Source organism: Ruegeria sp. BJ5, assembly GCF_056537865.1.
The window spans coordinates 738443-848269 of record NZ_JBQFSH010000001.1 but is presented as its reverse complement, the minus strand read 5'-3'; the positions used below and the strand labels follow the sequence as shown (position 1 = coordinate 848269).

Below are 109827 nucleotides of genomic sequence, written 5' to 3'. Positions count from 1 at the left end.
GTCTGGTGCCGGTCGATCTGCCGACTGCGCCGGAAAACCGCCTGCAACCCGTGCCACAGGACTTTGCCGGGCTCGACCTGCAGGGGCTGATGGTGGCCTCGCCCGCAAACCCGACCGGAACCATGCTGGATCACGCCGCCATGGGCGCGCTGATCGAGGCTGCGCAAGGGCAGGGGGCCTCGTTCATCAGCGACGAGATCTATCACGGGCTGGAATACGAGGCCAAGGCCGTGACCGCGCTGGAGCTGACCAACGAGTGCTATGTCATCAACTCGTTTTCCAAGTATTTCTCGATGACCGGCTGGCGCGTCGGCTGGATGGTGGTGCCCGAGGATCAGGTGCGGGTGGTCGAGCGTATCGCCCAGAACATGTTCATCTGTGCGCCCCATGCCAGCCAGGTCGCCGCGCTGGCCGCGATGGATTGCGATGAGGAACTGCAGGGCAACCTGGCCGTCTATCGCCGCAACCGCGACCTGATGCTGAAGGGCCTGCCCGAGGCCGGGTTCACCAACATCGCGCCCCCGGACGGGGCGTTCTATGTCTATGCCGATGTCTCGGACCTGACCCAGGACAGCCGCGCCTTTGCCGCCGAGATCTTGGACAAAGCCGGCGTCGCCGTGACGCCGGGGCTGGATTTCGACCCGGCGCGCGGCCACACGACCCTGCGCTTTTCATACGCCCGGTCGACCGAGGACATCGAGCAGGGCCTTGAACGGCTGCGCAGCTTCATGGCGGATCGCCAGACCCCGCAGAAGTCGGCCTGAGGCGTTCACAAACCGGCCACGCTGCGATAGGCTGCTGCCAAACGATCTCGGGAAAACTTGAGGCCATGAGCAGGATCTTCTTCGTATGTGCGCTGATTTGGGCGCTGGCCGGAGCCGTTTGGGCGCAGGACTTCAACGCCTTGGCGCGGGTCCTGCCCGAACAGAGCCGGATCACTGACGGCAAGGGGGCGGGGGTGACGCTTGAGCTGGGGCTCAGCCAGGGCGTCCCGTATCGCGTTTTCACGCTTCGAGACCCGTACCGTATGGTCATCGATTTTCAGGAGGTCGACTGGAGCGGGCTTGACCGGGCCAAGCTGTTGCAGACCCGTCGCATCAGCGGGGTCCAGTTCGGCGCTTATGTGCCCGGTTGGTCTCGGATGGTGCTGGATTTGGGGGCGCCCCTTGCTGTCGATACGGCGGCCATGCGCGTGGACCCCGACGGCGGGGCCGCGGTTCTGACGCTGAATCTGAAAGGTACGGATTTCGACAGTTTTGCCGCCAGCGCGGGTGCGCCACGCAATCCGGGCTGGGATTTGCCTGCACCTGCTGTCATGCCCCCGGTTGTGCCGCGAGATGGCGAACGACCACTGCGCGTGATGCTGGACCCGGGACATGGTGGCATCGACCCCGGCGCGGAGTCGGGTGGCGTTAACGAAAAAACCCTGATGCTCACATTTGCGCGCGAACTGCGGGAACACTTGCTGCGCGCCGGCGGATACGAGGTCGTGATGACCCGGGTGGACGATCACTTCGTGTCGCTCGAACGCCGAATATCTCTGGCCCATCGGGCCAGCGCCGATGTGTTCGTTTCGTTGCACGCGGATGCATTGTCCGAGGGGCAGGCTCATGGGGCCACTGTCTATTTCCTCTCCGATGAGGCCTCGGACGTGGCCAGCCAGAAACTGGCCGAACGGCACGACCGCAGCGATCTGATCGCGGGTATCGACCTGAGCGGCTCGGACGACCAGATCGCCGACGTTTTGCTGGACATGGCACGGCAGGAGACCCAGCCGCGCTCAGAAGCTTTGGCCCATGCACTGGCGCACGGCATGGGGCAGCAGGGCGGTCCCATGAATCGGCGCCCGATCCGCAGTGCGTCGTTTTCCGTCCTCAAGGCTGCCGACATTCCCTCGGTTCTGGTCGAGATCGGATTCCTCTCCAGCACCAGAGACCTGAAAAACCTCGTAAATCCCGAGTGGCGCATCGGAATGGCGCAGGGAATTCACCAAGGTCTTGAAGCCTGGCGCCAGCAGGATCTGATCCGCCGCGGCTTGATTGGGCAGTGACCCTGCGGCGCAAAGTGGCTAGAATGCGCCCGTGTGTTTTGACCCTTGGGTGCAGCGACACTATATAGGCGTCACCGCGAACAAAAGGCAGCAACGTGATCCGGTTCATTCTTTCGATTTTCGGGGCGGTTTTCAGCCTCGTCACCTTGGGTATTTTCATGGTCGCGCTGGTGATTGGCGCGGTCTTCTGGATGTATGGCCGCGACCTGCCCAGCCACGAGTCGCTGGCCCAGTACAAGCCGCCCACCATCAGCCGTATCTATTCGGGCAAGGGCCAACTGATCGACGAATTCGCGCAGGAGCGCCGCCTGTTCACCCCGTCCGAGGAAATCCCTGACCTCGTGAAGCACGCGTTTATCTCGGCGGAAGACAAGAACTTTTATTCGCATCAGGGGTACGACCCGCGCGGGATCATCGCTGCCGGGATCGAGGCGGTCCAATCCAAGGGCGAGACGCTGCGCGGCGCGTCGACCATCACCCAGCAGGTGATGAAGAACTTCCTGCTGTCAGGCGACCGGCGGGTCGAACGCAAGATTCAGGAAATCATCCTCGCGACCAGGTTGGAAAAAACGCTGAACAAGGAACAGATCCTTGAGCTGTATCTCAACGAGATCTTTCTTGGCCAAAACTCCTACGGCGTGACCGCCGCTGCCCAGACCTATTTCAACAAGACTTTGCAGGAACTGGCCCCGCATGAGGCCGCGACGCTGGCTGCGATGCCCAAGGCGCCTTCGGACTATCACCCGGTGCGCCAGAAACAGCGTCTGTTGGATCGCCGCAACTACGTGCTGCGCGAGATGTACCAGAACGGATACATCGATCAGGCAACCTACGAGACCGAAGTGGCGCAACCTCTGCGTTCGGTTCAGAACGGTGATTTCGAAAGCTTCCGCACCGCACTGCCACCGCGCGACTATTTCACCGACGAAATCCGCCGCCAGCTGAGCGAGGACTTCGGCGAGGGTGAGTTCTTTACCGGTGGTTTCACCGTCCGGGCCTCGGTTGACGAGGAGATGCAGGTTGAAGCCGCACGCGCCCTGCGCGAGGCGCTTCAGAAATATGACCAGTCGCGCGGCAAGTGGCGCGGCACGGGTGAAACCATCCCCGAGGAAAAACTGGCAGACGAAGCCCAGTGGCGCGAAGCTCTGGCGATCATGGAAATCCCGCGCGACGTGGTGCTGCCCACGCAATGGTACCCCGCGGTCGTGCTGGATGTGGCCGATCAGCAGTTGACGGTGGGGATCGAGAACGGTCCCGCCGACGGCATCATCCCGCGCAGCGACATCAAATGGATGCAGGGCGACTTCAAGGCAAACTTCAAACGCGGCGACGTGATCCTGGTCGTTGCCGGGGAAGAGGGCCAGTGGTCCGCCCGTCAAATCCCCGAGGTCCAAGGCGGCTTCGTGGCGATGGACGTGAACTCGGGCCGCGTTCTGGCGATGCAGGGCGGGTTCTCGTACCAGGACTCGGTGTTCAACCGGGCAACCCAGGCGCAGCGCCAACCGGGATCGGCCTTCAAGCCTTTCGTCTATGCGGCAGCACTGGACAGTGGCTACAGCCCAGCGACCATCGTCGTGGACGCCCCGATCGAGGTGAACACACCGCAGGGTCTGTGGACCCCGAAGAACTCGACCAACAAATTCTACGGGCCGACGCCCCTGCGCACCGGGATCGAGCAGTCGCGAAACCTGATGACCATCCGACTGGCGCAAGAGGTTTCGATGCCGGTGGTTGCGGGATACGCGGAGCGGTTCGGTGTGTATGACAACATGGGTCCCTACCTGGCCAATGCGCTGGGGGCCGAGGAGACGACGCTCTACAAGATGGTGGCGGCCTATGCGATGTTCGCCAACGGCGGCGAGCGGGTCGAACCGACTCTGGTCGACCGGATCCAGGACCGGTTCGGCAAAACGATCTATCGGCATGATGACCGGCAGTGCCTGGATTGCAACTCCAGCTGGCTGGAGCCCGACGCCTCACCCACGATCGTGACCGACCGAGAGCAGGTGATGGATGCAATCACGGCTTATCAGCTGACGTCGATGATGAAGGGCGTGGTTGATCGCGGCACCGCGTCACGTGTGGTCAATCTGCCGGTTCCGACGGCTGGCAAGACCGGTACGACCAACGAATCCAAGGACGCCTGGTTCATCGGCTTCACCTCGAACATCGTTGCCGGGTGCTACATCGGGTATGATCGCCCGCGCCCGATGGGGCGGGGTGCTTACGGCGGCACGCTGTGCGGTCCGGTCTTCCAGAGCTTTATGGAAAAGGCCGTCGAGAAATACGGCGGCGGTCCGTTCGAAGTGCCGCCGGGTGGGCACTTCATCAAGATCGACCGTTTCAGCGGTGCCCGTCTGCCGGATGACGCATCGGGTGACTATGTGGTGGCCGAGTATTTCCGTGATGGCGTCGACGGGTTCATCGACCGTGTCTATGACGGTGGTTTTGCGATGGGGTCCGATCTGCCGTTGTTCGAAGAAGTGACCAATGGCGGGCGCCAGGTCCAGACCTCGACCGGGCAGACCATCATCGTGGGGCCCAAGGCCAGCCAGGGCGACCTTCAGGGCGGCGGACTTTACTGATCTGCAGCGCTTAGAAACAGGCGCAGCAGATCGGCCTCCGGGTCACTCTCGACCGATCCGCCGGACCGCCAGCATATGGACAGGGCGCATTTGGCCGCCGCCCATCGGGCCAGACGCGCCCGCGAAACATTCATCGCCGCGGCGTATAGATCCAGGCACGCGGAAATCTGCCCGACTTCGCGCACAAGGTCCGGCATGCCTTTTGGGTGCCGCAGCGCATTTGCCATTTCAAACGCCGGATCCCCGATATAACCCTTGGCATCGATCACGCGCGGGCCGGACGCGGTCAGGATGACATTGTCGGGGTGCAGGTCTCCATGCAGGGGGAGATGCACGGGTTGCGTCTGCAGCAGATCCTGAGCCAAAGCTATGGCGCGCCGCATATCGGTTTGCAGGGGCCGCGTACATTGATCGGTAAATCCGACGTCGAAAAGCGGTGCAAACACTTGCTCCAAAGGCCTCAGCCCGCTCACTTCGACAATCGGATCAGCATGCAGGTTCCGCGCCGTTTCAGCCAGTAGCGTCAGGGCGTCGGCCACGTTGCCTGCCCGTGCATGATCGCCGAGGGTCGGACCCTCGAGCCACTCCATCATGACCGCCCGGCGGTCTTCGGCCAGGATCGCGACGGCGCCCCGGTTGCGCCAGGCGGCCAGCAGGCTGCATCCCGGCGCCTCGTTTCCGCGACCGGCGCGGCGATAGAGTTTGAGCGCGACTTCAGACCCGTTATCACGTTTGGCCCGCCAGACACGTGCCGCGCCGGTATCAGCCACCAGCCGCGGGTCGGCCAGATGCCATTTCTTCAGGAACTGCTCCGGTCCGTGCTGCATTTGCCTTTCGGGTCATCTTGTGGTGGCCTGAACCTCTTGCTATCACGCAGGCCTGATTGAGCAAGTTGGGACCTGACCATGCGCGCCGAAATCCAGAACATCGTGGCCGAGATCCAAAAATCGCTGGAGCTGCTGGCCCAGCGTATGGACTATGAAACCGCGCCGCACCGGCTGGAGGAATTCAACGCCCGCGTCGAGGACCCCAACCTGTGGGATAACCCCGAAAACGCGCAGAAGCTGATGCGCGAACGGCAGGTTCTGGTCGATGCCATCGAAACCTACGAGTCGATCAAGACCGATCTGAACGACAACATCGAACTGATCGAACTGGGCGAGATGGAGGACGATGAAGAGGTCGTCAAGGATGCCGAGGAAGCCCTTAAGAAGCTGCGCGACAAGGCGGCCGAAAAAGAGCTTGAGGCGCTGCTGGACGGCGAGGCCGATGCCAACGACACCTTTTTGGAGATCAACGCCGGCGCGGGGGGTACCGAAAGCTGCGACTGGGCCTCGATGCTGGCGCGGATGTATGTCCGCTGGGCCGAAAAGAAGGGCTACAAGGTCGAGCTGCAGTCGGAAACCCCGGGCGAAGAGGCGGGGATCAAGTCGGCGGCCTACAAGATCTCGGGTCATAACGCCTATGGCTGGCTGAAATCCGAAAGCGGCGTGCACCGGCTGGTGCGTATCTCGCCCTATGACTCGGCGGCCAAACGGCACACGTCGTTCAGCTCGGTCTGGGTCTATCCGGTGGTGGACGACAATATCGAGATCGAAGTGAACCCGGCCGATATCCGTGTCGATACCTACCGGTCCTCGGGGGCGGGCGGTCAGCACGTCAACACCACCGACTCGGCGGTGCGGATCACCCACATCCCGACCGGCATCGTGGTGACCAGCTCGGAAAAATCGCAGCACCAGAACCGCGACATCGCCATGAAAGCGTTGAAATCGCGCCTGTACCAGATGGAACTGGACCGCAGAAACGCCGAGATCAACGCTGCGCACGAAGCCAAGGGCGATGCCGGCTGGGGCAACCAGATCCGGTCCTATGTTCTGCAGCCCTATCAGATGGTCAAAGACCTGCGCACCAGCTACGAGACGTCGGACACCAAAGGGGTTCTGGACGGCGATCTGGATGCATTCATGGCGGCCACTCTGGCTCTCAAGGTCTCGGGCAAAAGCCGGGCCGAGGCGCAGTCGGACGACTGATGCCGCGCAGTTGATCTGCGTGGAAAAGATATATCCAAAACACCGGGTTTAAATGCACACATGGGGTCGCTAGGCTGAGCGCAAGCAAAGCTCGGACGTAACCCCATGAACCTAAGCGATACTTCAGCCGCTGATCTTCTCGAGAAACTTGCGACAGGGCATTTGTCGGCTACCGAGTTGATGCGCGCGACGCTCGACCGGATTGCCCAGGTGAACGGGCAGGTCAATGCAATCGTCGCGCTGCAGGACGAGGATAAGCTAATGGCACAAGCCCGGGCCGCCGACGACAAGTCGGGCCGCGGGCCGCTGCATGGGCTTCCGATTGCCGTCAAAGACCTGGTCAATGTGGCAGGCATCGCGTCGACCCAGGGGTCGCCGGTTTTTCGCAATCACGTCCCAGCCGTCGACGATCTGATCGCAGCACGGTTGCGGGCTGCCGGGGCTATTCTGATCGGCAAGACGAACACACCGGAGTTCGGGTTGGGCTCGCACACCTTCAATCCGGTCTATGGAGCAACCCGGAACCCCTATGATCCGGCCCGGTCCTGTGGTGGGTCTTCGGGTGGCGCAGCGGTGGCCTTGGCCACTGGGATGGTTGCGCTTGCGGATGGTTCGGACATGATGGGCAGCCTGCGCAATCCGGCCGCGTGGAACAACGTGTATGGCTTCCGGCCCAGCTGGGGCCGGGTTCCTTCGGAACCACAGGGTGATTTGTTCCTGCACCAGCTCTCCACCTTGGGGCCGATGGCCCGCAGCCCGCAGGATATCGGGCTATTGCTGGATGTGATCTCTGGCCCCGATCCGAGGCAGCCTTTGAGCGTTCCTTGCGACCCCGTCACCCCATTGTCTGTCGAAAGCCTGGACGGGATGCGGATCGGATGGCTGGGCGATTGGGGCGGCGCATTCCCGACCGAGGAGGGGATTCTGAACCAATGCAGCAACGAGTTGGCGATTTTTGAGGGACTCGGCGCAACCGTCGAGGACGTACCGCCGCCCTTCGATGCCGAGCGCCTGTGGGACAGCTGGATCACCCTGCGATCGTGGAACGTAGCAGCAAGTCTGCTGCCTTTAGCCGACCGGAAAGACGTCCTGAAGGACACCGCGCAATGGGAGCTGGAGCGGGGTCTGGCCCTGACAGCGATGGAGGTCCATGCGGCCAGCGTCACCCGTTCGGATTGGCACCGTCGGGCGGTCGAACTGTTTGCCGAGTATGAAGCGCTGGTGTTGCCGGCGGCTCAGGTGTGGCCGTTCCCTGTGGATCAGCCGTATCCGCGCAGCATTGGTGGGGTCGCGATGGACACCTATCATCGCTGGATGCAGGTCGTGACGCCGGTCAGCCTGATTGGTCTGCCCTGCCTGTCGATACCGGCGGGGTTCGGCCCCGGAGGCCTGCCGATGGGAATGCAACTGTTCGGGTCGCGCGGCAGCGACGCGCAACTGCTCGCTTTGGGGGCCGCCTATCACGCCGTGACGCATTGGCCGCAAAAACGCCCGGCCATGGCCTGAGGGCAAGGGGAGGAGAAACGGAACATGGAAAAGCCATTCGGAGTGCCAACGCTGAAACCGGCGGATATCGGCATGTTGCGCACGGCGCTGCATCGTGCCTGGCAGGATTATCGCCGCGCACCAGTCTTTGGCCTGCTGTTCGGTGGCTTCTACGTTCTGGTCGGGTGGTTGATGGCCTGGGTAACCGTGCAAACGGGCACCTCGTTCTGGCTGGTGCTGGCTGCCATCGGCTTTCCGCTGATCGGGCCGTTCGCCGCCGTGGGTTTGTACGAGGTATCGCACCGGCTCGAGCGAAATGAGCCGTTGGACTATGGCGCCATCTTCGGTGTCGTGATCCAGCAGAGCCGCCGTCAGTTGCCGTCGATCTGCGCCATCATCGTCGTTATGTTTCTGTTCTGGTTCTTTCTCGGCCACATGATCTTTGCGCTGTTCATGGGGCTGTCGACAATGACAAACGTGTCGTCATCGCTTGAGGTATTTCTGACACCCAACGGTCTGGCCATGCTGGCTGTCGGCACTGCGGTGGGCGCGATCTTTGCCATACTGCTTTACATGATCACGGTGTTGTCGATCCCGATGCTGCTGGACCGGGAGCTCGACTTCGTCACTGCCATGATCTCGAGCTATGCCTATGTCAGCGTGAACAAGCGGGTCATGCTGGGCTGGGGTGCTTTCATTGCGGTCACGACCTTTGTCGCCATGGTGCCCTGGTTTTTAGGATTGCTGATCGTGTTGCCTCTGTTCGGTCATGCCAGCTGGCACCTGTATCGGCAGATCACCGAAGACGACGCAGCCGCGGAGCCGGAGGCGGAACCGGCCCAAGCCTAGCTTCTCTGGGTCAGGAATCGGGCACTTCGCGGCCCATGTCGACCAGAATCTGACGCAGCCGGCCCGCGCCGGGCAGGTTGGCTTCAAGCGCATGAACATAGGCGTGGGTCAGAAAAAAGCTCCGGGCGTTGTCGTCTTGCTGGCTGGCAGCGGCCAGTTCGTACAATTCAGCCAAAGCCGCGATGTCACCCGCCGCATGCGCCTGCAGAAGGCGGGTGTGCAGGTTGGTCATTCAGCGGCCAGGTCGGTGCGATGCGCCATCAGACGCTGCGCCACCCAGTCGTGGAACAGATGGGTCGGCCCGTCCATCGTCGGCGAGAAATGCCCGCCGTCAAACCCCGGCGCCGCGCGACCACGCTGCATCCCTTCGACGACGAACACATCCTCTTCAAAGACCACTTTCCACTGTTTGGCGTTGCGGGCGCGCAAATCCGCATCGGTATCCGGGGCCGAATAGAACAGGTGGATGTGCTCCGAGGTCCGGTTCTGGGCCTCGGGCCGCAGAATGATGGCGAAGGCGTGGTCCCGGTGCACGCCCAACAGTACGTTGGGGAAGGCGGCGATGTATTCGGCTGCGGTGTCCCATTTCTCGCTGAGGCCGTCGAAATCGGGAAAAACCCGACCGTCCTCAGTTTTCAGTTGCCGATAGACCAAGGTTCCCTGACCGGAATAAAGGCCGGGCTCCTGAATGTGATAGTGATCCTCAAGCCGCGAGTAACTGTTCAACCCGGGATGCACCCACGGCAGGTGATAGCTTTCGCAATAGTTCTCGACCGCCAGCTTCCAGTTGCAATTGACGTCCAACCGAAAGGAACTTTCCGGGCCGCCGTGGTAGAGCGGTTTGTCGAACTCGGCCCAACGCTCGATCAGCCTGGCGTTGGCATCCACGAAGGCTGGCGCGTCGCCCGAGACGTTGATCCACACCACGTCGCGCCAGATATGGCTGCGCACCTCGATCAGGCCAAGTTCCGATTTGCTGACCGCGTCATGTGCGTTCTGGCCCGGACCGCCCACATGCGGCGTGGCGACCAGCCGGCCTTCGGTGGAATAGCACCAGCTGTGATAGGGGCAGCGAATGGCGCCTTCGATCTTGCGGGGCTCTTCGACCAGGATCATGCCGCGGTGACGGCAGATATTCTGAAACACACGGACCGTACCGGAACGGTCACGCAGCAGCAGGAGCGGAATACCCATGAACTCCAGCGGAACCGCGTCCCCGGGCTCGGGGACATCGGCGGTTACCGCGAAACCGGCCCAGCCAGCCAGCAGCAGGGCCCGAGTTTCTTCGGCGTGCAGGGCAGGGTCCGTATAATGTGCATTGGGCAGGCCCAGAGCGGTTTCAATGCTCTGACGAACAGCCGACAGATCGGTTGGGGTGCTGGCCATCTGGTTCTCCTCGCTTCACCACCAGCCTAGGCATCCGGGACCAGCCCTCGCTTACACTTCTGCGACTCCGGCTTTTCTCACAACGACATGCACGGGATTTTAGGCGGTTTCCTATGTCCGGCGCGCCAGCCGCGCTGCCCCCAGCGTTGCCCGGAAGTCGTGGCCCAGATGGCGGATTTCCAATCTGTAGATGTGCGGAGTAGCCGCAGAGTGCTCCATGCACGAACCGATCCATACGCCGTTGCCATCGGTCATGTCTTTGCGGATCACGATCGTCTTGCTGTCACGACCAGCCTCGCGCGACAACACTGCGTAGATATTGGGCCCGGCGCAGGCGGCGAAGCCACGAAGCTCACGACCCGTGGCGGAACGCGTGCCTGCCATGGCCGGCGGCAGGAAGCCGCGCAGGACAGCACACTGATGCAGGTGCCGGGTTTGAACCAGCCAATGATGGGCGCGTGGATCGTCTTCGCCGCCATGTTGCGTCACAAGATAGACGCCGCTTGGAAACGCGTCCTCGGTCAAGGCTGACAGTCCGGGCCGAAGGAACTGGACCACGCTTTCAGGCAGGTCACAGCGCCGGGGCGCGGGGATTTCCTCAAGCGGTTTCAGCAGAATGCGGGCATCCACGTCAAAGAACCGGCAGATCCGGTCCAGAACGTCCGGGCGTGGAAAACTCTCGCCAGAAAGATACCGGTTGAACTGCGTGCGGTTGACGCCCAGCTGTCTGCACAGCTCGGCGACCGAAGGATAGCGGTCGGCAAGTTGCCTGAGATTCGCCCCCAGCATGCTGCGCAGCTCGGCGGGCGTGCGAGTGTCTACGGCCATGTCTCACTCTGGTTTGCAAAGGTTTGGGAAACACGACCGGAAGGGCCAGAAAGGCCGGTCGCCAGTCAAGAAATCGTAAAATTGACCCCATGGAACACGCGGGTTGCATGTTCTTGGTCAAGCGTAACGCGCTCAGGCGCGAACGCAATAGGCATTAAGCCCATTTGTATGGTCTTTTTCTTGTGATTGCTCAGTTATGTACCTGCGGAAATCGATCCGAAAACGCAAAACGCCCCGTCGACAAGGGCGACGGGGCGTTTTGATGGGTTCGCGGAAAATCAGTTGCCGCGCAGCAGGGCCGCGACGCCTGTCCGTGCAACCTCGACAGAGCCCAGCGGGCGCATCAGATCGGCAAATGCATCAATCTTGTCCGGCGCGCCGGTAATTTCGAAGATGAACGAGTTCAACGTGCTGTCCACGACATTGGCCCGGAAAATGTCTGCAAGACGCAACGCCTCGACCCGCTTGTCGCCTTCGCCAACGACCTTGATGATCGCCAGTTCTCGCTCGACTGAGGGGCCTTCGACAGTCAGGTCATGCACGTCATGCACCGGGACAATGCGGCCCAGCTGAGCCTTGATCTGCTCGATCACCTGCGGTGTACCGGTGGTGACGATCGTGATTCGGCTGAGGTGTCCGGTGTGATCGACCTCGGCCACGGTCAGGCTTTCAATGTTGTAGCCGCGCCCCGAGAACAGCCCGATGACCCGGGCTAGAACCCCCGGTTCGTTTTCGACCAGAACAGCGATCGTGTGGCGTTCCTGCACGTCCGAGAAGGTCGGGCGCAGGTTGTAGGCCGAGTGGCGGGTGGAACCTTTTCGGATCTTGAGTGCAGTCATTGGAAGACCTCATCGTTGGCAGAGGAATAGTCTGGCGCCCGCAGCCGTTGAACAACGGCGCCGATGCAGACCAGACAGGAAAGATACAAAAGCGGTGCAAAAAGCAGGCGGATCGAGATGTCGGCTTCGCCGCGGAACAGAAAGGCGAAGAAAGCGGGGGCGGCACCCAACCACATCGCTCCGGCCAGCGCCAGGCCCCATGGGCTGTTCGTCAATACACCTGCGCGCAAGAGGAATAGTCCCGCAGCGGCGATCAGGGCAGATTCGTAGAACCACAGGTATGGGGTGGACAGCATGACCGCCAGCGCAAGCACAGCGGCACGCAGGTCAAAACCGATGCGGGGGCTGCGCCAAGTGATCGTGACCATGATGGCCGCGCAGGCTGTGATCGTCCACTGAACAGCCAAGGCGACAGGCTCGGGTAGCCCAAAACTGGCGAGCGTCGAATAGGGGCTGAGCATTAGATTGTTTTCGACGATGGTTTCACGCACCACCGAAAAGTGGACCGCCATCATGTTGCGCATTTCCAGCCAGTATTCCGGACCGTAGAGCGCGGTCGCCAATCCCGAGATAACCAGGGTCGTGACGCCGGCCGAAATGATGGTCGGCCACGCCCGGCACGCCAGCAAAGCAAAGGGGATCAGGATGCCCAGCTGAGGTTTGAGGGTCAGAAGGCCGATGAAAAAGCCGGCAAGGACCAAACGTTGGTTCTTGAGCGCCGCAAGCGCCGCCAGCAAACCGGCCATCCACAGGGCAGCGGTTTGCCCCATGAACAGGGTCGGCAGTATCGCGGGCGGCAGCGCAAACGCAAACCAGACCGGTGTGATGCCTTCCGCGAACGGCCGGGCTGCGAATATCATCGCAACGATCGACGCGATCGAGAAGACCAGCCAGGCAATGGGGAAGGGAAGGGCGCCCAAGGGTTGCAGCGTTGCAAGAAACGCCGGCGGGTAAGACCAGGGCATCCAGTCATCTTCCTTGATGACGTTGTGCATGGCGGTCAGGCTGTCGACACTGAAGGCCGACAGAGGCTCACCCAGATGGGCCAGACGCCCAGCGGCCCAAAAGACCCGAAAGTCGATCGGAAAGCCGGCGCTGCCATTGGCCGCGATCTCGCTCCAGCTGAGGCCGAGCCAGATGACAAAGACCCCAAGCACCAGCGCCGGGACAAGAATGCCCAGCTGCCAGCCGCGACGCCCCGCAAAAATCTGCAGGTTCTCGCGTGGAGTTGTCTGAGTGGGGATGCCGGGCATATTCCGTCCTGTCCTGTGCGCGTCCATCAGGGCCAACAGTTTGGCCCTGTGTCCGCAAGCAATATCAAACCAGCACCGCGCCGCCAGCCTGAATGACACCCTTCGTTTCAGCCTCGCCCAGCAGCATCTCGTTATGGGCCTTGCCCGACGGGATCATGGGGAAGCAGTTCTCGTGCTTTTCGACGAGGCAGTCAAAGATCACCGGACCGTCATAATTGATCATCTCCATGATGGCGTCATCCAGATCGGCGGGGTCCTTGCAGATGATCCCCTTGGCCCCGAAGGCCTCGGCCAGCTTGACGAAATCGGGCAGGGCCTCGGACCAGGAATGCGAGTAGCGTTCGCCGTGCAGCAGTTCCTGCCACTGGCGCACCATGCCCAGGCGTTCGTTGTTCAGGATGAACTGCTTCACCGGCAGGCGGTATTGGACAGCGGTGCCCATCTCCTGCATGTTCATCAGCCAGCTGGCCTCGCCCGCGACGTTGATCACCAGCGCGTCCGGGTGCGCCATCTGCACACCGATCGAAGCCGGGAAGCCATAGCCCATGGTGCCCAGCCCGCCCGAGGTCATCCAGCGGTTGGGGTCTTCGAACCCAAGGAACTGCGCGGCCCACATCTGATGCTGGCCCACCTCGGTACAGACATAGCGATCGTGGTCCTTGGTCAGCGCCTCGAGCCGTTCCAGCGCGTATTGGGGTTTGATCGCCTTTTCGCTGTTGGTGTAGGCAAGGCAGTTGACCTTGCGCCAGTCCGAGATCTGGGATTGCCACTTGGCGATCGCTTCGGTGTTGGTTTTGCGGCCACGCGCCTTCCAGACCTTCAGCACGTCTTCCAGAACATGCGCCACGTCCCCCACGATGGGGATGTCCACCCGGATCACCTTGTTGATCGAGGATGGGTCGATGTCGATATGTGCCTTTTTCGACTTGGGCGAGAAGGCGTCGATACGCCCCGTTATCCGATCGTCGAACCGGGCGCCGACATTGATCATCAGATCACAGTCATGCATGGCCATGTTCGCCTCGTACAGACCGTGCATGCCCAGCATTCCGATCCAGTTCTTGCCCGATGCGGGGTAGGCGCCCAGGCCCATAAGGGTCGATGTGATGGGGAACCCGGTCGCGTCGACCAGCTCGCGCAGCAGTTGGCTGGCAGCGGGGCCTGAGTTGATCACGCCGCCTCCGGTGTAGAACACGGGTCGCTTGGCGGTTTCGATGGCGGCGACCAGTTCGGTGATCTCTTCGATGTCGCCCTTGAGTGCCGGCTGATAATGCGAGGTCGAGGGTTTCGGCGCGGTGTATTTGCCGGTGGCAAACTGGACGTCCTTGGGGATGTCGATCAACACAGGACCGGGACGACCCGCGGTAGCGACGTGAAACGCCTCGTGCATGGTTTCCGCCAGCGAGTTGGTGTCCTTGACCAGCCAATTGTGCTTGGTGCAGGGTCGGGTGATGCCCACCGTGTCCGCCTCTTGGAACGCGTCCGAGCCGATCATGAAAGTCGGCACCTGTCCGGTCAGAACCACGATCGGGATCGAATCCATCAGCGCGTCGGTCAGGCCGGTCACCGCGTTGGTCGCGCCGGGCCCCGAGGTCACCAGTGCAACACCGGGTTTGCCGGTTGAACGGGCGTAGCCCTCGGCCGCATGTATCGCGCCTTGTTCATGCCGCACCAGGATGTGACGGATGTCATTTTGCAGAAAGATCTCGTCATAGATCGGTAGCACGGCGCCGCCGGGGTACCCGAATACCGTGTCCACGCCCTGATCCTTGAGGGCCTGGACCACCATCTTTGCGCCGGTCATCTCACGTGTCATCTGCTTTGCTCCGTTCGCGACATGTGTCTTGCGTTTGACAAAAAAAAGCCCCCGAAGTTTCGGAGGCGCATGGGTTCGATTATGGCTTACCGTTACCGGCCCATGCGCGTGTTTCCTACGATTACGACTAGCGCTCTCATCGCCAGAGGCTCCTTTTTGCGTGGGGCAGACATTATGGGCGGCGCGAAGGGGCGTCAACAGGCAATCTAGCCAATTTCCTGACTCTGATGTCGAATTTTGCGACATTTTGTTGCGCAGATTGCCGCATGTCGAGAAATTTCCGGAAATACTGGTCGGGTTTTGCCGAGTCTCGGGCGGTGGTCGAGGTCAGAATGCGTCAGAGCGATGTCTGAAACGGGCATGATGCGGGGTCCGGGCTGGGTCAGGCTGGAGCTGCGAACAAGTCAGGGAGGACGGCATGCTGGTGGATCTGGTGGACCTAGGGCGCTATCCGATAGATCGTCCGAATTCGGCGGCCTATGATCGGTTGATCGATGACATTCGTCGTGACCTCGACAAAGATGGTTGCGCAGTTTTGCCCGGATTTGTCCACGAAGACGGGTTGAGCCAGTTGCTGACCGAAGCCGAAGCCGTCGCGCCGAGCGCGCATCGCAGTTTCAACCGGACCAACGCCTATTTCACCAAGGACGATCCCCGCTTTGGTATCGCCCACCCGATCCGTCGGTTCTATGACCGGTCGAACGCCTTTGTTCCGGCCGACAATTTCCCGTCAACCGGTCCCCTGCGCAGAATCTACGAGTTCGAAGGATTTCTGCCCTTCATCCGCGAAGCGCTGAATGAACCCGAGGATCGGTTCTTTCGCTACGATGATCCATTGGCGGATGTGATCATCAACGTGGTCGAAGAGGGGCAGGGCTTTCCGTGGCATTTCGACACGAACAACTACACGGTTACTCTGGCGATCCAGAATGGCGAGCATGGCGGCGCCTTTGAATACGCGCCGAACCTGCGCACCGCCGAGGAGGAGAACTTTGACAAGGTGGCCTCGGTTCTAGACGGCAATATGGGAATGGTACGCCAGTTGGAGCTCAATCCCGGTGATCTGCAGATCTTTCGGGGGCGCTATTCCTTGCATCGCGTGGCGCCTGTGTCGGGTGCACGGCCGCGCTACGTGGGGATATTCTCCTTTGTCGAGGCCGAAGGCATGTGTGGCGGGGTCGAGCGTACCCGGCAGCTCTATGGCCGTGTGCTGCCGTGTCATCACGACAGGGAGGGGTTGCGAAACGATGAGCTTCTGGACTGACCCGTGCTAGGGTGGAGCAGTCAGATCCTGCCAGGGAGTGCAAGGTGCCACGTATTCTTCAGCTGACCCCTTTTGTCCTGTGTTCCTCGCTGAGCCGGCAAATTGCATTCTACTGCGATCGTCTGGGTTTCGCGTGTGGGTTCACGCAAGACAACTATGCTTTTCTCAGGCTTGGCCCGGTTGCAATTCGCCTGCTGGAATGCCCGCCGCGCGCGGATGGCCTGCCGCTGGGTCACGAGCAATCCTTCTATATCGATGTCGAGGATATAGACGACTTGTATGAAAGCCTGCGTCCCAAACTCGAAGATCTCCCCGAAGGGCGGGTTCGTGCGCCATTCGATCAGCCATATCATCAGCGAGAGTTTCACGTTCTGGATGAGGACGGCACGCTGGTCTTTTTCGGCGAGGGAATCCGCTAAAGCGCGGAAGCTGCGCTGATGGCGCGGCCGTCAGAAGGCCACGCCGGTTCCTTGCAAAACGCCATGTTCCAGCGCGTATCGGGTCAGACCGGCAGTTGATGAGATGCCCAGCTTGCGCTTGATGTTTTTGCGATGGGTTTCGACCGTGCGAACCGAGATATCCAGCGCCAGCGCGACTTCCTTGTTCGACTTGCCCTGCGCCAATTCCAGAAGGATCGTCTGTTCACGCCCGGTGAGCGCTTCGCGCGCCGCATCCTCTTTCGGTTCCAGCGATCCGATCGCCCCGGTGCACAAATAGCGCTCTCCACGCATGACCGCGTCTATGGCCTGCTTGATTTCGTCCGTCGGCACATCCTTGAGAACGTAGCCCTTGGCCCCATGGCTCAATGCGGTCGAGATGTATTCCGGGCTGTCATGCATCGACAGAATGAGAATGCGGGTGTCGGGCAACCGTTCGAGGATCAGTTCCGTGGCGCTGAGCCCCCCGAGCCCCGGCATGTTCAGATCCATCAGGATGACATCGGGCTGCAGGCGCGCGGCCTGATCAACCGCGTCACGGCCATTGCCCAACGTGCCGACCACCTTGATGTCGTCAAAGCTCTCGAGGATCGACTGGATGCCCTCGGCGACCATGGGGTGATCGTCGACGATAAGGACTCGGATCGTTTCGGTCATCAGGAACCGGCCTTTCCTTTGGGTGTCGCGTCTTCCTGCGGCGGCAACAGGTGGCTCAGCGGCAGGCTGACTTCGATCACTGTACCACTTTGTGCGCCGCGTGATGACAGGATACGCAAGGATCCGTCAAGCTGTTCTATGCGCTCTTGCATGTTGCGCAGCCCGATCCCGGTGCTGACCCGGCCCGGTCGTGACCGAAGGCCACGGCCGTTGTCGGTGATGCGCATGGTCGCGCCCTTCTTGTGGCCGCGCAGGTCGATCGTGACGCGGGTTGCGCCAGAATGGCGTTCGATATTCGTCAGCGCCTCTTGCGCGATACGGTAAAGGGCGATCTTGCTGTCCTGGTCCAGACGATTGCGGAACACGACCGTCGAGAACTCAGTCTCGATCCCGGTCCGTTCGCGGAAATCGTCGGTCAGCGCCTTCAGGGCCGGGCCAAGTCCCAAGTCATCCAGAACGCCGGGCCGCAGATCGCGACTGATGCGGCGCACTTCGGTAATCGCGGTGCCCAGGTTGTCGATGCCCTTGTCCAGCGGCGCACGTGCGCCATCATGATCGCCCTTGGACAAGCGCCGCCGGGCATTGTCCAGCGCATAGCGCACCCCGACCAGGATCTGGCTGATCCCGTCATGCAGCTCACGCGCCACCCGGCCGCGCTCTTCTTCCTGCGCGTCGATGACCCGCTTGGTCAGTTCTTTCAGCTTGGCATCCGCGAGCCGGCGTTCGCGGATGTTCAACAGCATCCCCGAGGCGAAGACGATCAGAACCGCCGCCAGAACGATGCCGCCGATGTACAGGAACGTGCGTTGCACCCGCGCTTCGACCTCGGCGCGGGCATTTGCAACGGTGGCCACGATGTCGTCGATGAATACACCAGTGCCCACGGCCCAGCGCCAATCCTGCAGGCCGACGACATAGGCGATCATCATCGCCTCTTCCCCGGTCGAGGGCTTCTGCCACATGAAACTGTGCCATCCGGCACCCTGCCGGGCCAGGCGGATGAACTCGTCGACCACCGGAACACCCTCGCTGTCCGTCAGGCCCTCCCAGTTCTGATTGATGAACTCGGTCTGGCGCGGGCTGACAAGGTTGTTGCCGTCATAATCATATACGAAGAAGAACCCGTCCTTTCCGTAAATCATCGCCGACAGGATCTGGGTCACCAGATTCTGGGCGACCTTGTCATCCGGAGACGCGCGTCCGTAGATATAAGCGAACCCGTTTCGGGCCTGTGTCACGTAATTGCGCAGCTCTTCCTTCTTGGCCTCGATCAGCCGACGCTCCAACGCCTTGATCTCGCGTTCAGCCGTCGCGCGGGATTCGTAGGCCACCATGACCGCGATCGCGGCCACGGCCACGACCAGCGGAATGGCCGCCACCAGCGACAGCTTCTGAGCGTAGGTCAGTGAAAGCAGAGCGCGGAGTTTCCCCATGGTCGAATCGATACGCAAGCGGGGGTGAAATTGCAAAGAGATTGGGCATTCCGGTGTTCGAAACGCCCAGGACTGGCGGTTTGCGGGTCAAAATGAGCCCCTCAATTGAGCGTTCCGCAGAAAAAACCATCTGATCTACGTAGTAATAGGTATTCCTTTTCAAACGGCCTTCATTAGGGTGACGCTACCGTAAACGACTGGCTCGGGCGCTGCCCGAGTCGTGACTATGAAGGGGAGGATTACTCTTATGGATCGTCGTAAGTTTCTAAAGACGTCGGCACTGGGCGGCTCGGCCGCAGCGGCAACCGCACTGGCGGCACCCGCCTATGCGCAGGGCAAGCGCACGCTGACCATGGTTACCTCGTGGGGCCGCGGTCTGGCTGGCGTGTTCGACAGCGCGCAGCGTTGCGCCGACAGCATCACCGCAATGTCCGACGGCAACCTGACCGTTGACATCAAGGCCGCGGGCGAGCTGGTGGGTGCGTTCGAAGTGTTCGACGCCGTCTCGTCGGGTCAGGCTGACATGTATCACGCCGCTGACTATTACTTTGTCGGTCAGCACCCGGGCTACGCGTTCTTCACGGCCGTTCCGTTCGGCATGACCGCGCAGGAACTGGTGAACTGGTACTATTTCGATGGCGGCATGGAGCTGCATGACGAACTGGGCCAGATCTTCGGCCTGAAATCGTTCCTGGCAGGCAACACCGGTGCGCAGGCCGGCGGCTGGTACTCGAAAGAGATCAACAGCCCCGAAGACTTCAACGGCCTGAAGTTCCGTATGCCGGGTCTGGGCGGCAAGGCTCTGGGCAAACTGGGCGCATCGGTTCAGAACATTCCGGGTTCGGAAGTGTACCAGGCGCTGTCCTCGGGTGCCATCGACGGCACCGAGTGGATCGGTCCCTGGGCCGACGAAAAGGCTGGTTTCCAGGAGATCACCAAGATCTACTACACCGCCGGTTTCCACGAGCCGGGCGCAGGCCTGTCGCTGGCCACCAACCGCGACGTGTTCGAAAGCCTCTCGCCGGCGCACCAGAAGATCATCGAAATCGCTGCCGGCGAAGCGCACCAGTGGAACCTGGCACAGTTCCTGGCCAACAACGGCGCGGCGCTGCAGCGTCTGCAGGCCGGTGGCGTAAAGGTCATGGAATTCCCCGACAGTGTCTGGGATGCCTTCGGACAAGCCAGCCAGGAAGTTCTGGCCGAGAACATGAGCGACGAACTGTTCAAGAAGATCCACGACAGCGCGATGGCATCGATGAAAGCCTCGTCGTCGTGGCTGAACATGTCGTCGGGCGTCTACACCGCGCAGCGCGACCGCGTTCTAGGCTAACTGGCCGTCTAGCAATCAAACGGTTTCCCCGCCACGTGCGGGGAAACCTTTCCTGTTGCAGATGCGCGGATCGCACGGTTTTCCGCTATAATCAGCGTCGCAACCAACGGGACCTGGGGACATTATGCAGGACGAAAACGGTATCTCGTTCTTCGGCGCCCTGTGGAACGGACTGGTCTGGTTCGTTCAGAGCATCGCCGAAGCCTTTTATAATTTCGGATACGCCATCACGCATCCGCAGCTGTGGCTGAACTGGTCGGACAAAGAAGCAATCATGCGCTTTGTCTACTACGGCGGGTCGGTCGAGTTCTTTTTCGTGGTCTTCACGATCTTCCTCGTGCTGACCGCGATCGGGCTTTACTTCCGTGGCTTCATGTGGGGCATGGTGCGCGTTCTGGAAGGGTTCGCCAACACGACCGGGCGTTTCTTTGCCTGGGCGGGCCTGCTGATGGTGATCCAGCAAATCGTCATCGTATTCATGCAGCGCGTGTTCGCGCGGCCTGACATGGCGTTTGGTCTGGGTATCCCGTTCCAGATGGATATCAGCTGGTACGCCGAAGAGCTGAAGCTGTACAACGCGCTCGTCGTCTGCCTGTGCTGCACCTACACCTTCGTGCAGGGCGGCCACGTCCGCGTGGACCTCGTTTATGCCGGCATTTCACACCGGGCCAAGCGTGTGGTCGACATGCTGGGCTCGATCCTTTTCATGATGCCCATCGCCGTGCTGACCTGGATGTATGGCTGGTACTTCATGTGGCGTCACCTGATCGTGCCGAAGCCCTCGGCCAGCGACACGCTGGACCGGCTGGTGATGAAATCCCGCGCGCTGCGTTGGAACGTCGAAACCATCGGCTTCAGCCCCAACGGCTTCAATGCCTACTTCCTGTTCAAGATCCTGCTTGTGGCCTTTGCCGCGATGGTGTTCCTGCACGCGATCGCGTTCTTCTACCGGTCCTATCTCGAATATGTCGAAGGCCCGGAAAGCGCTGGAAAATACCTCGACAAGGACAGCCTTGGTGAGGGTGAAGAAGCCTACGAAGGCACACATTAAGGACGGAGACCAAGACAATGCTATTCGGACTTGATGGCGTCGAGATAGGCCTCATTATCGTATTCCTCTGCCTGTTTGGCGGGATTCTCAGCGGCTTTCCGGTGGCGTTTGCCATCGGCGGGGCCGGTATCATCTCTTTCGGGATCATCGCCGCGCTGGACAGCGCCGGGTTGCTGATCCACCAGGCGATCGACACAAGCTCGCAAGCCTATCGGGACATCGTGAATTCGGGTGTGAAACCCGATGTGATATCCGTGTTCCGATACCCGGACCTGCCAAGGATCGCCGAGCCGGTCTTTGTTCAGGGTTGGGAAACCGCGTTGGACCGCAACGTGTCCTTCATCGTGAACCGTATCAACGAACGGGTTCTGGCCGGTCAGTCGATCGAGACTCTGCTGGCGGTGCTGATGTTCGTGCTGATGGGCATCACGCTGGAACGCTCGAAAATCGCCAACGATCTGCTGACCACGATGGCGCGCGTCTTTGGCCCGTTGCCGGGCGGTCTGGCGGTGTCGATCGTGGTTGTGGGGGCATTCCTTGCGGCCTCGACCGGTATCGTGGGCGCGACCGTGGTGACGATGGGCCTGCTGGCCCTGCCGACCATGCTGCGCAACAACTACTCGCCAGAGCTGGCGACGGGTGTGATCGCGGCCTCGGGCACGCTGGGGCAGATCATTCCGCCCTCGATCGTGATCGTTCTGCTGGGCACGCTGGCGGGTGACCTGTATTCGACGGCGCAGGAGACTCGCGCGGTCGAAGCGGGCTGTACCGACGCGCTGACCTATCTGGGCGAGCCGGCCGTGGTTTCGGTTGGTACGCTGTTCCAGGCGGCGCTGCTGCCGGGGATCATGCTGGCGCTGCTCTATGCGCTTTATGCCTTTGGCTACGCGCTACTCAACCCGCACAAGGCACCTGCGGTCGAACTGTCAGGCGGCAGCGGCGAGCCGATCACCCGCTCGGAAGGCCTGACCTGGCTTCTGGGTGCCCCTGTCGCTCTGATCGTGGGCGCGGTGCTGCTGGGCAACCTGGGCGCCATCGGCAGCCAAAATATCACGGTTTCGGGCTTCTCGGATATCGGTGAGGCAGCCACGCTGCGCACCAACGTGTCCGAAGAGTGCAAGGCCTCGATGATCGAACTGCATGGTCAGGAGGCCTGGGACATGGCCGTGGCCGAGCAGGAAGCCATCGACGCTGCCGGCGGAGTGTCCGAGTCGCAGCGACTGAGCGAGGAAGAACTGGCCGCAGCGCGTGAAGCCAAGATCGCCGCCGCGGCTCCGATCGGCACCGGTGTTGCGGTGATTGTCGTGCTGCTGGGTCTGACGCTGGTGATGGGCCGGGGCATTGCGCCGTCGCAATCGCCGCAGCCGTTGATCGTGGGGGGGATCGGGCTTGTCTTGATGCTGCTGGTCGATGTGCTGCTGATCGCGCCGACCACCTCGTCGGGGGCCACGTTCCTGCTGTTGGCAGTGCCGTTCGCGCTGGCCATGTATGGCTGCAAAGCCGCGGCGGCGCGCTGTGCCACCAATGATCTGATCCGCGTGGTTTTCCCGCCGCTGGTTCTGATCATCGCGGTTCTAGGCTCGATCCTGGGTGGTGTGACCAACCCGACGCCGGCTGCGGCGCTGGGGGCAGGCGGCGCTATCATGCTGGCGGCCTATCGCAAGCTGCAGGATCAGGGGCGATCCGGAAAGGTGATCATCTGGTCGACCTTCGCGGTCGTCATCTGCCTGTTGATGGGCGTGAACTTCGATCTGCGCGTCAACCAGGGTGGCGTGACCGTGGAAAGCTGGATCGCGTTCATCCTGGCCTACGCCGCGTATCTGTACGCGCTGTTCGGGCTGCTGTTCGCGTGCTGGGTGCTGTTCACCAGCGGTGTTCTGACTCCGGTGGTGCGGGAAACCGCCAAGGTGACCTCGATGGTCTTCACCATCCTGATCGGATCGCAGCTGCTGAACCTGGTGGTGATCTCGTTCGGCGGGGAACACTACATCCAGCAGTTCCTCAAAAGCTTTGACAACGAGTTCACGGTCTTCCTGATCGTGATGCTGGTGCTGTTCATCCTTGGCTTCGTGCTGGACTTCCTCGAGATCATCTACATCGTGATCCCGATCGTGGGTCCGGTGATCTATGGCGGGTCGTTCGACCCGAAATGGGTGACGATCATGGTGGCGGTGAACCTGCAGACCTCGTTCCTGACGCCGCCATTTGGCTTTGCGCTGTTCTATCTGCGCGGCGTGGCGCCGAAAGAAGTGACGACGGGCCATATCTACCGCGGGATCATCCCCTTCGTGCTGATCCAGGTGGTTGGCATCGGAATCCTGTGGTTCTTCCCGTCGATCGTGACGATCGTGCCGGACCTGATCCCGAACTGATCGGTGATGGCGTTATCAAAGTGAAAAGGGGGCCGCGAGGCCCCCTTTGCTTTGGTCCCGGCTGACGCCGGTTGTCAGGTGAACTGGATCAGGTCCCAACGGTTCCCGAACGGATCCTGCCAGACGGCAACGATGCCATAGGGTTCATGGCGGGGCTCTTCCTCGAACCGGACCCCGTTGGCCAGCATGTCTGCGTGATCGCTGGCGAAATCATCGGTTCTGAGGAAAAACCCGACACGACCTCCGGTCTGATTACCGATTGCGGCCCGTTGGCTGTCTCCGTCAGCCTTGGCCAACAGCAGAGCAGCCCCATCGCTGCCGGGGGGCGTAACCAAAACCCATCGTTTGCCTTCGCCCAGATCGATGTCCTGGGTCAGCCGGAACCTAAGCGTCTTGGTGTAGAACGCGATCGCGTCATCATAGTCCGGCACCACCAGGGTGACGGCGTGCAAACCTTGCTGCATCGGAATTCAACCTTTGGTAGGGTGGCGATCGGGAAGTTGGATATTCGCGACCTGCTCGGCAATCGGAGCAGTCGAAAGCGGGTGATGCGTTGAGTCGGTGAATGCCTCCGGGTCGTCCACACGCTGCCACCCGCCTTTCACATAGACCTCGAGCCCGGCGAATTTCACCTTGTAGCCCATCTTGGGGCTGCCGGGGACCCAATAGCCCAGATATACATATGGCAGCCCGGCCTCGCGCGCGATGTCGATATGATCGAGGATCATATAGGTTCCCAGCGAGCTTTGCGGCTGGTTCGGGTCATAGAACGAATAGACCATGCTCAACCCGTCATCCAGAACATCGGTCAGGCTGACGGCGATCAGGTTTCCGGTCTTGGGGTCGGCATATTCAACGACGCGGCTGCGGATCGGGGTCTCTTCGATCATCGCGGCGAATTCGAACACGTCCATATCCGCCATGCCGCCATCGGCGTGCCGGGTGTCCAGGTACCGCCGAAACAGCTCGTACTGGTCGTCGGTGGCCCAAGGTGAGGTCGCGCGTCGCTGAAGGTGCGCATTGCGCCGCGCCGCGCGTTTCTGGCTTTTGGTCGGAGAAAAGGCCGAGACGTCGATCCGGGCCGACAGGCAGGCCGCACAATCGGTGCAAGAGGGCCGGTACAGAACGTTTTGAGACCGGCGAAAACCCTGCTGCGACAGAGAGTTGTTCAGCTGATCCGCGCCTTCGCCCTGCAGGGCGGTGAACAGCTTACGCTCGATCCTGCCCTCGAGATAAGGGCAGGGCTGTGGTGCAGTCACATAGAACTGCGGCGCAATCGGCAGCGTGTGTCGCATGAAGGCCCCGTGTTTCCTCGGGGCCGATGATAGCAACCGTTTCTGGGGTCGCCAAGTCCCAGAAACGGGCCGTGTCAGGCGCGCTGGTTCAGCATTACGGTGCCGAGGAAGGCATCGGTCAGGCCCTGGTTGCGGGCACTGGTCAGCATCATGATGACCGAGATGATCTGCAGGATCGGAAACGCCATGCTGACAAAGTAACCGGCTGTATGCGCGACGGCCTTGCCGGTATCCATGCGTTCGCCAAATGCGTCGCGCAGCTCGATTCCCATAAAGCGCATGCCCAGCGTGGCAGACCCGTTTGCGATGGTGACGACACGGTAGATGAAACTGACGACCGCATAGATCAGCGCGATGACGAACAGGCCCATGCCGAAGGTCAGCAGAATGGCAACCGTGCACAGCAGCGAAATGAAGGCGATATCAAACAGCCACGCGAAAAAGCGTTTGATCGCCACGGATTTGTAGAAGTCCGGCTGACGATCCGGGTCGGGCAGATGAGACATGAAGGAATTTCCGGTCGGTTGTTGAGGTTTGCCCTGTCCCACAGAGAGGGGCAGGGCGGTAGGGTATCAGGCGGTTTCGTCCTTGTCGTCCGCCGTATTCTCCTGAGCGCGTTCATTCATGAACTGGTCGAACTCGGCCTTGTCCTTGGCTTCACGCAGGCGGTGCAGGAAGGCTTCGAAATCCTGTTGTTCCCGTTCCAGGCGGGCCAGCGTGTCGGCCTTGTAGGCGTCGAATGCGCTGTTGCCCGAGGGCTTCATCGCGCTCATGTGGCTGTGCCAGGAATGGCGGCGGCTGCAGGATTTGCTGAACATGCGTTTGCTCCAGATCATATAGGCCAGAAGGGCCAGGCCGACGGGCCAAAAGAAGATGAAACCAAGGACCATGGCAGCGATCCAGGCGCCTTTGCCCTTGTCGTCTAGCCAGGCCTCTGCACGGTGCAACCATCCCGGGTTGCGGGGGACGGCGTGTTCGGACAATGCGGTCATTTGGGCTCTCCAGGTTGATGTAAATTGTGTTCACATTGATCTAGATGGGGTGGCCCGGCCCGGATGCAAGGGGCGATGTGAAAAAGATTTACATTTAGGGGCCCGGTTGACGACGGTTCTGATCCTGCGCAACGTGCGGGCATGAACACGCACAACGACAAGCCCGCCCCGACGCTTGAAGAAATCCTGAACCTGGAGCAGCAGGTCTGGACCGCTTTGGTCGAGGGTGATGCGCAGGCGGACCGGGCGTTGCTGAGCGCCGATTTTCTGGGCGTCTACCCATCCGGTTTCGCCAATCGCGAGGATCATGTGGGTCAGTTCGCAGACAGCCCGACCATGGAGTCATATGAGTTGAGCGCGGCGCAACTGCGCGTTCTGACCGCGGATATCGTCCTGTTGTCCTACCGGGCGGACTATCGGCGGCCCGGTGCGTCCGCGCGCGAGGCGATGCTGATCTCTTCGTTGTGGGAACGCCGGGATGATGGCTGGATCAATACCTTCAGCCAGGACACTCTGGTCGACGTTAACTGACCGGAATTCGCCCATGACCGACATTTTCACCATCCGCCGCGCCCCGCGTCCCTACGATCCCGAACTGGGGCGAGAGGCCTGCGCCGCAGTGCCGGATCTGACCGCTGATCAGTCCGAACTGGTGACCGGTGCCGCAGGCAGCAGCCCGTACCTCAAGAGCCTGATCGACCGTGAGCGCAATTGGCTGGCCCCGGCGCTGGATCGGCCACAGCACGCCCTTGCGCAGATCATGGAGGACGCGCGCGCGTTGGCTCCTGACCAGTTGAAACCGGGCCTGAGGCAGGCCAAGCATCGGCTTGCCTTGCTGACGGCCCTGGCCGACCTGTCCGGAGCCTGGAACCTCGAGCAAGTCACGACGGCACTGACCGACTTTGCGGCGCTTGCCGTCGACATCGCTACCAAGGCAGAGATCGCGGCGCTGATCCGGCGCAAGAAGCTGCCCGGCATGACCGAAGACGACGTCGAGACCGCCGCCGGGATGGTGATCCTGGCGATGGGCAAGATGGGCGCGCACGAACTGAACTACAGCTCGGATATCGACCTGATCGTGCTGTTCGACGAAACCCGGTACGATCCGGATGATTTCTATGAGGCGCGGCAGGGCATGGTGCGGGCCACGCGCAATTTCTGCGCCACGCTCAGTGACAAGACGGCCGATGGGTACGTGTTCCGCACCGATCTGCGCCTGCGCCCCGATCCTGCGGTTACTCCCGTCTGCATGGCGACCGAGGCGGCCGAGCGCTATTACGAAAGCCTGGGCCGCACTTGGGAGCGTGCCGCCTATATCAAGGCCCGCCCCTGCGCCGGTGACATCGCCGCCGGACAGCGGTTTCTTGAAACCCTGCGGCCCTTCGTCTGGCGCCGCCATCTGGATTTCGCCGCCATCCAGGACGCCCACGACATGCGCCTGCGCATACGCGAGAACAAGGGCACCGGTGGGGCTCTGACGATCTCCGGCCATGACATGAAGCTGGGGCAGGGCGGCATTCGCGAAATCGAGTTCTTTACCCAGACGCGACAATTGATCGCCGGCGGCCGCGACCCCGATCTGCGGGTGCGTGGCACGGTGCCGGGGCTGGCGGCGCTGGCGACCAAGGGCTGGGTGCCGCAAGACGTGGCCGACAGGCTGACCGACCATTACCGCGCCCATCGCGAGGTCGAACACCGCATCCAGATGGTGCATGACGCGCAGACTCACAAGGTGCCGAAATCGCCCGACGGAATCGAGCGCATCGCCTGCCTGATGGGCACCACCAGCGCCGACCTGACGGCCGATCTGATCCGTCGCCTGACCGAGGTGCACGAGCTGACCGAGGGCTTTTTTGCCCCCGGCGCGGGCCCCGCGCCGACCGCAACACCCGAGGTCGAGTTCGACGCCGGCGTTCTGGCCCGGTGGACAACCTATCCCGCGCTGCGTTCGCAACGGGGCGCGCGCATTTTCGAGCGGCTCAAGCCCGAGTTGCTGGCCCGGCTGGCCAAGACCGCCCGGCCCGACGAGGCGCTGCTGGCGCTGGATGGGTTTCTGGCCGGCTTGCCCGCCGGTGTGCAGCTGTTTTCCCTGTTCGAAGCCAACCCGCATCTGATCGACCTTCTGGTCGATATCGTCGGCACCTCGCACGCGCTGGCCGCGCATCTGTCGCGCAATGCGCAGGTGTTCGACGCGGTGATCGGTGGCAGCTTCTTTGCCGATTGGCCCGGTCAGTCCGCCTTGCAGGCTGAACTGTCTAACGCGCTGGCGGCTGAAACGGACTATGAAACCCAGCTGGATCTGGCGCGGCGCTGGTGCAAGGAATGGCATTTCCGTATCGGTGTGCACCACCTGCGCGGTCTGATCGACGGGTTGCAGGCGGGGCGGCAATACGCGGACCTCGCGCAGGTTGTCATCGCCGCGATCTTACCCTGCGTAGAGCGGCAGTTTTCGCAGAAGCACGGCTCCCCCCCAGGGCGTGGCGCTGTGGTGCTGGGAATGGGGTCGTTGGGGGCCGCTCGGCTGAATTCGCAATCCGATCTGGATATGATCGTGATCTACGACCCGCAAGCGGTGGACATGTCCGACGGCCCCAAGCCACTGGCCACACGCACCTACTATGCGCGCTTTACACAGGCGCTGATTACCGCCCTGTCGGCACCGATGGCGCAGGGACGGTTGTACGAGGTCGACATGCGACTGCGGCCGTCCGGCAATCAGGGGCCAGTTGCTACAAGCTGGGCCAGCTTCACTCATTACCAACAAGAGGAAGCCTGGGTTTGGGAGCATCTGGCCTTGACCCGCGCGCGCGCAGTTGCAGGCAATACGGATCTGGCCGCCGATTTCGAAGCTTTCCGCACGCAGTTCCTGTCTTGCCCGCGCGACAAGGATCAGGTCCTGCGCGAAGTGTCGGATATGCGCGCACGCCTGGCGGCGGCGAAATCTCCCGCCGGTGTCTGGGATGTCAAGACCGGCTCCGGCCGTCTGCTGGATATCGAACTGATGGCCGAAACCGGCGCACTGTTGTCCGGCGCGCCACAGCGCGACGTCGACTCGGGCCTGGACGGAGCGGTCGCTGCGGGTCTTTTGGATGTCGCTCAGGCGCAGGTGTTGAAGGACGCATATGACCTATGCTGGTCGGTGCAATGCGCGGCGCGGCTACTGTCGGGCAAGGTGATCGAGGCCGACAAGATCGGGCAGGGGGGCACGGCCTTTCTGTGTCGGGCGACCGGGTTCGAGCGGGTCGAACAGTTACAGTCCGCCTTGCAGGACAGCTATGCTGCCGCAGCCGAAGTGATCGGCGCGGTGATCGAGGAGAGTGCGGATGGCGCGCAGTGACGACCCGAACGACCCCAAGGGCCTGATTCGCGAGGCCTATCGCATCGACGGAATCACGCTGCCCGAGTGTCGCAGCATCTTTTTGGACTGGGCGCTCAGCCTGCCGGACGGGCGCGACCAGAAGCAGGCGCTGACCGAGTTGCATGCTGTCTATACCGCACAGGATGCCGACCATCCCATGACACAGGTTCTGCGCGAAGGGCTGGACACCGCGCAGGCTCCGCGCCGGCGCGGCGGCTGGCGGGCGCGCCAACGCTGACGGATAGCCAGAGGGGCTTTTCTGCCCGCGCAATCGCGACTATGAGGGCGCCATGACCCATGCCGACATGCCCGACCGCCCCAGAATCCGTTTGAAACCCAAAGCCAATGCGCGCGGTCTGCGCCACGGCTTTCCTTGGGTCTATGCCAATGACATCGTTACCGACCGGCGCACCCGCAAGATCGCGCCTGGTGCGCTGGCCGTGCTAGAGGATGACAAACGCGCCCCGATCGCGTTGGTGGCAGTGAACCCGGATTCCAAGATCATGTGCCGGGTGTTGGATCGTGACCTGTCGGCACAGCTGGACGCCGGGTGGTTCGAAACCCGCCTGCGCCGCGCGCTCGACCTGCGCGAACGGCTGTTCGATGCGCCCTTCTACCGGCTGGTCCATGCCGAGGCCGACGGTTTTCCCGGTGTCATCATCGACCGCTTTGGCGATGCCTGCGTGATCCAGCCCAACGCCGCCTGGGCCGAGGCGCATCTGGACCTTCTGACCGACGCGCTGGTCTCGGTGACGGGGGTGACGACCGTGCTCAAGAACGCCTCGGGCCGCACCCGCGGGCTGGAAGGTCTGGATGACGTGAACCAGACACTGCGCGGCACCGCGCCCGATGCTCCGTTGCCCGTCCCGATGAATGGCGCGACCTACATGGCCGACCTGACCGGGGGCCAGAAAACCGGGCTGTTCTACGACCAGCGCCCCAACCACGCTCTTGCCGCCCGGCTGGCGGGCCCCGGCGCGCATGTGCTGGACGTGTTCAGCCACGTGGGCGGATTTGGCCTGGCCATGCTGGCCGGTGGGGCAGATCATGCGCTGTCGGTCGATGGCTCGGCCGCCGCGTTGACTCTGGCCGAGCAGGGCGCCGCCGCATCGGACTTCGGTGACCGCTTTGAAACCCGACAGGGCGATGCCTTCGAAGTTCTGACCCAGCTGGGTGAGGACGGTGCGCAGTTCGACGTGGTCATCTGCGATCCGCCGGCCTTTGCGCCGTCGAAACAGGCGCTGGATGCCGGGCTGCGGGCCTATGAGCGGATCGCCCGCCTGGCCGCGCCGCTTGTCAAACCGGGGGGGTATCTGGGCCTGTGTTCCTGCTCGCATGCCGCCGACCTGACCCGCTTTCGCGAGGCCTGTGCCCGCGGTATCGGTCGGGCCGGGTGTCAGGCGCAGATGATCCACACCGGCTTTGCCGGACCCGACCATCCGCAACTGCCGCAGCTGGCCGAGAGCGGCTATCTGAAATCCGTGTTCTACCGGCTGTGAAGGCGGTTCTTGACACCTGCGTCATCTATCCGACGGTGATGCGCGAGATGCTGCTGGGCGTGGCCACGCGGGGCCATTTCACCCCGCTCTGGTCGGCTCGCATCCTCGAGGAATGGACCCGCGCCGCCCGCAAACTCGGACCCGAGGGCGAGGCGCAGGCCCGGGCCGAAATCGCGCTGGTGCAGGCACATTGGCCGCAGGCCGAACGCCCCGAGGCACCCGGCCTGGAACAGCGACTCTGGCTGCCCGATCCGGCCGACACCCATGTGCTGGCCACCGCGGTCGCCGCTTCGGCCGACACGATCATCACCGTGAATGCCAAAGACTTTCCAAGGAATATTCTGGCGGAAGAGGGCCTTGCGCGTATCGACCCCGACAGCTTCCTTCACGGCATCTGGCAGAGTGACCCGAGCAGTGTCGAAGAGGTGGCTCAATCGGTCCTGACCGAAGCCAACCGTCTGTCGGGCGACAGATGGACTCTGCGCGCATTGATGAAAAAAGCCCGCCTGCCGCGTCTCGGCAAGGCTTTGGCGGCCTGACCTCTTCCCCTGGCTCCAAATATCGCGAGAGTGTGGCCTCTCGCACTCTGACCCTCAGCCACGCTCCCAACGTTGTTCAAGGGCCTCCAGCGCGGCAATCCGCTCGTCCGTCTTGGGATGGCTCATCAGCCAGGCCGGAACCACGCCCGCCCGCTGCTGGGTCAGATCCTCAAGCTTGTGAAACAGGGATTTCTGCGGCCCGATCCCGATTCCGGCCTTGGTCAGCAGGGCGGCTGCGTATTCGTCCGCCTCGTATTCGTCCGCCCGCGACAGGCGCGAGGCCAGCAGCGCGGTCAGCGCATTTGCGATCCACGCGCCGATGAAGGGAATGAACCGGTTGAGCAGCATCATCAGCGCCGCCCGCATCGCGTTCTGACCGGAAAAATCGATCATCCGCCGCCGGGCGTGGCCCAGCGCAACATGTCCCAGCTCGTGCGCGATGACGCTGGCCATCTCCTCGGCTGAGACCTCGCCGTTGCGGAACTTGCGATAGAAGCCTCGGGTGATGAAAATGCGCCCGTCCGGTGCGGCCAGCCCGTTCACCGGGTCGATTTCATAGATATAGACCGGCACGCGCGCCACATCCAAGGCGGCGGCCAGGCGGTCGGTCATACGCTTCAACTCGGGATCAGCCAGTTCGGTCGACTTCGCATCCAGCTCGCGATGGGTGCGCCAGACGGAAATCCGATACATCACAATGGCATAGGCGATCGCCAGCAGAATTGGGGTCAGACGCAACATATCTCAGATATGGGCGGATCGGGATGCGGGGGCAAGTCGTTCCTCATCACTTTCGGGCAACATGGGCGACCTGGGGCAGTTCGTGAGACGGAAATCGCGCGGCGTCAGATCGCAGTTTCCATATTTCAAAGGTTGAAATGAAGGCAAAAGCCTTCTAGGGCACGGCGCACGCTGTGCGAGCGCGCGCTATGCAAGAGGGACAAATGGCCAACAATGATTTAGAAGCCCGGCACCTTGAAACACTGGATCGTGACCTGCGGCGGTTTTCCCGCCTCGAGGTTGCAACGGCGCAGGTCGGGCGGCCGTTCGTCGGATCGGGCATCGCCTTCGTGTTCATCGTGATCGCCGGGATCACGGCTGCTTTGTTGTTCGGACAGGCCAGCAACACGATGATCGTCGTGATTGCGGCCATGTTCGGAGCCTACATGGCGCTGAACATCGGGGCGAACGATGTGGCCAACAACATGGCCCCGGCAGTGGGCGCGAACACGCTGACCATGGGCGGCGCCATCGCGATTGCCGCAATTTTCGAAAGCGCCGGCGCGCTGATCGCGGGTGGAGACGTGGTCTCGACCATCGCCAAAGGCATCATCAATACCGAAAGCATGGGAACGGCAACCGTCTTCATCTGGGCCATGATGGCCGCACTGTTGTCTGCCGCGCTCTGGATCAACCTGGCCACCTGGGTCGGCGCTCCGGTCTCGACCACGCATTCGGTCGTGGGGGGCGTCATGGGGGCAGGGATCGCGGCGGCGGGGTTCGGCGCGGTCAGCTGGGTCAAGATGAGCCAGATCGCAGCAAGCTGGGTCATCTCGCCGCTTCTGGGTGGCATCATCGCCGCCGGGTTCCTGTGGTTCATCAAGGCACGGATCATCTATCAGGATGACAAGATCGCCGCGGCGCGCAAATGGGTTCCGGTTCTGGTCGGCATCATGGCCGGGGCGTTCGCCTCGTACCTTGCGCTGAAAGGCCTGAAACATCTGTTCAAGATCAACCTGCAGACGGCGCTGGTGATCGGCCTGGTCAGCGGAGTGCTGATCTGGATGGTGACAATTCCTGTCATTCGCCGTCAGGCCGAAGGGCTGGAGAACCGCAACAAGTCGCTGAAGATCCTGTTCGGCATCCCGCTGATCATTTCAGCGGCGCTGCTCAGCTTTGCGCATGGGGCCAATGACGTGGCCAATGCCGTCGGGCCTCTGGCCGCGATCGTTCAGGCTTCGGCGGTAGGTGATTTCACTCATGCGGTGAGCATTCCGCCCTGGGTCATGATCATCGGCGCCTTCGGCATTTCGTTCGGTCTGTTCCTGTTTGGGCCCAAGCTGATCCGGGTGGTCGGCAGCCAGATCACCAAGCTGAACCCGATGCGCGCCTATTGCGTGGCGCTGTCGGCGGCGATCACCGTGATCGTGGCCAGCTGGCTTGGCCTGCCGGTCAGTTCGACCCACATCGCCGTTGGCGCGGTGTTCGGCGTCGGGTTCTTCCGGGAATGGGACGCCGAGCGACGCCTGATCAAGGCGCGCGGTGCCGTGCCGGAACGCCCGGTGCTCGCCCCCGAAGAGCGCCGCCGCCGCAAGCTGGTACGCCGGTCGCATTTCCTGACGATCATCGCGGCCTGGGTGATCACCGTGCCCGCGGCGGCCTTGTTGTCGGGGCTGCTGTTCCTGGGAATTCAGGCAATCGCGGGATAAAACCAAAGCCGGGCTGGCGCTATCGCGTCAGCTCGCGCATGCCGCGTTCCAGCCCGGCCAGCGTCATCGGCACCATCCGGTCTTCGAAGATCTCGCGGATCATGCCGATGGAATGGGTGTATTCCCAGTATTTCTCGGGCACCGGGTTGATCCACAGGTTCGACGTCCACTGTTCGCGCGCGCGCTGCAGCCAGACCTGACCGGCCTCGGCGTTCCAGTGCTCGTTGGCCCCGCCGGGATAGGCGATTTCGTAGGGCGACATCGACGCGTCACCCACAAAGATGCACTTGTAGTCGGGGCCGTAGGTCCGCAGCACCTCATGCGTGGGGGTCTGCGCATCCCACCGGCGGCGATTGTCGCGCCAGACGCCTTCGTACAGGCAGTTGTGGAAATAGAAATACTCCAGGTGCTTGAACTCGGACCGCGCGGCCGAGAACAATTCCTCGACCACCTTGATATGCGGATCCATCGAGCCGCCCACATCGAGAAACAGCAGCACTTTCACAGCATTGTGCCGTTCGGGCCGGGTCTTGACGTCGAGATAGCCATGCTCGGCCGTGGCGCGGATGGTGCCGTCCAAATCCAGCTCTTCGGCGGCGCCCTCGCGGGCCCAGCGGCGCAGGCGTTTCAAGGCGACCTTGATGTTGCGGGTGCCCAGTTCGACCGTGTCGTCCAGATTGCGGAACTCGCGCTTGTCCCAGACCTTGACTGCGCGCTGGTGGCGGCTTTCCTTCTGGCCGATACGCACGCCCTCGGGGTTGTAGCCATAGGCGCCGAAGGGCGAGGTGCCTGCCGTTCCGATCCACTTGTTGCCGCCCTGGTGGCGGCTTTGCTGATCCTTCAGCCGCTCGCGCAGCGTCTCCATCAGCTTGTCGAACCCGCCAAGCGCTTCGATTTCGGCCTTTTCCTCGTCCGAGAGGTGCTTCTCGGCCATCTTGGCCAGCCAGTCGGCCGGAATGTCCACGGCTTCGAGCACCTGATCCATGGTGATCTCGGACAGCCCCTCGAAGCTGGCGGCAAAGGCGCGGTCGAACTTGTCGATGTTGCGCTCGTCCTTCACCATCGAGACACGGGCGAGGTAGTAGAACGCCTCGATGTCGTAGGTGGCCAGCCCCTTCTTCATCCCCTCCAGAAAGGTCAGGTATTCCCGCAACGAGACGGGGATGCCTGCTTTTCTGAGGTTTTCAAAAAAGGGGATGAACATCGGCTCAGCCTATCACCCGCACCAGAACAAGCGAAATGGCCAGTCCCGCCAATGCAAATGCAATGCCGTAGCCGGCCGCATATTGGGCGATATCCGCGCCGCTGCCTTTGCGTTTTCGTGCCGTCAGTGCGCCCAGAGCCGCTCCCAGGACCGCCATTCCCACAACCACTAGCATGTGTTCGTCATCCGCCTTTTGCGATGTTACGGGGCCCCCAGCGCGACGTCCTGCATCAACGAGCCGACCACCAATTCCGAGCCAAACCCGTAGCGCGCCCACCCCAGACTGTCCAGCCTGACGGAGCGTGCCTGTTCGGGTTTGCCGGCCTGCTTCAGGGCCTCGGCCTTCAGCAGCAGCAGCGTCGCCAGCATCGAGGCGTTTTCGGCCCGCGTCATCGTCGCTATGGCCCGGTCGAGGTCCGGCAGAGCTTCGGGGCCGCGCCCCTGCGTCAGGGCATAGGCCGCCGTTTGAACTGTGATATGCGCGCGCTGAAGCTCGGTTCCGGGGGTCGCGCGCAGGTATTGCATGGCGATGGCGTATTCGCGCTGCGCTTCCTCGGGGGCGTCGAATTCACCCAGGCGGGCCTTCAGATAATGGGGGTACGCCCGGCGGTGATCGGTCCAACCTTGCTCTCGGCCGATCCGCATCGCGCGGTCGATGGCCCGCATTTGCCGCGGCGAGGCCCGGCCCTTGCCGACCGCCAGTTGCACGGCGTCGATCCATTCGCGCGGGGTTTCCGAGATTGGCTGGACGGGCAGATTGGCGCCGCGCGGGTTCAGGCGGGCGATGACCCCGGGTATGACCTGCGCCACCTGTTCCCGGGTCATTCCGGTCTGTAGTTCCGGCGCATAGGTCGCGCGCAGGATCAGCATGTCGAACCCGGTCAGGACAGTGTGAAAATTATCGTCGTTGAAGACCGAATCCGGCAGGCGGTACATGTCGTTCAGAGGCCCGATCGCCTGTGCAAGTTCTTCGTGAAGGCAATCCCGCATTTCCTGGGGGCTGACATCGTTGGGAATGAAGATGGCCAGCCGCTCGCGGCTGCGCAGCGCGCGCCAACTGCTTTTGGTCTTGCGCTTGTCGCGATTGTATTCCTCGAGGCTGGACGCGTTGGGCACGACGAAACACGCGGCTTGCGGCAGCAGCCGCTGAATCTGGCGCTGGGTCACTGCTTCGATCGTGATGTTGGCTGGCCCATCGTTGACCTGGCGGATGTCGATCCGGGCTTCGCGCTGCAGTCTGGTCAGCAGACGCGTCAGGTCGGATTGCATCGTGGGGGCAGGGGCGCCCGTCAGCCGAACTGTGATCGGACCCTCGAACCGCGTAAACACGGGCAGGGCAGTGCCGCTTTCCAGCGAGAAATGCAGGTCCACAAAATCTGCCGCGATGTTCGTATTTGACCGGGCCGGCGGGAAAGGACGTGGCGAGCCGAAAGTCTGAGTCACCGGTGCTGCGGCCTCGGTCACCTTGATTTCATCGGGCAACTCAATCCGGTCGACTGAACTGCATCCGGTAAGGACAAAGCCAAGAAATATGCCGGCCAGACGTTTCATGGACGCCGATACTTGAGGAAAGGCGTCAGTTGGCCGACGCGGTCATAAAGCTGGCGCGCCGTGTGGTTGAACTCCTGCGTCAGCCAATAGACATCGGGCGCGCCTTTTCGGTCGGCTTCGGCATAGACGGCCTCGATCAACGCCCGACCGACACCGGTACCGCGTACATGCGGGCTGGCATAGAGATCCTGCAGATAGCAGACGTTTTCGATCTTCCAGGCATGGCGATGAAACAGGAAGTGGGTCAGCCCGATCAATTCGCCGTCCAACTCGGCCACTAGGCATGAAAAGTCCTGCGGATCATCCCCCAGCAGGCGCGCAAACGTGCTGTCGTAGACCTCGTCGGGCAATACCGTTTCGTAGAATTCAAGATACGCCCGCCACAACAAGTCCCAGCTCGGCCGGTCTTCGGGCTTGAGGGGACGAATGCGCGGCGCTTGGGTCAATTCGGGTGGTCCTGCTCTACAGCGTGCTCGGTGTCGTGTTCTTTGATCTTTGTTGCAGCAATGCTGGCATCAGGCTTGCCGCAAGGCAAGCCGTGATCACCAAGTATTCATGAATGGGCGGGCTTCAGCGCTTGGCGCGCGCCATGAAGGCCAGCCGTTCGAACAGATGCACGTCCTGCTCGTTCTTCAGCAGGGCGCCGTGCAGCTTGGGCAGGGCATTGACCCCGTCGCGCTTCAGGTCTTCGGCATCCAGATCCTCGGCCAGGAGCAGCTTGAGCCAGTCCAGCACCTCGGAGGTCGAGGGTTTTTTCTTCAGCCCCTGCGTCTCGCGGATCTCGTAGAACTGGGTCAGGGCGGTGGTCAGCAACGCCTCTTTGATGCCGGGGTGATGCACTTCGACGATGCGGCGCATCGTGGCTTCGTCGGGGAAACGGATATAGTGGAAGAAACAGCGGCGCAGGAAGGCGTCTGGCAGTTCCTTTTCATTGTTCGAGGTGATGATCACGATGGGGCGGTGTTTGGCCCGGATCGTTTCGCCGGTCTCGTAAACATGGAACTCCATCTTGTCGAGTTCCTGCAGCAGGTCGTTGGGGAACTCGATATCGGCCTTGTCGATCTCGTCGATCAGCAGCACGACCTTTTCATCGGCGTCGAAGGCCTGCCACAGCTTGCCCTTCTTGATGTAGTTGCGGACGTCGTTCACGCGCTCGTCGCCCAGCTGGCTGTCGCGCAGACGGCTGACTGCGTCATATTCGTAGAGACCCTGCTGCGCGCGGGTGGTCGACTTGACGTTCCACTCGATCATCCTGAGACCCAGCGCGCCGGCGACCTGTTTGGCCAGTTCGGTTTTGCCCGTGCCGGGTTCACCCTTGACCAGCAGCGGTCGTTCCAGCGTGACGGCTGCGTTTACGGCAATGGTCAGGTCGTCGGTGGCAACGTATTCGGCTGTGCCTTTGAAACGTGCGGTCATGGGGCCCTCGTATGATGGTCGCAGCAACAGGAGACGGGAACCGGGTTACCTAGGGCGGGGCCGAATGACAAGCCGGGCCGCAGCGTCGCAGGCTGCCAACGACGGGCGCGAGGGACGAATCGCACCGATTCCATCATCCGCTCGCGGGTGTTCTGCCGCAAAATAGTCTTTTCGCTTTCACAGAATGGCAACGATTTGGTGCCCAAAGTCTCATGTTTATACCGGTTCTCATAACGGCGCGTCGGGGTTGCGTTTGGATAGTGACATTCCCCGTCCCGTCAGTTAAACGCTGCGCAGAAGGGGGTGCCAAATGTCAGGCGACACGACCGCAAAAGACGTTTCTGGCCATACCGAGGGAGCCAATATGAAGCAGGAAGTTTTTCTGCCGGAGGACTATCGTCCGGCCGAAGATGAACCTTTCATGAATGAACGCCAGCTTGAGTATTTCCGCCGCAAGCTGCTGAACTGGAAAAACGAACTTTTGGCAGGCAGCCGGGATACGATCGAGGGGCTGCAGGACAGCACCCGTAATATTCCCGACGTTGCAGACCGCGCCAGCGAGGAAACCGACCGTGCGCTGGAACTGCGCACCCGGGACCGGCAGCGCAAACTGGTTGCCAAGATCGACGCCGCTCTGCGCCGGATCGACGAGGGCGAATACGGTTACTGCGAAAAGACCGGTGACCCGATCTCGCTCAAGCGTCTGGATGCGCGTCCGATCGCGACCATGACGCTGGAAGCACAAGAGCGTCACGAGCGTCGCGAAAAAGTTCACCGCGACGATTGATCGCTGGGTTCTTTCAAAAAAGACAAGCGCCGGGGCCTGTGGCTCCGGCTTTTTTGCGTTAAGCCCGTGCCATGAAGATCGACGGTATGCAAATCGGTGTCATCGGCGGCGGGATCGGCGGAATGGCCGCTGCGCTGGCCTTGCAGCAACGCGGTGCACGGGTGACCGTTCTCGAGCAGGCCGAGGCCTTGACCGAGGTCGGGGCCGGTCTGCAAATCAGCGCCAACGGCATGGCGGTCCTGCGTGCGCTGGGTGTTGTGGATGATCCCGGTCGGGTCGCACAACTCTCTCACGGCACTGTTCTGCGCGATTTCCGGCGGGGCCGCGTCGTCAGCCGTCTTCCGGCACCCTCGGCCGGACCCACGTGGTATTTCCACCGTGCTGACCTTCTGGAAACGTTGCAAATGGCGGCAGAGCGCGCAGGGGTGTCGATCAGACTGAATGCCCGCGTCACCAATGTTCGGAAGCATCCAGCCGAAGCCGAGATTGCGCTGCAGGATGGCACCCGGCTGCGCGCTGAATTCGCCGTTGCAGCGGATGGCGGGCGCAGCGGTATCCGGCCCATCCTGAACGGAACCGAAGCGCCCGCGTTCACGCATCAGGTGGCCTGGCGGTCAACTGTGCCCTGGACCGACCACGAAGCCGAGCCCATGGCATCGCTGACGATGGGCCCCGGGCGTCATGTCGTGACCTATCCGCTGCGAAAGCAGTCCATGTTGAACATCGTGGCGGTAGAAGAGCGGTCCGACTGGCGGGAAGAGGACTGGCGCCTGCGCGGTGACCCCGAGGACCTGCGGGCGCGTTTTTCCGATTTCGGCGGTCCGGCCGGCGCCGCGCTTGCGCAGGTGCAGGATGTCCATCTGTGGGCTTTGTTTCTGCGCCCGGTGGCACAGAAATGGCAGAATGGTCGCGTTGTCCTTCTGGGGGACGCCGCGCATCCCACATTGCCGTTTATGGCTCAAGGGGCGTGCCTCGCGCTTGAGGATGCTTGGATCTTGGCCCGATCTTTTGACGAACAGTCGGGTGTCCGCCGCGCACTCGAAGCCTATGAAAGCACGAGGAAACCCCGCGCGCGCAAGGTGGTCGCAGCCGCCGGTGCCAACGCGCGGAACTTTCATTTGCGCGGTCCCGCACGACTGGCCGCGCAGGCGGCCTTGGCCCTGATCGGTCCGCGCCTGACGCGTCGATACGACTGGATCTACGACTACGACCCGACGGCCTGACGGGTCAGATGTCGAGGTCCACCCAAACAGGGACGTGATCGGACGGTTTTTCATGTCCGCGCACTGCGGCGTCGATCTGGCAATCGCGCATCAGGTCCGCCGCTTGCGGTGTCAGAAGGAAATGGTCAATGCGAATGCCGTCATTCCGGTTCCACGCGCCGGCCTGATAATCCCAAAACGAATAGTGGCCCGGGCCTTGTGTCCGCGCACGGAACGCTTCGGTGAAGCCAAGGTTCAGCACCTTGCGAAACGCCGCGCGGCTTTCCGGCCGAAACAGGGCGTCTTCGCGCCAGGCCTCCGGGCGTTTCGCGTCCTCGGCTTGCGGAATGATGTTGTAGTCCCCGGCCATGAGGGCCGGCTCTTCCGTGGCCAGAAGATCGCGGGCGCGCTCATACAGCCGCTCCATCCACGCAAGCTTGTAGTCGAACTTCGGCCCCGGAGCAGGGTTCCCGTTGGGAAGATAAAGCCCGCAAATCCGCAGCGCCCGCTTGTTGATGACGGTTGCTTCGATCCATCGCGCCTGCTCGTCCTCTTCATCCCCGGGCAGCCCGCGCGAGACGTCTTCGAGCGGATACTTCGAAAGTATCGCCACGCCGTTGAAGCTTTTCTGACCGTGGGTTTCGACGTTGTACCCGCGTTCCTCAAAGATTTCGCGCGGAAAGTTTTCGTCGACGGATTTGATTTCCTGCAGCAGGACCACATCGGGCTGGGCTTCGTCCAACCAGCGGGGCAGAGCCTCGGCCCGCGCCTTGATGCCGTTGATGTTGAATGTTGCGATTTTCATCCCGGCCCCTCCGAAGCTCTGCCGAAACCTATCGCCCAGAACGGAGGCCATCACAAGGTGTCAGTCAGGTCTGCCGCGGGCACCGGGGGCGTTTGGGGACGGATGACGCCATGACGAACTGGCCCAGTTGCCGCGGGGCCAAAAACGGTCAACCGCGCCCTAAGGCCTGATCGCGGGCCAGCGGGCGCTCCTGCAGATCATGAAGATATCCAGAGGACGGGGGCGCAACGCCCCCACGATTGATCACATCGAAAAAGACGTGCCGCACCCACAGGAAGAGGTTGCGTTGGGGTTGTCGATCACGAACCGGGCGCCGATCAGTTCTTGCGTGAAATCAATCGTCGCATTTTCCAGGAACGGCAGAGATATTTCGTCGACGACAACCTTCTGGCCTTTGCCTTCCAGCACCAGATCATCGTCCTTGGGTTCGTCCAATGCGATTTCGTACTGAAAGCCTGAACACCCTCCGCCTTCTACGGCGATGCGCAGGGCCTTGCCGTTGTCGGCGGCGCCGATCTCGGCAAGCCTCTCGAAGGCGCGTTCTGTGACTCTCGGAGGCAGATTCATGCCATGCTCCAAAGGTTTATTTCCTCGTTGGTCTACAATATAGAAACCCGGGAGACAGGCGACAAGGACAAGACCATTGGAGCGAGCAGGATTTGCTGCCGATCCGGGCCGGGCGCGCGGGCGGCTGGTGCCAGAGGAAGAAAGCAGTTTCCGGTCGTGCTTTCAGCGGGACCGGGACAGGATCATACACGCCAGCGCGTTCCGACGTCTGAAGCACAAGACACAAGTTTTTGTCGAGCATGAGGGCGACAGCTATCGCACGCGCCTGACCCATTCGATCGAGGTGGCGCAGGTCGCGCGTACGATCTCGGGGGCATTGGGGCTGAACCCGGAACTGACCGAGGCCGTGGCCCTGGCGCATGATCTGGGCCACACGCCGTTTGGCCATACCGGCGAGGATGCTCTTCACGCGCTGATGGCGCCCTACGGGGGCTTCGACCACAACGCTCAGGCGATCCGCATCGTCACCAAGCTGGAACGGCATTACGCGGATTTCGACGGGTGCAACCTGACATGGGAATGCCTTGAAGGCATCGCCAAGCACAACGGCCCGGTTACGGGCGATCTGCCCTGGGCGCTGGCCGAGTGCAATGCTGATTTTGACCTTGAACTGCACACCCATGCCAGCGCAGAGGCGCAGGTTGCGGCACTGTCCGACGACATCGCCTACAACAATCATGACCTGTTCGACGGCCTTCGGGCCGGACTTTTTACCGACGACGCGATCGCCCAATTACCGATTGTTCGGGAGTGTTATGCCGTGGTGGATCGCAAGTATCCCGGGTTGGATTTTTACCGTCGTCGTCACGAGGCGCTGAGGCGGGTGTTCGGCGTGATGGTTTCAGATGTAATCGACACCTCTCGCGCGGTGTTGGAGAGATCAGGTGCGCAAACAGTCGAGGATGTTCGTCACCTCGGGGCTCCTGTCATCCGCTTCTCGGATGATCTGTGGGCGCAGCTCAACGATATCCGGGCGTTTCTTTTTACCCGCATGTACCGGGCGCCCAGCGTCATGGAGGTGCGCGCCAAGGTCAGTCGCGTAGTCGAGGAGCTGTTCCCGATCTATCTGAGCGACCCGCGCCAGATGCCTCGGCATTGGCATTCGGATATCGAAGCGGCGCCGGACGAGACCGCGCTGGCCCGGATCGTTTCAGACTATATCGCGGGCATGACCGATCGGTTTGCCTTGCAGGATCATGCCCGCCTGACCGGCGCGCAGCCCCCGCAGGTCTAGGGCTGCATGCTGCGAAAGCTGGTTTGGGCCGCTCGCCTGCATTGACCTTGCCGCCTTGCGTGGTAAACCGCTGCGCAAGCAAAAGGACATCCGAAATGAACCTGTTCTCCGAGATCCGCGGCCTTGTTCTGGACGCGCTGATGCAGATGCAGTCCGAAGGCGCGCTGCCCGAGGGGCTGAGCTTTGACAACGTTGCGGTCGAACCCCCGCGCGACGCCGCCCATGGAGACATGGCGACCAATGCCGCGATGGTGTTGGCCAAGCCTGCCAAGATGAAGCCGCGTGACATTGCCGATGCGCTGGCCGCGAAACTGGCTTCCGATGAGCGGATCACGAGTGCCGAGGTTGCAGGTCCGGGCTTTCTCAACCTGCGGCTTGCTCCGCCGGTCTGGCAGGGCGTTCTGGGTGCGGTGTTGGAACAGGGCACGGATTATGGTCGCTCGAACATGGGGCAGGGGCTGAAGGTGAACGTGGAATACGTCTCGGCCAACCCTACTGGACCGCTGCATGTGGGCCACACACGTGGCGCAGTGTTCGGCGACGCGCTGGCCAGCCTTTTGGCCTATTCCGGCCACGACGTGACCCGTGAATACTACATCAACGACGGCGGTGCGCAGGTGGATGTGCTGGCCCGGTCCGCGTTCGAGCGGTACCGCGAGGCCAACGGCCTGAGCCCGGAGATCGCCGAAGGCCTTTACCCGGGCGACTACCTGATCCCGATCGGCGAGGCGCTGAAGGAAAAATACGGCGACAGCTTGCTGGACAAGCCTGAAAGCGAATGGCTGGCCGAGGTCCGCGTTTTTGCAACCGACGCGATGATGGATCTGATCCGCGCCGATCTGAAGGCGCTGGGCGTCGAGATGGACGTGTTCTTCTCGGAGAAGTCGCTGTACGGAACCGGCAAGATCGAGGCCGCTCTGAAGTCGCTCAGCGACAAGGGTCTTATCTATGAAGGCGTTCTTGAGCCGCCCAAGGGCAAAACCCCCGAAGACTGGGAGCCGCGCGAGCAGACCCTGTTCAAGTCTACCGCGCATGGCGACGATGTGGATCGCCCTGTCAAGAAATCCGACGGCAGCTGGACCTATTTTGCTCCGGACATCGCTTATCACTACGACAAGGTGAGCCGCGGGTTCGACGCGCTGATCGACGTGTTCGGCGCAGATCACGGCGGCTACGTCAAGCGGATGAAGGCCGCTGTTTCGGCTCTGTCAGACGGCAAGGTGCCGCTGGACATCAAGCTGACCCAGTTGGTGAAGCTGTGGAAAAACGGCGAGCCGTTCAAGATGTCCAAGCGGGCCGGCAATTTCGTCACGCTGCGCGATGTGGTCGACCAGGTCGGCCCGGACGTGACCCGGTTCGTGATGCTGACCCGCAAGAACGATGCGCCGCTGGACTTCGACTTCGACAAGGTGCTTGAGCAAAGCCGCGAGAACCCCGTGTTCTACGTGCAATACGCCCATGCCCGGGTCATGAGCGTGCTGCGCCGGGCCGCCGAAGCGGGCATCGCCGCGGACGACGCGACCCTCAAGGCTGCCGATCTGAGCAAGATCGACCACGCGGCCGAGCTGGGTGTTGCCAAAAAGCTGGCCGAATGGCCACGGCTGGTCGAGATCGCTGCGCGTACCAACGAACCGCATCGGGTTGCCTTCTATCTGTATGAACTTTCAGGGGATTTCCACGCATTGTGGAACAAGGGCAACGAAGAAATGTCGCTGCGCTTCCTGCAAGATGGTGACGCGGCAACAAGCCAGGCAAAAATAGCACTGGCCCGGGCCGTTTCTGTTGTGATTTCAGCAGGCTTGGGTATTCTTGGTGTCACGCCGGCGCAGGAGATGCGGTAACCAACACTGCCCGAACCGCCGGCCCGAGGTAGGCAAGAAATGACCCGCGCGCCCCAATTTCAGGCGCGAAACGGGCAGTGAGGCGGATATGACCAGTTACGATTTCTCGGGGCAGACCAGCCCCGAGCACGCGCATTACTCGAATCAGTTCCACCCCGAAGATGGGTATGAATATCCCGACGATATGATGGATCAGGCTGAGGGTGCGCCGGCTGGCGCGGGCCTTGGGCGGGTGGTCAACCTGCTGGGCGCTGCCGCGTCTCTGGCGCTTGTCGCCGGTGTCGCGATCTGGGGGTACAAGCTGGTCATGCGCGATGTGAGCGGCGTACCGGTCGTACGCGCGGCCGAGGGGCCGATGCGGGTGCAGCCGGAAACTCCGGGCGGCACCCCCGCCGATCACCAGGGACTTGCGGTCAATGCCGTTGCGGCGGTCGGGACCGCCGCGCCTCCGGCCGACCGGCTGATCCTTGCGCCGCGCCCCGTTTCTCTGACGGATGAAGACGTGGCGATGGGTGAGCTGAAGCCGACCCCTGCCGTGCATGTTGTCGAACAAGAAATCTCGAACCAGGAAGCGGCCGAACTGCGCCAAGGCGCGGTTGACGCCGTGGTGGCCGAACTGTCCGGCGCGCCTGCCGCTGAGGCACCGCAGACCGAAGAGGGCGTGCAGCTTGCATCCCTGAACTTGGACGATGACGAGCCAGCCATTGATCCGGCCGATCTTGCCGCTCAGCTGCCCGATCCCGAAATCGCGGCCCTGCCGGGCGTGCGCCGGTCTCTGCGTCCGCTCCGCCGCCCGGCGCGCGCAGCTTCGGCTGTACAGCCTGCAGTCAGTGAAGACGCGATCAACGCCGCGGTCAAAGCTGCTGTAGGGTTGGATGTCGACCCGAACACCTTGACTAAAGGTACCCGGCTGGCGCAGCTGGGTGCGTTTGAAAGCCCCGAGGTCGCGCAGGCCGAATGGGACAGGCTGTATCGTCGGTTTGGTGAATATATGGACGGGAAGCAGAGGGTTATCCAGAAAACCTCAAGCGGAGGCCGCACGTTTTACCGTCTGCGGGTCCTGGGGTTCGATGACCTGAGCGACTCGCGCCAGTTCTGCGCCGCCCTGGTCGCACAGGACGCTGACTGTATCCCGGTTGCCGTGCGGTGAGGTTTGGCGCCACGATCACGGATGCGGCCGGGCTGCGATTGACACCCGAAGAAAAGGCGTTGTTTCGCCAGATGAACCCGTTTGGGTTCATTCTGTTTGCCCGCAATATCGAAACTGCGGATCAGGTCCGTGCCTTGTGTGACGACTTTCGCGAGGCCGTCGGTCGAAACTGTCCGATCACCATCGACCAAGAGGGCGGACGGGTCCAACGTTTGCGCGCGCCACTTGCGCGGCAATGGATGCCCCCATTGGATCATGCGGAGCGTGCCGGCGAACATGCCGAGCGGGCCATGTACCTTCGGTATCGCCTGATCGCGCATGAACTGTATTCCATGGGGATCGATAGCAACTGCGCACCGATGGTGGATCTGGCGCGTCCGGACACCCACGCATTTTTGCGCAACCGGTGCTACGGTAGCGATGCTGCTACGGTCGCGAAAATCGGCCGGGCTGTTGCGCAGGGTCATCTGCACGGTGGCGTGTTGCCCATCGTCAAGCATATTCCCGGCCACGGGCGGGCGACTTTGGACAGCCATTTCGATCTGCCGCATGTCGATGCGCCGTTGGACGATCTGTTGCAGACCGATTTTGCCCCGTTTCGCGCCTTGAACGATCTGCCGATGGGCATGACGGCCCATTTGGTCTTTGAGCAGCTTGATGAACGACCGGCAACGATCTCTGCGCAGATGATGGCTGTGATCCGAGATCAGATCGGGTTTGAGGGCCTGATCATGACCGATGACATCTCGATGAAGGCGCTCAGCGGGTCTTTGGCCGACCTGTCAGGTCAGGCGCTGGCCGCAGGATGCGATGTTGTGCTGCACTGCAACGGCTCGCTTGCCGAAAGGGCGGCGGTCATGGAAGCTGCGGGCGAGATGTCCGAGGCGGCACAAGCCCGCGCAGACAAGGCGCTGGCACAACGCCAATCGCCCGAGGAACTTGACATCCGTGCCGCCGAGACGGAACTATCCCGTCTGATGGGCGGGCAGGTATATGACGGATAACCTTTTCAGCGAAGACCCGGTTTCGGTCGCCGATCGGTTGGCCGCCGAGGCGCTGATCGTGGACGTCGACGGGTTTGAAGGCCCGCTGGACGTGCTGCTGACCCTGTCGCGGACGCAAAAGGTCGATCTGCGCAAGATCTCGGTTCTGGCGCTGGCGCAGCAATATCTGGCCTTTGTCGAACGGGCCCGCGCCCTGCGGATCGAACTGGCCGCCGATTACTTGGTGATGGCGGCGTGGCTGGCCTTTCTGAAATCCCGGCTGCTGCTGCCGCCTGACCCCGATGAAGAGGGGCCGACGGGCGAAGAACTGGCCGCGCACCTGGCCTTTCAGTTGGAACGCCTGCAGGCGATGCGCGACGCGGCCGCCCGCCTGATGGCGCGCGACCAGTTGGGGCGCGATTTCTTCAGGCGCGGGCAGGGCGAGGACGTGACCCGCATCCGCACGGTCACCTATTCCGCCACGTTGCTGGACCTGATGCAGGGCTATGCCCGCATCCGCACCCGTGACGAATTCCGACCCTTCGTGATGGACCGCGATTCGGTCTTCACGATGGAACAGGCGCTGGAGCGAATGCGCCCGCTGATCGGATTTGCCGGAACCTGGACCGACATGGAAACCTACCTGCCCGAAGGCTGGGACGTTGACCCGATGCGGCGCCGTTCGGCAACGGCGGCGACGTTTGCGGCCTCGCTGGAGCTGGTCAAGGAAGGACATATGGAGATCAAGCAAAGCGAGACCTTTGCCCCGATCCAACTGCGCAGAAGGACGAAGCCCAGTGACTGACGCCCCCGAAGACGACGGCACCGGCACCCTGTTCGAAGCCCCCCCACTGGCTGAGCAGGAACGCATGGTCGAGGCGGTATTGTTTGCCAGCGCCGAGCCGGTGACGGTGGCCGATCTTGAGGCGCGGATGCCGCATGGCTGTGACGCCAAGCAGGCCTTGGAACTGCTGCAGAAACGCTATGAGGGGCGCGGGGTGCGCGTGGTTCGGGTCGGCGAAGCCTGGGCCATCCGCACGGCGCCCGATCTGGGGTTCCTGATGCAGAAGGAAACGGTCGAGACCCGCAAGCTTAGCCGCGCCGCCATCGAGACCCTGGCGATCGTGGCATATCATCAGCCCTGCACCCGCGCCGAGATCGAGGAAATCCGCGGTGTGTCCGTGTCGCGGGGAACCATAGACCAACTGCTGGAAATGGACTGGATCCGGCTGGGCCGCCGCCGCATGACGCCAGGGCGCCCGGTCACCTTCGTGGTGACGCCACAGTTCCTGGACCATTTCGGCCTGGAAAGTGCCCGAGACTTGCCGGGCCTTAAGGAATTGCGTGCTGCGGGGCTGTTGGAGAACCGCCCGCCGCCGGGGACCATGCCGATCGGCGAGGCCAATGAAGATGAACCCGGCGACGAAGACCAGACCGAATTGTTCGAGGAAGACTGAACGCGTCGCCCTTTTGTCGGCGAATTCCTCGCCAGGTTTGACACCGAGGAACGGAGACCGGAATGAACGCAAACCGCATCATCGACATGATCGTTCGGCAAGTCGTGCGCCGGCTGGTCACGCGCGGTGTCGACAAAGGTTTTGACCTTGCCGATCGTGCGACCCGCAAACCGGGCCAACAGAGCCAGGCGCGCGATCCTCAGACCGACCGGCGCATGGCGCAAAGTGCAGGCGGACAGAGCCCGAGCATGAAGCAGGCCAAGCAGCTGACCCGCCAGATGCGGCGGTTCATGCGCTTCTGAGGTTCACTTTACGGACTTGAAATGCTTCGACAATTTCAGGCCCTGGCCCTGATAGTTCGAAGCAATTCCTGCCCCGTACAGCTGTGTCGGCATCTCGGCCATACGCTCATAGACCAGCCGCCCGACGACCTGTCCATGCTCCAGTACGAAGGGCGCTTCGTGACAGCGAACTTCCAGAACTCCACGTGACCCGGCGCCTCCGGCTTCGGCATGACCGAAGCCCGGATCGAAAAAGCCCGCGTAGTGCACCCGGAATTCGCCCACCATCGCCAGATAGGGCGCCATTTCGGCCGCGTACATCGGTGGAATGTGAACTGCCTCTCGGCTGACCAGGATATAGAATGCGCCCGGATCCAGAATGATCCGTCCGTCCTTGGTGCGCACCTCTTCCCAGTATTCCTGCGGGTCGTATTCGCCGATCCTGTCAAGGTCGATCACGCCGGTATGCGGTTTCGCGCGATAGCCAACAAGGTCAGTGTTGGGCAGGCGCAGGTCGACCGAAAACCCCAGACCGTCCTGAATGACGGCCGGACCATCGACCAATGGGGATTCCGCATGCAGAGCAGTCAGATCCGCATCGGACAAAACTGCCTGGCCTTGCCGGAACCGGATCTGGTTCAGCCGCATCCCCGGACGCACCAAGACAGAAAAGGACCGCGGGCAGATTTCGGCGTAGAGGGGCCCAGAATAGCCTGCGGGCACCCGGTCGAACTCGGTGCCGCCATCGGTGATTGTGCGGGTCAGAAGGTCCAGACGCCCGGTCGAGCTTTTGGCGTTGGCGACAGCGGTCACGTCACCGGGCAGGGACAACGCTTCCATCAGGGGCACAAGGTAGACGCAACCTTTTTCGAGAACGGCGCCGTCGGTGATGTCGATCCGGTGCATCTCGAACTCGGCGAGCCGTTCGGACACCGAACGCCCTTCGCCCGCCAGAAATGACGCGCGAACGCGGTAAGCGACTGTTCCCAAACGAAGATCAAGGCTGGCGGGCTGGATCTGGGCGGGCAGAATGGCCGGCTCGGCGGTGATCTCACTGCGCGCGATCATCGCCTCGATTTGCTGGTTCGGGCATACACCTGTCATTCCGATCCCCCCTGGTGCCAGAGCGGGATCTGGCCTATCTGCCATAAACGTCGGTGTGATTTGGTCGGGCTAGCAGGACTCGAACCTGCGACCTTCCGTCCCCCAGACGGACGCGCTACCAGGCTGCGCCATAGCCCGACGTTGGGCTGTTCATAATGATTTTCCCGGCAGGGGCAAGAGGAAAACATTGCCTTTCTTCTTATCCCGCCTTTTGACCTTCGACCCGGCTGAGCCATGCCCTGAGGTCCCTCGCGATCGGGGCGATCTGGCGCAGTGCCTCAGCGTCAAAATCCGTAGTCTGCCAAGCTTTGGAGGCGATGCCGCCAAACAGCGGGGCAGGGCTGATGCCATAGTCCCCGTTGACCGCAGCGGGCGCGGGTGTCGGCTCGGGGTGTGGCGAACTGGGTGTTACCTGAAGCTCGGGCGATCCGGGACCATCAGTGTCGGCCTGTAGATCGAGGTCGATTTGCTGGCCGGTCGATTTGGGCGGAAAAGACACCACCACGTCCTGTGGCGTCTGTGGTGATTCTGCGCTGACATCGATGTCGGGTGACAGCGCCGCCACATGGGCCACGCCCTGTTCCCTCAGGATGCGTTGAACGCCTTTTATCGTGATGCCGTCCTCGTGCAGCAGTTTCTTGATGCCACCCAGAAGGCGCATGTCGTTGGGGCGGTAGTAACGGCGACCGCCTGCACGTTTCACTGGCTTGACCTGTGCAAACCGGCTTTCCCAGAAGCGCAGGACATGGGCCTGAACACCGAGCCAATCCGCAACTTCACTGATGGTGCGAAACGCGTCGGGTGACTTGCTCATATCCTCCTGGCCCCGGGTTTACTTGCGATTCCCGGCGGCGACGCGATCCTTCATCAGATGCGACGGGCGGAAAGTCAGCACGCGGCGCGGCTGGATCGGAACCTCTTCACCGGTTTTCGGGTTGCGTCCAATACGGGCTGATTTGTCACGAACGCTGAAAGTGCCGAAGGACGAAATCTTGACCTGTTCGCCACGCACCAGCGCGTCCGACATGTGGTTCAGAATGCTTTCGACAAGCTGTGCACTTTCGTTGCGTGACAGCCCAACTTCGCGAAACACGGCTTCGCTCAGATCCATTCGCGTCAGTGTATTATCGCCCATGACATTTCCCCTATTGATTTTCGAGCATAGGGGTAGCGCAAATTCGCTGTCAATATCAATGAATTGCGGGCGGCTGTGTAAGCCGGATTGCGCCGGTTACCAGCGCAGGACCACCGAGCCCCATGCCAAACCGCCGCCAATCGCCTCGGTCACGATCAAATCACCTTGCTTGATCTGGCCCCGTTCCTTGCCCACCGACAGGGCCAGGGGAATCGAGGCGGCCGATGTGTTTCCGTGGTCCTGAACGGTCACCACAACGTGATCCATGGGCAGGCCCATCTTCTTTGCGGTGCCCTGAATGATGCGGATATTGGCCTGATGCGGCACGATCCAGTCGACGTCCTGGCTGTTCAGTCCGGCGCGTTCCAGGGCAGTTTCTGCCGTGGCGGTGAGCTTTTCGACCGCATGGCGGAACACCTGGTTGCCCTGCATCCGAAGATGGCCTGTCGATTGCGTCGACACCCCGCCGTCCACGTACAGAAGGTCCTTGTAACGTCCGTCCGAATGCAGATCCGTGGACAGGATACCCCGATCATCGCTTGTTCCGGCACCGTCCTGCGCCTCGAGCACGAGGGCACCGGCCCCATCCCCGAACAACACGCAAGTCGATCTGTCGGTCCAGTCCATGATCCGCGAAAAAGTTTCAGCGCCGATCACCAGCACCCGCTTGGCCTGACCCGAAAGGATCAGGGCGTTGGCGTTGCTCAGCGCAAACACGAAACCGGCGCAGACGGCCTGAACATCAAAGGCAAACCCCCGGGTCATGCCCAGATTGGCTTGAACCATGGTTGCGGCCGACGGGAACGTCAGATCCGCGGTCGAGGTCGCCAGTACGATTGCGTCAATGTCATCAGCTGTAAGGCCGGCGTCCTGCAAAGCGGCTTTGGCCGCATAGGTTGCCAGATCGGACGTGGTTTCATCTTCGGCCGCAAAGTGCCGACGTTCGATACCGGAACGGGTGCGAATCCATTCATCGGTCGTATCAAGCGTCTTTTCGAATTCGGAGTTCGGAACCACCCGCTTGGGCAGGTAATGCCCGACACCTACAACGACTGAACGGCCTGCCATCTGGGGTACTGCCTTCTTTGTTCTTATTTGGTCTGCAGCGCAGATTGCGCTGCATCTTGTTCAAGCTCAGCCGTGGATGCAACCCGTGCTGCCAATTTTTCCGCAAAGCCGGACTTGGCCAGGGTGAAAGCCAGCTTGATCGCGGCAGACACGCCGGTGGCGTCGGCGCCTCCGTGGGATTTGATGACAGTGCCGTTCAGGCCAAGAAAGACCCCGCCGTTGACGCGGCGCGGGTCGATGCGTTTCTTCAATCGCTGCAGAGAGGTGATGGCCAGAACCGAGGCCAGGCGAGATAGGGGCGAATACTTGAAGGCCTCGCGGAGCAGGTCACCGATCAGGCTGGCCGTGCCTTCTCCGGTCTTGATGGCGACGTTTCCGGTAAACCCATCCGTAACAATGACATCCGCCTTGTCGCCTGGAATGTCGCTGCCTTCCACGAAGCCCACGAAATCAAAGTTTGCCTGATCCGCGAATTCGGTGATCAGGGCATGGGCTTCCTTGAGTTCGGCGCGGCCCTTGTGCTCTTCGGTGCCGACGTTCAGCAGCCCGATACGCGGGCGGGTCAGTTCCATGCCGTTGCGCGCATAAGAAGCGCCCATCAGCGCAAACTGCAGCAGATCCTTGGCGTCGGCCCGCACATCCGCGCCCACGTCCAGCATGACGTTGAAACCCTGAGGGTTGCGGGATGGCCACAGAATCGCGATGGCGGGGCGGTTCACCCCGGGCAGTTTGCGCAGCCGCATCATCGACAGCGCCATCAGCGCACCGGTATTGCCGCAGGATACGGCACCATGGGCCTCGCCCTGACGCACCGATTCCAGCGCCGACCACATCGAGGTGTTCTTGCCGCTGCGCACCACTTGGCTGGGCTTGTCCTGCATCGTGACCACGTCGGAGCAATCACGAAAAACGACGCGTCCGTCGAGGACGCGCCGTTTCGATACAAGCTTGCTCAGCACATCTTCCGGGCCGTGCAGAAGAAATCCGATCTCGGGGTTCTTCTTTGCTGACTTCGCGATTCCAGCCACGACCACGCCGGGACCTGAATCCCCGCCCATTGCGTCAACCGAGATGATGATCTTTCCGGTCTGCGTGGGCTGCGCTGTCATGCCAGAACCTGCGTTCAATCAGGCTTAGGCCGCGTCTTCGTCCAGGTCGATGTCGTCGGCCTGAGCGACGACTTCACGATCGTCATAGTGGCCGCAGGCTGCGCAAACGTGGTGCGGGCGCTTCAGCTCGCCGCAGTTCGCGCATTCGTTCGGGTTTGCAGCAACCAGAGCGTCGTGTGCGCGGCGGTTGTTGCGACGCGACTTGGAAACTTTGTTCTGTTGGACGGCCATGGTCTCAACCTTTGTCTACTAAGGGCCAGCAGATTCGCTGCAGGCCGGGTTTCATTCTTCGTTTTCTCGTGGTGTGACGTGCGTTTAGGGAACAAGCCCCGCGATGTCCAACCCAAATTCCGATGAGCGCGCGAAAATACTGCGATTCTCGACATGTTCAAGCGATTTTTCTGAGCGCCTGCTATGACAGGAAATCGATCCCCTGTCACTCGTCTTTTTTCAGTGCGTCACGCAGGGACGCCAGCCCGGCAAAGGGTTTGGCATCCTCGTCGGTCATCGCCTGTTTGCCCGGTTCGGTATAGTTCGCGTCGCCCAAATGTGCACCGTCTTTCCGGGGGTATTGGGGCAACGCAAGGGACAATGCTTCGCGCATCACCTGGTCCAGATCGATTTCCGGGCCCAAGGCTTCGGTCTCGTCATCTTCGGGCATTTCGAACTCGGGTTCGTCCGGTTCGGACCAATTGGCCATGAAAACGCGCCGCACCGGGGCCTCGATCCGGGTCGTGACCGGGTCCAGCGTCACCACGCAGGGCTGAATGACGGTCGCGCCCAGCTTGGCGGTTAACACCCAATCACGCTTGCCCTGCGCGCGCAGCTCGCCGACAAAACTCAGCTTGCGCAGCCCGAGCAGGCCCAACGCATCACGAATTTCCTCGAGTTGCCGAGAAGGGGGGCGCAATTCGAACGCGGTCGGGCCGTTTTGAGGCAGATCGGCGACGCGCAATGTTGAGAGGTCGGACATTGTGACCCTTTCCTGTGTTGAACCGGGGCATGGGTTTCTATAATCGGATAGAAGCCGCAAGGGACCAAGGCAAGAGGGTGAACATGTTGAAAGTACTGAACAGGCTGAAACCGGCGTCCAGGGCGGTTGCCTGCACGCTTGTTCTGGCCACCGCTGTTGCCTGTACCCCGGTCTACAAGAAGCACGGCTATATCCCCACCCCGGAAGAGCTGGCCGAGATCAAGGTTGGCGTCGATACCCGCGACACGGTTCTGGAAAAGGCTGGCGCGCCCAGCTCGTCAGGTGTGTTGAAGGATTCGGGTTTCTACTATGTGGCGTCGCGCGTTCGCCACTATGGCCCCAAACGCCCCGAGGTCGTCTCGCGCGAATTGGTGGCGATCAGCTTTGACCAGCGTGGCGTCGTCCGCAATATCGAAAAATTCGGTCTCGAAGACGGCTATGTCATCGTGCTGGATCGCCGTGTGACGGACTCCAGTGTTCAGGACAAAGGCTTCCTGCGGCAGCTGCTGGGCAACATCGGCCAATTCAGCCCGTCGAACATCCCGGGGGCCAGCTAATTTCCGGCCGCCGGTTGAAAGCTTCACACGGCGGTCACACTATTGGTGCATGGGATCAGGCAGATCGCAATCGGTGAGAAACCGTGGAGGATGCGACCATGGCCGATGATATTTTGTTGGACAAAGGCCGCTTCCGCGCGCGCCTGGCGCGGTGTCCCGAGGACGTGCGGGCGGCCCAGAATCTTCGTACTCTTGCATTCCGAACAGCCGAGACGGATCGGGACGACTTCGACGTTACCTGCGCCCATGTTCTGGTCGAGGATTCGCAGGCAGGTGGCCAGTTGGTCTGCTGTTTTCGGATGCTGGTCATGGACAGCGGCAGCGAAATCAGCCGCAGTTATTCGGCACAGTTCTATGACCTTTCCGCTTTGCAGAGCTTTGATAGGCGCATGGTGGAAATGGGGCGGTTCTGCATCCATCCGGATTGGACGGACCCCGATATCCTGAGAGTAGCCTGGGGCGCGATGACGGCCTTCGTCGACCGCAACGGGATCCAGTTGCTGTTCGGATGCTCGTCCTTCGCAGGAACCGAGACTGCGGAATACCTGGATGCCTTCGCGATGCTCAAACATCGCCACCTTGCGCCCAAACGCTGGTTGCCGCGGGTCAAGGCGCCGGACGTGTTCCGCTTTGCCGCGCGGCTGCGGCGGCGCCCGGATGCCAGAAAGGCCATGCTGCGAATGCCGCCGTTGCTGCGTACTTATCTTATGATGGGCGGCTGGGTCAGCGATCATGCGGTGGTAGACCGCCAGCTGAACACGCTGCATGTCTTCACCGGTGTCGAGATCGGCGCGATTCCCGCGGCGCGGAAACGCCTCTTGCGGATGATCGCGGGCTGAAGCCGCGCTGCTGGCAAAAGGTGAGGTTGGGGCGTTGACGCCCAATGCCTGCCGGTTTAGCTGGCGCTTATGGCACGTATTCCTTTGTTGCAAATGTCCGGTATCTCGCTGACCTTCGGGGGCGAGCCGGTGTTTTCCGACCTTGACCTGGTGGTTCAGCCCGGCGACCGCGTTGCGCTGGTCGGGCGGAACGGCTCGGGCAAATCCACCCTGATGAAGGTCATGGCCGGTCTGGTCGAACCGGACCGGGGCGACATTGTGGTGCCGCCCGGCAAATCCGTGGGTTACATGGAGCAGGACCCGACGATGGAGGGCTTTGCCACGCTGGGCGATTATGCGGCCAGCGGGCTGGAACCCGGCGAGCTGTACAAGGTGGAACGGGCCGGGGAAGGGCTGAAATTCGACCCCTCGCGCGCGGTTCAGACTGCCTCGGGCGGGGAACGGCGCCGCGCGGCGCTGGCCAAGCTGATGGCCGAGGCCCCCGATTTGATGCTGCTGGACGAGCCGACCAACCATCTGGACATCGAGGCCATCGGTTGGCTCGAACGTGAACTGGGCGCGACGCGGGCGGCTTTTGTCCTGATCTCGCATGACCGCGCATTCCTGCGGGCGCTGACCCGGGCGACATTGTGGATCGACCGCGGTGTGGTCCGCCGACAGGAGCAGGGGTTCGAGGCCTTCGAGGCCTGGCGCGACAAGATCTGGGAAGAGGAAGACCAGCAACGCCACAAGCTGGACCGGCTGATCAAGTCCGAGGCGCGTTGGGCGGTCGAGGGGATCAGCGCCCGCCGCAAGCGCAACCAGGGCCGGGTGCGGGCGTTGCAGGCCCTGCGGGCCGAACGCGCGGCGCAGATCAAGCGTCAGGGGTCGGCGGCCATGTCCTTGGAGACCGGTCCGAAATCCGGGCGCAAGGTGATCGAGGCGCGCGGCATCAGCAAGGCGTTCGACGGCAAGCCTATCGTGCGTAACCTGGACCTGCTGGTGCAGCGCGGCGATCGGGTGGCCTTTGTCGGGCCGAATGGTGTGGGCAAGACGACGGTTCTGAAGATGCTGCTGGGCGAAGTGGAGCCGGACGAGGGGGCGGTGACGCTGGGCACCAACCTCGAAATCGCGGTTTTCGACCAGACCCGCGCGCAGCTGGACCCCGAGATGACCCTGTGGGACAGCCTGACCGGCGACCCCGAGATGCGCGTCTCGGGCAAGGCCGATCAGGTGATGGTGCGCGGCCAGCCCAAGCATGTGGTCGGCTACCTCAAGGAGTTCCTGTTCGACGAACGGCAGGCAAGAGCGGCCGTCAAGTCCTTGTCGGGCGGCGAAAAAGCGCGGTTGCTGCTGGCCAAGCTGATGGCGAAACCGTCGAACCTGCTGGTGTTGGACGAACCGACCAACGACCTAGATATCGAGACGCTGGACCTGTTGCAGGAGTTGCTGGACGACTATGACGGCACCGTGCTGCTGGTCAGTCACGACCGGGATTTCCTGGATCGCGTGGCGACCACCACGATCGCGATGGAGGGCAACGGCCGCGCGACCGTCTATGCGGGCGGCTGGTCGGACTATGTCGCGCAGCGCGGCGATCTGGTCGAGAAAAAGCCTGAGAAAACAAAAGAGAACAAGCCGAAGGTCAAGCAAGAATCCAAGCCGAAAACCGGCCTGTCCTTTTCCGAAAAGCACCGGCTCGAGAAACTGCCCGCCGAGATCGCGCGGCTGGAAGCCGAGATCGCCAAGCTGGAGGAACTGATGTCGGACCCCGAGCTATTCACCCGCGAGCCGGTGAAATTCCAGAAGGCGACCGAAGCCCTTGTCGAGCGGCAGGAGAAGCTGGCCGCCGCCGAGGAGGAATGGCTGGAACTGGAAGAAAAGGCCGAGGCGGGCTGAGCCAATTCGTCTGTTTTGTACCGGCCCCGGGACGGAGGTCTTCCGTTTTGTACGAAACGAAAATGGCCGGCCCGGACGAAGATCGACCGGGCCGGAAATCGTCAGTGAGGGTCAGCGCATCCGCAGGGCGCCGTCGATGCGGATGACTTCGCCGTTCAGATAGCCCATCTCGACGATGAATCCGGCCAGCCGGCCATATTCGCGCGGGTCGCCCAGGCGGGCGGGGTTGGGCACGTCGGCGGCCAGCTGCTGCTGCACCTCTTCGGGTAGGCCGGCGAGCATCGGCGTCATGAAGATGCCGGGCGCGATGGTCATCACCCGGATCCCGGTCGAGGCCAGGTCGCGCGCCATCGGCAGCGTCATGCCCACAACACCGCCCTTGGACGCCGCATAGGCCGCCTGACCCTTTTGCCCGTCAAACGCGGCAATCGAGGCGGTGTTGATGATCACACCGCGCGCGCCATCCGACTCGGGGTCATTCTTGGCCATTTCGACGGCGGCCAGACGCGACACGTTGAAGGTGCCCACCAGGTTGATGTCGATGGTGCGCTGGAAGGCGTCCAGTGGGTGCGGGCCGTCCTTGCCGACGGTCTTGATGCCATAGGCGATGCCGGCACAGTTCACGCAGGCGGTGATCTTGCCCATCTTTTCCATCGCCAGCGCAATGGCCGCAGCCACCGAGTTCTCGTCCGTCACGTCGGTCTGGGCGAAATGTCCGCCGATCTCGGTCGCGACCTGCGCGCCACGCTCGGCATCGCGGTCGAGGATGGTGACCTGCGCGCCATTCTCGGCAAAGTAACGTGCGGTGGCCTCTCCGAGGCCCGAGGCGCCGCCGGTGATGACGGCGGCGGTGGTGGACAATTGCATGGCGGGCTCCTCCCCAGTGATCTGAACGTTCGTTCAAATAATCCGAGATGGCCCGTCCTGTCCAGTCGGCAGTGACTCAGTCCAGCCGGCTGCGCTGCTGCATCGGGGTGACGCCAAAGGCGGCGCGGTACACGCGTGAGAAATGGCCGGGGCTTTCGAAGCCGCAGGCAAAGGCTACGTCGGTGACCGAGGATTCGGTCTGCAACAACAGGTTGCGCGCGCGGTCCAGCCGCAGTTCCATGAAGTATTTCTTGGGCGAGGCGTTGAGGTATTTGCCGAAGAGCCGTTCCAGCTGGCGGGTCGAGATGCCGATCTGTTCGGCGATCACCGCCGGCGAGATCGGGTCGTTGATGCGGTCGGCCATGATCTGGATCGCCTTGGCCAGATGCGCGTTGCGCATGCCGTTGCGCGATTGCAGCGACACACGCTGATCGGCGGTCGCGTTGCGCACGGCGTTATAAACCATCTGGTCGGCGACCGCGATCGACAGGTCCTGCCCGTGGTCGCGCTCGATCAGGTGCAGCATCAGGTCGGCCGTCGCCGTGCCGCCCGAGGCGGTCATGTGCTTTTCATCAGCCACGAAGACGCTGCGCACCAGGTTCACGTCCGGGAAAGCTTCCATGAAGGCGTCGTGATATTCCCAATGGATTGCCGCCTGCATCCCGTTCAGGAACCCGGCCTCGGCCAGCAGCCACGCGCCCGAACACAGCGCCCCGATGGCCGTTCCGCGCGCCCGTTCGCGGCGCAGCGCGGCCAGCAGGGGGCGGCTGACGTGATCGCGCATGTGGATGCCTGACAAAACGAAGATCTGGTCGCATTTCGGCAGGTCCGTCAGCCCGCCATGCACCAGCGTTACGGACCCGTTCGAACACACCGCCTGCGCGCCGTCCTCCGAGGCGAAGGACCAGCGGTACAGCTCCTCGCCGCTGACCCAGTTGGCGATGCGCAGCGGTTCGACCGCGCAGGAGAAGGCCAGGTGCGAGAACTCGGGAACGAGGATGAAACAGAAATGTTGCGGGCGGGTCATGCGCTTAGTCTATCACGGGCGGTCAGGCTGATTGTGTACAAGTTGCATTTTATCGGGCAAGAGCAGGGGCGACATCCTGGGTGTCGCGATTCGACCAAAGCGAAGGTTGGGGATGAAAGACGACACGAAAAGCCGCAAGGCGGCGCTGGCCGCGCATCTGAAGGCGGCGGTGATGACGCTGAAACTGCGCCCCGGCGATGACCTAGACGAGGCGCAGCTGTCCGAGGCGTTCGGCCTGTCGCGCACGCCCCTGCGCGAAGTGTTCCGGCATCTGGCCGGGCTGGGTTATCTTGAACTGCGTGAAAACCGGGGCGCGCGGGTGGCGCAGATGTCCTATGCCACGCTGCGCGATTTCTTCCTGGTGGCGCCGATGATCTATGGCGCGGTGCTGCGGCTGGCAGCGCAGAACGCGACAGGTGACCAGATCGACCGGTTGAAGGCGGCGCAGGCGGCGTTTCGGGAAACGCTGCGGGCGGGCTCGGCCGAAGATCGCGCGCTGGCCAACAACCAGTTCCACGAGATCACCGGCGAGATGGCGGCGAATGTCTACCTGCTGCCGTCGTTTCAGCGCCTGCTGATCGACCATGCGCGTATCGGCATGACCTTCTACCGCCCGGATCAGGCGGGGATGGGTGAAAGCCTGGATCTGGCCTGCGACCAGCATGACGCCATCATCGCCGCGATCGAGGCGCGCGACGAGGCGGCGGCGGGGCAGCTGGCGGCCGATCACTGGGCGCTGTCGCGCGATCAGATCGAACTGTTCGTGACGCCGGCCGGTCTGGACCTGCCGCTGGGCTCGGTCGAACGCGGATAGAAAAACGGCCGCCCGAAGGCGGCCGTCGTGTTCGGGGTCAGGCGGTTCAGCCCAGCTGCACCAGCGCGTGCCGTTTCTTGCCGGCGCTCAGCTTGATGGGCGAGGACAGGGCCGCCGCGTCGATCATCAGCCCGGCATCGGTCAGCGGTGCGTCGTCCAGACGGGCGCCGTTTTCCGAAATCAGGCGCTTGGCCTCCTTGCCCGATTTCGCCAGGCCAGACTTCACGATCAGCTGCACGACCGATATGCCATCGCCCAGATCTTCGGCGGTCAGGGTCAGGGTGGGCAGGTCGCCGCCCACGCCGCCCTTTTCGAACACCTCGCGCGCGGTGGCCTCGGCCTTGGCCGCGGCCTCGGAACCGTGCAGCAGGGTCGTGACCTCGTTGGCCAGACGGATCTTGGCCTCGTTGATTTCGGACCCCTGCAGCGCGCCCATGCGGTCGCATTCGTCCACCGGAAGTTCGGTGAAGATCTTCAGGAAGCGGCCCACGTCGGCGTCAGTAGTGTTGCGCCAGAACTGCCAGAACTCGTAAGGCGACAGCATGTCGCCGTTCAGCCAGATGGCGCCGCCCTGGCTTTTGCCCATCTTGCGCCCGTCGCTGGTGGTCAGCAGGGGCGTGGTCAGGCCATAGATCTCATGATCCAGCACTCGGCGCGTCAGGTCGATGCCGTTGACGATGTTGCCCCACTGGTCAGATCCACCCATCTGCAGGATGCAGCTGTAACGACGGTTCAGTTCCAGAAAGTCATAGGCCTGCAGGATCATGTAGTTGAACTCGAGGAACGACAGGGATTGTTCCCGGTCCAGCCGCGATTTCACCGATTCAAAGGACAGCATCCGGTTGACCGAAAAATGGCGCCCGATGTCCCGCAGGAAATCGAGATAGTTCAGATCGTCCAGCCATTCGGCATTGTTCAGCATCAGCGCGCCGGTGTCGCTGTCGTCATAGGACAGGTACTTGTCGAACACCTTCTGCATGCCGGCGATGTTGGCGTCGATCTGCTCGGGGCCCAGCAAGGGGCGTTCGTCCGAGCGGAACGAGGGATCGCCCACCTTGGTGGTGCCGCCCCCCATCAGGGTGATCGGCTTGTGCCCCAGCTTCTGGAACCAGCGCAGCACCATGATGTTCATCAGATGCCCGACATGCAGGGACTGGGCGGTGGCGTCATACCCGATATAGGCTGTCTGCACCCCGCTTGTCAGAGCATCGTCAAGGCCCTGATAATCGGTGCAATCGGCCAGAAAGCCGCGCTCGATCATCGTGGCGATGAAATCCGATTTGGGGTGATACGTCATGTCTTGCCTCGGGGTTGAATTGCGGGGCACGTTATAGGCGGCGAACGAGGGAAGGAAAAGGCCATGAATAAGGCCCGAGGCAAAGTTGGGCCAGTGCGGGCACTGGGGGCCATGTCGGGCACCTCGCTCGATGGGGTCGATGCGGCGGTGGTGGAAACCGACGGGCGGCAGATCCTGCGGTTCGGCGACAGTGCCTACCGGCCCTATACCGAGGACGAGCGCAAGCTGCTGCGCGCCGCGCTTGGCAAATGGAGCGGACCCGAGGTGCACGCCGCCGAAGATCTGGTGACCCGCGCCCATGCCGAGCTGCTGTCGGAATTCGAGGACGTGGAACTGATCGGCTTTCACGGCCAGACCCTTGCGCATGAGCCGCGCGGCAAGGGCACGTTGCAGGTAGGCGATGGCGAGGGGCTGGCGGTTGCGCTGGGTGTGCCCGTGGTCTGGGATTTCCGCAGTGATGACGTGGCCATGGGCGGCGAGGGCGCGCCGCTGGCGCCGTTTTTCCACTTTGCCTGCGCCAAGTATGTCGGGGCCCCGGCGCCCTTGTGCTTTCTGAACCTGGGCGGTGTCGGCAACCTGACCTATGTGGACCCGTCCTTTGACGGACCCGAGGCGCCAGGTGCGCTGTTGGCCTTTGACACCGGCCCGGCCAATGCGCCGATCGACGACCTGGTGCAGGCGCGTCTGGGCCTGCCGATGGACCGCGACGGCGCGCTGGCCCGGCAGGGAACGGTCGAGACCGGAGCGCTGGAGCTGTTTCTGGCCGAGCCGTATTTCAACCGTCTGCCGCCCAAATCGCTGGACCGCAACGATTTCGCCGAAATGATCGGCCTGGTGAAGGAATTGAGTGACGCCGACGCCGTCGCCACCCTGACTGGCATGAGCGCCGCCGGGGTGGTGCAGGGGATGGAGCATTGCCCCAAACCGCCCGCGCGGGTGCTGGTCACCGGCGGCGGGCGCAGGAACCCGGTCTTGATGGAGATGCTGCGCGTGGCGATGGACTGCCCGGTCGATCCGGTCGAGGCCGTAGGTCTGGATGGCGACATGCTTGAGGCGCAGGCCTTTGCCTATCTGGCGGTGCGCGTGGCGCGGGGGATGCCGACCTCTTGCCCCGGCACCACCGGTGTCAAGGCGTTGGTCGGCGGGGGCACGGTCAGCCGGGTGTCGCAGGGCGCACCGCGCTGAAACGCGGCGAAAAATGATCCTGCCAAGGCGCTCGGGCGTAATTGTAGCAGTAGCCACAACAATGCCGGAGATGAAGATGATCGGTTCCCTTGTCAAAAATGCGGCCGGTTGTGCCGCCGCGTTCATGCTCGCAGTGCCTGCCATGGCCGACGTGCAGGTTGAGTTCGTCGAGGGAGCGCCAAAGGACCGCTTCGTTCTTCGCAACGCCAGCGATTGCAGCCTGTCTGCTGCAACGGTGCGTCTGGATTTGTCCTCGTCGCAGGGCGGGCTGATCTTTGATGTCACCGGTGCGGGGGCAGGGGTTGAAGTATTTCAGCCCTTTGAAATGGTTTCGGGGTCCGAGTTTCTGAACGGGTTGCCTCAGGTTCAGGACGGGCAGTCAATGGTCGATCTGGACATCCGTGCCATGCCGCCCGGTGCGGAAATCGCCTTTACGATCGACGTGGATGACACGGGCGGCGGACGCGAGATCACCGTGTCGGGGGCCGAGATTCAGGGCGCGACGGTCTCTCTGGAAGGCGCGCAAAACCCGCCGCGTGGCGTCTTTTCCTCGGCGGCCCGCGCGGCTATACCGGTAGGGACCTGCTGAGCGGCAGTGCACCTGCGGATGGAACCGGCATGACCAAGACCCTGACACGTATCGCATTTCTGGTTCTGGTAATGGGAGGCGGCATACTGATCGGCACTCTGACGGGGCCGGGGGAGTGGTATGCAAACCTGAACAAATCGGTCTTCAACCCGCCGGGCTGGGTGTTCGGCCCGGTCTGGACGGTTCTGTACGTGCTGATCGCGATGGCGGGATGGCGGCAGTTCGAACGCGACCGGGGATCGCCCGCGATGCGCCTGTGGTGGGCGCAGCTGGGCCTGAACTTCTTGTGGTCGCCCGCATTCTTCGTGCTGCACCAGCCTTGGCTGGCATTGGTAGTGATCCTGGCGCTGCTGGTGGTGATTGTTCTGTTCATCAAACACGTCCGCCCGGTGGATCGCGTTTCGGCATGGGCGTTCGTGCCCTATTTGGCATGGGTGGCGTTTGCGACTGTTCTGAACCTGTCGATCGCGGTCCTGAACTGACGCCAGCGGTGGTCAGAGCATCCACTCGACCGGCAGCCACCTGACGACGGCGGCAAGGCCGCGCTGGAACCGAGAGGTGTTCGGGTCGGTCTCAAAGGTCGTGGTCGTCCCGTCCTTGGTCTGCTGAACCCAGACCAGCCCACCGTCATCGTCCATCTCGACGCGATAGGCAAATTCCGGCTTGTCCAGTTGCCGGGCAAGATCTGTCGCGATCGTGGGGCTCTCGATCAGCAGGCCCATCTCGGTGTTCAGCCGGGCCGAACGCGGGTCCAGATTGTATGAGCCGATGAAGATCCTTTTGCCATCCGAGCCAAACACCTTTGCATGCAGGCCCGACGCGGAACCTGCAAGAATCTCGGGCAGGCTGCGTTCCTTGTGCTCGTCGCGCAACGCGCGCAGCTCCAGCAACTGAACCCCGCTTGCCAGCAGGTCGTCGCGATAGGCCATGTAAGCGGCATGAACCGGCATCACATCGGTCGCATCCAGTGAATTGGTCAGGACCCGGACTTTTACCCCGGATGACGCCAACCGCTCAAGCAACTCGGCCCCGCGGGGACCGGGAATGAAATAGGCCGAGACCAGATCGAGCGATATCTCAGAGCTTTCGGCAAAGGCGATGAGACGCTCGACCATGAGGTTCTCGTCCTCCACCTGGCCAAGCCCCTTGGCCGGGTCATCGACAAAAAGTTCGACCGCGCTCCATTCGAACGGCAGATCGCGGGCGGCGATGCGGTCGGCCAGTTCATTGTCGCGGATCGCCTTTTGGTATCCGGCCCCGGCCGCGGTCTGACGCGCGGCCTCGGCCAGCGCTTTCAGGCTTGGGTCGGTTGCATCGGGCAGGAACAACGCGGCATCATAGGCCGAGCCGCTGTTCCAAAAGGCATCGAACGACTCGGCTACCTCGTCCACGATCGGACCGATCGCGATGGTATCGACATCCAGATAGTGCGTCCCGGCCCCATAGTCGAAGTAGATGTCGCCGATGTTTCGGCCCCCGACAATCGTGGCCACGCCGTCCACCGTCATGGACTTGTTGTGCATGCGGCGGTTCAACCTTCCGAAATCGAACAGATAGGACAGCAGCTTGGGATTGCGCAGCGTGAACGGGTTGAAGATGCGGACATGGGCCGTTGGCATGGCATCCAGTTCAGCCAGAAGCGGGTCCAGCCCCGAGATGCCGTTGTCATCGACCAGGAGGCGCACGCGCACGCCTCGCTCTGCCGCCGCACGCAATTCGTCCAGCAGCATCAGGCCGGTCACGTCATCCTGCCAGATATAGTATTGGGCATCGATGGACGAGACCGCCTCACGCGCGAGAACGGCGCGTGCGGCAAATGCGGTATGCCCCTGACCGAGGGGGCGGACGCCATCCAGCCCGGGATTGCGCTGCATCGCCGGCTCGATGGCTTGGCCCAGCGGACCAGTCCAATCCGTCGGCTGCCGGTATGTCTGCTCCGAGAAATTGGTCTCGGGCAGCGGAAAGGCCAACCGCAGCCCAAGCACGACCAAGCCGAGGATTACGGCCACGGTCACCAAAGTCTTGATCAGCCGCATCGCGCCCTCGTCCTTGCCCAATCATACACAAGCGAACCTTGCCGCATCGGGCAGGGCAAGTTCAAGCATGGTTCAGCAAGGACTGAAGGTTTAGCCTCTGGGAATGTCGAACTCCGGAGGCGCCAGTTCGAACCCGTCGAACTGGAACCCCGGCGAGACGGTACAGCTGACCAACGTGTAGTCCCCAGTGCTGCGGGCGGCCTGCCAATGTCCGGCGGGTACGATGACCTGCGGCGTACCTTCGCTCAGGTCAGGGGACAGCATGTGATCGCTTGCAGGCCCGGTATCGGTTTCGCTGATCGACAGGATCAGCGGCGCGCCGGCGTGAAACAGCCAGATCTCGGTCGCATCGACCCGGTGCCAGTGGCTGGCCTCGCCCTGTTTCAGCAGGAAATAGATGCAGGTCGCGGTGGGGCGGCCGTTGTTGTCCGCGCGCCAGGTCTCGGCATACCAGCCGCCTTCGGGGTGGGGCTGCAGTTGCAGGTGGTCGATGATCTGGTCGGCGGTCATGGCGAGCCTTTCACGGCGATGGGATTTGGTGCTGGCAATACTGCGCACAGATCATATGTTTGCGCCATGACCCTGACGATCCCCTTCGACAATTCCTATGCCCGGCTGCCCGGCGCCTTTTATGCGCGCCAGTCGCCCGAACCCGTGCGCGCGCCACGGCTGTTGGCTTTCAATGATGATCTGGCGCGGGTGCTGGGCATTTCGCCCGGCGACGCGCAGGACATGGCCGAGGTTTTTGCAGGCAATACCCTGCCTGACGGGGCCGAGCCGCTGGCGCAGCTGTATTCCGGCCACCAGTTCGGCAACTACAACCCGCAGCTGGGCGACGGGCGCGCGGTGCTGCTGGGCGAGGTTGTGGGCACGGACGGGATCCGCCGCGACATTCAGCTCAAGGGCTCGGGGCGCACGCCGTTCTCGCGGCAGGGCGACGGGCGGGCCTGGCTGGGGCCGGTTCTGCGTGAATATGTCGTGTCCGAGGCGATGCACGCGCTGGGCATTCCCACCACACGCGCTTTGGCGGCGGTGGAAACCGGTGAGGTCGTGCTGCGCGAAGGCCCGATGCCCGGCGCGGTGCTGACCCGCGTGGCGCAGAGCCATCTGCGGGTGGGTACGTTCCAGGTATTCGCCGCACGCGGCCAGATCGCCGATCTACGGCGGCTGACGGATTATGCCATTGAACGCCATTACCCGGACGCCGTCGGGCCGATGGGCCTGCTGCGCGCCGTGCGTGACGCGCAGGCCGCGTTGATCGCGCAATGGATGGCGGTGGGTTTCATCCACGGGGTGATGAACACCGACAACTGCGCCATTTCGGGCGAAACCATCGACTATGGCCCCTGCGCCTTCATGGACGGCTATCATCCGAACACCGTCTACAGTTCGATCGACCGGATGGGGCGCTATGCCTATTCCAACCAGCCCGAGATTGCGGTGTGGAACCTTGCACAGCTTGCGACGGCGCTGATCCAGCAGATCGAGGACAAGCAGGCCGCCGTGGAAGAGGCGACCGAGATCGTACATGCCATGCCCGAATTGATGCAGCAGCACTGGCTGCGGCGGTTCCGGGCCAAGATCGGCCTGACCACCGAGGAGGATGGCGACCTTGCACTGATCTCGGACCTGCTGACGCGGATGGCGCAGAATCAGGCCGATTTCACCAATACCTTCCGCGCGCTGGGCAGCGATGCGGCGCGGGACCAGTTCACCGATCCGGCGGCCTTTGACGGCTGGGCCGAGGGGTGGCGCGCGCGACTGACGCGCGAGGCGGACCCGGCCGCGGTGATGCTCGCGGCCAACCCGGCCTTTATCCCGCGCAACCACCGGGTCGAGCAGATGATCCAGGCTGCCGTTCAGGGCGACTATGCCCCGTTCCACCGGCTGAACGCGGTGCTGGCCCGGCCCTATGACGACCAGCCCGACGCCGCCGATCTGAGGCGCCCGCCCACGCAGGACGAGGTGGTGCATGCCACCTTTTGCGGCACCTGAGCGGGTTTCGGCATCTGTGCTGAACTATCGGCTTGCGTCCGGGCGCGATCCTGCGAATCCTGACGGGGTACAACCGTAGAAAACCGATGACCACTTTGCCCAAGCTGCGCCTTGCCAGCTACAACATCCAGAAATGCGTCGGACTGGATCTGCGACGCCAGCCGCAGCGCATCCTGCAGGTGCTGGACCGGCTGGGCGCCGATATCGTGGTGCTGCAAGAGGCCGACAAACGCCTGCCGCCGCGCCCGGCGGCGCTTCCGCATTTCATGCTGGACGAGGCCGGGTGGAAGATCGTCGATCTGGGCGGTGCGGGCAGTCTGGGCTGGCATGGCAACGCGGTGATCTGGCGGGGAGACCACATCCGGGTGCGCCGCGCCGCGCATCACGATCTGCCGGGGCTGGAGCCGCGCGGAGCGGTCCGGGTCGAATTCGACACGCATATCGGGCCTTTGCGGGTGATGGGGATGCATCTGGGGCTGTTCTCGGCGTGGCGCCGCCAGCAGATCATCCACCTGCGGCAGGACGGCCGCGCGCTGGACCGGATGCCTACCGTCTGGGCTGGGGATTTCAACGAATGGTCACGCCAACCGATTCTTGACCGTCTGGCTCCCGACATGCGGTTCCTGCCGCCTGTGCCCAGCTTTCCCGCCGCGCAGCCTCTGGGCGCGCTGGACCGGATCGCGCTGGGCGGTGGGCTCGAGGCGCTGGCCCACGGCGTGCACGGGGAACGGCCCGCGCATATCGCCTCGGACCACCTGCCGGTCTGGGCCGATCTGCGGCTGGCGGGCTAAGGCGCAGCGGGCGCAAATCACAGTGGCGAAATCTGCGCGGACGTACTAAGACAGAAACCCGAACGGATTCTGGGGGATGACATGGCGGACACGATCATCGCGCGTTGCGAAGCCAAAGGCCTGCGCATGACCGGCCAGCGTCGAACCATCGCACAGGTACTGCAGGACAGTGATGATCATCCCGATGTCGAGGAACTGTACGCACGCGCCTCGGCGCTGGATGCGGGCATTTCGATCGCAACCGTCTATCGCACCGTCAAACTTTTCGAAGAGGCCGGCATTCTCGAACGGCTGGAATTCGGCGACGGGCGTGCGCGCTATGAGGACGCCGAGCGCGACCACCACGATCACCTGATCGACATGAACTCGGGCGAGGTGATTGAATTCGTGGACCCCGAGATCGAAGCCCTGCAGGAAAAGATCGCCTCGAAGCTGGGCTATCGCCTGAAAGGTCATCGGCTGGAGTTGTACGGAGTTCCGCTGGACAAGGACTGATCCGGCCGGGACACATCACCAAAAGCGATTGGTCATCTAAAATCTATTCATGGTTCCAAGCCCTCTTCGCGCTTGCCACGGCGGCGCGATCCGGGTCTTCTGAGTTGCGACGCGGCAATTAGGCCGTACGAAATCAATAGGCAATGACATGAACAACGCGAACGGCATCCTGCTGGTCATCGGCGCTATGGCCGCCTTCACGCTTGAGGACATGTTCATCAAGCATCTGTCGGTCACCGTGCCGACCGGTCAGGTCATGATCGTGCTGGGGCTGTTCTGCGCGCTTGTCTTTGCCGCCATGGCCATCGTGACACGCAAACCGATCTTTGACTCGGCAGCCTGGCAACCGCTGTTCGTGATCCGCGCGTGCACCGAGGCGGTCGGGGCGCTGAGTTTTGTCACCGCCTTGTCCTTGGTCGACCTGTCGACCGTTGCGGCCGTGTTCCAAGCGATGCCGCTGGTGGTCACGATGGGGGCCGCTCTCTTCCTGCGCGAGCAGGTCGGCTGGCGCCGTTGGAGCGCAATCGGCGTTGGGTTCATCGGCGTTCTGATGATCATCCGCCCCGGTCTGGACGGGTTTCGGCCCGAGGCTCTGTTCGTGGTGGCCAGCGTCATCGCCATTGCCGCGCGGGACCTGATCACCCGCCGGCTGGACGCGCGCGTGGCCTCGGCCGTGGTGGCGTTGCAGGCCTATGCGGCGGTCGCCATTGCCGGCGGCGTGCTGATGCTGACCTCGGCGCAGCCTCTGGCGCCGCTGCAGATGGGGCAGATCGGACCCTATTTCGGTGCCGTTGGTTTTGGTGTTCTAGGCTATCTGGGGATCGTGACCGCAATGCGCGTGGGCGAGGCCTCGGCCCTGACGCCGTTCCGCTATACGCGGCTGCTGTTTTCGATCTTGGCAGGGATGTGGATGTTCGGCGAACGGCCGGACCTGATGACCATGATCGGCGCGTCGCTGATCATCGGGTCGGGCATGTACACGTTCATCCGCGAACGGCGCATCGCGCGGTCCATGGCCCCGGCGGTCTGCTGACCTGTTGGCGCAAACACGCCGCTGTTGGCGCTAAAGGCCAGAAAATATGCGTGTTAGCGATAACGGACCCGGTTTACTTTTCCCCGCGTGCTGGTATGAGGCATGCAACCGAACGCATTTTCAGGGACCGGTATCATGAGCACCATCATCGACATCCACGCACGCGAAATCCTGGACAGCCGGGGCAACCCCACCGTCGAGGTGGACGTGGTTCTGGAAGACGGCACCATGGGCCGGGCGGCCGTGCCTTCGGGCGCATCGACCGGCGCCTATGAGGCGGTTGAAAAGCGCGATGGCGACAAGTCCCGTTACATGGGCAAGGGCGTGCTTGAAGCCGTGGCCGCCGTGAATGGCGAGATCGCCGAAGAGCTGGTGGGCTTTGACGCGACCGAGCAGGTGGCGATCGACGCCGCGATGATCGAGCTGGACGGCACCCCCAACAAGGCCCGCCTGGGTGCGAACGCAATTCTGGGCGTCTCGCTGGCGGTGGCCAAGGCGGCCGCGGATTTCACCACCCAGCCGCTTTATCGCTACGTGGGTGGTACCTCGGCGCGCGTCCTGCCGGTGCCGATGATGAACATTATCAATGGCGGCGAACATGCCGACAACCCGATCGACATCCAGGAATTCATGATCATGCCCGTGGCCGCCAGCAACATCCGCGAGGCGGTGCGCATGGGTTCGGAAGTGTTCCACACCCTGAAAAAGGAACTGTCGGCCGCCGGGCTGGCCACCGGTGTCGGCGACGAGGGCGGGTTTGCCCCCAACATCGCCTCGACCCGAGAGGCGCTGGATTTCATCCTCAAGTCGATCGAGAAGGCGGGCTACAAGCCGGGCGACGAGATCTATCTGGCGCTGGACTGCGCCGCGACCGAATATTTCAAGGATGGCAAATACGTTCTGGCGGGCGAGGGCAAGACGCTCAGCAGCGACGAGAACGTGGCCTATCTGGCAGCCCTGGTGAACGACTATCCGATCATTTCGATCGAGGATGGCATGTCCGAGGATGACTGGGACGGCTGGAAGGCGCTGACCGACGAGCTGGGCGGCAAGGTGCAGCTGGTGGGTGACGACCTGTTCGTGACCAACCCGGCGCGCCTGGCCGAGGGGATCGAGAAAGGCTGCGCCAACTCGATGCTGGTCAAGGTGAACCAGATCGGTTCGCTGACCGAAACGCTGCGCGCCGTGGATATGGCGCACCGGGCCGGCTACACCAACGTGATGAGCCACCGCTCGGGCGAGACCGAGGACGCCACCATCGCCGATCTGGCCGTGGCGACCAACTGCGGTCAGATCAAGACCGGCTCGCTGGCGCGGTCGGACCGGCTGGCCAAGTACAACCAGCTGATCCGCATCGAGGAATCGCTGGGCGAGGTCGCGGAATACGCGGGGCGTTCGATCCTTCGCAAGTAAGCCGCAAGCTGCTAGGCTGCCCCCGACATTGGCCGGGGGTCCTTTATGCTGAGTATCGTTGAACCAAAAACGCCGGACCAGTTTGATGCTGTCCGGCGTTTGTGTTGGGATTATCACGCCTATCTGCTGACGCTGGATGAACGGTCGCGGCAGGTCGTGAACACGTTCTATCCACCCGAGAAATATGCGGCTGTTCTGTCCGCCATCGAGATCGAGCATATGCCGCCCAAGGGCGGGACCCGGCTGGCGATGCTGGACGGGCAGGCGGTGGGCTGCGGGATGTTCCAGACGATCGGTCCGGGTATCGCCGAGATCAAGCGCGTGTTCGTGACCGATGACGCTCGGGGCACTGGTGCGGGGTGTGCGATCATGCAGGCGCTGATCGCTCAGTGCCGCAAAGACGGGTTTGAGTTGATCCGGATGGACACCGGGAAACCGCTGGAGGCGGCGACTCGGCTGTATCTGTCTCTGGGGTTCAAGCTGCGCGATGCCTATTCGGATATACCCGAAATCGCCCAGGGTCAGCTGTTATTCTTCGAAATGTCGCTGACGGGTGACCCCGCTGAACCCAATGGAATTGCAGGGTAATCTCCCTTTAACCCGGAGTTCGGGGCAGGCAGGGAGAAAAAATGCAAACATAAATGTGATTATGTGTGAACTTGTTCCTACAAGTGCGACGTTGTCGGGCGTAGTGTGACGGTACAGCAGAAAAGGAGAACGTGATGTCCGCTTCAAGAATCCTTCTCGTTATTTCCGTGCTTTCCGTCGGGGTTCTGGCGGCCTGCGCAGGTCCTGACACTTACCCGATCACCGGCGAGCCGGTGTCGCAGAACGATCCGGTGCAAGAAATGTACTACAATCCCGGGCTGATCTTCCGCGGTGAATCACGCTAGAGCTTTTTGCTCATCAACATGTAACGGTCGCGCGGTTTGAAACCGGTCCGAAGGTAGAGTTTCTGCGCGGCCTCGTTGGTTCGATCCACTTCCAGATGCAGGGTCGTCAGGCCGGCCCCGGCCAGTGCTTTGGGCAAGTCCAATAGAACCTCGGTGGCAATTCCGCGGCCGCGAATGGCCGGCCGGATGTAGATTTCGTCCACGAACCCGTCCATCCCCCCGAACTCGACCGACCAACCAAAGGTCAGTATGATATAACCCAGCGGCGCGCGCGACGGGCCGATCAGATAGATACAGCCGTGCGGGATGCCTTCCAGCAGAGGCATCAGCGCATCGCGCCTTTGGTCGGGGTCCTGCTGGATCCCGGCCTCAGCGTGAAAGGCGGCGACCAGGCCCATCAGGCGATCAAGGTCCTCGGGGCGGGCAAGGCGCAGAGCGGCGCTCATAGCCGCGCCAGCCGTTCGGTCAGCAGGGCAAAGAACCCGTCGGCATCCACGTCGCCGATGAACAGCGCGTTGGGCGTGCGGTCGGTGACGCCCCACCAATCAGCGACGGTCATGCCGAGGGTGAGATCCGACTGGGTTTCGATCTCGACGTTGACGTGTCGGCCCGAGAACAGCTCGGGCCGGATCAGATAAGCGGTCACGCAGGGATCGTGCAGTGGTGCGCCTTCGCTGCCGTATTTTTCCTTGTCGAAACGTTCAAAGAAATCGGTCATTTCGGCGACGGCGATGCCGACCTTTGTGCCAAGGGCCCGGAACGCGTCGTTGCGCGGTTTGGTGACCAGCGCCTTGTGCGTCACGTCCAGCGGCATCACCACGATCGGAACACCGGATTTGAACACGATATCAGCGGCCTCGGGGTCGACATGGATGTTGAATTCAGCGGTGGGTGTGATGTTTCCGACTTCGAAGTAAGCGCCACCCATCAGCACGATTTCCTGCACGCGTTCAACAATGTCGGGCGCCTTCTGAAAGGCCGTGGCGATGTTGGTCAGCGGCCCCAGCGGGCAGAGGGTGACGGTGCCGGGATCCTGCGCGCGCAGCGTGTCGATAATGAAATCGACGCCATGCCCCTCGGCCAACGGCATCTGCGGGTCAGGCAGGACGGGGCCGTCCAGCCCTGTCTTGCCATGCACGTGCTCGGCGGTGATCAGCGGGCGTTTCAGCGGGCGATCGCAACCCGCATGGACCGGAATATCGGTGCGACCGGCCAGTTCGCAGACGATGCGCGCATTCTTGGCCGTCAGCTCCAGCGGCACGTTGCCGGCGACGGCGGTGATGCCCAGCACCTCGATTTCGTCGGGGCTGGCCAGCGCCAGCAGGATGGCGACGGCGTCGTCCTGTCCGGGGTCGGTGTCGATGATGATCTTGCGCGCGGTCATGGGGCCTCCGGGGTCTTGAAGGGCGGAGACTGTCAATCCGCGCGCCGCTTGTCCAGCGGTTTCAGGCCCCTGTTCCGGTGGCCACCGGCGGGAGTTTGCCATTTGCCCGGTGTTCTTCGGTTTTTACCGCGTCCCACAGGGCGTCCATCTCTTCCAGCGTGCTGTCTGACGGTGACTTGCCACGTGTGGCCAACCGGGATTCGACCTGTTCGAACCGGCGTGTGAACTTGGCGTTGGTGCGGCGCAGCGCGGCCTCGGGCTCGATGCCCAAATGGCGGCCGAGGTTGACGATCACGAACAGCAGGTCGCCAAATTCATCCTCAAGCGCGTCGGCGTCCCTCTGGTCGCGCGCCTCTGCCAGTTCGGCGGCCTCTTCTGTGATTTTGGCCAGCACATGGCTGACATCGGGCCAGTCGAAACCCACCCGCGCGGCGCGTTTCTGCAGCTTGTAGGCGCGCAGCAGGGCGGGCAGGTTCGCGGCCACGCCGTCCAGCGCACCTTTCTGCTCTTTGCCGGCGCGCTCGGCGGCCTTGATCGCCTCCCAGTCGCGGGTCTGTTGTTCGGCAGACTTGTCGCGGGATTCGTCGCCGAACACATGCGGGTGGCGGGCCACCATCTTGTCGGACATGGTGCGCACCACGTCCTGAAAGGTGAAATGCCCGGCCTCTTCGGCCATCTGCGCGTGAAAGACCGACTGGAACAGCAGGTCGCCCAGCTCGCCCCTGAGCTCGTCCCAGGCCTGCCGTTCGATGGCGTCGGCGACCTCGTAGGCCTCTTCGATCGTGTAGGGGGCGATGGTGGCGAAATCCTGTTCGATGTCCCACGGGCAGCCGGTGTCCGGGTCACGCAGGCGGCGCATGATTTCCAGCAGCCGCTCGATTCCGGCGTCAGTATCGTGGATCAGTGGATTTTCAGCCATTGCGAAGCCCCTTGTTCCGGTGTCAGATGCATCCATCCCGCAGCTTGGATCAGGAGTCCACCCCCGATGCCCGTCGTCAACCGAATTGCCGATTACGCCGCCGACATGGCCGAATGGCGCCAGCACCTGCACACGATCCCGGAACTGGAGTTGGACTGCCATCAGACCGCCGCCTTCGTGGCCGAACGGCTGCGCGAATTCGGCGTGGACGAGCTGCACGAAGGGATCGCCCAGACCGGGATCGTTGCGATCATCAACGGGCAGGGCGATGGCCCCACGATCGGGCTGCGCGCCGATATGGATGCGCTGCCGATCGTTGAAGAAACGGGTGTGGAATATGCCTCGAAGAATCCTGGCAAGATGCATGCCTGCGGGCATGACGGGCACACCACCATGCTGCTGGGCGCAGCGCGGTACCTGGCCGAGACGCGGAATTTCCGGGGCCGCGTGGCGTTGCTGTTCCAGCCCGCCGAGGAAGAGGGCGGCGGCGCCGATATCATGGTCAAAGAGGGTGTGATGGACCGGTTCGACATCGCTCAGGTCTATGCGCTGCACAATGCGCCGGGCTTTGCCGAGGGTGCTTTCTATACTACGCCCGGGCCGATCATGGCGGCGGTCGACACGTTCGACATCCACATTCAGGGCATCGGTGGCCATGGCGCCATGCCGCACGAGACGCGCGACCCGGTCATGGCCGCCTGCGGAATCGCACAAGCAATCCAGACCATCGTCAGCCGCAACCATTATGCGCTGGACGACCTGGTGATCTCGGTCACCCAGATCCACACCGGGACCGTGAACAACGTGATCCCCGACACCGCCTATCTGAACGGCACCGTCCGCACCTTCGATCCGGCGGTGCAGCAGATGGTGATGACCCGCCTTGAGGAAATCGTGCAGGGGCAGGCGGCGTCCTACGGCGTTACGGCGACATTGGATTATGTCGTCGGCTATCCGGCCACGGTCAACGATGCGGACAAGACCGGTTTCGCCGCCGAGGTGGCGCGCGAAGTGGCAGGCGCCGATCGGGTGATCGCAAATTCGGGCCGCGAGATGGGGGCCGAGGATTTCTCGTACATGCTGCAGGAACGCCCGGGCGCCTATCTGTTCCTGGGGCAGGGCGACGGGCCGGGGCTGCATCACCCCAAGTACAATTTCAACGACGAGATCGCACCGGTGGGTGCCTCGTTCTTTGCGCGCATCGTCGAAAAGGCGCAGCCGTTGACCTGACGGTCCGGTCAATATCAGGAAGGAAACGGGCCAAAATGGCATTGGAAGACGCGAAAAATCAGGTCGATGAGGCCTTTACCAACCCCGACCTGAAGGGGTTGAGTTATGAAAACACCTTTGGCGGGGCCACATCCTTTCTACGGCGGCTCTACACCAAGAACCTGAAAGGCGTGGATATCGCCGTGACCGGCGTGCCGTTTGATCAGGCGGTGACCAATCGCCCCGGCACCCGTCTGGGCCCGCGCGCGATCCGCGAGGCCAGCGCCCTCCAATCGCCCGATGCGCCCTATGGTTGGCCCTTCGATGCGCTCAGCGAGCTGGCGATCATCGACTATGGCGACATGGCCTATGACTATGCCAATATCCCCGCCTTTCCCGACACGCTGACCAATCATATCCGTACCATTCTGGCGGCGGATGTGGCCTCGGTCACGCTGGGGGGCGACCACTATATCAGCTTTCCGATACTCAAGGCCTATGCCGAGAAATACGGGCCGATGTCGCTGTTGCAGTTCGACGCCCATACCGATACCTGGGCCGATGACGACATGAGCCGGGTGGACCACGGCACCATGTTCTACAAGGCGGTGAAGTCGGGAATCGTGGACCCGAAACGCTCGGTTCAGGTGGGGATCCGCACCACCAACGAGGACACGCTGGGCGTCAACATCATCGACGCGCGTGAGGTCTATGAATCCGGACCCGCCGCCGTGGCGCAAAAGATCAAGGGCATCCTGGGCGACAGCCCGGTCTATCTGAGCTTTGACATCGACGGGCTAGACCCGGCCTTTGCCCCCGGCACCGGCACGCCAGTCTGGGGCGGGCTCAGCTCGATCCAGGCGCAGATCATTCTGCGCGACATCGCCGGGATCAACATCAAGGGCGGCGACGTGGTCGAAGTGTCTCCGCCGTTTGACACGTCGGGGGCCACGGCGATCGCGGGGGCGCATGTGGCGACCCAGATCATCTGCCTGCTGGGATGGACCAAGCTGGCGAAAGATGGGCAGCTTTAACCATTGGTTAGCCATGGTTTTGCTATGGCCGGTATCAGGTGAACCAACGGGACTGGGGGCGCGCACGCCATGAGCCAATACAACCAACCCATCAGCGGCAATGATCTGGCGCGGTTTTCCGGGCCGAACACCTTCATGCGGTTGCCCGCGGCCGATACGCTGGCGGGGCTGGACGTGGCGGTGCTGGGCGTGCCGATGGATATCGGAACCTCATGGCGGTCGGGCACCCGGTTCGGCCCCAAGCAGATCCGCGCCGAAAGCGCGATGATCCGGCCCTACAACATGGCTACCTTCGCCGCGCCTTTCGACAGCCTCCAGATCGCCGATATCGGAGATCTGGCGATCAACACCTTCTCGCTGGCCGACAGCCTTCGGATCATCAAGGAAAGCTATGACGCGATCCTGGCGCAGGGCGTGATCCCGGTGGCGATGGGGGGCGATCATTCGATCACCCTGCCGATTCTGCGGGCCGTTGCCGCAAAACATGGGCCTGTTGCCCTGGTGCATGTGGACGCCCATGCCGACGTCAATGACGAGATGTTCGGTGAGCGTGAGACCCACGGAACCGTCTTCCGCCGCGCGTATGAAGAGGGGCTGATCGTGCCCGACAGGACCTTTCAGGTCGGTATCCGCGGCTCGGGCTATGCGGCCAGCGATTTCACCGAGGCAAAGGGCTGGGGGTTCCGGCAGTTTCCTGCGTGGGAGTTGTGGCAACAGAACCTGACCCAGATCGGGGCGTTGATCCGCAAGGAAATCGGCAAGCATCCGGTTTATGTCACCTACGACATCGACAGCCTGGACCCGGCCTATTCCCCCGGCACCGGCACGCCCGAGATCGGCGGGCTGACCACGCCGCAGGCGCTGCAGCTGATCCACGCGCTGGGGGGCATGAACGTGGTTGGCTGCGACCTGGTCGAGGTCTCACCGCCCTATGATCCGTCGGGCAACACCGCGCTGACGGCGGCCAACCTGCTGTTCGAGCTGCTGTGCATCCTGCCCGGTGTGACGTCACGGTAAGCGGGGCCGGCAGGTCTTGCCAGGTACCGGCGGGCGGCTAGGGTTCTGCCGGAAGGTCTGATTGGAATGAAACGCATGGTTGTTTGGTTGGTTGTCGCCGCGGTTGTCGGGCTTGGCCTCTATGTGCGGCTGGCACCGGCCGATCCCGCGCGCTGGCATGTGCAGGTCGTGGCCGAGGCAGATCGTGACCTGCCCGGAGGCGTGATCCGCGTGGCGCAGACCGGGCCGGACGGCCTCGCGCGGCTGGACCAAGTGGCGCGGGCGACTCCGCGTACGACGGTGCTGGCCGGATCGGTGGATGAGGGCCTGATCACCTATGTGACCCGCAGCCGGGTGTTCGGCTTTCCCGACTACACCACCGCCCAGCAGGACGGCGACACACTGCGCATCTATGGACGGTTACGATTTGGCCGACGGGATTTCGACGTCAACCGGAGCCGGGTCGACGGTTGGCTGGCGGCTCTGCAGTCCTGAAGACAGGCACCCCTCTGACACCTCGCGCCACATCGGCACGTTCAGCGACATCTGGCACTGAGCCATGAACATGCGGCCATCGACCTGCAGGCAGACCATCTCGCCCAGTTCGACGCGGCTGCCGGATGTGTCGGTGCAATAGCAATCCTGCACCTTGCCACCGGGGCCGATGACATCGGCCAGACCGGGCGTTGCGCAGACAATCAACAGGGCAATGATCCGTTTCATGCGCATAGCTTAGCACAAGCCGGGGCCTTGACCAAAGCCGTCGGATGATAGACACCGCCCCAATGATCCCCGAAGAACGTCTTGAACAGATCACTCAGCGATTCCAGTACCTCGAAGCGGCCATGTCCGATGGCGCCTCGGGCGGGGATATCGCGGCTTTGGCCAAGGAATATTCCGACCTCAAGCCGGTGGTCGAACAGATCGCAGCCTGGCGTCAGCTGCGGGCCGATCTGGCCGAGGCCGAGGCGATGCTGGGCGACCCCGACATGAAAGAGCTGGCCGAGGAGGAGATCCCGCAGCTCAAGGCGCGCATCCCCGAGGTCGAGCATGCGCTGCAACTGGCGCTGCTGCCCAAGGACGCGGCCGATGCGCGGCCGGCGATGCTGGAGATCCGCCCCGGCACCGGCGGCGACGAGGCGGCTTTGTTCGCGGGCGACCTGCTGCGGATGTATCAGCGCTATGCCGAGGCGCGCGGCTGGCAGCTAGAGATCATCGAAGAACAGCAGACCGAACTGGGTGGTATCAAGGAAGTGGTGGCCCATATCAAGGGCGACAACGTTTTTGCCCGGCTGAAATACGAATCCGGCGTGCACCGCGTTCAACGCGTGCCCGAAACCGAAAGCGGTGGGCGCATCCACACCTCGGCGGCGACCGTGGCGGTTCTGCCCGAGGCCGAGGACGTGGACATCCAGATCGACCCCAATGACCTGCGTATCGACACGATGCGAAGCTCGGGCGCAGGCGGACAGCATGTGAACACCACCGACTCGGCGGTGCGGATCACGCACCTGCCCACGGGAATCGTGGTGACCAGTTCCGAGAAGTCGCAGCACCGCAACCGCGAGATCGCGATGCAGGTGCTCAAGACGCGTCTCTATGACCTCGAACGTCAGCGGATCGACAGCGAACGCTCGGCCGACCGGGCCAGCCAGGTGGGGTCGGGCGACCGCTCCGAGCGCATCCGTACCTATAATTTCCCGCAGGGCCGGATGACCGATCACCGGATCAACCTGACGCTCTACAAACTCGACCAGATCATGCAGGGCGATCTGGACGAGGTGATCGACGCGCTGACCGCCGATGATCAGGCGCGCCTGTTGGCGGAGATGGCGCAATGATCGCGGCGCTGACAGCGGCACAGGCCATGGTGGCCGCCACCGCGCGCCTGCGGGCCGCAGGTGTGGACGACCCGGCGCGGGACGCTAGGGTCCTGCTGGCCCATGCCGCCCGGATCGAGGCCAGCCGCGTGACCCTGATCGCTCCCGAAGAGCTCTCGCCCGAGATCGCCGAACGCTATGAGCAACTGGTGTCGCTGCGCGCGATCCGGGTTCCGGTTTCCCATCTGCTGGGTGAGCGCGAGTTTTACGGCCGACGCTTCCGCGTCAGCCGCGACGTGCTGGACCCGCGCCCCGAAACCGAGGCGCTGATCGAAGCGGCCCTGAGCCAGCCGTTTGACCGCGTGCTGGACCTGGGCGTCGGCTCGGGCTGCATCCTGATCACCTTGCTGGCGGAACGCACCAGCGCAACCGGGCTGGGCGTCGATCTGAGCGAGGCCGCCTGTCTGCAGGCCAGCGCCAATGCGGTGGCCCATGGGGTGCAGGATCGGGCAGAGATCCAGCGCTCGGACTGGTTTGAGAACATTGGCGGGTATTTCGACCTGATCGTTTCCAATCCGCCCTATATCGCGCTGGATGAGATGGATGGCCTGTCGCCCGAAGTACGCGAGCACGAGCCGCGTCTGGCTTTGACGGATGAAGCGGACGGGCTGGACGCCTATCGTCGGATTGCGGCCGGCGCCCCGGACCACCTTGTTCCCGGCGGACGACTTCTGGTGGAAATCGGCCCGACACAGGCGCAGGTGGTCAGCGCGTTGTTCGACGCGGCGGGGCTGGCGGATATCCGTGTCGTTCCTGATCTGGACGGGCGGGATCGGGTGGTAAGCGCTAGAATGCCGGGCTAGCCGCGGATTCTGAGGCCGATTTACGCCGGTCGGGGTAAAAAACCCGGCATTTGGTGTATTAACCCCTTGTCTGCGCCGTCAGGACATGCTTACTCAGAGTAGTCAGCGCGGTTGACGCCCCTTCGGCGCACCCCTGACGCCAAGCCCAAAAAAGTCGACATCCCGTGACGGCACAGGCCACAGAGCAGCGCAGAATACGGGTGGATCGACAGTGCAAGACAAGGCTGACGTACAGTAAGATGAGATCCTCCAAATCCCGCTCGCGGGCAAAGAACAACCGCAATCGTCCCTCTGGTGGAAACGTCGTTAACCGGGTTTTCGACAGCTCGGGGCCCGAGGGCAAGGTGCGCGGCACGCCGCAGCAGATCATTGACAAGTACAACCAGCTGGCGCGCGATGCACAGCTGGCCAATGACCGCGTCGCTGCCGAAAACTTTCAGCAACATGCCGAGCATTACCTGCGCCTGCTGAGCGAGGCGCAACGCGAAATGGAAGCGCGTCGGGAAGAGCAGGAACGCCAGAACCGCGAGCGTCAGGCCGAGCGCGATCGGGAGCGGGCGGAACGGCAGGAACGTGAAGCCGCACGCCAGGCGGACCCGGCCGAGGCTCCGCAGCCGGACATCGTTGATCTGAACGCCGATTCGGATACTCCTGAATCCGGGCTTGTCGAGACGCCCGAAAGCGCGGGCGCCAAGGCCGAAGCGGCCGAGCGCAAGGACAAACCTGCCCGGAGACCGCGCGCACGCAAGCCTAAGGCCGTAGAAGAGCAGGCCCCCCAAGGCGGCGGTGATGCACCAGAGGCTGCCGAATAAGCCATAGCGGTTGCGCACAGAGTTCAAAGGCCCCGGTCAGAGATGTCCGGGGCCGTTTTCGTTCGGGATCAGGTTTTCTGCAGTTCCCGTGCCAGCGCACAGAAGGCCTCGAGCGAGACCTGCTCGGCGCGTTCGGTGGGTTTTATGCCGGCGGCTGTCAGACGGTCTTCGATATCGGGGGCCAACCCCTTGAGCGCTGCGCGCAGCATCTTTCGGCGCTGATTGAACGCAGCGGCCACGACGCGGGACAGGGTGTCGGCATCCGCCGGAAAGCGGGGTTCGGGCCGGGCGGTCAGGTGGACCACGGCGCTGCTGACTTTGGGCGGCGGCGTGAACGCTCCGGGGGGCAGGGACATGGCGATGCGCGCCTCGGCCCGCCACTGGGCCAGAATCGCCAGTCGGCCATAGGCCTTGGAGCCGGGCTGCGCCACGATGCGCTCGGCCACCTCGCGCTGGAACATCAGGGTCAGGCTCTGCCAGAAGGGTGGCCATTCCGGCGGGGTCAGCCAGCGCACCAGCAGTTCCGTGCCCACATTGTAGGGCAGATTGGCCGCCACGCGGATGGGCGGGGTCAGATGTTCAAGCGGATCGATTTCAAGAGCGTCGCCATTGATGACCTCGAGCCGCCCGGGATAGGCAGCGGCGATTTCCTGAAGCGCGGCGATGCAACGGATATCTTTTTCCACCGCCACCACCTTGCGCGCACCTTCGGCCAGCAAACCGCGGGTCAGGCCTCCGGGGCCGGGGCCGATCTCCAGCACGTCGCATTGGCTCAGGTCGCCGGCCTGCCGGGCGATCTTGGCCGTCAGGTTGAGATCGAGCAGGAAGTTCTGGCCCAGCGACTTGCGGGCCGAGAGCTGGTGCTTGGCGATGACCTCGCGCAGCGGGGGGAGGGTGTCGATTGCGCTCATGATCCGGTTACCGTGGCGCGAGGGGCAGGCGGTGCGCCAGAGAATTTTTGCCTCCGGCGGGGATATTTGGCGCCAGATGAAGGATCAAGTGCTTTGTGCCATGCGTTGGGCGAGTTTCAGCGCCTCGATCAGGCTGGTGGGGTTTGCGATGCCCTGTCCGGCGATGTCGAGCGCGGTGCCATGGTCGGGCGAGGTGCGGATGAAGGGCAGGCCCAGGGTCACGTTCACGCCACGGTCGAAGTCGAGGGTCTTGATCGGGATCAGCGCCTGATCGTGATACATGGCGATGGCGGCGTCATAGCGGGCGCGTGCGGCGGCGTGGAACATCGTGTCTGCCGGGTGCGGGCCGGTGACGGTGTAGCCCTCGGGGGTGAGATCGGCCAGCAGAGGGGCGATCCAGTCCAGTTCCTCGCGGCCCATCTTGCCACCCTCGCCGGCATGGGGGTTGAGCCCGGCCACCGCGATGCGAGGATGCGGGATGCCGAATTGGCGGCGCAGGCCGTCGGCGGTGATTGCGATCGTGTCGCGCAGCAGGTCGGGCGTGAGGCGCGAGGGCACCTGCGACAAAGGGATGTGGATCGTGGCGGGTACCACGCGGAGTTGCTCGCTGGCTAGCATCATCACCACGCGGGAACGGCCTGCCAGCGCCGCCAGAAATTCGGTATGGCCAGGATAGGCGAAATCGGCGCCGTCGATCAGGGCCTTCTTGTGGATCGGTGCCGTGCAGAGGGCCGAGGCCGCGCCCGATTGCACCAGTGACACGCCGGTTTCGATGGCGTCTATCACCGAAGGCGCATTGGCTGGATCGGGGTGGCCGGGCAGGTTCGGGGCCGGAAAGGTCAGCGGCAACACCGGCAGCGCCTCTGCGCAGATGTCAGCCACTTGGGCCGGGTCTACGATCTCGGTCGTGGGGATGTCGTCGGGCAGGTGACCGGCGTCGCCGATGTAAAAGAATGGGCAGCTGTCGCGCAATGCGGTCCAAGCCTTGGCGGCGATCTCCGGACCGATGCCCGAAGGTTCTCCGCAGCTGAGCGCGATGGGCGCGGTCATTGCTCGATGATGGTGGCGTCGGCGCGCAGTTGTTCGACGAGGCTGTTGGCGAATGCCTGCAGGCGTTGCTGCGTCAGCGCGTTGGCCACGTCCTCGCGCGACGTGTCCTCACCCAGATCGCGCGTCCGATTGCACAGCATGAGGAACACCAGCGTCTGGCCGTTGTTTCGGGTCAGAGAGGTCGACACCTCGTTTGGGTCCAGCTTCGCGAGTTCCAGCGCGATGTCGCGCGGGATTTCGGACGGACTTGCCGAGACCCGGTCGAGTACCTCGGGCGGTTGCCCCTTGGCGATGCCGTACAGGTCGTCGCAGGTATCCACCGTTTCCTTCAGTTCGGCGGCTCTTTGCAGTGTTTCGGGGCTGAGTCCGCCAGGCAGGTAATAGGCCGCATAGTCGATCTTGGAGAACCGCGGCGTGCTGGCGGCCACTTCTCGCAGGCCGCGCATCTGGAACAGGGCTACGGCGTTGGGCAGGCTCAGCGGGGCCGTGACCTCGCCATTCTTCAGGCCAAGGATAACCGGTTGCAGCGCCGGAGGCAGGTTGCTGACGTTCAACCAGTCCAGGCGTCCGCCATTTTCGCGTGTCGGCGCTGCCGAGTACTGCGTGGCAGCGGCCGAAAATGCATCGATGGTTTCGACACGGGCGATCTCGTCGGCCAAGGCTTCGGCCTGTGCCAAGGTTTGCGCATTCACGGGGATGATGATTTCGGACAGCAAAACCTGGAGACCGCCACCGCCGGTCTGACCCATTGCACGGTCAATTTCGTCGTCCGTCGGACGGGCCTGAGAGATAAAGCGGGCGCTGACATAGTCGCGCCATGCCAGCTGACTGGATACGTAATCCCGCACGGTTTCCCGGTCGATACCCGCGTCAGCCAGCGCCTTCAGGAATTGATCCGGGGTCAGCTGACCACGCGAAGCGAATTCGTCGATCGCAACCTGAATGTCTTCGGGTGTGGGCTGGATGCCGGCTTCGCGCATGGCCTGTTTGCGCAGGCGCTCGTCGATCAGCGCCTTGCGGACTTCGGCCTCCGAGCTGCCCGGGATACCCAGAATTTCGAGAAACCGCTGGCGCTGATCCAGTTCGTACCAGGTGACGATATCCTGATTCACGCGGATAGCCGGTGAAAACAAGCTTTGCGCGGGGGCTTGCTGAGGCGCAACTGTCAGCATGGCGACCGCGAGGCTGGGCGCAAATGCCGTCAGCCAACGGGAACGAAAGAACCTGGAAAAACCTGAAATCAGCTGCATTTTCTTTTATACTTCTTGCCCCCGCCTTCAACGGCGTATCCTGTCAGTGCAACGGTAAAGCCGAATTCCGTCGAAGGCTCAATACTTGATGTCGAAGTATATCGCCGGCTGACGGACATGTTAACCTGCACACATTCATTTTCATACGTCACACCCAAGCCCAGCCGCAGCGGTTCGGATTCTGCCAGATCATAGCGGGCCAGGGCGTTGGCTCTCCAGTTTTCATCCAGTCGTTGACGTGCGGTCAACCGTATCTCGGATGTTTCCATGTCAAGGTTTTCGGCCGGGTCCGGCTGCTGCCAGATATAGCTTCCGCCCAGTTGGGTCCCCTCGTTGGCCCAGGTTCCGCGCAATTCAGCCTTGGTAAAGCTGAAATCGCCATCCATCAATCCGCGTGCGGCCAGCGTCAGGCCATTGTTCGTCTTGATCTGCCCTGCCAGCAGCAGGTCGGAGGAAGTTCCCTGCAGGCCGGACGTAGCGGTGAAGTTCGGATCGGCGGTCGAGCGGAAGACCTGGCCGACCGTGGCCAATGCCCGCCAGCCGCCCGGGGCATACCGAGCCCAGTTCACGCCCACGACCGCGGTCGTGCCGTCTTCGCGTCGGTCCTCGGCCGGAAAGCGTGACAGGGACAACAGGTTGCCCTGGTCAAATTCCTGGAAGGTGCTTTCGTCATCGGGCACATCGGTGTCCGAAACATGGGTCCAGCCAAACTGCGCGATCGGCTCCAGAAACTGGGTCGCACCAGAGGCTTCGCGCCGGGTCATCGGGTAGCGCAGCGTCAAAGCCGCGCGCGGGGTCGACCGGGTGATCTGGTCGGGGTAGGCGCTGTCGTTGCGAATGTCGAACGTGTCGACCGAAGCCCCCAGTTCCGCATCCGCGCGCAACCCGGAGGCAAAGGTCCAGCTGCGCAGCCACTGGGCGTCGAATGTGGCGCGGGCCACATCGCGCCCGATGATATCCTCGTCGCTGGTCCGGGTGTGGGTGTGGGTGACGAAGCCCAACCGCACCTCACCGCCGACAGCGGAGGCGGGAAAATAGCGTTTCTGGTAGAACAGATCGAAGACCTGCGACGGGATCTCATCCTGTTCCTCGCTGTCGCGCAGGGTCTTGTAGTGAATGAAGCTGGTCCGAAACGCCGTGTCGCGTTTGATGCGCTCGAGCGCGATCTCGCTGCGCAGGCGGTCATAGTCAGGCAGCCCGTAGTCCGCCAGGTACGAGTCGTCCGATGCGGTCTGGACGTCAAAGGTCAGCCGGAAATCGTTCGGCAGATTGAACCAGCCATTTGCAAAGAAATAGCCCCGATCCTGCTCCTGCTGGACGTCGTCGCGGGTATAGGCCCCTTCAAACTGGATGCGGCCGTTCTTGAAGGCCTGCCGGTAGCGATAGCCAAGCGTCGTGGTCTTGGACGACAGGTAGGGGGTCAGCGTCAGATCCTTGTGATCGCCCAGTTTGAAGAAATACGGCGTCTTGACGCCAGTACCCAACTGCGAGGTCGTGCGGATTGACGGCACAAGAAATCCGGTTGCCCGATCCAGTGTCGGGTCCGGCAGTCGCAGGGTTGGAAAGTAGAAAACCGGCACATCCAGAATGCGGAACTGGGCGCCCTCGAAATACAACTGCCGTTCGAGCTGATCATGCGTGACCTTGCGCGCCCGGATCTGCCAGAGGGGCGGCCGACCGTCGGCGCAGACATGGCAGGACGTGGCCGAGACCTTGCTGAACTGCGTGTATCGTCCTGCCGCGCGGGTCGCCTGAACCGACGCGATCTGTACCTGCTGATCGAAGACCAGCCGTGCGCCGGTCAGCAACCCGTTCTGGATGCCGTCATCCAGTTGCGCTGAGTCCGCAAGGACGGTCGAGCGCCCGCCCTGATCGATCCGGATCGGACCTTCCAGCGTCAGCTCGCCCGACTCGCGGTCGAACACCACGCGCTGTGCGGACAGTTTGACGTCGCCCTGAAAAGCTTCGACGTTGCCCTCGGCCACCAGTTTGCGATCCGGGGTGATGAAGATCCTGTCGGCGACCAGCAGGGCAGGCTGATCCTGTTGTTGTGCCGTGTCAGACGCGGGCGTACTGGTCTCCGAGGTCTGGGCCAATGCCAGCCCCGGACCGGAAAAGAACACGGCACTGGACAAAAGAAGGGGCAGAAGGCGCCGCATCAACCGTCCTCCGCGTGCAGCAGAAGGCCGAGCGACAGCAATATGGCCGCAAACGGTGGTGCCCAGGCCGCAATCACAATCGGCAATTGGCCGTTCTCTCCCAAAATCTGAGCGAAATTGCGCACGAAGTATACGCCGAACCCCAGCAAAACAGCAGTCAGCACGGCGACGCCGGTGCCGCCGAACCGCACGTGCCGCATGGTGAAGGCCGCGCCGATCAACACCATCGAAATCAGGAAGAATGGGCGCGCCAGCTGCACCTGCAGCCAAACCTCGTATTGCTTGGTTGAAAAGCCCGCTTCGCGCAGGTCGCGGATCAGCTGGGGCAGGTCATAGACCGAGACGCTGTCCTGTTGGCCCAAGGTTTCCAAGATGCGCTGACGGGTCAGCGAAGTGGGCAGCCGCAGGGTCTCATGCGTAACGGCGTGGGTCTCGGGGTTGGTGTCGCTGGACAGGGGCCATTCCTTGGTGTTGCGCAAGATCCAGGCCCCGTCCTCGAGGCGAGCGCCGTCGGCGATGATTTGACGGGTCGGAAGACCTTCGGGCGAAAACGTGATGATGGTCACGTCGATCAATTCAAGCTCGGCGTCGTTGGTCGATGCGCGGGCATGAATCACCGATTGGCCCTGCGGTGAGCCCTGACGCAGCCAAAGCCCGTCGCGGCTGATCGAGAGGGCGGAATTGCCACCGTTTTTGTATAGATCCGAGAAATGCCGGTACTGCTCGGACGTGGCCGCCGCAATCGGGTTCAGCAGGGCCACCGCCAGCGTTCCGATTAGCAGCGCCAGAAGGACCGGTGCCACCAGCGCGCGGATACCCGAGCGGCCGATCGCCCGGGTCACCACCAACTCCGAGCTTCGGGCGAGGCCGACAAACAAAGCAATGGTCGACAGGATCATCAACAGCGGCAGCATCTCGCTGATCGCAGCGGGCGTGTTCAACAACGTCAGCTGCAGAACCTGGCCAAAGGACAGGTCGGCGTCATTGAACCGACGGGCCTGTTCGATCAGGTCGATCAGGATCATCAGTGTCAGGAAGATGGCCCCAATCACCAGAAAGCTCTGCAAAAAGCGGCGGGCGAAGTACCGGTCCAGAATCACGGCCGCATCCCCGGCACGGGGCGTCCAGCAGGCCTGTTGCCAGAATCGCCAAGGCACAAAAACATGCGCGACGGCCTATGCCTGCCGAATGATGCCAAGTTTTCTCCCCCGAGCCTGCCGGTCATTTTGGCGCGACCTTAATGCAATTGGCGGGCGGGGAAAACTGCTATCTGGTCAATGGCGGCGGCGCGGGCTAGGTCTGTGGGCAGAGTTTTTCAGGAGCAAGAAATGAGCAGTCTGGTACCGATCCGTTTTCAAGCCTTCGAACTGGACCTGATGGCGCAGGCCCAAGGCCGGGTGGCCATTCTCATACCGACCGATGGCAAGATGAACCCCGCCGCGCGCCGCGCAAACCGACTGACCCGTGGTGCCGTGGCCCGGCTGGTGGAAAGCAACCGTTTCGCCAAGGTCAAGACAGGCGACGTGATCTCGTTGGCTTGGCCCGGCGGGATGGAGGCAGAGGCATTGGACATTCTCGTCCTGCCACGCCGCCCCGAGCCGGACGAAGCCCGCAAGGGCGGAGCCGCGCTGGCCAAGCTGGCAGGTGGCAAGGACCTGCTGGTCATGGCGGGCAACCAGGTGCGGACCGAGGAACTGGCCTTGGGCATTGCTTTGCGCAGGTATGATTTTGACGCGCACAAAACCACGGACGATGACGCAAAAGGCGCGGTGTCCATCTGCCACGCCAAGCCCGACGACGCCAAGGCCGCCTTCGCACCGCTCTATGCGGTTGCTGATGGTGTGCGCATGACCCGCGACCTGACGAACGAACCCGCCAACATCCTGACAACGAGCGAATTTGCCAACCGTCTGAAAGAGATGGAGGAGTTGGGCCTGAAGGTCGAGGTGCTGGAGGAAGACAAGCTGGCCGAGTTGGGCATGCGGACCCTGCTGAGCGTCGGGCAAGGGTCGGACAGCCCCTCGAAAGTCGTCGTGATGCAGTGGAATGGCGGCGATGCTGATGACGCACCGCTGGCTCTGGTCGGCAAGGGGGTCGTTTTCGACACCGGCGGTATTTCGATCAAACCGGCCGCTGGTATGGAAGATATGACCATGGACATGGGCGGCGCAGGCGTCGTTGCGGGCACCATGCGCGCATTGGCCAAGCGTAAGGCCAAGGCCAATGTCGTGGGCCTGGTTGGGCTGGTCGAGAACATGCCCTCGGGCAGTGCCACGCGGCCGGGCGACGTCGTGAAGTCGATGAAGGGCGATACGGTCGAGATCATCAACACCGACGCCGAAGGCCGTTTGGTGCTGTGTGACGTCATGTGGTACGCGCAAGAGCGGTTCAATCCGGTCGGCATGATCGATCTGGCCACCTTGACCGGCGCGATCATCATCGGGCTGGGGCATGAAAACGCAGGCGTGTTTTCCAACAACGACACCTTCTGCGACGCGTTCCTGAAGGCGGCCCGGGCCGAGGATGAAGGCGCGTGGCGTATGCCGCTGGGGCAGGCTTATGACGATCTGCTGAAGTCGCGCATCGCGGACATGAAGAACGTGGGCGGCCGGCCGGCCGGTTCGATCACCGCAGCGCAGTTTCTGCAGCGTTTCGTCAAGGAAGAAACACCCTGGATCCATTTGGATATCGCGGGCGTGGCCTCGGTCGCGGCGGAAACGTCCTATGCGCCCAAGGGCGCCACGGGTTGGGGCGTCCGTGCGCTCAGCCGTTTCGTGCAGGACAATTTCGAGTAGGTCGATGGGCGCCGTCTACTTCTACCACCTGACCCGCCATCCACTTGAGCAGACCTTGCCGGTATTGCTGGACAAGGCACGACAGGCCGGGTGGCGGATTGCGGTGCGAGGCACTGACCCTGCGCGGATGGACTGGCTGGACGAAAGGCTTTGGCTGGGCCCCGAAGACGCGTTTCTGCCGCATGGGCAGGCAGGTGGGCCGTATGACGCGGTTCAGCCGATTCTGCTGACTACCGAGGCGGACGCTGCCAACAACCCGTCTTGCCTGATGGCGGTGGACGGGGCCGAGGTGACGCCGGATGAGGTGACCGCCTCGGAGCGGGTTTGCATCCTGTTCGACGGCAACGATCCAAGCGCGGTGGACCATGCGCGTGGTCAATGGAAGACGCTGACCGCGGCGGGTTGCGCGGCGCAGTATTGGTCGGAGGAATCCGGCCGTTGGGAGAAAAAGGCCGAATCCGGCTGACTTGGGACCAAAATCAGATTGCAGGCGTGGCGATCCGCGCGACAGGAGATTGATTGATGAAAATGAAACCGTTGGGCCGCACGGGCATCCAGGTCTCGGACCTGTGCCTCGGAACCATGACATTCGGCACGCAGACCCCCGAGGCGGATGCGCATCGTCAGATCGACACGGCGCTGGCAGCCGGGATCAATTTCCTTGATGCCGCCGAGATGTACCCGGTCAACCCGATCACCAAGGAGACCGTAGGCAAGACCGAGCAGATCATCGGCAACTGGAATGCGGCACATCCGGCCCGCCGCGGAAGCTATGTTCTGGCGACCAAGCACTCGGGGGCCGGCTTCACGCATGCGCGGGACGGAGCACCGATCTCGGCCAGCACGATCCCCGGGGCCATCGAGGGATCGTTGCGGCGTCTGCAGACCGACTACATCGACCTGTACCAATTTCACTGGCCCAACCGAGGCAGTTACATGTTCCGGCAGAACTGGGACTATGACCCCTCGGGCGGCGACAGGCAGGCGGTTCTGGACAACATGCGCGAATGCCTCGAGGCGTCGCAGTCGCAGGTGGACAAGGGCAATATCCGCGCCTTCGGCCTGTCGAACGAAAGCGCCTGGGGAACCGCCCAGTGGCTGCGCTTGTCGGAAGAGATGGGTGCGCCGCGGGTGGCCTCGGTCCAGAATGAGTATTCCCTGCTGTGCCGCCTGTATGACACCGACATGGCCGAGTTGAGCGCCTATGAGGATGTGGGTCTGTTGGCCTTCTCGCCACTGGCCGCCGGATTTCTGACCGGCAAGTATCAGGGCGGGGCGGTGCCCGAGGGATCGCGCATGTCGATCGTGCCGCAGATGGGCGGGCGCAAGGGCGACCGGGTTTTCGACGCGGTCGAGGCCTATCTGGCGATTGCCGCGGAACACGGGCTGGACCCGGTGCACATGGCGCTGGCCTGGTGCCAGACGCGGCCGTTCATGACCTCGGTCATCTTCGGCGCGACCACGCAGGCGCAGCTGGAGCGGATCCTGGAGGGGCGGGATGTCGTGCTGTCGGATGAGATTTTGGCCGAGATCAACGCGGCCCATCGCGCGCATCCGATGCCGTATTGAGGGATGGGGGCGCTGCCCCCGTCGTCGCAGCCAACTCCCCCAATCTATGACCAAATCAAGCTCGCCCGTCAGTGATGGGTAGGCTGGGTGCGGTCCTGCCTGAGGTCGCGGGCGGATAGTCCATGCGCCGTGCGGAAAGCGCGCGCAAAGCTGGATTGTGACGTGAACCCCGTGGCCAGTGCCACATCCATCAGCGGCATGTCGGTGTCGGTGACCAGACGGCGGGCCTCGGCCAGGCGCAGTTGCAGGTAGTGGTCCTGTGGCGTGGTGTTCAGCCGCAGGCGGAATTGCTGCTGCAGGGTGCGCGGGCTGGTTCCCAGGGCCCTTGCGATCTCGGCCAGGGGCAGCGGGTCGTCCAGCGCGGCCTGCATGATCGCGTTGGCGCGGGCGGTCAGGGCACTGTGGCGGTGTGGCGCCCCAGTACGGCTCTGTGGTCTGCCGGGTTCGGGGGCGCCTTCGTAGAGGAACAGGCCCGAGACACGGGCCGCGAAGCCGGCGCCGTGGCGTGCCGCGATGATTTGCAGCATCATCTCGACCGCGGGGATCGCGCCGCCCGAGGTCAGGCGGTTGCCCGACACGGTGAACCGGTCGGGGCGCACGTCGACTTCGGGGAAGCGGCTGGCGAAGGTCTCGAGATCTTCCCAATGGGTGGTGGCGGCGTGACCGTCAAGCAGCCCTGCTTCGGCCAGCAGCCATGGGCCTCCGTCAATGCCCGCCATCGTGGCACCGGTATTGGCGATGCGACGCAGCCCGGCCAGAAGGCTGGGCGTGGCGTGGCGCACCAGATTGAACCCCGCGATCACGATCATCAGGTCGCAGTGGTCGAGACGCGCGAGCGGGATGCCCGGCACTCGCAATGCGCTGGTCAGCATCGCCGGCTCGGGCGTTGCGGTCACGTAGTCCCAGTCGAAGGCTGGGCGGTCGGCCAGCCGGTTGGCGGCGCGCATCGGGTCCACCGCCGAGGCAAAGCTGAGCGTGTTGCACTCGTCCAGCACCAGAACGGCGGTTTTCAGCGCGCGGTGCTCGGGCTGGAGGATGTTTTTTGCGGATTTCATCAAGTCTGATTCGCATTCTGGCAAGTTGTCTGCTCAAGGCTGCGCCAGAGTCGGGGCCAGACGCAAATCGGAATCCGGGGAGAAGCCTGGGGAAAACCCATGGCGAAGCCCGGTATAACCTGGGGATAACACCATGCCTTTGGAAATGAACCGCGAAGTTTTCATCACCTGCGCCGTGACCGGCTCGGGCGGGACGCAGGATCGCAGCCCGCATGTGCCGCGTTCGCCCAAGCAGATCGCCGACAGCGCCATCGCGGCCGCCAAGGCCGGAGCGGCAGTGGTGCATTGCCATGTGCGCGACCCCGAAACCGGCGCGCCCAGCCGCCGTCTGGACCTGTATCGCGAGGTTACCGACCGCATCCGCGATGCCGAGGTGGACGTGGTTCTGAACCTGACCGCCGGCATGGGTGGCGACATCGTGTTCGGCGGGGTCGAAGCCCCGTTTCCCGTGGCCGAGGGGACCGACATGATCGGTGCGTCGGAACGGGTGGCGCATGTGGCCGAGTGTCTGCCCGAAATCTGCACCCTGGATTGCGGCACCATGAACTTTGCCGAGGCCGACTATGTGATGACCAACACGCCCGGCGCGTTGCGGGCGATGGGGCAGATGATGACCGATCTGGGCGTGAAGCCCGAGATCGAGGCCTTTGACACTGGCCATCTGTGGTTTGCCAAGCAACTGGTGAAAGAGGGCGTTCTGGCCCCGAATGCGCTGGTGCAGCTGTGCATGGGCGTCCCGTGGGGCGCGCCGGATGACCTGAACACCTTCATGGCGATGGTGAACAACGTGCCCGACGACTGGACCTTCAGCGCGTTCTCGCTGGGGCGGCATCAGATGGCCTACGTGGCGGCCTCGGTTTTGGCTGGCGGCAACGTGCGCGTGGGGCTCGAGGATAACCTGTGGCTGGACAAGGGGGTGCTGGCTGAAAACTGGCAACTGGTCGAACGCGCCGGAACAATCATCGAGAACATGGGCGCGCGGGTGATCGGCCCGGCTGAAGTGCGCGAGAAGTTGGGATTGGTCAAACGGGCGCCTGTGGCAACCTGACGAGCGGGGCGACCCTCGGAAATTCTGTCAAACAACGATGGCCCCAGATGCCGTGTGGACGCTTGGGGCGAAGGAGAGAAGATGAATACGGCAGCGATCATCGGTGGTGGCGTGATCGGCGGCGGATGGGCCGCGCGGTTTCTGCTGAATGGTTGGGATGTACGGGTGTTCGACCCGGACCCCGAGGCTGAGCGAAAGATCGGCGAGGTTTTGAACAACGCGCGGCGGTCGTTGCCCGGGCTGAGCGATGTGCCGCTGCCGCCCGAAGGCGCGCTGAGCTTTCATGGCGACATGGCCGACGCGGTGCAGGGGGCCACTTGGATACAGGAGAGCGTGCCCGAGCGGCTGGATCTGAAGCTGAAGGTTTACAAGGGGCTGCAGGAGGCCTGTGATCCGGGGGCGATCATCGGGTCCTCGACCAGCGGGTTCAAACCGTCCGAGCTGCAGGACGGCGCGCTGCGGCCTGAACAGATCGTGGTGACGCACCCGTTCAACCCGGTCTATCTGCTGCCGCTGGTCGAACTGGTGCCCTCGGCCGCCAACTCGCCCGAACTGGTCGCGCAGGCCAAGGATGTGTTGCGCTCGGTCGGTTTCTTCCCGCTGCAGGTCCGCAAGGAGATCGACGCGCATATCGCCGACCGGTTCCTCGAGGCCGTGTGGCGCGAGGCGTTGTGGCTGGTCAAGGACGGCGTGGCCACGACCGAGGAGGTGGACGAGGCGATCCGCATGGGTTTCGGCATCCGTTGGGCGCAGATGGGCCTGTTCGAGACCTATCGCGTGGCCGGGGGCGAGGCCGGGATGCGGCACTTCATGGCCCAGTTCGGCCCGGCGCTGAAATGGCCCTGGACCAAGCTGATGGACGTGCCCGAGTTCTCCGACGATTTGGTCGACATGATCGCCGACCAGTCGGACGCGCAATCGGGGATGCACTCGATCCGCGAGTTGGAGCGCATTCGTGACAACAATCTGGTGGGCATGATGCGGGCGCTGAAGGCGCGCGACTGGGGCGCGGGGGCAGTGCTGAACCAGCATGACGCGCTGCTGAAGCCGGGTGCCCTGCCGACGCTGGATCAGGCGGATCCGAGCCAGCCGATCCTGACGCTGGCCCGCGCGGTGCCGCTGGACTGGACCGACTACAACGGTCACATGAACGAGGCGCGGTATCTCGAGGCCTTTGCCGCAGCGACCGACCGCTTCATGGAGATCATCGGCTGCGATGCCGATTACATCGCCTCGGGCGGCAGCTATTTCACCGCTGAAAATCACATCCGGTATCTGGACGAGGCCCATGCCGGGGCGAAAATCGAGGTGCGCACGCAGATGCTGTTGGGGCAGGGCAAGAAGCTGCACCTGTTCCACAGCATGTACGAGGGCGACAAATTGCTGGCCACGGGCGAGAGCTTTCTGCTGCATGTCAGTCTGGAAACCCGCCGGCCTTGTGCGCCGTCGCCGCGGATCGAGGCCGCGATGGCCCGCATCGCCGAAGCTCAGGCCGGGTTGCCCTATCCCGAGGGCGCGGGGGCGGCGATCCGCAAACCGGCATGACGGGGCGGGTTCTGATCACCGCCGGTGCCTCGGGCGTGGGGCGCGCGATGGCCGAGGCGTTCGACGCCGCGGGCGCGCAGGTTTGGGTGGCCGATGTGGACGCGGCTGCGCTTCAGGCCTGCCCGGATCACTGGGGGCGATCGCAGGTCGATGTGTCGGATGAGGCCGCCGTCGCAGCGCTGTTCGGCAAGATCGCGGCGCAGTGGGGCGGTCTGGACGTTCTGTGCGCGAATGCGGGTATCGCGGGGCCGACCGCATTGGTCGAAGATGTTGCGCTAAGCGATTGGCAAAAATGTATTTCCGTCAACCTGGACGGGGCGTTTTTGTGCGCGAAATACGCGGCGCCGATGCTCAAGCGGCAGGGGCGCGGCGCGGTGCTGATCACATCCTCCACCGCCGGGCAGTACGGCTATCCCAACCGTGCGCCCTATGCGGCGGCGAAATGGGCGGTGATCGGGCTGGGAAAGACCCTGGCGATGGAACTGGGGCCGCACGGCGTGCGGTGCAACGTCATCTGCCCCGGCGCGGTGGAAGGCCCGCGGATGGAGGGCGTACTGCAGCGCGAAGCGACCGCCAAGGGCATGACCCGCGATCAGGTCTATCAGGGCTATGCGGCGGGTACTTCGATGGGCCGCTTCGTCGAAGCGCATGACATTGCCGCCATGGCGGTGTTCCTGGCCTCGGATGCGGCACGGTTGGTGTCGGGGCAGGTCATCGCCGTCGATGGGCACACCGTGAACCCCGACCCCAAGCTCTAGCCCTGGTTGGGGCCGCGCATCTGGCGGATCGAGGCGCGAACGGCCTGCCAGTTCTGTGCCTCTTCCACGTTTCCGGCGGCTTCGAATTCGCGGGCTTTCTGGGCGGCTTCGGCCTCGGCCTTGTCGCCATGCGCCGAGTAGAGGGCGCGCGCGTATTGAGCGGTTTTGAGAGCGTCCATTCCTGATATCCTCCTTTTGGTCGGATCGTTCGGATTTTCGCGCACCTCAATATAGGGGATCGGGTGGGAAATTGCACCTGTTGGCTTGTGTTACCCTGCCGAAATGGCCGCGCGCAGTTGGCGCAGGTGAATCGGGAAATGCCGGGCAGTCAGATCAGCTTCGCGGACCAAGGTATCGAAATGGCGCGTAAAAACCTCGATCCGGTCCCGGTCGCGGAAGGCCATGTAGTGGCTGCCGGCATAGAACACGCAGAGCAGCGGACCGAAGATGGTGACCGGCGCGGAATAGAGCCGCTTGGCATCGAACAGGTAGATGCGCATGCGCGGATACAGCTGTTCGCACAGCTCCAGCATATGATCGATCTGGTCCAGCCGCACCTGCAGGGGCAGCCCGTCATAATAGCCGGTGCCACAAACAAAGCTGTGAATCTCATACAGCGGCATGGCTATTTCATAGTCGGACTGGGCCCCGCGCATCCAGGTCAGGCGGTCCTCGGAGGCGCCGATGGCCTGGTCGGCGGTTCGGCCCAGATGCGGCGCATATTCCCATTCCAGCACGGCGCGGGTTTTCAGCATGTCGGGCAGGGTGGCCGGAACATAGCGGATTTTGTAGCCGGCGGCCTCCTGATGCCATTCAAAGATGCGCTCGTCGACCAGGGCGCGGGGTGCCTCGGTCATGGTCAGAGAACTGGCCAGCAGCTCGGCCGCGCTCTCGGGTCGGTTCGAGAGGCTGAGCAGCCAATCCGCCGACACCCCCAGAGCCGAGGCGCAGCTGCCCACGACATGGGCGTTGGGCAGGCGTGCGCCCGTATCGGTCAGCAACTGGGAAACGGTTGAGCGATCGACCCCGATGGTGCGCGCCAGCGCGCTTTGGCTCATCTTCCGCTGGTCCATTGCGCGGGCCAGGCGCAGGCGGAACTGCGCGGCGCGGTCGCGTTTGTCGAAATTTTCCTGCATGTGGTGATAAATATCACGAACGCTGAGATTTGTTAATTATATTCGGAATTCTCGACAGGGCCACTGGCAGGTAACGCTTGTGTGAAAAGCAAAAAGACTGGGGACCGGAATGGAAACGCGGCGAAGATCTGTCGTGAAGGCAATCATTTGGAATGCGATGGGCCTTGCGGTCATGACCGTGGTGGGGCTGGTCGCCACCGGTTCGGCCGCTATTGGCGGCGCATTGGCGGTGGTGAACACGGCCATCGGGCTGACACTCTACGTGATTTACGAACGCATCTGGGCCGGAATTTCCTGGGGGCGGCATGGCTGAGGCGACCACCCCCAAATCCCCCGAATGGCCGACCTTTGCCCTGATCGTTGCCTGCTATGCCCTTTGGCTGATTGCGATTTTCGGCGTGGCTGCGTGGTCGCTGTGGCTGGCGGTGCCGATGATGGGCGTCGTCGCGGCGCTGCATTCTTCGCTGACGCATGAGGCGCTGCACGGCCACCCGTTCCGCGCAAAGTGGCTGAACGAGGCGCTGATGGCGCTGCCGCTGACCCTATTCATCCCCTACAACCGTTTCCGCGATCTGCATCTGGCGCACCATCAGGATGCCAACCTGACCGACCCCTATGACGATCCGGAATCCAACTATCTGGATCCGGCGGTCTGGATCAGGCTGCCCCGGTGGCAGCGGTGGGTCTATCAGGCGAACAACACGCTGTTGGGGCGCATGGTGCTGGGTCCGATCATCGGGCAGTTGGCCTTTCTGCGCGACGACTGGCGCGGCGCAGTGCGCGGGGACCGCGACATCTGGTTGGCCTGGGCCCTGCATCTGCCGGGCGTGGCGGTGGTTCTGTGGATCGTGGCGCGATCAGCGATGCCGGTCTGGGCCTTTGTCCTGGCGGCCTATCTGGGGCTGGCGCTGGTCAAGATCCGTACCTTTCTGGAACACCGCGCGCACGAAAAATCGCGCGCCCGCACGGTGATCGTCGAAGACCGCGGACCGCTTGCGTTTCTGTTTCTGAACAACAACCTGCACGTCGTTCATCACATGAACCCGGCGGCACCATGGTATCGGCTGCCTGCGCTCTATCGCCGAGGGAAAGAACGCTATCTTGCCTGCAATGAGGCCTATGTCTATCGCTCGTACGGGCAGGTTTTCCGGCAGTATTTCTGGCGTGCCAAAGATCCTGTGGAACATCCGCTCTGGCCAAAACCCTGATTTGACGACAGAAGGGAAGCCATGAGTTTGTGGATTCCCGTAACCTTGGCCGCCGCCACCTTTCAGACGGTGCGCTTCATGCTGCAGAAATCGCTGAGCAGCGTGAAGCTGTCGGCGACCGGCGCGACCTTTGCGCGCTTTGCCTATTCGATGCCTCTGGTGCTGCTGGGTCTGGTGGTGGCGATGCGTCTCAGCGGTCTGCCGCTGCCTGCGCTGCCGCCTCTGTTCTGGCTCTATGCCGCCATCGGTGGGGTGTCCCAGATCCTCGCCACGATCTGCGTCGTGGCGCTGTTCAAACAGCGCAACTTTGCCGTTGGCATCACCTTCAAGAAAACCGAGGTGATCCAGACCGCAATCGTCGGTTTCGTCGTGCTGGGCGACCGGGTTTCGGCCGGTGCCTTCGGGGCCATCCTGCTGGGGCTTCTGGCGGTTCTGCTGTTGTCGAAAACGCCGGGCGGCAGTGGGGCGTGGTGGCGTCACCTGACCAACCGCGCCTCGCAATTGGGGTTGGGATCGGGCGTCTTGTTCGCCTTTTCCGCGGTCAGTTACCGTGGCGCGTCGCTGCAACTGGGCGATGGCGAGGCCTGGTTTCGGGCGCTGGTGACGCTGGCGGTCGTGGTCTCGATCCAGTTCCTGTCGATGGCGCTGTGGCTGGCTTGGCGCGACCGGGCCGAGCTGCGCGCGGTATGGGACACGCGGCGCACCGGCATCTTCGTCGGGCTGACCAGCCTGGGCGGGTCGTTCTGCTGGTTCTGGGCCTTCAGCCTGCAGAACGCGGCCTACGTCAAGGCGCTGGGGCAGGTGGAGCTGATTTTCAGCCTCATGGCCTCGGTCCTGGTCTTCCGCGAGACGGTGACGCGGCGCGAGATTATGGGGATGGTCCTGCTGGGTCTCTCGATCCTGATCCTGGTCGCCGCGATCTGAGATGCAAAAAGGCGCGCGGAGGTCCGTGCGCCTTCTGATCTTTTTGCCATGCAGGCGAGTCAGCCCGCGCGGCGTTCGTCAAAGCTGAGAGCGATAAAGCTGGGCAGGTGATCGCCCATGCCGACGACGGCTGGTCCGCCATCGTCGCGGCGTCCACGGCTTTTGCCGCGTTGGCCCTTTTCTCGTGCCGGCTTGTCCTTGGGGGCTGTTTCCCTGGGCGTAGCGTCCTTGGCGGGCTTGTCCTTCCCGGTGTCCTTGGCCTCGGATTTGCCCTCGCCCTTGCGGGTCGACGCGCGCGATCTCTTCTCGGGCTTTTTGTCCTCGTCCCCGGCCGGTTCGGCCTGAACCGGGTTGTCCAGACGTGGGATTTCCTTCTGGATCAGCTTCTGGATCGCGTCCAGCGCCTTTTCATCGCGGGCCGTGCACAGAGTGATGGCCTTGCCTTCGCGCCCGGCGCGGCCGGTACGGCCGATGCGGTGCACGTAATCCTCGGGGTGGCTGGGCACATCGAAGTTGAACACATGGCTGACCGACGGAACGTCCAGTCCCCGCGCGGCGACATCGGACGCCACCAGGAAACGCAGCGTTCCTTCGCGGAAGCCCTCAAGGGTCCTGGTGCGCACGGACTGGTCCAGATCGCCGTGGATCGCGGCCGCGTCATAGCCGTATTTCTTCAGCGATTTCGCGGTGATATCCACGTCGGTCTTGCGGTTGCAGAAGACGATGGCGTTGGTGCATTTGTCACCTTCGGCATCGATCAGTGCGCGCAGGACCTTGCGCTTGGTGCTGCCCTCACGGTCACGGCGGCCGCCTTTGACCATTACGACACCCTGTTCGATGGTCTCGGACGCGGTGGCCTGACGGGCCACTTCGATCCGGGCCGGGGCCGACAGGAACGTGTCGGTGATCCGCTCGATTTCGGGCGCCATGGTGGCCGAGAAGAACAGCGTCTGCCGGGTAAAGGGCGTCAGCGAGAAGATGCGTTCGATATCGGGAATGAACCCCATGTCCAGCATCCGGTCAGCCTCGTCCACGACCATGATCTGCACGCCGGTCAGCAACAGCTTGCCACGTTCGAAATGGTCCAGCAGACGGCCGGGCGTGGCGATCAGCACGTCCACGCCGCGGTCTATCAGGGCATCCTGTTCCTTGAAGCTGACGCCGCCGATCAGCAGCGCCTTGGTCAGCTTTAGATGCTTGGTATAGGTGTCGAAGTTTTCGGCCACCTGCGCCGCCAGTTCCCGCGTCGGGCACAGCACCAGCGAACGCGGCATCCGCGCCCGCGCACGACCGCGCGCCAACAGGGTGATCATGGGCAAGACGAAACTGGCCGTCTTGCCGGTTCCGGTCTGGGCGATGCCCAGAACGTCACGTCCCTCCAAGGCTGGCGGGATGGCGCCTTCCTGGATCGGGGTCGGGGTTTCGTAGCCGGCTTCCTCAATAGCTTTGAGGACCTTGGGGTTCAGATTCAGATCGGTGAATTTCGTCATGTATGTCCGGTTCATGCGGACACTGACCTGGCCCGCGCGTATGAAAAATGCCGGGCCCGGATGGCCATGCGCACCATGCGCGTTTCGGCTTGGATGCGGACATAACAAAAAGGTGTGGCAGGGTCAAATGAAGACAGTTTCATCTGTACCGCTACATCGCGTCACTGGCGATTTCGTGCAACAATTCAGCAGCTTCCGGGAAAGTGTTTCTGCAGCTTTTCCTCAAGATCAAGCGGTCGGTGCTTGATCAGACCCCGTTCCTGCAGGCGCGCGCGGACCTGCGGGTCGGTGGCGCTGAGTTCGTCAAAGAACTTGCGCAGACCTTTCTCGCCTTCTTCGGCCTCGATCCAACTGAGCAGTTCGTTCATGTTCAGCCCACCCCGATCGCGATGTACGTTCGGAGCCATGCCGGGCTGGTACGAGCCGCGCTCCAGCCGAAACCGATAGTGTGACCACCAATGCTCCCAATCCGGGGCATGGCGGTGGCACAGGTCGATCTGCGGCATTTCGGTCTTGCAGGGCAAGATGACCTTGTTCTGAAACAGGTTGTGGATGCGATAATTGAGGTTCTCCATCCCCGTACGCACGAACAGCTTGCCCTGTACGTGGCTCAGAAAGCCGCCCAGAACGAAGGCGCCGTAGTTTGGATAGATCGTCTCGACAAGCGCTTCTCGTTCGGGGCCCTGGGGGATGAACGCCTTGTAGAGATCGTCGCCGCAGGCCAGGGCTTCGATCGGACGAATCCGAACTGCGTGTACCGTTTCGGGCACTTCGCCCAGCAAGTCCGCGATAGGGGCCGTGGGCCACAGGAACTCGTCCACATCTATATGCGCCAGCCAATCGAGATCGGTGTGGCGATAGGTATAGGTCGCATGAACGGTCTGGCGGACCTGGTGGCGCTCGGGCTTGTCCCGTTTGCGCGCCGCCCAGAACGCATCGTCGCAGATGCGGACGGTCACCTTGGGGTGGCGGCGCAGGGGGCGAAAAGCCCGCCGGTTGGGCTCGTCAAGGTAGAGGTAGAGGTGATCCGCGCCCAGATCCAGGTGGTAGGCCGCAAAACTCAGAATGTCGCAGGCCGATCCACGCACCGTCGAGACGATGCCCCAGCTCGGCCCCACTGCGGTCATGCGATGACGGCCTCTGATGCTTTGACGGGGGGCAGGGTCAGCATCACGTCATCATTTCCTTGGTCGCGGTAAGCGTCAGTTTGGGATAGTCGCGCACCACGCGGTCGATGTCCCATTGCAGGCGGGTCAGATAGACGATGTCGCCGTCGTGATCGTGGGCAATGTGCTGCTTGTTCGCATTGACGAACTTCTCGACCTCGGCCTTGTCGCCCGACACCCAGCGCGCACTGGTGAATTGCGAGGCCTCGAACCGCACAGGCAGGCCGTATTCCAGCTCGATCCGGCTGGCCAGCACTTCGAACTGCAGCGCGCCCACCACGCCGACGATAAAGCCCGAGCCGATTGAGGGTTTGAACACTTTGGCAGCACCTTCCTCGGCAAACTGCATCAGCGCCTTTTCCAGATGCTTGGCCTTCATCGGGTCGCCCGCGCGCACGCCCTGCAGCAGTTCGGGCGCGAAGGACGGGATGCCGGTCACGCGGATCGCCTCTCCCTCGGTCAGGGTGTCGCCGATGCGCAGCTGCCCGTGGTTGGGGATGCCGATGATATCGCCGGCCCAGGCCTCGTCGGCCAGTTCCCGGTCGGACGCAAGGAACAGCACCGGGTTCGTGATCGCCATGGGCTTCTTGCTGCGCACATGGGTCAGCTTCATGCCGCGCTTGAAGTGGCCGCTGGCCATGCGGACAAAGGCCACCCGGTCGCGGTGCTTGGGGTCCATGTTGGCCTGCACCTTGAAGACAAAGCCCGCCACCTTTTTCTCGTCTGGCGAAATCTGGCGCGGTTCGGCCGATTGCACCTGCGGTTGCGGGCCATATTGGCCGATCCCCTCCATCAGCTCCTTGACGCCGAACGAGTTGATCGCCGAGCCGAACCAGATCGGGGTCATGTGGCCTTCCAGAACCGCCTGCGGGTCCAGCGCGGGCAGCAGTTCGCGCGCCATCTCCACCTCTTCCAGCAGCTTGTCCAGCAGATGCGCGGGCACATGCTCGGCCAACTTGGGGTCGTCCAGCCCGTTGATCTCGATGCTTTCGGCCACCTTGTTGCGGTCGGCGCGGTCCATCAGTTCCAGCCGGTCGCGCAGCATGTCGTAGCAGCCGATGAAATCGCGCCCCACGCCGATGGGCCAGCTGGCCGGGGTCACGTCGATGGCCAGCATTTCCTGGATCTCGTCGATGATCTCGAACGTATCGCGACTCTCGCGGTCCATCTTGTTACAGAAGGTCAGGATTGGCAGGTCGCGCAGGCGGCAGACCTCGAACAGCTTCTGCGTCTGGCTTTCAACGCCCTTGGCCCCGTCGATCACCATGACCGCGGCGTCAACGGCCGTCAGCGTGCGATAGGTGTCTTCTGAAAAGTCCGAGTGGCCGGGCGTGTCCACCAGGTTGAACCGGTAGGGGCCATAGTCAAACGACATGGCCGAGGCCGAGACCGAAATGCCCCGGTCCTTTTCCATCTGCATAAAGTCCGACCGCGTACGCCGTGCCTCGCCCTTGGCCCGAACCTGTCCGGCCATCTGGATAGCACCCCCATACAGAAGGAACTTTTCGGTCAGGGTCGTCTTGCCCGCATCCGGGTGCGAGATGATGGCAAACGTGCGGCGCCGTGCGATCTCGGGCGGCAGGGTGGGCTGGTTCGAGGCGGTATCAAGCATGAAGGCGCGTATAGGCGGGGAATCCTGCCGAGGCAAGACAAAGGGGGTGGTTCGAATCGGGTGGATATGCCAATAAGAACATATAGTGAACAAATAATGGAGTGGACCAATGAATTTGAAAGAAATCGCCCAGGAACTGGTGGCAGGTTGCCGCGAGGACCGCGCCAAGGAGAATCTGGACAAGTTATACGCAGCCGATGCCGTTTCGGTCGAAGCGATGGACATGCAGGGCATGGGTCGCGAGACCCACGGCATCGAGGGCATTCGCGGCAAACATGATTGGTGGGAAAGCGCACACGAGGTCTCGGGCGCGTCAGTCAGCGACCCGTTCCTGCATGGTGAGAACAGCTTTGCCGTGATTTTTGAAGTGCAGGGCAAGGTGAAGGAAAGCGGTGAAGCTTTCGACATGCGCGAGGTCGGAGTCTATCACGTGGTCAACGGCAAGATCGTGCGGGAAGAGTTCTTCTACTGATTTGCCGACGCCAATCTGGTCTTCCCTGTCTGGCCGGTGCTAGACATGCGGGTAACAACTGACAGGGGGGATCACATGGATCTGGGACTAAAAGGAAAACGCGCGCTGGTCTGTGCCAGCAGCAAGGGCTTGGGGCTGGGCTGCGCCGAGGCGCTGGCTGCCGAGGGCGTTGATCTGGTGATGAACGCGCGTGGGCCTGACGTGCTGGAGGCGCAGGCCGACCGGTTGCGCGCCGAACATGGCGTCGAGGTGCAGACCGTGGCCTGCGATGTGACCACGCCTGACGGTCAGGCGCAGGTGATCGAGGCCGCGCAGGGCGTTGATATTCTTGTGACAAACGCCGGTGGCCCGCCGCCGGGCCTGTGGTCGGACTGGGACCGCGAGGATTTCATCAAGGCGCTGGATGCCAACATGCTGACGCCGATCGCCTTCATGAAGGCGCTGTTGCCGTCAATGATGGACAAGGGTTGGGGCCGGGTGGTGAACATCACCTCGCAATCGGTGCGGGCGCCCATCGCGGTGCTGGGCCTGTCGAACGCGGCGCGCACCGGGCTGACCGGCTATGTAGCCGGAACCGCGCGGCAGGTAGCGCCCTATGGCGTGACCATCAACAACCTGTTGCCCGGCATTCATGCCACCGACCGGGCGGACTCGCTGGATGCCGGGGTTTCGGCACAGAAGGGCATCTCGCTGGACGAGGCAAGGGCCGAGCGCGCGGCCACGATTCCGGCGCGGCGCTATGGCACGCGGCAGGAATTCGGCGCGACCTGCGCGTTTCTGTGCTCGCAACATGCCGGGTTCATCGTGGGGCAGAACATCCTGCTGGATGGCGGCGCGACCAACCTGACGATGTGACCGTGGCGCAGGGGTTTTCGCTGAAGGATCAGCTGTTCAACGCGGAAAAGACCCGTTACCTGGCCGGCCTGTTCACGCAGGCCGACGCCGGGTTTGACGGCGACGCATTCGTGGCGCGGGTCATGTCGCGCCTGCCGGAGCTGGAGCTGAAGCAGCGGATCGCGTGGATTGCCGATTGTTTGCAGACGGCCTTTCCTGGCGCGCTGCCCGACGTGGCCCCGGTGATCCTGCGCGCCTTGCCGCCGCCTCTGGACCCGTCCCTGAGCGATGATGATTTTGGTGACTTCATCTTTGCTCCGCTGGGTGACTGGGTGGCGCAGGTCGGCGCGGACCATCCAGAAATGGCGCTAGATGTCCTTGCAGAGCTGACCCAGCGGTTTTCGATGGAATGGGCGATCCGGCCTTTTCTGAACAGCCATCCCGATCTGGTGCTGGACCGGATGCAGGACTGGTGCGGGCATTCCAGCTATCACGTCCGGCGGCTGGTCTCCGAAGGCACACGCCCGCGGCTGCCGTGGGGGCAGGCGGTCGGGCTGGACCTGTCTGACCCGCTGCCGCTGCTGGATCGGTTGCACTCGGATCCGACGCGTTATGTCACGCGGTCGGTGGCGAACCATCTCAACGACATCACCAAGAAAGACCCCGACCTGGCGCTGGACCGCCTGAAGGCGTGGCGCGCCTCGGGCGCGCAAGAGGCCGACGAGATGCGGTGGATCACCGCACATGCGCTGCGCGGGCTGGTCAAGTCCGGCCATGGCGGGGCCATGGCGCTGCTGGGCTATGATCCCGACGCACCGCTGGAGGTGGATATTGCGGTGATTGGCGACGCCCGCATCGGCGGGGTTCTGGAGTTCACCGTGTCGGTTTCAGGCCCCGATGACCAACCGGTCTTGATTGACTATATTGTGCATTTTCAGCGGCCTGGAGGGAAAATCTCACCCAAGGTTCACAAGCTCAAGCAGGCCAATCTGTCAGATGGCTGCCTGCGGCTGAGCAAGCGGCACAAGCTCAAGGGCGACGCTACGACGTTTCGGTTGGTGCCGGGGCCGCATCGGCTTGAGATTCAGGTCAACGGCAAGGTCCGCGCGGGCGTGCCATTCGAGCTGCTGGCCTAGCGCCTCTCTTGCGCCCGATGGGCGGGGTTGTTATCCCGGCGCAAGCCCGATGAAATTGATCGGGAAAAGGCAATTGGGGTCCGTCGGTGGCAATCAACACAGCTCCTCCGCGATTGGAAATCCGCAATCTGGTCTGCCGGTTCGGCGGGCGCACGGTGGTGGATGATGTCTCGCTGACCGTTCAGGCGGGGCAGGTGACCTGTCTGCTGGGCCCGTCGGGCTGCGGCAAATCCACTACGCTGCGGATGATTGCTGGCGTCGAAATGCAGGACTCGGGCGAAATCTACGTCGATGGCAAGCTGGTCTGTGACACAGTGTTCCGGGTGCCGCCGGAACGTCGCGAGATCGGACTGATGTTCCAGGATTTCGCGTTGTTTCCGCACCTCAGCGTGGCTGATAACGTGGCTTTTGGCCTGAAGGGGGCCAAAGAGCAAAAACGGGAACGTGTGGAAGAGCTGCTGAGAAAGGTCGACCTGATCCGCCATATCGACGGGTTTCCGCATCAACTGTCAGGGGGCGAGCAGCAGCGGGTCGCGCTGGCCCGAGCGTTGGCGCCGCGTCCGCGGATCATGCTGATGGACGAGCCGTTCTCGGGCCTCGACAATCGTCTGCGCGACGGCATCCGCGACGAGACCCTGGCCATCCTCAAGGAAGAGGACGCCGCCGTTCTGCTGGTCACGCACGAGCCCGAAGAGGCGATGCGCATGGCCGACGAGATTGCACTGATGCGCCGCGGCAAGATCGTGCAGCAGGGCGCGCCCTACAATGTCTACACCCGACCCGTAGACAAGGCTGCCGTGGCATTTTTTAGTGATGTCAATGTGTTGCAGTCCCAGGTGAATGGAGCATTGGCGCAAACGCCATTTGGTCAATTCCTGGCGCCGGGTGTCCCCGATGGCACTGACGTCGAAATCGTTTTCCGCCCTCAGCATGTGCGGCTGGACTTTGACCGCAACGGCAAGGGGCCGCTGCCGACGGCGACCGATGGCGTTGCCGCCCGCGGCGTGGTCGAGCGCGCCCGCTTTCTGGGCAACGAAAGCCTGATCGAGTTTCGGATGGACTATGACGGCTCGATCCTCAAGGCGACCGTCCCGAACGTGTTCGTGCCCAATCCGGGCCGGGTGATGTGGTTGACCATCCGGCGGGATCGCTGCTTCGTTTTTCCAGCCTAGACGCCGCAACTGGTCGATTTCCCGGCGAGTGGTGCGCGAATGCCGCAGAATGCGCCGGGGCATCGCTTGCCGCATCCTTTGGGGGCGTCTATCAAGGGCGAAACGCGGGGGCACAGGCAGGCAATGCGCATACTTCTGACAAATGACGACGGGATCAACGCCCCGGGCCTGATCGCGCTCGAGGCGATTGCTGCGGATGTGGCCGGCCCGGATGGTGAGGTCTGGATCGTGGCTCCGGCTTTCGAACAGTCGGGGGTCGGGCATTGTATCAGCTATACCCATCCCATGATGGTCGCCAAACTGGGCGAGCGTCGTTTCGCGGCCGAAGGGTCGCCGGCCGACTGCGTTCTGGCCGGGCTGCATGACGTGATGAAGGACGCGCGGCCTGATCTGGTTCTTTCTGGTGTGAACCGGGGCAACAATTCGGCCGAGAACACTTTGTATTCGGGCACGATCGGCGGGGCGATGGAGGCGGCGCTTCAGGGCATTCCGGCGATCGCCTTGTCGCAGTATTTTGGTCCGCGCAATCTTGGGCTGGACGACCCGTTCGAGGCCGCCACACGGTTCGGAGCGGACTTGGTACGACGCATTCTTGAGGCCGATCCGCCCGCACAGGAAGACTACCGCCTGTTTTACAACGTAAATTTTCCTCCGGTGCCTGCCGATGAAGTTCTTGGCACACGCGTCGTGCGTCAGGGATTCCGACGAGACACGCATTTTGGGGTGGAACCGCACAGCTCGCCCTCGGGTCGCCGTTTCCTGTGGATCAAGGGGGGCTATCAGCACAACCCGACGGCTCCGGGAACGGATGCGGCGGCGAACCTGGACGGCTATATCTCGGTCACGCCGATGCGGGCCGACCTGACCGCCGATGATGCGCTGGAGGCATTGAAGACGATCGAATGACCGGACTGGACCCCGAAACAAAGATGCAGTTCCTGTTCGCCCTGCGGTCTCGCGGGGTCACGGATGCGCGTGTTCTGGACGCGATGGAGCAGATCGACCGCGGCAAGTTCGTGCGCGGCCTGTTCGCCGAGCGTGCCTACGAGGACACGCCGCTGCCGATTGCATGCGGCCAGACGATCAGCCAGCCCTCTGTCGTGGGTCTGATGACCCAAGCCCTGCAGGTCACGCCGCGCGACAAGGTGCTCGAGGTGGGGACGGGTTCGGGGTATCAGGCTGCAGTGCTGTCCAAGCTGGCGCGGCGGGTCTACACCGTTGAACGCCACAAGCGTCTGGTACGCGAAACCGGTGAGCTGTTTCGCGAGTTGGGTCTGACGAATATCACGGCGATGCTGTCGGATGGATCTTTCGGGTTGCCCGAACAGGCTCCCTTTGACCGCATCATCGTCACAGCCGCTGCCGAGGACCCGCCGGGCCCGCTCTTGGCGCAGCTCAAAATCGGCGGTATCATGGTTTTGCCCGTTGGGCAGTCGGATGCGGTTCAGACCCTGATACGGGTCACCAGAACCGAGACCGGGCTGGAGTATGACGAACTGTTGCCTGTTCGGTTCGTGCCCTTGCTGGAAGGGCTTGGAAAGGATGAGGCGTAACGTAGGTTTAGGATTTGGGCGCCAGAACCCCGGCAAACAGGGGCAGGTGTTGAGGACAGTGATATGAGAGCAGTTTCCAAGTCAGTCTTGGGTCGTGGAACAACGGCGATGGTTGCCGCGCTGGTGCTTGCCGGATGCGAAGGCCCGCTGGATTACGACCTGCGCGGTCAGGTCGGCGGTTTTTCGACCACTCCGGCCGCACAATCAGCCACCACGAACCGGCCGGCGCCGGACAGCCGTGGCGTGATCACCTATCCGACATATCAGGTTGCCGTAGCGCAACGGGGTGACAACGTCGCCGCCGTGGCTGCGCGGGTCGGTCTGCCCGAGGCAGAGCTGGCCCGGTTCAACGGTCTCAAGCCCACCGACCAGCTGCGCGAGGGCGAAGTGCTGGCCTTGCCACGGTCCGTCGGCGCCGGAGCGGGGAATGTCGATATCGCCTCGATCGCCACGACCGCGATTGATCAGGCGCCGGACACGGGCGGCGTGCGGGTCACGAACCTTGAGCCGGCCAAACCGGCGCCCGTCACCTCGACGGACGAGCCGATCCGGCACAAGGTCAAGCGGGGTGAGACGGCTTATACCATTTCGCGCCTGTATCAGGTTCCGGTCGATGCGCTGGCTGAATGGAACGGTTTGGGTTCGGACTTCGCCGTGCGCGAAGGTCAGTTTCTGCTGATCCCGGTCAAGAATCAGGCTGCACCGCGCCAAGCTGCCGCCGCAGCGCCCACGGCGACCACCGAACCGGGGCAGGGATCGCCCACCCCGACGCCGCCCAGTGCAACGCAGCCGCTGCCGGACGAAAAAGTTGCGCCGTTGACGCCCGCTCCGGACGTGACGGCCGAGGCCCCGACGAATTCCAGCTCGTCAGCCTTGGCTCTGCCGGTAACCGGCAAGATCATTCGCCCGTATGCCAAGGGCAAGAACGAAGGGATCGACATCGCCGGTTCGCCCGGTGCATCGGTCAAGGCGGCCGAAGCCGGTACCGTGGCGGCCATTACGGCGGATGCGGATCAGATCCCGATCATCGTCGTCAAGCACACCAACGATTTGCTGACGGTCTACGCGAATGTCGAGAACATCTCGGTCAAGAAAGGCGACCGGGTCAGCCGCGGCCAAAGCATTGCCAAGCTGCGCGGGGGGGAGAACGCCTATGTGCACTTCGAGGTGCGCAAAGGGTTCGAATCCGTCGACCCCGAAACCTATCTGCGCTGAGGGTCTGAGCGCCGTTCCAAGTAGCCTTGGGTAGTAAAACGGGATCAGGCGGTCGGGTCGTAGTCAGCCAGCCGCTTTCCGGGTTCGTCCGCAAATATCTCGGGCAGCGGTGTGACGCTTTCGATCAGGTCGATGCGGAACACGCGGAAGGCGTTGCGCAGCTCGCACCAGGCGGTCAGGGTCCAGACCCGGCCCCAGTATTCCATGTGCAGGGGGCGGATCGTGCGTTCGGTCAGGGTTCCGTCGATGCGCCGGTAGGTCAGCCGCAGTTTCTGGCGCGACTTGATAGCTGCCCGGATCGGCGCCATATGCGCCAACCCGCGGGCGGCATCGGCAAAGGGGTAGACGGCGAATTTCCATGCATCGGCCTCGGCCACCACCTGGGTGGGCAGTACCGCGTCGATCTTGGCGGCCAGCGACTCGGCGGCGGCCTTCAGGTCGGGGTCGGCGGCCTCGGCCACGATCGCCATCCCGAGGTTCAGGGCCTCAAGCTCGGCCGGGGTGAGGTTCAGCGGGGGCAGGGTTATCTGCTCGCGTACCATGTAGCCCACGCCGCGTTCGCCCTCGACCGGGACGCCCGACGCCATCAGCGTGTCCATGTCGCGATAGATGGTGCGGACCGAAACCTCGAGCCGGTCCGCGATGTCCTGCGCGCGGTGCAGTTTGCCGTCGCGCAGGATCTGGATGATGTCGAACAGGCGGTCAGTGCGGCGCATGACACGCCGTCCGGACCGCGATCAGGCCGTCATGTTCCATAGCACTTTCTCGTGACGCATCTGGATGCTGGCAGGGTCGATGGCCGCCATCAGACCGGCGGCAAAATCCTGCTGCGGGAACTGCGCGGCGGCGTCCTTTGCGGCCTTCATGTCGGTCCAGATGACATAATCGGTCCAGCGGCCATCCTCGCCCTGGCTCAGCTGGCGGTGTGCAAAGCCCGGGGCCGCGCGCACGAAGGCCTCGGTCGTCTGGCTGAGCCTGACGAACTCTTCCGGCGTGGTGCCATCAGCGAGGGTGAAGGTGACGATTTCAGCAACATGGGTCATGTGAGTCTCCGTTGACCAGGTTTCCATGCCCTGTTCCTAGCCGCCTGCAACTGACATAAACCTGTCAGTTGGAAATTACCAGCCCGCAAAAACCACATGAGCAGCGCGGATTTGAACGCGGATTTGACTTGCGTCACTTTTTTCGACGGCCCGGTGGGCGTAGACAGGCTTCCAGATCACATTCCCGGCGCGATGCGCCGACGTAGAAGGAGAAGAGACATGCTCAACAATATCGGCCTTCCCGGCCTGCTGCTGATCGCCGTCGTGGTGCTGGTGCTGTTCGGCCGCGGCAAGATCAGCTCGTTGATGGGTGAAGTGGGCAAGGGCATCACC

Annotated in this window: 114 protein-coding genes and 1 tRNA gene (2 of these 115 only partly in view); 64 read left to right on the top strand and 51 right to left on the bottom strand. The window is 62.8% G+C overall.

Annotated features, from left to right (window positions below; genetic code table 11):
* The 3 genes from ACR0NY_RS04220 to ACR0NY_RS04210 form a co-directional block, all read left to right on the top strand.
* A protein-coding gene (locus ACR0NY_RS04220; protein WP_170368614.1) for a pyridoxal phosphate-dependent aminotransferase crosses the window boundary here: on the top strand, nt 1-764 show its 3' portion. 400 nt of this gene lie to the left of the window's left edge; only the last 764 of its 1164 coding nucleotides appear in the window; the start codon falls outside the window, past its left edge; the stop codon is at nt 762-764.
* A gap of 65 nt (nt 765-829) precedes the next feature.
* Nucleotides 830-2050, top strand: a complete 1221-nt coding sequence (locus tag ACR0NY_RS04215; protein WP_170368613.1) for an N-acetylmuramoyl-L-alanine amidase — start codon at nt 830-832, stop codon at nt 2048-2050.
* Nucleotides 2051-2145: 95 nt separating this feature from the next.
* Nucleotides 2146-4635 (top strand): penicillin-binding protein 1A, encoded by a 2490-nt coding sequence (locus tag ACR0NY_RS04210; protein WP_170338152.1) that lies wholly within the window; start codon nt 2146-2148, stop codon nt 4633-4635.
* Here the strand turns inward: ACR0NY_RS04210 and ACR0NY_RS04205 are convergent.
* Nucleotides 4629-5462, bottom strand: coding sequence for an aminoglycoside phosphotransferase family protein (locus tag ACR0NY_RS04205; protein WP_170338154.1), 834 nt, complete (start codon nt 5460-5462; stop codon nt 4629-4631). The genes ACR0NY_RS04210 and ACR0NY_RS04205 overlap by 7 nt on opposite strands.
* A 78-nt stretch (nt 5463-5540) precedes the next feature.
* On the opposite strand from ACR0NY_RS04205, the gene prfB reads away from it, so the two are divergent.
* From prfB to ACR0NY_RS04190, 3 genes are all read left to right on the top strand, one after another.
* Nucleotides 5541-6668, top strand: coding sequence for a peptide chain release factor 2 (prfB, locus tag ACR0NY_RS04200; RefSeq protein ID WP_170368612.1), 1128 nt, complete (start codon nt 5541-5543; stop codon nt 6666-6668).
* Between the two features lie 105 nt (nt 6669-6773).
* Nucleotides 6774-8174, top strand: coding sequence for an amidase (locus ACR0NY_RS04195; RefSeq protein WP_170368611.1), 1401 nt, complete (start codon nt 6774-6776; stop codon nt 8172-8174).
* Nucleotides 8175-8198: 24 nt separating this feature from the next.
* Entirely contained in the window at nt 8199-9002 is an 804-nt protein-coding gene (locus tag ACR0NY_RS04190) for a DUF2189 domain-containing protein (protein WP_170368610.1), read from the top strand.
* A 10-nt stretch (nt 9003-9012) separates the two neighbouring features.
* Here ACR0NY_RS04190 and ACR0NY_RS04185 read toward each other — a convergent pair whose 3' ends face one another.
* The 6 genes from ACR0NY_RS04185 to ACR0NY_RS04160 all read right to left on the bottom strand — a co-directional run bounded on the left by ACR0NY_RS04185 (nt 9013) and on the right by ACR0NY_RS04160 (nt 15124).
* Complete coding sequence (locus tag ACR0NY_RS04185) at nt 9013-9234, bottom strand: hypothetical protein (protein WP_170368609.1); 222 nt, start codon at nt 9232-9234, stop codon at nt 9013-9015.
* On the bottom strand, nt 9231-10388 hold the full coding sequence (locus tag ACR0NY_RS04180) for an aromatic ring-hydroxylating oxygenase subunit alpha (RefSeq protein ID WP_170368608.1): 1158 nt from the start codon (nt 10386-10388) through the stop codon (nt 9231-9233). Before ACR0NY_RS04180 ends, ACR0NY_RS04185 begins: the two co-directional genes overlap by 4 nt.
* Before the next feature lie 111 nt (nt 10389-10499).
* Complete coding sequence (locus tag ACR0NY_RS04175; RefSeq protein WP_254432897.1) at nt 10500-11216, bottom strand: helix-turn-helix domain-containing protein; 717 nt, start codon at nt 11214-11216, stop codon at nt 10500-10502.
* 278 nt (nt 11217-11494) lie between these two features.
* Nucleotides 11495-12055, bottom strand: coding sequence for an acetolactate synthase small subunit (ilvN, locus tag ACR0NY_RS04170; RefSeq protein WP_093962354.1), 561 nt, complete (start codon nt 12053-12055; stop codon nt 11495-11497).
* On the bottom strand, nt 12052-13308 hold the full coding sequence (locus ACR0NY_RS04165; RefSeq protein WP_170338164.1) for a glycosyltransferase family 87 protein: 1257 nt from the start codon (nt 13306-13308) through the stop codon (nt 12052-12054). Before ACR0NY_RS04165 ends, ilvN begins: the two co-directional genes overlap by 4 nt.
* 64 nt (nt 13309-13372) lie before the next feature.
* Nucleotides 13373-15124, bottom strand: a complete 1752-nt coding sequence (locus tag ACR0NY_RS04160; RefSeq protein ID WP_170338165.1) for an acetolactate synthase 3 large subunit — start codon at nt 15122-15124, stop codon at nt 13373-13375.
* Between the two features lie 418 nt (nt 15125-15542).
* On the opposite strand from ACR0NY_RS04160, the gene ACR0NY_RS04155 reads away from it, so the two are divergent.
* Nucleotides 15543-16388 carry a HalD/BesD family halogenase gene (locus ACR0NY_RS04155; RefSeq protein WP_170368607.1) on the top strand — a complete coding sequence of 282 codons (846 nt, stop codon included), beginning with the start codon at nt 15543-15545 and terminating at the stop codon, nt 16386-16388.
* A gap of 44 nt (nt 16389-16432) precedes the next feature.
* On the top strand, nt 16433-16807 hold the full coding sequence (locus ACR0NY_RS04150; RefSeq protein ID WP_170368606.1) for a bleomycin resistance protein: 375 nt from the start codon (nt 16433-16435) through the stop codon (nt 16805-16807).
* Between the two features lie 30 nt (nt 16808-16837).
* Here the strand turns inward: ACR0NY_RS04150 and ACR0NY_RS04145 are convergent, their stop codons facing one another.
* A complete protein-coding gene (locus tag ACR0NY_RS04145) occupies nt 16838-17482 on the bottom strand; it encodes a response regulator transcription factor (protein WP_170338171.1) in 645 nt (214 codons plus the stop codon).
* Nucleotides 17482-18915 (bottom strand): cache domain-containing protein, encoded by a 1434-nt coding sequence (locus tag ACR0NY_RS04140; RefSeq protein ID WP_170368605.1) that lies wholly within the window; start codon nt 18913-18915, stop codon nt 17482-17484. Before ACR0NY_RS04140 ends, ACR0NY_RS04145 begins: the two co-directional genes overlap by 1 nt.
* Before the next feature lie 247 nt (nt 18916-19162).
* Here ACR0NY_RS04140 and ACR0NY_RS04135 point away from each other — a divergent pair, with 247 nt between their 5' ends.
* The 3 genes from ACR0NY_RS04135 (at nt 19163) to ACR0NY_RS04125 (ending at nt 23668) form a co-directional block, all read left to right on the top strand.
* On the top strand, nt 19163-20245 hold the full coding sequence (locus ACR0NY_RS04135) for a TRAP transporter substrate-binding protein (RefSeq protein WP_170338175.1): 1083 nt from the start codon (nt 19163-19165) through the stop codon (nt 20243-20245).
* A 124-nt stretch (nt 20246-20369) separates the two neighbouring features.
* The gene (locus ACR0NY_RS04130) at nt 20370-21296 is read left to right on the top strand and encodes a TRAP transporter small permease subunit (protein ID WP_170338177.1); all 927 of its coding nucleotides are present in this window, start codon (nt 20370-20372) and stop codon (nt 21294-21296) included.
* Nucleotides 21297-21313: 17 nt separating this feature from the next.
* Nucleotides 21314-23668 (top strand): TRAP transporter large permease subunit, encoded by a 2355-nt coding sequence (locus ACR0NY_RS04125; protein ID WP_170338179.1) that lies wholly within the window; start codon nt 21314-21316, stop codon nt 23666-23668.
* Between the two features lie 74 nt (nt 23669-23742).
* On the opposite strand, the gene ACR0NY_RS04120 is transcribed toward ACR0NY_RS04125, so the two are convergent.
* The 4 genes from ACR0NY_RS04120 to ACR0NY_RS04105 form a co-directional block, all read right to left on the bottom strand.
* The gene (locus ACR0NY_RS04120; protein ID WP_170368604.1) at nt 23743-24132 is read right to left on the bottom strand and encodes a VOC family protein; all 390 of its coding nucleotides are present in this window, start codon (nt 24130-24132) and stop codon (nt 23743-23745) included.
* A gap of 6 nt (nt 24133-24138) precedes the next feature.
* Complete coding sequence (locus ACR0NY_RS04115; RefSeq protein ID WP_093962342.1) at nt 24139-24963, bottom strand: arginyltransferase; 825 nt, start codon at nt 24961-24963, stop codon at nt 24139-24141.
* 74 nt (nt 24964-25037) lie between these two features.
* Nucleotides 25038-25469, bottom strand: a complete 432-nt coding sequence (locus ACR0NY_RS04110; protein ID WP_093962341.1) for an RDD family protein — start codon at nt 25467-25469, stop codon at nt 25038-25040.
* Nucleotides 25470-25535: 66 nt separating this feature from the next.
* On the bottom strand, nt 25536-25955 hold the full coding sequence (locus ACR0NY_RS04105) for a DUF2852 domain-containing protein (RefSeq protein ID WP_170338185.1): 420 nt from the start codon (nt 25953-25955) through the stop codon (nt 25536-25538).
* A gap of 141 nt (nt 25956-26096) precedes the next feature.
* On the opposite strand from ACR0NY_RS04105, the gene ACR0NY_RS04100 reads away from it, so the two are divergent.
* From ACR0NY_RS04100 to ACR0NY_RS04080, 5 genes are read left to right on the top strand one after another with little or no spacing between them, the layout of a single operon-like run.
* The gene (locus ACR0NY_RS04100; protein WP_170338187.1) at nt 26097-26486 is read left to right on the top strand and encodes a nuclear transport factor 2 family protein; all 390 of its coding nucleotides are present in this window, start codon (nt 26097-26099) and stop codon (nt 26484-26486) included.
* 13 nt (nt 26487-26499) lie between these two features.
* Nucleotides 26500-29292 carry a [protein-PII] uridylyltransferase family protein gene (locus tag ACR0NY_RS04095; RefSeq protein ID WP_170368603.1) on the top strand — a complete coding sequence of 931 codons (2793 nt, stop codon included), beginning with the start codon at nt 26500-26502 and terminating at the stop codon, nt 29290-29292.
* The gene (locus ACR0NY_RS04090) at nt 29279-29551 is read left to right on the top strand and encodes a hypothetical protein (RefSeq protein ID WP_170338699.1); all 273 of its coding nucleotides are present in this window, start codon (nt 29279-29281) and stop codon (nt 29549-29551) included. The genes ACR0NY_RS04095 and ACR0NY_RS04090 overlap by 14 nt, the downstream gene beginning before the upstream one ends.
* A gap of 52 nt (nt 29552-29603) precedes the next feature.
* Complete coding sequence (locus ACR0NY_RS04085; RefSeq protein ID WP_170368602.1) at nt 29604-30812, top strand: RSP_2647 family RNA methyltransferase; 1209 nt, start codon at nt 29604-29606, stop codon at nt 30810-30812.
* Entirely contained in the window at nt 30809-31351 is a 543-nt protein-coding gene (locus tag ACR0NY_RS04080) for an RSP_2648 family PIN domain-containing protein (protein WP_170368601.1), read from the top strand. The genes ACR0NY_RS04085 and ACR0NY_RS04080 overlap by 4 nt, the downstream gene beginning before the upstream one ends.
* 54 nt (nt 31352-31405) lie before the next feature.
* On the opposite strand, the gene ACR0NY_RS04075 is transcribed toward ACR0NY_RS04080, so the two are convergent.
* Entirely contained in the window at nt 31406-32092 is a 687-nt protein-coding gene (locus tag ACR0NY_RS04075) for a M48 family metallopeptidase (protein ID WP_093962334.1), read from the bottom strand.
* Nucleotides 32093-32295: 203 nt separating this feature from the next.
* Here ACR0NY_RS04075 and ACR0NY_RS04070 point away from each other — a divergent pair, with 203 nt between their 5' ends.
* Complete coding sequence (locus ACR0NY_RS04070) at nt 32296-33780, top strand: inorganic phosphate transporter (RefSeq protein ID WP_093962333.1); 1485 nt, start codon at nt 32296-32298, stop codon at nt 33778-33780.
* A 19-nt stretch (nt 33781-33799) separates the two neighbouring features.
* On the opposite strand, the gene ACR0NY_RS04065 is transcribed toward ACR0NY_RS04070, so the two are convergent.
* The 5 genes from ACR0NY_RS04065 to ACR0NY_RS04045 form a co-directional block, all read right to left on the bottom strand.
* Nucleotides 33800-34984 carry a vWA domain-containing protein gene (locus ACR0NY_RS04065; RefSeq protein ID WP_170368600.1) on the bottom strand — a complete coding sequence of 395 codons (1185 nt, stop codon included), beginning with the start codon at nt 34982-34984 and terminating at the stop codon, nt 33800-33802.
* A gap of 4 nt (nt 34985-34988) precedes the next feature.
* Nucleotides 34989-35159: a hypothetical protein gene (locus tag ACR0NY_RS04060; protein WP_170338198.1), complete on the bottom strand. Its 171-nt coding sequence runs from the start codon at nt 35157-35159 to the stop codon at nt 34989-34991.
* A 26-nt stretch (nt 35160-35185) separates the two neighbouring features.
* Nucleotides 35186-36535 (bottom strand): DUF2927 domain-containing protein, encoded by a 1350-nt coding sequence (locus tag ACR0NY_RS04055; protein ID WP_170368599.1) that lies wholly within the window; start codon nt 36533-36535, stop codon nt 35186-35188.
* Nucleotides 36532-36981, bottom strand: coding sequence for a GNAT family N-acetyltransferase (locus tag ACR0NY_RS04050; RefSeq protein ID WP_170338202.1), 450 nt, complete (start codon nt 36979-36981; stop codon nt 36532-36534). Before ACR0NY_RS04050 ends, ACR0NY_RS04055 begins: the two co-directional genes overlap by 4 nt.
* A 124-nt stretch (nt 36982-37105) precedes the next feature.
* On the bottom strand, nt 37106-37951 hold the full coding sequence (locus tag ACR0NY_RS04045) for an AAA family ATPase (protein ID WP_170368598.1): 846 nt from the start codon (nt 37949-37951) through the stop codon (nt 37106-37108).
* Nucleotides 37952-38315: 364 nt separating this feature from the next.
* Between ACR0NY_RS04045 and dksA the strand changes: the two genes are divergently transcribed.
* Both dksA and ACR0NY_RS04035 read left to right on the top strand, forming a co-directional pair.
* Nucleotides 38316-38738, top strand: coding sequence for an RNA polymerase-binding protein DksA (gene dksA, locus ACR0NY_RS04040; protein WP_093962986.1), 423 nt, complete (start codon nt 38316-38318; stop codon nt 38736-38738).
* A 71-nt stretch (nt 38739-38809) separates the two neighbouring features.
* Nucleotides 38810-39961: an FAD-dependent monooxygenase gene (locus ACR0NY_RS04035; protein WP_170368597.1), complete on the top strand. Its 1152-nt coding sequence runs from the start codon at nt 38810-38812 to the stop codon at nt 39959-39961.
* Nucleotides 39962-39965: 4 nt separating this feature from the next.
* Here the strand turns inward: ACR0NY_RS04035 and xth are convergent, their stop codons facing one another.
* Entirely contained in the window at nt 39966-40745 is a 780-nt protein-coding gene (xth, locus tag ACR0NY_RS04030) for an exodeoxyribonuclease III (protein ID WP_170368596.1), read from the bottom strand.
* 243 nt (nt 40746-40988) lie between these two features.
* Nucleotides 40989-41312, bottom strand: coding sequence for a HesB/IscA family protein (locus tag ACR0NY_RS04025; RefSeq protein WP_093962326.1), 324 nt, complete (start codon nt 41310-41312; stop codon nt 40989-40991).
* A 76-nt stretch (nt 41313-41388) separates the two neighbouring features.
* Here ACR0NY_RS04025 and ACR0NY_RS04020 point away from each other — a divergent pair, with 76 nt between their 5' ends.
* The 7 genes from ACR0NY_RS04020 to ACR0NY_RS03990 all read left to right on the top strand — a co-directional run bounded on the left by ACR0NY_RS04020 (nt 41389) and on the right by ACR0NY_RS03990 (nt 48279).
* Nucleotides 41389-42546 carry a deoxyguanosinetriphosphate triphosphohydrolase gene (locus ACR0NY_RS04020; protein ID WP_170368595.1) on the top strand — a complete coding sequence of 386 codons (1158 nt, stop codon included), beginning with the start codon at nt 41389-41391 and terminating at the stop codon, nt 42544-42546.
* A 95-nt stretch (nt 42547-42641) separates the two neighbouring features.
* Entirely contained in the window at nt 42642-44387 is a 1746-nt protein-coding gene (gene argS / locus ACR0NY_RS04015) for an arginine--tRNA ligase (protein WP_170368594.1), read from the top strand.
* 88 nt (nt 44388-44475) lie between these two features.
* Nucleotides 44476-45537: an SPOR domain-containing protein gene (locus ACR0NY_RS04010; protein ID WP_170368593.1), complete on the top strand. Its 1062-nt coding sequence runs from the start codon at nt 44476-44478 to the stop codon at nt 45535-45537.
* The gene (nagZ, locus tag ACR0NY_RS04005; RefSeq protein WP_170368592.1) at nt 45534-46541 is read left to right on the top strand and encodes a beta-N-acetylhexosaminidase; all 1008 of its coding nucleotides are present in this window, start codon (nt 45534-45536) and stop codon (nt 46539-46541) included. Before ACR0NY_RS04010 ends, nagZ begins: the two co-directional genes overlap by 4 nt.
* Nucleotides 46531-47325, top strand: coding sequence for a segregation and condensation protein A (locus ACR0NY_RS04000; RefSeq protein WP_170368591.1), 795 nt, complete (start codon nt 46531-46533; stop codon nt 47323-47325). Before nagZ ends, ACR0NY_RS04000 begins: the two co-directional genes overlap by 11 nt.
* Complete coding sequence (gene scpB / locus ACR0NY_RS03995; protein WP_170368590.1) at nt 47318-47977, top strand: SMC-Scp complex subunit ScpB; 660 nt, start codon at nt 47318-47320, stop codon at nt 47975-47977. The genes ACR0NY_RS04000 and scpB overlap by 8 nt, the downstream gene beginning before the upstream one ends.
* A gap of 62 nt (nt 47978-48039) precedes the next feature.
* Complete coding sequence (locus ACR0NY_RS03990; protein ID WP_170368589.1) at nt 48040-48279, top strand: hypothetical protein; 240 nt, start codon at nt 48040-48042, stop codon at nt 48277-48279.
* Nucleotides 48280-48282: 3 nt separating this feature from the next.
* Here ACR0NY_RS03990 and ACR0NY_RS03985 read toward each other — a convergent pair whose 3' ends face one another.
* From ACR0NY_RS03985 to ACR0NY_RS03950, 8 genes are all read right to left on the bottom strand, one after another.
* Nucleotides 48283-49362 (bottom strand): 2'-deoxycytidine 5'-triphosphate deaminase, encoded by a 1080-nt coding sequence (locus ACR0NY_RS03985; RefSeq protein ID WP_170338222.1) that lies wholly within the window; start codon nt 49360-49362, stop codon nt 48283-48285.
* 61 nt (nt 49363-49423) lie between these two features.
* Nucleotides 49424-49500 (bottom strand) — tRNA-Pro (locus ACR0NY_RS03980).
* Nucleotides 49501-49561: 61 nt separating this feature from the next.
* Entirely contained in the window at nt 49562-50176 is a 615-nt protein-coding gene (locus ACR0NY_RS03975; RefSeq protein ID WP_170368588.1) for a MerR family transcriptional regulator, read from the bottom strand.
* An 18-nt stretch (nt 50177-50194) separates the two neighbouring features.
* A complete protein-coding gene (gene ihfA, locus ACR0NY_RS03970; RefSeq protein ID WP_093962316.1) occupies nt 50195-50497 on the bottom strand; it encodes an integration host factor subunit alpha in 303 nt (100 codons plus the stop codon).
* Between the two features lie 96 nt (nt 50498-50593).
* Complete coding sequence (locus ACR0NY_RS03965; RefSeq protein ID WP_093962315.1) at nt 50594-51565, bottom strand: beta-ketoacyl-ACP synthase III; 972 nt, start codon at nt 51563-51565, stop codon at nt 50594-50596.
* 23 nt (nt 51566-51588) lie between these two features.
* A complete protein-coding gene (gene plsX / locus ACR0NY_RS03960; protein WP_170368587.1) occupies nt 51589-52674 on the bottom strand; it encodes a phosphate acyltransferase PlsX in 1086 nt (361 codons plus the stop codon).
* A 24-nt stretch (nt 52675-52698) separates the two neighbouring features.
* Nucleotides 52699-52905: a 50S ribosomal protein L32 gene (rpmF, locus tag ACR0NY_RS03955; RefSeq protein WP_093962313.1), complete on the bottom strand. Its 207-nt coding sequence runs from the start codon at nt 52903-52905 to the stop codon at nt 52699-52701.
* A gap of 205 nt (nt 52906-53110) precedes the next feature.
* Nucleotides 53111-53647 (bottom strand): YceD family protein, encoded by a 537-nt coding sequence (locus tag ACR0NY_RS03950; RefSeq protein ID WP_170368586.1) that lies wholly within the window; start codon nt 53645-53647, stop codon nt 53111-53113.
* A gap of 83 nt (nt 53648-53730) precedes the next feature.
* Here ACR0NY_RS03950 and ACR0NY_RS03945 point away from each other — a divergent pair, with 83 nt between their 5' ends.
* The 3 genes from ACR0NY_RS03945 (at nt 53731) to ACR0NY_RS03935 (ending at nt 56921) form a co-directional block, all read left to right on the top strand.
* A complete protein-coding gene (locus tag ACR0NY_RS03945; protein ID WP_093962985.1) occupies nt 53731-54204 on the top strand; it encodes an outer membrane protein assembly factor BamE in 474 nt (157 codons plus the stop codon).
* Nucleotides 54205-54302: 98 nt separating this feature from the next.
* Entirely contained in the window at nt 54303-55043 is a 741-nt protein-coding gene (locus tag ACR0NY_RS03940) for a GNAT family N-acetyltransferase (protein ID WP_170368585.1), read from the top strand.
* A 69-nt stretch (nt 55044-55112) separates the two neighbouring features.
* The gene (locus tag ACR0NY_RS03935) at nt 55113-56921 is read left to right on the top strand and encodes an ABC-F family ATP-binding cassette domain-containing protein (protein WP_254432896.1); all 1809 of its coding nucleotides are present in this window, start codon (nt 55113-55115) and stop codon (nt 56919-56921) included.
* Between the two features lie 111 nt (nt 56922-57032).
* On the opposite strand, the gene ACR0NY_RS03930 is transcribed toward ACR0NY_RS03935, so the two are convergent.
* Together ACR0NY_RS03930 and ACR0NY_RS03925 are read right to left on the bottom strand one after the other, a co-directional pair.
* Nucleotides 57033-57788: a 3-hydroxyacyl-CoA dehydrogenase gene (locus tag ACR0NY_RS03930; protein ID WP_170338233.1), complete on the bottom strand. Its 756-nt coding sequence runs from the start codon at nt 57786-57788 to the stop codon at nt 57033-57035.
* 76 nt (nt 57789-57864) lie between these two features.
* The gene (locus ACR0NY_RS03925; protein ID WP_170363296.1) at nt 57865-58815 is read right to left on the bottom strand and encodes a GlxA family transcriptional regulator; all 951 of its coding nucleotides are present in this window, start codon (nt 58813-58815) and stop codon (nt 57865-57867) included.
* A 112-nt stretch (nt 58816-58927) separates the two neighbouring features.
* Between ACR0NY_RS03925 and ACR0NY_RS03920 the strand changes: the two genes are divergently transcribed.
* Complete coding sequence (locus ACR0NY_RS03920; protein WP_170338237.1) at nt 58928-59629, top strand: GntR family transcriptional regulator; 702 nt, start codon at nt 58928-58930, stop codon at nt 59627-59629.
* Nucleotides 59630-59675: 46 nt separating this feature from the next.
* On the opposite strand, the gene tyrS is transcribed toward ACR0NY_RS03920, so the two are convergent.
* Entirely contained in the window at nt 59676-60926 is a 1251-nt protein-coding gene (gene tyrS / locus ACR0NY_RS03915; RefSeq protein ID WP_170338239.1) for a tyrosine--tRNA ligase, read from the bottom strand.
* A gap of 63 nt (nt 60927-60989) precedes the next feature.
* On the opposite strand from tyrS, the gene ACR0NY_RS03910 reads away from it, so the two are divergent.
* The 3 genes from ACR0NY_RS03910 to ACR0NY_RS03900 all read left to right on the top strand — a co-directional run bounded on the left by ACR0NY_RS03910 (nt 60990) and on the right by ACR0NY_RS03900 (nt 63182).
* The gene (locus ACR0NY_RS03910) at nt 60990-62111 is read left to right on the top strand and encodes an anhydro-N-acetylmuramic acid kinase (protein WP_170368584.1); all 1122 of its coding nucleotides are present in this window, start codon (nt 60990-60992) and stop codon (nt 62109-62111) included.
* A gap of 76 nt (nt 62112-62187) precedes the next feature.
* The gene (locus tag ACR0NY_RS03905) at nt 62188-62700 is read left to right on the top strand and encodes an aggregation factor core (protein ID WP_170338243.1); all 513 of its coding nucleotides are present in this window, start codon (nt 62188-62190) and stop codon (nt 62698-62700) included.
* Nucleotides 62701-62729: 29 nt separating this feature from the next.
* A complete protein-coding gene (locus tag ACR0NY_RS03900) occupies nt 62730-63182 on the top strand; it encodes a TspO/MBR family protein (RefSeq protein ID WP_170368583.1) in 453 nt (150 codons plus the stop codon).
* Between the two features lie 12 nt (nt 63183-63194).
* On the opposite strand, the gene ACR0NY_RS03895 is transcribed toward ACR0NY_RS03900, so the two are convergent.
* Complete coding sequence (locus ACR0NY_RS03895) at nt 63195-64736, bottom strand: phospholipase D family protein (RefSeq protein ID WP_170338246.1); 1542 nt, start codon at nt 64734-64736, stop codon at nt 63195-63197.
* Nucleotides 64737-64826: 90 nt separating this feature from the next.
* Nucleotides 64827-65246 carry a cupin domain-containing protein gene (locus ACR0NY_RS03890; protein ID WP_170338248.1) on the bottom strand — a complete coding sequence of 140 codons (420 nt, stop codon included), beginning with the start codon at nt 65244-65246 and terminating at the stop codon, nt 64827-64829.
* 66 nt (nt 65247-65312) lie between these two features.
* Between ACR0NY_RS03890 and ACR0NY_RS03885 the strand changes: the two genes are divergently transcribed.
* The 7 genes from ACR0NY_RS03885 (at nt 65313) to ACR0NY_RS03855 (ending at nt 71356) form a co-directional block, all read left to right on the top strand.
* Nucleotides 65313-66731, top strand: coding sequence for a protein adenylyltransferase SelO (locus ACR0NY_RS03885; RefSeq protein ID WP_170368582.1), 1419 nt, complete (start codon nt 65313-65315; stop codon nt 66729-66731).
* Between the two features lie 86 nt (nt 66732-66817).
* A complete protein-coding gene (locus ACR0NY_RS03880) occupies nt 66818-67522 on the top strand; it encodes an endonuclease/exonuclease/phosphatase family protein (RefSeq protein ID WP_170338252.1) in 705 nt (234 codons plus the stop codon).
* Nucleotides 67523-67603: 81 nt separating this feature from the next.
* Complete coding sequence (locus tag ACR0NY_RS03875; RefSeq protein ID WP_093962302.1) at nt 67604-68017, top strand: Fur family transcriptional regulator; 414 nt, start codon at nt 67604-67606, stop codon at nt 68015-68017.
* 148 nt (nt 68018-68165) lie between these two features.
* On the top strand, nt 68166-69050 hold the full coding sequence (locus tag ACR0NY_RS03870) for a DMT family transporter (protein ID WP_170338254.1): 885 nt from the start codon (nt 68166-68168) through the stop codon (nt 69048-69050).
* 135 nt (nt 69051-69185) lie between these two features.
* Nucleotides 69186-70463 carry a phosphopyruvate hydratase gene (eno, locus tag ACR0NY_RS03865; RefSeq protein ID WP_170338256.1) on the top strand — a complete coding sequence of 426 codons (1278 nt, stop codon included), beginning with the start codon at nt 69186-69188 and terminating at the stop codon, nt 70461-70463.
* A gap of 45 nt (nt 70464-70508) precedes the next feature.
* Nucleotides 70509-71051, top strand: coding sequence for a GNAT family N-acetyltransferase (locus ACR0NY_RS03860; protein ID WP_170368581.1), 543 nt, complete (start codon nt 70509-70511; stop codon nt 71049-71051).
* Nucleotides 71052-71185: 134 nt separating this feature from the next.
* A complete protein-coding gene (locus tag ACR0NY_RS03855) occupies nt 71186-71356 on the top strand; it encodes a hypothetical protein (RefSeq protein WP_170338259.1) in 171 nt (56 codons plus the stop codon).
* Here the strand turns inward: ACR0NY_RS03855 and ACR0NY_RS03850 are convergent.
* The 3 genes from ACR0NY_RS03850 to mazG all read right to left on the bottom strand — a co-directional run bounded on the left by ACR0NY_RS03850 (nt 71353) and on the right by mazG (nt 73659).
* A complete protein-coding gene (locus ACR0NY_RS03850) occupies nt 71353-71802 on the bottom strand; it encodes a GNAT family N-acetyltransferase (protein ID WP_170338261.1) in 450 nt (149 codons plus the stop codon). The two genes, ACR0NY_RS03855 and ACR0NY_RS03850, sit on opposite strands and share 4 nt — an antisense overlap.
* Nucleotides 71799-72740: a nucleoside hydrolase gene (locus ACR0NY_RS03845; protein WP_170368580.1), complete on the bottom strand. Its 942-nt coding sequence runs from the start codon at nt 72738-72740 to the stop codon at nt 71799-71801. The genes ACR0NY_RS03850 and ACR0NY_RS03845 overlap by 4 nt, the downstream gene beginning before the upstream one ends.
* Nucleotides 72741-72801: 61 nt before the next feature.
* Nucleotides 72802-73659: a nucleoside triphosphate pyrophosphohydrolase gene (mazG, locus tag ACR0NY_RS03840; protein ID WP_170368579.1), complete on the bottom strand. Its 858-nt coding sequence runs from the start codon at nt 73657-73659 to the stop codon at nt 72802-72804.
* Between the two features lie 66 nt (nt 73660-73725).
* Here mazG and ACR0NY_RS03835 point away from each other — a divergent pair, with 66 nt between their 5' ends.
* From ACR0NY_RS03835 to ACR0NY_RS03820, 4 genes are all read left to right on the top strand, one after another.
* Entirely contained in the window at nt 73726-74889 is a 1164-nt protein-coding gene (locus tag ACR0NY_RS03835; RefSeq protein ID WP_170368578.1) for a M20 aminoacylase family protein, read from the top strand.
* A 35-nt stretch (nt 74890-74924) separates the two neighbouring features.
* Nucleotides 74925-75902, top strand: coding sequence for an agmatinase (speB, locus tag ACR0NY_RS03830; protein ID WP_170368577.1), 978 nt, complete (start codon nt 74925-74927; stop codon nt 75900-75902).
* A gap of 69 nt (nt 75903-75971) precedes the next feature.
* On the top strand, nt 75972-76919 hold the full coding sequence (speB, locus tag ACR0NY_RS03825; protein ID WP_170368576.1) for an agmatinase: 948 nt from the start codon (nt 75972-75974) through the stop codon (nt 76917-76919).
* Nucleotides 76920-76985: 66 nt separating this feature from the next.
* Nucleotides 76986-77393: a DUF1499 domain-containing protein gene (locus ACR0NY_RS03820; protein WP_170338272.1), complete on the top strand. Its 408-nt coding sequence runs from the start codon at nt 76986-76988 to the stop codon at nt 77391-77393.
* Here the strand turns inward: ACR0NY_RS03820 and ACR0NY_RS03815 are convergent.
* Entirely contained in the window at nt 77319-77621 is a 303-nt protein-coding gene (locus ACR0NY_RS03815; protein ID WP_170595348.1) for a hypothetical protein, read from the bottom strand. The genes ACR0NY_RS03820 and ACR0NY_RS03815 overlap by 75 nt on opposite strands.
* A gap of 62 nt (nt 77622-77683) precedes the next feature.
* Here ACR0NY_RS03815 and prfA point away from each other — a divergent pair, with 62 nt between their 5' ends.
* The 3 genes from prfA (at nt 77684) to ACR0NY_RS03800 (ending at nt 80393) form a co-directional block, all read left to right on the top strand.
* Nucleotides 77684-78739, top strand: coding sequence for a peptide chain release factor 1 (gene prfA, locus ACR0NY_RS03810; protein WP_170339442.1), 1056 nt, complete (start codon nt 77684-77686; stop codon nt 78737-78739).
* Nucleotides 78736-79581: a peptide chain release factor N(5)-glutamine methyltransferase gene (prmC, locus tag ACR0NY_RS03805; protein ID WP_170338276.1), complete on the top strand. Its 846-nt coding sequence runs from the start codon at nt 78736-78738 to the stop codon at nt 79579-79581. The genes prfA and prmC overlap by 4 nt, the downstream gene beginning before the upstream one ends.
* Before the next feature lie 239 nt (nt 79582-79820).
* Nucleotides 79821-80393, top strand: coding sequence for a DUF4167 domain-containing protein (locus ACR0NY_RS03800; protein WP_170338278.1), 573 nt, complete (start codon nt 79821-79823; stop codon nt 80391-80393).
* Nucleotides 80394-80461: 68 nt separating this feature from the next.
* Here the strand turns inward: ACR0NY_RS03800 and rsmA are convergent, their stop codons facing one another.
* The 5 genes from rsmA to lptG all read right to left on the bottom strand — a co-directional run bounded on the left by rsmA (nt 80462) and on the right by lptG (nt 86863).
* The gene (gene rsmA, locus ACR0NY_RS03795) at nt 80462-81304 is read right to left on the bottom strand and encodes a 16S rRNA (adenine(1518)-N(6)/adenine(1519)-N(6))-dimethyltransferase RsmA (protein WP_170368575.1); all 843 of its coding nucleotides are present in this window, start codon (nt 81302-81304) and stop codon (nt 80462-80464) included.
* An 84-nt stretch (nt 81305-81388) separates the two neighbouring features.
* Nucleotides 81389-82354 carry a 4-hydroxythreonine-4-phosphate dehydrogenase PdxA gene (gene pdxA / locus ACR0NY_RS03790; protein WP_170338282.1) on the bottom strand — a complete coding sequence of 322 codons (966 nt, stop codon included), beginning with the start codon at nt 82352-82354 and terminating at the stop codon, nt 81389-81391.
* The gene (locus tag ACR0NY_RS03785) at nt 82351-83466 is read right to left on the bottom strand and encodes a peptidylprolyl isomerase (RefSeq protein WP_367646308.1); all 1116 of its coding nucleotides are present in this window, start codon (nt 83464-83466) and stop codon (nt 82351-82353) included. The genes pdxA and ACR0NY_RS03785 overlap by 4 nt, the downstream gene beginning before the upstream one ends.
* A 128-nt stretch (nt 83467-83594) precedes the next feature.
* Complete coding sequence (locus tag ACR0NY_RS03780) at nt 83595-85763, bottom strand: LPS-assembly protein LptD (protein WP_170338285.1); 2169 nt, start codon at nt 85761-85763, stop codon at nt 83595-83597.
* Nucleotides 85763-86863 (bottom strand): LPS export ABC transporter permease LptG, encoded by a 1101-nt coding sequence (gene lptG, locus ACR0NY_RS03775; RefSeq protein WP_170338287.1) that lies wholly within the window; start codon nt 86861-86863, stop codon nt 85763-85765. Before lptG ends, ACR0NY_RS03780 begins: the two co-directional genes overlap by 1 nt.
* A gap of 228 nt (nt 86864-87091) precedes the next feature.
* Between lptG and ACR0NY_RS03770 the strand changes: the two genes are divergently transcribed.
* From ACR0NY_RS03770 to ACR0NY_RS03760, 3 genes are read left to right on the top strand one after another with little or no spacing between them, the layout of a single operon-like run.
* Nucleotides 87092-88558, top strand: a complete 1467-nt coding sequence (locus tag ACR0NY_RS03770) for a leucyl aminopeptidase (protein ID WP_170368573.1) — start codon at nt 87092-87094, stop codon at nt 88556-88558.
* 4 nt (nt 88559-88562) lie between these two features.
* On the top strand, nt 88563-89024 hold the full coding sequence (locus tag ACR0NY_RS03765) for a DNA polymerase III subunit chi (RefSeq protein ID WP_170366151.1): 462 nt from the start codon (nt 88563-88565) through the stop codon (nt 89022-89024).
* 56 nt (nt 89025-89080) lie between these two features.
* Nucleotides 89081-90127 (top strand): aldo/keto reductase, encoded by a 1047-nt coding sequence (locus ACR0NY_RS03760; protein WP_170368572.1) that lies wholly within the window; start codon nt 89081-89083, stop codon nt 90125-90127.
* 68 nt (nt 90128-90195) lie between these two features.
* Here the strand turns inward: ACR0NY_RS03760 and ACR0NY_RS03755 are convergent, their stop codons facing one another.
* A complete protein-coding gene (locus tag ACR0NY_RS03755; RefSeq protein WP_170368571.1) occupies nt 90196-91182 on the bottom strand; it encodes a GlxA family transcriptional regulator in 987 nt (328 codons plus the stop codon).
* 133 nt (nt 91183-91315) lie between these two features.
* On the opposite strand from ACR0NY_RS03755, the gene bcoG reads away from it, so the two are divergent.
* The 3 genes from bcoG to ACR0NY_RS03740 all read left to right on the top strand — a co-directional run bounded on the left by bcoG (nt 91316) and on the right by ACR0NY_RS03740 (nt 94533).
* Nucleotides 91316-92230: a 3-dehydrocarnitine:acetyl-CoA trimethylamine transferase BcoG gene (gene bcoG, locus ACR0NY_RS03750; RefSeq protein ID WP_170368570.1), complete on the top strand. Its 915-nt coding sequence runs from the start codon at nt 91316-91318 to the stop codon at nt 92228-92230.
* A gap of 81 nt (nt 92231-92311) precedes the next feature.
* Nucleotides 92312-93775, top strand: coding sequence for a carnitine 3-dehydrogenase (locus ACR0NY_RS03745; RefSeq protein ID WP_170368569.1), 1464 nt, complete (start codon nt 92312-92314; stop codon nt 93773-93775).
* Nucleotides 93772-94533, top strand: a complete 762-nt coding sequence (locus ACR0NY_RS03740; RefSeq protein WP_170338301.1) for an SDR family oxidoreductase — start codon at nt 93772-93774, stop codon at nt 94531-94533. The genes ACR0NY_RS03745 and ACR0NY_RS03740 overlap by 4 nt, the downstream gene beginning before the upstream one ends.
* Here the strand turns inward: ACR0NY_RS03740 and ACR0NY_RS03735 are convergent.
* Together ACR0NY_RS03735 and ACR0NY_RS03730 are read right to left on the bottom strand one after the other, a co-directional pair.
* On the bottom strand, nt 94530-94712 hold the full coding sequence (locus ACR0NY_RS03735; RefSeq protein WP_093962276.1) for a hypothetical protein: 183 nt from the start codon (nt 94710-94712) through the stop codon (nt 94530-94532). The genes ACR0NY_RS03740 and ACR0NY_RS03735 overlap by 4 nt on opposite strands.
* Nucleotides 94713-94802: 90 nt before the next feature.
* Entirely contained in the window at nt 94803-95669 is an 867-nt protein-coding gene (locus ACR0NY_RS03730; protein ID WP_170368568.1) for a helix-turn-helix domain-containing protein, read from the bottom strand.
* A gap of 109 nt (nt 95670-95778) precedes the next feature.
* Here ACR0NY_RS03730 and ACR0NY_RS03725 point away from each other — a divergent pair, with 109 nt between their 5' ends.
* From ACR0NY_RS03725 to ACR0NY_RS03715, 3 genes are read left to right on the top strand one after another with little or no spacing between them, the layout of a single operon-like run.
* Nucleotides 95779-95982 (top strand): DUF2061 domain-containing protein, encoded by a 204-nt coding sequence (locus tag ACR0NY_RS03725; RefSeq protein ID WP_170366137.1) that lies wholly within the window; start codon nt 95779-95781, stop codon nt 95980-95982.
* A complete protein-coding gene (locus tag ACR0NY_RS03720) occupies nt 95975-96877 on the top strand; it encodes a fatty acid desaturase (RefSeq protein ID WP_170368567.1) in 903 nt (300 codons plus the stop codon). Before ACR0NY_RS03725 ends, ACR0NY_RS03720 begins: the two co-directional genes overlap by 8 nt.
* Nucleotides 96878-96898: 21 nt before the next feature.
* Nucleotides 96899-97801, top strand: coding sequence for an EamA family transporter (locus ACR0NY_RS03715; RefSeq protein ID WP_170368566.1), 903 nt, complete (start codon nt 96899-96901; stop codon nt 97799-97801).
* A gap of 59 nt (nt 97802-97860) precedes the next feature.
* Here the strand turns inward: ACR0NY_RS03715 and ACR0NY_RS03710 are convergent, their stop codons facing one another.
* The 3 genes from ACR0NY_RS03710 to ACR0NY_RS03700 form a co-directional block, all read right to left on the bottom strand.
* The gene (locus tag ACR0NY_RS03710) at nt 97861-99291 is read right to left on the bottom strand and encodes a DEAD/DEAH box helicase (protein WP_170339444.1); all 1431 of its coding nucleotides are present in this window, start codon (nt 99289-99291) and stop codon (nt 97861-97863) included.
* A 185-nt stretch (nt 99292-99476) separates the two neighbouring features.
* Nucleotides 99477-100418, bottom strand: a complete 942-nt coding sequence (locus ACR0NY_RS03705; RefSeq protein WP_170368565.1) for a glycosyltransferase family 2 protein — start codon at nt 100416-100418, stop codon at nt 99477-99479.
* A gap of 43 nt (nt 100419-100461) precedes the next feature.
* Nucleotides 100462-102069, bottom strand: a complete 1608-nt coding sequence (locus ACR0NY_RS03700) for a peptide chain release factor 3 (protein WP_170338313.1) — start codon at nt 102067-102069, stop codon at nt 100462-100464.
* 109 nt (nt 102070-102178) lie between these two features.
* On the opposite strand from ACR0NY_RS03700, the gene ACR0NY_RS03695 reads away from it, so the two are divergent.
* The 7 genes from ACR0NY_RS03695 (at nt 102179) to ACR0NY_RS03665 (ending at nt 108451) form a co-directional block, all read left to right on the top strand.
* On the top strand, nt 102179-102541 hold the full coding sequence (locus ACR0NY_RS03695; protein WP_170338315.1) for a nuclear transport factor 2 family protein: 363 nt from the start codon (nt 102179-102181) through the stop codon (nt 102539-102541).
* Between the two features lie 75 nt (nt 102542-102616).
* Nucleotides 102617-103396, top strand: a complete 780-nt coding sequence (locus ACR0NY_RS03690) for an SDR family oxidoreductase (protein WP_170338317.1) — start codon at nt 102617-102619, stop codon at nt 103394-103396.
* A 2-nt stretch (nt 103397-103398) separates the two neighbouring features.
* The gene (locus tag ACR0NY_RS03685; protein WP_170368564.1) at nt 103399-104511 is read left to right on the top strand and encodes a hypothetical protein; all 1113 of its coding nucleotides are present in this window, start codon (nt 103399-103401) and stop codon (nt 104509-104511) included.
* An 86-nt stretch (nt 104512-104597) separates the two neighbouring features.
* Complete coding sequence (locus ACR0NY_RS03680) at nt 104598-105683, top strand: ABC transporter ATP-binding protein (protein WP_170338320.1); 1086 nt, start codon at nt 104598-104600, stop codon at nt 105681-105683.
* Between the two features lie 123 nt (nt 105684-105806).
* Nucleotides 105807-106589 carry a 5'/3'-nucleotidase SurE gene (surE, locus tag ACR0NY_RS03675; RefSeq protein WP_093962978.1) on the top strand — a complete coding sequence of 261 codons (783 nt, stop codon included), beginning with the start codon at nt 105807-105809 and terminating at the stop codon, nt 106587-106589.
* Nucleotides 106586-107236 (top strand): protein-L-isoaspartate(D-aspartate) O-methyltransferase, encoded by a 651-nt coding sequence (locus ACR0NY_RS03670; RefSeq protein ID WP_170338827.1) that lies wholly within the window; start codon nt 106586-106588, stop codon nt 107234-107236. The genes surE and ACR0NY_RS03670 overlap by 4 nt, the downstream gene beginning before the upstream one ends.
* A 63-nt stretch (nt 107237-107299) precedes the next feature.
* Nucleotides 107300-108451: a M23 family metallopeptidase gene (locus ACR0NY_RS03665; protein WP_170338325.1), complete on the top strand. Its 1152-nt coding sequence runs from the start codon at nt 107300-107302 to the stop codon at nt 108449-108451.
* Nucleotides 108452-108495: 44 nt separating this feature from the next.
* On the opposite strand, the gene ACR0NY_RS03660 is transcribed toward ACR0NY_RS03665, so the two are convergent.
* Together ACR0NY_RS03660 and ACR0NY_RS03655 are read right to left on the bottom strand one after the other, a co-directional pair.
* Nucleotides 108496-109167, bottom strand: a complete 672-nt coding sequence (locus ACR0NY_RS03660; RefSeq protein ID WP_170368563.1) for a helix-turn-helix transcriptional regulator — start codon at nt 109165-109167, stop codon at nt 108496-108498.
* Nucleotides 109168-109188: 21 nt separating this feature from the next.
* The gene (locus tag ACR0NY_RS03655) at nt 109189-109494 is read right to left on the bottom strand and encodes a hypothetical protein (protein WP_170368562.1); all 306 of its coding nucleotides are present in this window, start codon (nt 109492-109494) and stop codon (nt 109189-109191) included.
* Between the two features lie 219 nt (nt 109495-109713).
* Here ACR0NY_RS03655 and ACR0NY_RS03650 point away from each other — a divergent pair, with 219 nt between their 5' ends.
* Nucleotides 109714-109827, top strand: the 5' portion of a protein-coding gene (locus tag ACR0NY_RS03650; protein WP_170338833.1) for a twin-arginine translocase TatA/TatE family subunit. The gene runs 102 nt beyond the window's last position; only the first 114 of its 216 coding nucleotides appear in the window; its start codon is at nt 109714-109716; the stop codon falls past the right edge of the window.

What these genes read in the sequence shown, in the direction of transcription:
- ACR0NY_RS04215 (WP_170368613.1), top strand. Translation starts at nt 830, where the DNA reads ATGAGCAGGATCTTCTTCGTATGTGCGCTGATTTGGGCGCTGGCCGGA.
- ACR0NY_RS04205 (WP_170338154.1), bottom strand. Translation starts at nt 5,462, where the DNA reads ATGCAGCACGGACCGGAGCAGTTCCTGAAGAAATGGCATCTGGCCGAC.
- prfB (WP_170368612.1), top strand. Translation starts at nt 5,541, where the DNA reads ATGCGCGCCGAAATCCAGAACATCGTGGCCGAGATCCAAAAATCGCTG.
- ACR0NY_RS04195 (WP_170368611.1), top strand. Translation starts at nt 6,774, where the DNA reads ATGAACCTAAGCGATACTTCAGCCGCTGATCTTCTCGAGAAACTTGCG.
- ACR0NY_RS04190 (WP_170368610.1), top strand. Translation starts at nt 8,199, where the DNA reads ATGGAAAAGCCATTCGGAGTGCCAACGCTGAAACCGGCGGATATCGGC.
- ACR0NY_RS04185 (WP_170368609.1), bottom strand. Translation starts at nt 9,234, where the DNA reads ATGACCAACCTGCACACCCGCCTTCTGCAGGCGCATGCGGCGGGTGAC.
- ACR0NY_RS04180 (WP_170368608.1), bottom strand. Translation starts at nt 10,388, where the DNA reads ATGGCCAGCACCCCAACCGATCTGTCGGCTGTTCGTCAGAGCATTGAA.
- ACR0NY_RS04175 (WP_254432897.1), bottom strand. Translation starts at nt 11,216, where the DNA reads ATGGCCGTAGACACTCGCACGCCCGCCGAGCTGCGCAGCATGCTGGGG.
- ilvN (WP_093962354.1), bottom strand. Translation starts at nt 12,055, where the DNA reads ATGACTGCACTCAAGATCCGAAAAGGTTCCACCCGCCACTCGGCCTAC.
- ACR0NY_RS04165 (WP_170338164.1), bottom strand. Translation starts at nt 13,308, where the DNA reads ATGCCCGGCATCCCCACTCAGACAACTCCACGCGAGAACCTGCAGATT.
- ACR0NY_RS04160 (WP_170338165.1), bottom strand. Translation starts at nt 15,124, where the DNA reads ATGACACGTGAGATGACCGGCGCAAAGATGGTGGTCCAGGCCCTCAAG.
- ACR0NY_RS04155 (WP_170368607.1), top strand. Translation starts at nt 15,543, where the DNA reads ATGCTGGTGGATCTGGTGGACCTAGGGCGCTATCCGATAGATCGTCCG.
- ACR0NY_RS04145 (WP_170338171.1), bottom strand. Translation starts at nt 17,482, where the DNA reads ATGACCGAAACGATCCGAGTCCTTATCGTCGACGATCACCCCATGGTC.
- ACR0NY_RS04140 (WP_170368605.1), bottom strand. Translation starts at nt 18,915, where the DNA reads ATGGGGAAACTCCGCGCTCTGCTTTCACTGACCTACGCTCAGAAGCTG.
- ACR0NY_RS04135 (WP_170338175.1), top strand. Translation starts at nt 19,163, where the DNA reads ATGGATCGTCGTAAGTTTCTAAAGACGTCGGCACTGGGCGGCTCGGCC.
- ACR0NY_RS04130 (WP_170338177.1), top strand. Translation starts at nt 20,370, where the DNA reads ATGCAGGACGAAAACGGTATCTCGTTCTTCGGCGCCCTGTGGAACGGA.
- ACR0NY_RS04125 (WP_170338179.1), top strand. Translation starts at nt 21,314, where the DNA reads ATGCTATTCGGACTTGATGGCGTCGAGATAGGCCTCATTATCGTATTC.
- ACR0NY_RS04120 (WP_170368604.1), bottom strand. Translation starts at nt 24,132, where the DNA reads ATGCAGCAAGGTTTGCACGCCGTCACCCTGGTGGTGCCGGACTATGAT.
- ACR0NY_RS04115 (WP_093962342.1), bottom strand. Translation starts at nt 24,963, where the DNA reads ATGCGACACACGCTGCCGATTGCGCCGCAGTTCTATGTGACTGCACCA.
- ACR0NY_RS04110 (WP_093962341.1), bottom strand. Translation starts at nt 25,469, where the DNA reads ATGTCTCATCTGCCCGACCCGGATCGTCAGCCGGACTTCTACAAATCC.
- ACR0NY_RS04105 (WP_170338185.1), bottom strand. Translation starts at nt 25,955, where the DNA reads ATGACCGCATTGTCCGAACACGCCGTCCCCCGCAACCCGGGATGGTTG.
- ACR0NY_RS04100 (WP_170338187.1), top strand. Translation starts at nt 26,097, where the DNA reads ATGAACACGCACAACGACAAGCCCGCCCCGACGCTTGAAGAAATCCTG.
- ACR0NY_RS04095 (WP_170368603.1), top strand. Translation starts at nt 26,500, where the DNA reads ATGACCGACATTTTCACCATCCGCCGCGCCCCGCGTCCCTACGATCCC.
- ACR0NY_RS04090 (WP_170338699.1), top strand. Translation starts at nt 29,279, where the DNA reads ATGGCGCGCAGTGACGACCCGAACGACCCCAAGGGCCTGATTCGCGAG.
- ACR0NY_RS04085 (WP_170368602.1), top strand. Translation starts at nt 29,604, where the DNA reads ATGACCCATGCCGACATGCCCGACCGCCCCAGAATCCGTTTGAAACCC.
- ACR0NY_RS04075 (WP_093962334.1), bottom strand. Translation starts at nt 32,092, where the DNA reads ATGTTGCGTCTGACCCCAATTCTGCTGGCGATCGCCTATGCCATTGTG.
- ACR0NY_RS04070 (WP_093962333.1), top strand. Translation starts at nt 32,296, where the DNA reads ATGGCCAACAATGATTTAGAAGCCCGGCACCTTGAAACACTGGATCGT.
- ACR0NY_RS04065 (WP_170368600.1), bottom strand. Translation starts at nt 34,984, where the DNA reads ATGTTCATCCCCTTTTTTGAAAACCTCAGAAAAGCAGGCATCCCCGTC.
- ACR0NY_RS04060 (WP_170338198.1), bottom strand. Translation starts at nt 35,159, where the DNA reads ATGCTAGTGGTTGTGGGAATGGCGGTCCTGGGAGCGGCTCTGGGCGCA.
- ACR0NY_RS04055 (WP_170368599.1), bottom strand. Translation starts at nt 36,535, where the DNA reads ATGAAACGTCTGGCCGGCATATTTCTTGGCTTTGTCCTTACCGGATGC.
- ACR0NY_RS04045 (WP_170368598.1), bottom strand. Translation starts at nt 37,951, where the DNA reads ATGACCGCACGTTTCAAAGGCACAGCCGAATACGTTGCCACCGACGAC.
- dksA (WP_093962986.1), top strand. Translation starts at nt 38,316, where the DNA reads ATGAAGCAGGAAGTTTTTCTGCCGGAGGACTATCGTCCGGCCGAAGAT.
- ACR0NY_RS04035 (WP_170368597.1), top strand. Translation starts at nt 38,810, where the DNA reads ATGAAGATCGACGGTATGCAAATCGGTGTCATCGGCGGCGGGATCGGC.
- xth (WP_170368596.1), bottom strand. Translation starts at nt 40,745, where the DNA reads ATGAAAATCGCAACATTCAACATCAACGGCATCAAGGCGCGGGCCGAG.
- ACR0NY_RS04025 (WP_093962326.1), bottom strand. Translation starts at nt 41,312, where the DNA reads ATGAATCTGCCTCCGAGAGTCACAGAACGCGCCTTCGAGAGGCTTGCC.
- argS (WP_170368594.1), top strand. Translation starts at nt 42,642, where the DNA reads ATGAACCTGTTCTCCGAGATCCGCGGCCTTGTTCTGGACGCGCTGATG.
- ACR0NY_RS04010 (WP_170368593.1), top strand. Translation starts at nt 44,476, where the DNA reads ATGACCAGTTACGATTTCTCGGGGCAGACCAGCCCCGAGCACGCGCAT.
- ACR0NY_RS04000 (WP_170368591.1), top strand. Translation starts at nt 46,531, where the DNA reads ATGACGGATAACCTTTTCAGCGAAGACCCGGTTTCGGTCGCCGATCGG.
- ACR0NY_RS03990 (WP_170368589.1), top strand. Translation starts at nt 48,040, where the DNA reads ATGAACGCAAACCGCATCATCGACATGATCGTTCGGCAAGTCGTGCGC.
- ACR0NY_RS03985 (WP_170338222.1), bottom strand. Translation starts at nt 49,362, where the DNA reads ATGACAGGTGTATGCCCGAACCAGCAAATCGAGGCGATGATCGCGCGC.
- ACR0NY_RS03975 (WP_170368588.1), bottom strand. Translation starts at nt 50,176, where the DNA reads ATGAGCAAGTCACCCGACGCGTTTCGCACCATCAGTGAAGTTGCGGAT.
- ihfA (WP_093962316.1), bottom strand. Translation starts at nt 50,497, where the DNA reads ATGGGCGATAATACACTGACGCGAATGGATCTGAGCGAAGCCGTGTTT.
- ACR0NY_RS03965 (WP_093962315.1), bottom strand. Translation starts at nt 51,565, where the DNA reads ATGGCAGGCCGTTCAGTCGTTGTAGGTGTCGGGCATTACCTGCCCAAG.
- plsX (WP_170368587.1), bottom strand. Translation starts at nt 52,674, where the DNA reads ATGACAGCGCAGCCCACGCAGACCGGAAAGATCATCATCTCGGTTGAC.
- rpmF (WP_093962313.1), bottom strand. Translation starts at nt 52,905, where the DNA reads ATGGCCGTCCAACAGAACAAAGTTTCCAAGTCGCGTCGCAACAACCGC.
- ACR0NY_RS03950 (WP_170368586.1), bottom strand. Translation starts at nt 53,647, where the DNA reads ATGTCCGACCTCTCAACATTGCGCGTCGCCGATCTGCCTCAAAACGGC.
- ACR0NY_RS03945 (WP_093962985.1), top strand. Translation starts at nt 53,731, where the DNA reads ATGTTGAAAGTACTGAACAGGCTGAAACCGGCGTCCAGGGCGGTTGCC.
- ACR0NY_RS03940 (WP_170368585.1), top strand. Translation starts at nt 54,303, where the DNA reads ATGGCCGATGATATTTTGTTGGACAAAGGCCGCTTCCGCGCGCGCCTG.
- ACR0NY_RS03935 (WP_254432896.1), top strand. Translation starts at nt 55,113, where the DNA reads ATGGCACGTATTCCTTTGTTGCAAATGTCCGGTATCTCGCTGACCTTC.
- ACR0NY_RS03930 (WP_170338233.1), bottom strand. Translation starts at nt 57,788, where the DNA reads ATGCAATTGTCCACCACCGCCGCCGTCATCACCGGCGGCGCCTCGGGC.
- ACR0NY_RS03925 (WP_170363296.1), bottom strand. Translation starts at nt 58,815, where the DNA reads ATGACCCGCCCGCAACATTTCTGTTTCATCCTCGTTCCCGAGTTCTCG.
- ACR0NY_RS03920 (WP_170338237.1), top strand. Translation starts at nt 58,928, where the DNA reads ATGAAAGACGACACGAAAAGCCGCAAGGCGGCGCTGGCCGCGCATCTG.
- tyrS (WP_170338239.1), bottom strand. Translation starts at nt 60,926, where the DNA reads ATGACGTATCACCCCAAATCGGATTTCATCGCCACGATGATCGAGCGC.
- ACR0NY_RS03910 (WP_170368584.1), top strand. Translation starts at nt 60,990, where the DNA reads ATGAATAAGGCCCGAGGCAAAGTTGGGCCAGTGCGGGCACTGGGGGCC.
- ACR0NY_RS03905 (WP_170338243.1), top strand. Translation starts at nt 62,188, where the DNA reads ATGATCGGTTCCCTTGTCAAAAATGCGGCCGGTTGTGCCGCCGCGTTC.
- ACR0NY_RS03900 (WP_170368583.1), top strand. Translation starts at nt 62,730, where the DNA reads ATGACCAAGACCCTGACACGTATCGCATTTCTGGTTCTGGTAATGGGA.
- ACR0NY_RS03895 (WP_170338246.1), bottom strand. Translation starts at nt 64,736, where the DNA reads ATGCGGCTGATCAAGACTTTGGTGACCGTGGCCGTAATCCTCGGCTTG.
- ACR0NY_RS03890 (WP_170338248.1), bottom strand. Translation starts at nt 65,246, where the DNA reads ATGACCGCCGACCAGATCATCGACCACCTGCAACTGCAGCCCCACCCC.
- ACR0NY_RS03885 (WP_170368582.1), top strand. Translation starts at nt 65,313, where the DNA reads ATGACCCTGACGATCCCCTTCGACAATTCCTATGCCCGGCTGCCCGGC.
- ACR0NY_RS03880 (WP_170338252.1), top strand. Translation starts at nt 66,818, where the DNA reads ATGACCACTTTGCCCAAGCTGCGCCTTGCCAGCTACAACATCCAGAAA.
- ACR0NY_RS03875 (WP_093962302.1), top strand. Translation starts at nt 67,604, where the DNA reads ATGGCGGACACGATCATCGCGCGTTGCGAAGCCAAAGGCCTGCGCATG.
- ACR0NY_RS03870 (WP_170338254.1), top strand. Translation starts at nt 68,166, where the DNA reads ATGAACAACGCGAACGGCATCCTGCTGGTCATCGGCGCTATGGCCGCC.
- eno (WP_170338256.1), top strand. Translation starts at nt 69,186, where the DNA reads ATGAGCACCATCATCGACATCCACGCACGCGAAATCCTGGACAGCCGG.
- ACR0NY_RS03860 (WP_170368581.1), top strand. Translation starts at nt 70,509, where the DNA reads ATGCTGAGTATCGTTGAACCAAAAACGCCGGACCAGTTTGATGCTGTC.
- ACR0NY_RS03855 (WP_170338259.1), top strand. Translation starts at nt 71,186, where the DNA reads ATGTCCGCTTCAAGAATCCTTCTCGTTATTTCCGTGCTTTCCGTCGGG.
- ACR0NY_RS03850 (WP_170338261.1), bottom strand. Translation starts at nt 71,802, where the DNA reads ATGAGCGCCGCTCTGCGCCTTGCCCGCCCCGAGGACCTTGATCGCCTG.
- ACR0NY_RS03845 (WP_170368580.1), bottom strand. Translation starts at nt 72,740, where the DNA reads ATGACCGCGCGCAAGATCATCATCGACACCGACCCCGGACAGGACGAC.
- mazG (WP_170368579.1), bottom strand. Translation starts at nt 73,659, where the DNA reads ATGGCTGAAAATCCACTGATCCACGATACTGACGCCGGAATCGAGCGG.
- ACR0NY_RS03835 (WP_170368578.1), top strand. Translation starts at nt 73,726, where the DNA reads ATGCCCGTCGTCAACCGAATTGCCGATTACGCCGCCGACATGGCCGAA.
- speB (WP_170368577.1), top strand. Translation starts at nt 74,925, where the DNA reads ATGGCATTGGAAGACGCGAAAAATCAGGTCGATGAGGCCTTTACCAAC.
- speB (WP_170368576.1), top strand. Translation starts at nt 75,972, where the DNA reads ATGAGCCAATACAACCAACCCATCAGCGGCAATGATCTGGCGCGGTTT.
- ACR0NY_RS03820 (WP_170338272.1), top strand. Translation starts at nt 76,986, where the DNA reads ATGAAACGCATGGTTGTTTGGTTGGTTGTCGCCGCGGTTGTCGGGCTT.
- ACR0NY_RS03815 (WP_170595348.1), bottom strand. Translation starts at nt 77,621, where the DNA reads ATGAAACGGATCATTGCCCTGTTGATTGTCTGCGCAACGCCCGGTCTG.
- prfA (WP_170339442.1), top strand. Translation starts at nt 77,684, where the DNA reads ATGATCCCCGAAGAACGTCTTGAACAGATCACTCAGCGATTCCAGTAC.
- prmC (WP_170338276.1), top strand. Translation starts at nt 78,736, where the DNA reads ATGATCGCGGCGCTGACAGCGGCACAGGCCATGGTGGCCGCCACCGCG.
- ACR0NY_RS03800 (WP_170338278.1), top strand. Translation starts at nt 79,821, where the DNA reads ATGAGATCCTCCAAATCCCGCTCGCGGGCAAAGAACAACCGCAATCGT.
- rsmA (WP_170368575.1), bottom strand. Translation starts at nt 81,304, where the DNA reads ATGAGCGCAATCGACACCCTCCCCCCGCTGCGCGAGGTCATCGCCAAG.
- pdxA (WP_170338282.1), bottom strand. Translation starts at nt 82,354, where the DNA reads ATGACCGCGCCCATCGCGCTCAGCTGCGGAGAACCTTCGGGCATCGGT.
- ACR0NY_RS03780 (WP_170338285.1), bottom strand. Translation starts at nt 85,763, where the DNA reads ATGCGGCGCCTTCTGCCCCTTCTTTTGTCCAGTGCCGTGTTCTTTTCC.
- ACR0NY_RS03770 (WP_170368573.1), top strand. Translation starts at nt 87,092, where the DNA reads ATGAGCAGTCTGGTACCGATCCGTTTTCAAGCCTTCGAACTGGACCTG.
- ACR0NY_RS03765 (WP_170366151.1), top strand. Translation starts at nt 88,563, where the DNA reads ATGGGCGCCGTCTACTTCTACCACCTGACCCGCCATCCACTTGAGCAG.
- ACR0NY_RS03760 (WP_170368572.1), top strand. Translation starts at nt 89,081, where the DNA reads ATGAAAATGAAACCGTTGGGCCGCACGGGCATCCAGGTCTCGGACCTG.
- ACR0NY_RS03755 (WP_170368571.1), bottom strand. Translation starts at nt 91,182, where the DNA reads ATGAAATCCGCAAAAAACATCCTCCAGCCCGAGCACCGCGCGCTGAAA.
- bcoG (WP_170368570.1), top strand. Translation starts at nt 91,316, where the DNA reads ATGCCTTTGGAAATGAACCGCGAAGTTTTCATCACCTGCGCCGTGACC.
- ACR0NY_RS03745 (WP_170368569.1), top strand. Translation starts at nt 92,312, where the DNA reads ATGAATACGGCAGCGATCATCGGTGGTGGCGTGATCGGCGGCGGATGG.
- ACR0NY_RS03740 (WP_170338301.1), top strand. Translation starts at nt 93,772, where the DNA reads ATGACGGGGCGGGTTCTGATCACCGCCGGTGCCTCGGGCGTGGGGCGC.
- ACR0NY_RS03735 (WP_093962276.1), bottom strand. Translation starts at nt 94,712, where the DNA reads ATGGACGCTCTCAAAACCGCTCAATACGCGCGCGCCCTCTACTCGGCG.
- ACR0NY_RS03730 (WP_170368568.1), bottom strand. Translation starts at nt 95,669, where the DNA reads ATGCAGGAAAATTTCGACAAACGCGACCGCGCCGCGCAGTTCCGCCTG.
- ACR0NY_RS03725 (WP_170366137.1), top strand. Translation starts at nt 95,779, where the DNA reads ATGGAAACGCGGCGAAGATCTGTCGTGAAGGCAATCATTTGGAATGCG.
- ACR0NY_RS03720 (WP_170368567.1), top strand. Translation starts at nt 95,975, where the DNA reads ATGGCTGAGGCGACCACCCCCAAATCCCCCGAATGGCCGACCTTTGCC.
- ACR0NY_RS03715 (WP_170368566.1), top strand. Translation starts at nt 96,899, where the DNA reads ATGAGTTTGTGGATTCCCGTAACCTTGGCCGCCGCCACCTTTCAGACG.
- ACR0NY_RS03710 (WP_170339444.1), bottom strand. Translation starts at nt 99,291, where the DNA reads ATGACGAAATTCACCGATCTGAATCTGAACCCCAAGGTCCTCAAAGCT.
- ACR0NY_RS03705 (WP_170368565.1), bottom strand. Translation starts at nt 100,418, where the DNA reads ATGACCGCAGTGGGGCCGAGCTGGGGCATCGTCTCGACGGTGCGTGGA.
- ACR0NY_RS03700 (WP_170338313.1), bottom strand. Translation starts at nt 102,069, where the DNA reads ATGCTTGATACCGCCTCGAACCAGCCCACCCTGCCGCCCGAGATCGCA.
- ACR0NY_RS03695 (WP_170338315.1), top strand. Translation starts at nt 102,179, where the DNA reads ATGAATTTGAAAGAAATCGCCCAGGAACTGGTGGCAGGTTGCCGCGAG.
- ACR0NY_RS03690 (WP_170338317.1), top strand. Translation starts at nt 102,617, where the DNA reads ATGGATCTGGGACTAAAAGGAAAACGCGCGCTGGTCTGTGCCAGCAGC.
- surE (WP_093962978.1), top strand. Translation starts at nt 105,807, where the DNA reads ATGCGCATACTTCTGACAAATGACGACGGGATCAACGCCCCGGGCCTG.
- ACR0NY_RS03670 (WP_170338827.1), top strand. Translation starts at nt 106,586, where the DNA reads ATGACCGGACTGGACCCCGAAACAAAGATGCAGTTCCTGTTCGCCCTG.
- ACR0NY_RS03665 (WP_170338325.1), top strand. Translation starts at nt 107,300, where the DNA reads ATGAGAGCAGTTTCCAAGTCAGTCTTGGGTCGTGGAACAACGGCGATG.
- ACR0NY_RS03660 (WP_170368563.1), bottom strand. Translation starts at nt 109,167, where the DNA reads ATGCGCCGCACTGACCGCCTGTTCGACATCATCCAGATCCTGCGCGAC.
- ACR0NY_RS03655 (WP_170368562.1), bottom strand. Translation starts at nt 109,494, where the DNA reads ATGACCCATGTTGCTGAAATCGTCACCTTCACCCTCGCTGATGGCACC.